The 113494-nt window shown below is 72.0% G+C and carries 91 protein-coding genes and 3 pseudogenes (1 of these 94 cut by a window edge); 70 read left to right on the forward strand and 24 right to left on the reverse strand.

Features of this window, described 5'->3' with window-relative positions:
• Positions 1 to 3309 carry the 3' portion of a chromosome segregation protein SMC gene (smc, locus tag OO63_RS16345; RefSeq protein WP_030361963.1) on the forward strand. The gene continues 306 nt to the left of window position 1, outside the view, so the window shows 3309 of its 3615 coding nt (coding positions 307-3615); its start codon lies off the left edge, out of view; it ends in the stop codon at positions 3307 to 3309.
• A 231-nt stretch (positions 3310 to 3540) separates the two neighbouring features.
• Positions 3541 to 4968, forward strand: a complete 1428-nt coding sequence (locus tag OO63_RS16350) for a sugar porter family MFS transporter (protein WP_030361964.1) — start codon at positions 3541 to 3543, stop codon at positions 4966 to 4968.
• A 54-nt stretch (positions 4969 to 5022) separates the two neighbouring features.
• Here the strand turns inward: OO63_RS16350 and OO63_RS16355 are convergent, their stop codons facing one another.
• Both OO63_RS16355 and OO63_RS16360 read right to left on the reverse strand, forming a co-directional pair.
• On the reverse strand, positions 5023 to 6000 hold the full coding sequence (locus OO63_RS16355) for an LLM class flavin-dependent oxidoreductase (protein WP_030361965.1): 978 nt from the start codon (positions 5998 to 6000) through the stop codon (positions 5023 to 5025).
• A 117-nt stretch (positions 6001 to 6117) separates the two neighbouring features.
• Positions 6118 to 7584, reverse strand: coding sequence for a purine-cytosine permease family protein (locus tag OO63_RS16360; RefSeq protein ID WP_030361966.1), 1467 nt, complete (start codon positions 7582 to 7584; stop codon positions 6118 to 6120).
• A 215-nt stretch (positions 7585 to 7799) separates the two neighbouring features.
• Here OO63_RS16360 and ftsY point away from each other — a divergent pair, with 215 nt between their 5' ends.
• Complete coding sequence (gene ftsY / locus OO63_RS16365; RefSeq protein ID WP_030361967.1) at positions 7800 to 9020, forward strand: signal recognition particle-docking protein FtsY; 1221 nt, start codon at positions 7800 to 7802, stop codon at positions 9018 to 9020.
• 204 nt (positions 9021 to 9224) lie between these two features.
• On the opposite strand, the gene OO63_RS16370 is transcribed toward ftsY, so the two are convergent.
• On the reverse strand, positions 9225 to 9938 hold the full coding sequence (locus OO63_RS16370) for a bifunctional DNA primase/polymerase (RefSeq protein ID WP_051810939.1): 714 nt from the start codon (positions 9936 to 9938) through the stop codon (positions 9225 to 9227).
• A gap of 667 nt (positions 9939 to 10605) precedes the next feature.
• On the opposite strand from OO63_RS16370, the gene nsdA reads away from it, so the two are divergent.
• The 7 genes from nsdA (at position 10606) to OO63_RS16405 (ending at position 21287) form a co-directional block, all read left to right on the forward strand.
• Entirely contained in the window at positions 10606 to 12084 is a 1479-nt protein-coding gene (gene nsdA, locus OO63_RS16375; RefSeq protein ID WP_033264180.1) for a transcriptional repressor NsdA, read from the forward strand.
• 329 nt (positions 12085 to 12413) lie between these two features.
• Positions 12414 to 13778: an ammonium transporter gene (locus OO63_RS16380; RefSeq protein ID WP_030361970.1), complete on the forward strand. Its 1365-nt coding sequence runs from the start codon at positions 12414 to 12416 to the stop codon at positions 13776 to 13778.
• Positions 13775 to 14113 (forward strand): P-II family nitrogen regulator, encoded by a 339-nt coding sequence (locus OO63_RS16385; protein WP_030361971.1) that lies wholly within the window; start codon positions 13775 to 13777, stop codon positions 14111 to 14113. The genes OO63_RS16380 and OO63_RS16385 overlap by 4 nt, the downstream gene beginning before the upstream one ends.
• A 57-nt stretch (positions 14114 to 14170) precedes the next feature.
• Positions 14171 to 16789, forward strand: a complete 2619-nt coding sequence (locus OO63_RS16390) for a [protein-PII] uridylyltransferase (RefSeq protein WP_031192843.1) — start codon at positions 14171 to 14173, stop codon at positions 16787 to 16789.
• 184 nt (positions 16790 to 16973) lie between these two features.
• Positions 16974 to 18539: a signal recognition particle protein gene (gene ffh / locus OO63_RS16395; protein ID WP_030361972.1), complete on the forward strand. Its 1566-nt coding sequence runs from the start codon at positions 16974 to 16976 to the stop codon at positions 18537 to 18539.
• 208 nt (positions 18540 to 18747) lie between these two features.
• Complete coding sequence (ftsH, locus tag OO63_RS16400) at positions 18748 to 20679, forward strand: ATP-dependent zinc metalloprotease FtsH (protein ID WP_030361973.1); 1932 nt, start codon at positions 18748 to 18750, stop codon at positions 20677 to 20679.
• Positions 20680 to 20714: 35 nt separating this feature from the next.
• Complete coding sequence (locus tag OO63_RS16405; protein WP_030361974.1) at positions 20715 to 21287, forward strand: maleylpyruvate isomerase N-terminal domain-containing protein; 573 nt, start codon at positions 20715 to 20717, stop codon at positions 21285 to 21287.
• A 103-nt stretch (positions 21288 to 21390) separates the two neighbouring features.
• Here the strand turns inward: OO63_RS16405 and OO63_RS16410 are convergent, their stop codons facing one another.
• Positions 21391 to 22251, reverse strand: a complete 861-nt coding sequence (locus OO63_RS16410) for an SAM-dependent methyltransferase (RefSeq protein WP_078619171.1) — start codon at positions 22249 to 22251, stop codon at positions 21391 to 21393.
• Between the two features lie 214 nt (positions 22252 to 22465).
• Here OO63_RS16410 and proS point away from each other — a divergent pair, with 214 nt between their 5' ends.
• The 18 genes and pseudogenes from proS to OO63_RS16500 all read left to right on the forward strand — a co-directional run bounded on the left by proS (position 22466) and on the right by OO63_RS16500 (position 37768).
• Positions 22466 to 23881, forward strand: a complete 1416-nt coding sequence (proS, locus tag OO63_RS16415) for a proline--tRNA ligase (RefSeq protein WP_030361976.1) — start codon at positions 22466 to 22468, stop codon at positions 23879 to 23881.
• A 259-nt stretch (positions 23882 to 24140) separates the two neighbouring features.
• Positions 24141 to 24743 (forward strand): hypothetical protein, encoded by a 603-nt coding sequence (locus OO63_RS16420; protein ID WP_030361977.1) that lies wholly within the window; start codon positions 24141 to 24143, stop codon positions 24741 to 24743.
• Positions 24744 to 25009: 266 nt separating this feature from the next.
• Positions 25010 to 25444, forward strand: a complete 435-nt coding sequence (gene rpsP / locus OO63_RS16425; RefSeq protein WP_030361978.1) for a 30S ribosomal protein S16 — start codon at positions 25010 to 25012, stop codon at positions 25442 to 25444.
• A gap of 2 nt (positions 25445 to 25446) precedes the next feature.
• A complete protein-coding gene (locus OO63_RS16430; RefSeq protein WP_030361979.1) occupies positions 25447 to 25686 on the forward strand; it encodes an RNA-binding protein in 240 nt (79 codons plus the stop codon).
• Positions 25687 to 25773: 87 nt separating this feature from the next.
• Positions 25774 to 26355, forward strand: a complete 582-nt coding sequence (gene rimM / locus OO63_RS16435) for a ribosome maturation factor RimM (protein WP_030361980.1) — start codon at positions 25774 to 25776, stop codon at positions 26353 to 26355.
• Positions 26355 to 27176: a tRNA (guanosine(37)-N1)-methyltransferase TrmD gene (gene trmD, locus OO63_RS16440; protein WP_030361981.1), complete on the forward strand. Its 822-nt coding sequence runs from the start codon at positions 26355 to 26357 to the stop codon at positions 27174 to 27176. The genes rimM and trmD overlap by 1 nt, the downstream gene beginning before the upstream one ends.
• Positions 27177 to 27307: 131 nt before the next feature.
• A complete protein-coding gene (gene rplS, locus OO63_RS16445) occupies positions 27308 to 27658 on the forward strand; it encodes a 50S ribosomal protein L19 (protein WP_016638799.1) in 351 nt (116 codons plus the stop codon).
• Positions 27659 to 27737: 79 nt separating this feature from the next.
• The gene (gene lepB, locus OO63_RS16450) at positions 27738 to 28460 is read left to right on the forward strand and encodes a signal peptidase I (protein ID WP_030361982.1); all 723 of its coding nucleotides are present in this window, start codon (positions 27738 to 27740) and stop codon (positions 28458 to 28460) included.
• Positions 28453 to 29535 (forward strand): signal peptidase I, encoded by a 1083-nt coding sequence (lepB, locus tag OO63_RS16455; RefSeq protein ID WP_030361983.1) that lies wholly within the window; start codon positions 28453 to 28455, stop codon positions 29533 to 29535. Before lepB (OO63_RS16450) ends, lepB (OO63_RS16455) begins: the two co-directional genes overlap by 8 nt.
• Positions 29420 to 30427 (forward strand): signal peptidase I, encoded by a 1008-nt coding sequence (lepB, locus tag OO63_RS16460; protein ID WP_157854011.1) that lies wholly within the window; start codon positions 29420 to 29422, stop codon positions 30425 to 30427. The genes lepB (OO63_RS16455) and lepB (OO63_RS16460) overlap by 116 nt, the downstream gene beginning before the upstream one ends.
• A 123-nt stretch (positions 30428 to 30550) precedes the next feature.
• The gene (gene lepB / locus OO63_RS16465) at positions 30551 to 31369 is read left to right on the forward strand and encodes a signal peptidase I (protein ID WP_033264181.1); all 819 of its coding nucleotides are present in this window, start codon (positions 30551 to 30553) and stop codon (positions 31367 to 31369) included.
• Between the two features lie 37 nt (positions 31370 to 31406).
• Positions 31407 to 31920 (forward strand): annotated as a pseudogene (locus tag OO63_RS41465) (NUDIX hydrolase).
• Between the two features lie 55 nt (positions 31921 to 31975).
• The gene (locus tag OO63_RS16475) at positions 31976 to 32284 is read left to right on the forward strand and encodes a DUF2469 domain-containing protein (protein ID WP_003965949.1); all 309 of its coding nucleotides are present in this window, start codon (positions 31976 to 31978) and stop codon (positions 32282 to 32284) included.
• A gap of 117 nt (positions 32285 to 32401) precedes the next feature.
• Positions 32402 to 32794 (forward strand): YraN family protein, encoded by a 393-nt coding sequence (locus OO63_RS16480; RefSeq protein ID WP_106983480.1) that lies wholly within the window; start codon positions 32402 to 32404, stop codon positions 32792 to 32794.
• Positions 32794 to 34419 carry a YifB family Mg chelatase-like AAA ATPase gene (locus tag OO63_RS16485; protein ID WP_030361987.1) on the forward strand — a complete coding sequence of 542 codons (1626 nt, stop codon included), beginning with the start codon at positions 32794 to 32796 and terminating at the stop codon, positions 34417 to 34419. The genes OO63_RS16480 and OO63_RS16485 overlap by 1 nt, the downstream gene beginning before the upstream one ends.
• A 110-nt stretch (positions 34420 to 34529) precedes the next feature.
• On the forward strand, positions 34530 to 35864 hold the full coding sequence (gene dprA, locus OO63_RS16490) for a DNA-processing protein DprA (RefSeq protein WP_234311372.1): 1335 nt from the start codon (positions 34530 to 34532) through the stop codon (positions 35862 to 35864).
• 300 nt (positions 35865 to 36164) lie between these two features.
• A complete protein-coding gene (whiG, locus tag OO63_RS16495) occupies positions 36165 to 37004 on the forward strand; it encodes an RNA polymerase sigma factor WhiG (RefSeq protein WP_030361989.1) in 840 nt (279 codons plus the stop codon).
• Between the two features lie 206 nt (positions 37005 to 37210).
• Positions 37211 to 37768: a TetR/AcrR family transcriptional regulator gene (locus OO63_RS16500; RefSeq protein ID WP_030361990.1), complete on the forward strand. Its 558-nt coding sequence runs from the start codon at positions 37211 to 37213 to the stop codon at positions 37766 to 37768.
• A 78-nt stretch (positions 37769 to 37846) separates the two neighbouring features.
• On the opposite strand, the gene OO63_RS16505 is transcribed toward OO63_RS16500, so the two are convergent.
• Entirely contained in the window at positions 37847 to 38554 is a 708-nt protein-coding gene (locus OO63_RS16505) for a M23 family metallopeptidase (protein ID WP_078619172.1), read from the reverse strand.
• A 267-nt stretch (positions 38555 to 38821) separates the two neighbouring features.
• On the opposite strand from OO63_RS16505, the gene rpsB reads away from it, so the two are divergent.
• The 10 genes from rpsB to OO63_RS16555 all read left to right on the forward strand — a co-directional run bounded on the left by rpsB (position 38822) and on the right by OO63_RS16555 (position 49766).
• Positions 38822 to 39739, forward strand: coding sequence for a 30S ribosomal protein S2 (rpsB, locus tag OO63_RS16510; RefSeq protein WP_030361992.1), 918 nt, complete (start codon positions 38822 to 38824; stop codon positions 39737 to 39739).
• 154 nt (positions 39740 to 39893) lie between these two features.
• Positions 39894 to 40730, forward strand: a complete 837-nt coding sequence (gene tsf, locus OO63_RS16515; protein ID WP_030361993.1) for a translation elongation factor Ts — start codon at positions 39894 to 39896, stop codon at positions 40728 to 40730.
• A 228-nt stretch (positions 40731 to 40958) separates the two neighbouring features.
• Entirely contained in the window at positions 40959 to 41717 is a 759-nt protein-coding gene (gene pyrH / locus OO63_RS16520) for a UMP kinase (protein WP_030361994.1), read from the forward strand.
• Between the two features lie 145 nt (positions 41718 to 41862).
• Complete coding sequence (gene frr, locus OO63_RS16525; protein WP_030361995.1) at positions 41863 to 42420, forward strand: ribosome recycling factor; 558 nt, start codon at positions 41863 to 41865, stop codon at positions 42418 to 42420.
• Positions 42421 to 42467: 47 nt separating this feature from the next.
• Positions 42468 to 43604, forward strand: coding sequence for a phosphatidate cytidylyltransferase (locus OO63_RS16530; protein ID WP_078619173.1), 1137 nt, complete (start codon positions 42468 to 42470; stop codon positions 43602 to 43604).
• 101 nt (positions 43605 to 43705) lie between these two features.
• Entirely contained in the window at positions 43706 to 44812 is a 1107-nt protein-coding gene (rlmN, locus tag OO63_RS16535) for a dual-specificity RNA methyltransferase RlmN (RefSeq protein ID WP_030361997.1), read from the forward strand.
• Positions 44813 to 45027: 215 nt separating this feature from the next.
• Positions 45028 to 46110 carry a thiamine ABC transporter substrate-binding protein gene (locus OO63_RS16540; RefSeq protein ID WP_030361998.1) on the forward strand — a complete coding sequence of 361 codons (1083 nt, stop codon included), beginning with the start codon at positions 45028 to 45030 and terminating at the stop codon, positions 46108 to 46110.
• A gap of 74 nt (positions 46111 to 46184) precedes the next feature.
• Positions 46185 to 47795 carry an ABC transporter permease gene (locus OO63_RS16545; RefSeq protein ID WP_030361999.1) on the forward strand — a complete coding sequence of 537 codons (1611 nt, stop codon included), beginning with the start codon at positions 46185 to 46187 and terminating at the stop codon, positions 47793 to 47795.
• The gene (locus tag OO63_RS16550) at positions 47795 to 48862 is read left to right on the forward strand and encodes an ABC transporter ATP-binding protein (RefSeq protein ID WP_051810935.1); all 1068 of its coding nucleotides are present in this window, start codon (positions 47795 to 47797) and stop codon (positions 48860 to 48862) included. The genes OO63_RS16545 and OO63_RS16550 overlap by 1 nt, the downstream gene beginning before the upstream one ends.
• 112 nt (positions 48863 to 48974) lie before the next feature.
• Positions 48975 to 49766: a maleylpyruvate isomerase family mycothiol-dependent enzyme gene (locus OO63_RS16555; protein ID WP_030362001.1), complete on the forward strand. Its 792-nt coding sequence runs from the start codon at positions 48975 to 48977 to the stop codon at positions 49764 to 49766.
• Positions 49767 to 49814: 48 nt separating this feature from the next.
• On the opposite strand, the gene OO63_RS16560 is transcribed toward OO63_RS16555, so the two are convergent.
• The 6 genes from OO63_RS16560 to OO63_RS16585 form a co-directional block, all read right to left on the reverse strand.
• On the reverse strand, positions 49815 to 50945 hold the full coding sequence (locus tag OO63_RS16560) for an LOG family protein (protein ID WP_030362002.1): 1131 nt from the start codon (positions 50943 to 50945) through the stop codon (positions 49815 to 49817).
• Between the two features lie 37 nt (positions 50946 to 50982).
• Complete coding sequence (locus OO63_RS16565; RefSeq protein ID WP_030362003.1) at positions 50983 to 51387, reverse strand: VOC family protein; 405 nt, start codon at positions 51385 to 51387, stop codon at positions 50983 to 50985.
• Between the two features lie 165 nt (positions 51388 to 51552).
• Positions 51553 to 52752, reverse strand: coding sequence for a hypothetical protein (locus tag OO63_RS16570; protein WP_030362004.1), 1200 nt, complete (start codon positions 52750 to 52752; stop codon positions 51553 to 51555).
• Complete coding sequence (locus OO63_RS16575) at positions 52734 to 53552, reverse strand: ABC transporter ATP-binding protein (protein ID WP_030362005.1); 819 nt, start codon at positions 53550 to 53552, stop codon at positions 52734 to 52736. Before OO63_RS16575 ends, OO63_RS16570 begins: the two co-directional genes overlap by 19 nt.
• A gap of 200 nt (positions 53553 to 53752) precedes the next feature.
• Entirely contained in the window at positions 53753 to 55135 is a 1383-nt protein-coding gene (locus OO63_RS16580; RefSeq protein ID WP_193560558.1) for an aspartate aminotransferase family protein, read from the reverse strand.
• The gene (locus tag OO63_RS16585) at positions 55120 to 55629 is read right to left on the reverse strand and encodes an Lrp/AsnC family transcriptional regulator (RefSeq protein ID WP_030362007.1); all 510 of its coding nucleotides are present in this window, start codon (positions 55627 to 55629) and stop codon (positions 55120 to 55122) included. The genes OO63_RS16580 and OO63_RS16585 overlap by 16 nt, the downstream gene beginning before the upstream one ends.
• Positions 55630 to 55785: 156 nt before the next feature.
• Between OO63_RS16585 and OO63_RS16590 the strand changes: the two genes are divergently transcribed.
• The 3 genes from OO63_RS16590 to OO63_RS16600 all read left to right on the forward strand — a co-directional run bounded on the left by OO63_RS16590 (position 55786) and on the right by OO63_RS16600 (position 61498).
• Positions 55786 to 57225, forward strand: a complete 1440-nt coding sequence (locus OO63_RS16590; RefSeq protein ID WP_030362008.1) for a gamma-aminobutyraldehyde dehydrogenase — start codon at positions 55786 to 55788, stop codon at positions 57223 to 57225.
• Positions 57226 to 57377: 152 nt separating this feature from the next.
• Positions 57378 to 60191, forward strand: a complete 2814-nt coding sequence (locus tag OO63_RS16595; protein ID WP_030362009.1) for a hypothetical protein — start codon at positions 57378 to 57380, stop codon at positions 60189 to 60191.
• A 131-nt stretch (positions 60192 to 60322) separates the two neighbouring features.
• Positions 60323 to 61498, forward strand: a complete 1176-nt coding sequence (locus tag OO63_RS16600; RefSeq protein WP_033264182.1) for a polyamine ABC transporter substrate-binding protein — start codon at positions 60323 to 60325, stop codon at positions 61496 to 61498.
• 44 nt (positions 61499 to 61542) lie between these two features.
• On the opposite strand, the gene OO63_RS44710 is transcribed toward OO63_RS16600, so the two are convergent.
• On the reverse strand, positions 61543 to 61962 hold the full coding sequence (locus tag OO63_RS44710; RefSeq protein WP_030362011.1) for a hypothetical protein: 420 nt from the start codon (positions 61960 to 61962) through the stop codon (positions 61543 to 61545).
• A 159-nt stretch (positions 61963 to 62121) separates the two neighbouring features.
• Complete coding sequence (locus OO63_RS16610; RefSeq protein ID WP_030362012.1) at positions 62122 to 62730, reverse strand: TetR/AcrR family transcriptional regulator; 609 nt, start codon at positions 62728 to 62730, stop codon at positions 62122 to 62124.
• A 168-nt stretch (positions 62731 to 62898) separates the two neighbouring features.
• On the opposite strand from OO63_RS16610, the gene OO63_RS16615 reads away from it, so the two are divergent.
• Positions 62899 to 63645, forward strand: a complete 747-nt coding sequence (locus OO63_RS16615; RefSeq protein WP_030362013.1) for an SDR family NAD(P)-dependent oxidoreductase — start codon at positions 62899 to 62901, stop codon at positions 63643 to 63645.
• A gap of 25 nt (positions 63646 to 63670) precedes the next feature.
• Here the strand turns inward: OO63_RS16615 and OO63_RS16620 are convergent, their stop codons facing one another.
• Both OO63_RS16620 and OO63_RS16625 read right to left on the reverse strand, forming a co-directional pair.
• The gene (locus tag OO63_RS16620) at positions 63671 to 64861 is read right to left on the reverse strand and encodes a serine hydrolase domain-containing protein (protein WP_030362014.1); all 1191 of its coding nucleotides are present in this window, start codon (positions 64859 to 64861) and stop codon (positions 63671 to 63673) included.
• 126 nt (positions 64862 to 64987) lie between these two features.
• Positions 64988 to 65410: a winged helix-turn-helix transcriptional regulator gene (locus tag OO63_RS16625; RefSeq protein WP_051810936.1), complete on the reverse strand. Its 423-nt coding sequence runs from the start codon at positions 65408 to 65410 to the stop codon at positions 64988 to 64990.
• 134 nt (positions 65411 to 65544) lie between these two features.
• On the opposite strand from OO63_RS16625, the gene OO63_RS16630 reads away from it, so the two are divergent.
• Complete coding sequence (locus OO63_RS16630) at positions 65545 to 66216, forward strand: NADPH-dependent F420 reductase (protein WP_051810937.1); 672 nt, start codon at positions 65545 to 65547, stop codon at positions 66214 to 66216.
• Positions 66217 to 66225: 9 nt separating this feature from the next.
• Here OO63_RS16630 and OO63_RS16635 read toward each other — a convergent pair whose 3' ends face one another.
• From OO63_RS16635 to ybiA, 4 genes are all read right to left on the reverse strand, one after another.
• Positions 66226 to 66993, reverse strand: coding sequence for an SAM-dependent methyltransferase (locus OO63_RS16635; RefSeq protein ID WP_030362017.1), 768 nt, complete (start codon positions 66991 to 66993; stop codon positions 66226 to 66228).
• Positions 66994 to 67121: 128 nt separating this feature from the next.
• Complete coding sequence (locus OO63_RS16640; protein WP_078619182.1) at positions 67122 to 67847, reverse strand: glycerophosphodiester phosphodiesterase; 726 nt, start codon at positions 67845 to 67847, stop codon at positions 67122 to 67124.
• A gap of 176 nt (positions 67848 to 68023) precedes the next feature.
• A complete protein-coding gene (locus tag OO63_RS16645) occupies positions 68024 to 69148 on the reverse strand; it encodes an adenosine deaminase (RefSeq protein WP_397622187.1) in 1125 nt (374 codons plus the stop codon).
• 135 nt (positions 69149 to 69283) lie between these two features.
• The gene (gene ybiA / locus OO63_RS16650) at positions 69284 to 69811 is read right to left on the reverse strand and encodes a riboflavin biosynthesis intermediates N-glycosidase (protein ID WP_030362020.1); all 528 of its coding nucleotides are present in this window, start codon (positions 69809 to 69811) and stop codon (positions 69284 to 69286) included.
• 237 nt (positions 69812 to 70048) lie between these two features.
• On the opposite strand from ybiA, the gene OO63_RS16655 reads away from it, so the two are divergent.
• From OO63_RS16655 to OO63_RS16690, 8 genes and pseudogenes are all read left to right on the forward strand, one after another.
• Positions 70049 to 71554 carry a gamma-aminobutyraldehyde dehydrogenase gene (locus tag OO63_RS16655; RefSeq protein WP_030362021.1) on the forward strand — a complete coding sequence of 502 codons (1506 nt, stop codon included), beginning with the start codon at positions 70049 to 70051 and terminating at the stop codon, positions 71552 to 71554.
• Between the two features lie 84 nt (positions 71555 to 71638).
• Positions 71639 to 72667, forward strand: a pseudogene (locus OO63_RS16660) (polyamine ABC transporter substrate-binding protein); the annotation flags it as partial.
• A 67-nt stretch (positions 72668 to 72734) separates the two neighbouring features.
• Positions 72735 to 73898, forward strand: coding sequence for an ABC transporter ATP-binding protein (locus tag OO63_RS16665; protein ID WP_030362023.1), 1164 nt, complete (start codon positions 72735 to 72737; stop codon positions 73896 to 73898).
• A complete protein-coding gene (locus OO63_RS16670) occupies positions 73895 to 74821 on the forward strand; it encodes an ABC transporter permease (protein WP_030362024.1) in 927 nt (308 codons plus the stop codon). The genes OO63_RS16665 and OO63_RS16670 overlap by 4 nt, the downstream gene beginning before the upstream one ends.
• A complete protein-coding gene (locus tag OO63_RS16675; RefSeq protein ID WP_030362025.1) occupies positions 74821 to 75633 on the forward strand; it encodes an ABC transporter permease in 813 nt (270 codons plus the stop codon). Before OO63_RS16670 ends, OO63_RS16675 begins: the two co-directional genes overlap by 1 nt.
• Before the next feature lie 24 nt (positions 75634 to 75657).
• A complete protein-coding gene (locus OO63_RS16680) occupies positions 75658 to 77079 on the forward strand; it encodes an NAD(P)/FAD-dependent oxidoreductase (RefSeq protein WP_030362026.1) in 1422 nt (473 codons plus the stop codon).
• Between the two features lie 142 nt (positions 77080 to 77221).
• Positions 77222 to 77725, forward strand: a complete 504-nt coding sequence (locus tag OO63_RS16685; RefSeq protein ID WP_033264183.1) for a hypothetical protein — start codon at positions 77222 to 77224, stop codon at positions 77723 to 77725.
• A 322-nt stretch (positions 77726 to 78047) separates the two neighbouring features.
• Positions 78048 to 79142 (forward strand): annotated as a pseudogene (locus tag OO63_RS16690) (chitinase); the annotation flags it as partial.
• Here OO63_RS16690 and OO63_RS41470 read toward each other — a convergent pair.
• Both OO63_RS41470 and gabT read right to left on the reverse strand, forming a co-directional pair.
• Positions 79130 to 79864: a phosphatase PAP2 family protein gene (locus OO63_RS41470; RefSeq protein WP_346009329.1), complete on the reverse strand. Its 735-nt coding sequence runs from the start codon at positions 79862 to 79864 to the stop codon at positions 79130 to 79132. The pseudogene OO63_RS16690 and the gene OO63_RS41470 overlap by 13 nt on opposite strands.
• Positions 79865 to 80290: 426 nt before the next feature.
• Positions 80291 to 81625, reverse strand: coding sequence for a 4-aminobutyrate--2-oxoglutarate transaminase (gabT, locus tag OO63_RS16700; protein ID WP_030362029.1), 1335 nt, complete (start codon positions 81623 to 81625; stop codon positions 80291 to 80293).
• 367 nt (positions 81626 to 81992) lie between these two features.
• On the opposite strand from gabT, the gene OO63_RS16705 reads away from it, so the two are divergent.
• From OO63_RS16705 to OO63_RS16755, 11 genes are all read left to right on the forward strand, one after another.
• Entirely contained in the window at positions 81993 to 84422 is a 2430-nt protein-coding gene (locus OO63_RS16705) for an ATP-binding protein (RefSeq protein WP_234311371.1), read from the forward strand.
• A 618-nt stretch (positions 84423 to 85040) separates the two neighbouring features.
• Positions 85041 to 86645 (forward strand): PucR family transcriptional regulator, encoded by a 1605-nt coding sequence (locus OO63_RS16710; RefSeq protein WP_030362031.1) that lies wholly within the window; start codon positions 85041 to 85043, stop codon positions 86643 to 86645.
• Positions 86646 to 86929: 284 nt separating this feature from the next.
• Positions 86930 to 88375 (forward strand): aldehyde dehydrogenase family protein, encoded by a 1446-nt coding sequence (locus OO63_RS16715; RefSeq protein ID WP_030362032.1) that lies wholly within the window; start codon positions 86930 to 86932, stop codon positions 88373 to 88375.
• Positions 88376 to 88611: 236 nt separating this feature from the next.
• Complete coding sequence (locus OO63_RS16720) at positions 88612 to 90561, forward strand: acyl-CoA dehydrogenase family protein (RefSeq protein ID WP_078619179.1); 1950 nt, start codon at positions 88612 to 88614, stop codon at positions 90559 to 90561.
• A 202-nt stretch (positions 90562 to 90763) separates the two neighbouring features.
• Complete coding sequence (gene dxr / locus OO63_RS16725) at positions 90764 to 92062, forward strand: 1-deoxy-D-xylulose-5-phosphate reductoisomerase (RefSeq protein ID WP_030362034.1); 1299 nt, start codon at positions 90764 to 90766, stop codon at positions 92060 to 92062.
• A complete protein-coding gene (locus OO63_RS16730) occupies positions 92059 to 93360 on the forward strand; it encodes a M50 family metallopeptidase (protein ID WP_030362035.1) in 1302 nt (433 codons plus the stop codon). The genes dxr and OO63_RS16730 overlap by 4 nt, the downstream gene beginning before the upstream one ends.
• Positions 93361 to 93597: 237 nt before the next feature.
• Positions 93598 to 94752: a flavodoxin-dependent (E)-4-hydroxy-3-methylbut-2-enyl-diphosphate synthase gene (ispG, locus tag OO63_RS16735; protein WP_030362036.1), complete on the forward strand. Its 1155-nt coding sequence runs from the start codon at positions 93598 to 93600 to the stop codon at positions 94750 to 94752.
• Positions 94753 to 95870: 1118 nt separating this feature from the next.
• Positions 95871 to 97676: an alpha-L-fucosidase gene (locus tag OO63_RS16740; RefSeq protein WP_033264184.1), complete on the forward strand. Its 1806-nt coding sequence runs from the start codon at positions 95871 to 95873 to the stop codon at positions 97674 to 97676.
• Between the two features lie 116 nt (positions 97677 to 97792).
• Positions 97793 to 98641 carry a GNAT family N-acetyltransferase gene (locus tag OO63_RS16745; protein WP_030362038.1) on the forward strand — a complete coding sequence of 283 codons (849 nt, stop codon included), beginning with the start codon at positions 97793 to 97795 and terminating at the stop codon, positions 98639 to 98641.
• A 158-nt stretch (positions 98642 to 98799) separates the two neighbouring features.
• Entirely contained in the window at positions 98800 to 99345 is a 546-nt protein-coding gene (locus OO63_RS16750) for a GNAT family N-acetyltransferase (protein ID WP_030362039.1), read from the forward strand.
• Between the two features lie 69 nt (positions 99346 to 99414).
• Positions 99415 to 101109 (forward strand): proline--tRNA ligase, encoded by a 1695-nt coding sequence (locus OO63_RS16755; RefSeq protein WP_030362040.1) that lies wholly within the window; start codon positions 99415 to 99417, stop codon positions 101107 to 101109.
• Positions 101110 to 101403: 294 nt separating this feature from the next.
• Here the strand turns inward: OO63_RS16755 and OO63_RS16760 are convergent, their stop codons facing one another.
• The 3 genes from OO63_RS16760 to OO63_RS16770 all read right to left on the reverse strand — a co-directional run bounded on the left by OO63_RS16760 (position 101404) and on the right by OO63_RS16770 (position 103621).
• A complete protein-coding gene (locus tag OO63_RS16760; protein WP_030362041.1) occupies positions 101404 to 102306 on the reverse strand; it encodes an aminoglycoside phosphotransferase family protein in 903 nt (300 codons plus the stop codon).
• 269 nt (positions 102307 to 102575) lie between these two features.
• Positions 102576 to 103079 carry a ferritin-like domain-containing protein gene (locus OO63_RS16765; RefSeq protein WP_033264194.1) on the reverse strand — a complete coding sequence of 168 codons (504 nt, stop codon included), beginning with the start codon at positions 103077 to 103079 and terminating at the stop codon, positions 102576 to 102578.
• A gap of 8 nt (positions 103080 to 103087) precedes the next feature.
• Positions 103088 to 103621 carry a hypothetical protein gene (locus tag OO63_RS16770; protein ID WP_030362043.1) on the reverse strand — a complete coding sequence of 178 codons (534 nt, stop codon included), beginning with the start codon at positions 103619 to 103621 and terminating at the stop codon, positions 103088 to 103090.
• A gap of 288 nt (positions 103622 to 103909) precedes the next feature.
• On the opposite strand from OO63_RS16770, the gene rimP reads away from it, so the two are divergent.
• The 8 genes from rimP to OO63_RS16815 all read left to right on the forward strand — a co-directional run.
• Positions 103910 to 104443 carry a ribosome maturation factor RimP gene (gene rimP, locus OO63_RS16775; RefSeq protein WP_030362044.1) on the forward strand — a complete coding sequence of 178 codons (534 nt, stop codon included), beginning with the start codon at positions 103910 to 103912 and terminating at the stop codon, positions 104441 to 104443.
• A gap of 2 nt (positions 104444 to 104445) precedes the next feature.
• Positions 104446 to 105453, forward strand: coding sequence for a transcription termination factor NusA (nusA, locus tag OO63_RS16780; protein WP_030362045.1), 1008 nt, complete (start codon positions 104446 to 104448; stop codon positions 105451 to 105453).
• A 133-nt stretch (positions 105454 to 105586) separates the two neighbouring features.
• On the forward strand, positions 105587 to 105886 hold the full coding sequence (locus OO63_RS16785; RefSeq protein ID WP_078619180.1) for a YlxR family protein: 300 nt from the start codon (positions 105587 to 105589) through the stop codon (positions 105884 to 105886).
• 145 nt (positions 105887 to 106031) lie between these two features.
• The gene (infB, locus tag OO63_RS43535) at positions 106032 to 109145 is read left to right on the forward strand and encodes a translation initiation factor IF-2 (protein WP_078619181.1); all 3114 of its coding nucleotides are present in this window, start codon (positions 106032 to 106034) and stop codon (positions 109143 to 109145) included.
• 318 nt (positions 109146 to 109463) lie between these two features.
• Positions 109464 to 109760, forward strand: coding sequence for a DUF503 domain-containing protein (locus tag OO63_RS16800; protein ID WP_030362049.1), 297 nt, complete (start codon positions 109464 to 109466; stop codon positions 109758 to 109760).
• 57 nt (positions 109761 to 109817) lie between these two features.
• A complete protein-coding gene (gene rbfA, locus OO63_RS16805) occupies positions 109818 to 110312 on the forward strand; it encodes a 30S ribosome-binding factor RbfA (RefSeq protein ID WP_030362050.1) in 495 nt (164 codons plus the stop codon).
• Positions 110309 to 111214, forward strand: a complete 906-nt coding sequence (gene truB / locus OO63_RS16810) for a tRNA pseudouridine(55) synthase TruB (protein WP_030362051.1) — start codon at positions 110309 to 110311, stop codon at positions 111212 to 111214. The genes rbfA and truB overlap by 4 nt, the downstream gene beginning before the upstream one ends.
• A gap of 309 nt (positions 111215 to 111523) precedes the next feature.
• Positions 111524 to 113494: trypsin-like peptidase domain-containing protein (locus OO63_RS16815; protein ID WP_346009330.1), on the forward strand; the 1971-nt coding region annotated here is incomplete at its 3' end.

Here is a 113494-nt window from a genome sequence, read left to right on the forward strand (position 1 = left end):
ATCATGTTCCGCAACGGCGGCAGCGAGTACCAGATCAACGGCGACACCTGCCGTCTGCTCGACATCCAGGAACTGCTCTCCGACTCCGGCATCGGCCGCGAGATGCACGTCATCGTCGGCCAGGGCCAGCTCGACTCCGTCCTGCACGCCGACCCCATGGGCCGCCGCGCCTTCATCGAGGAGGCCGCAGGCGTCCTCAAGCACCGCAAGCGCAAGGAGAAGGCGCTGCGGAAGCTGGACGCGATGCAGGCCAACCTCGCGCGCGTGCAGGACCTCACCGACGAACTGCGGCGCCAGCTCAAGCCCCTGGGACGCCAGGCCGCCGTCGCCCGGCGCGCCGCCGTCATCCAGGCCGACCTGCGCGACGCCCGCCTGCGCCTGCTCGCCGACGACCTCGTGGGCATGCGGCAGGCCCTGAACGCCGAGGTCGCCGACGAGGCCGCGCTCAAGGCCCGCAAGGACGCCGCCGAGGCCGAACTGAAGACGGCCCTCCAGCGCGAGGCGGTCCTTGAGGACGAGGTGCGTCGGCTCAGCCCGCGCCTTCAGCGGGCCCAGCAGACCTGGTACGAACTGTCGCAACTGGCGGAGCGGGTGCGCGGGACGATCTCCCTCGCCGACGCCCGGATCAAGAGCGCCCGCTCGGCGCCCGCCGAGGAGCGGCGCGGACGCGAGCCCGAGGACATGGAGCGTGAGGCCGCCCGCATCCGCGAACAGGAGGCGGAGCTCGAAGCGGCCCTCGAAGCCGCGCAGTACGCCCTCGACGACACCGTCACCCACCGCGCGGAGCTGGAGCGCGACCTTGCCGCCGAGGAGCGGCGCCTGAAGGACGTGGCGCGCGCCATCGCCGACCGGCGCGAGGGCCTGGCGCGGCTCGGCGGCCAGGTCAACGCGGCCCGGTCGCGGGCGGCGTCCGCGCAGGCCGAGATCGACCGGCTCGCGCTCGCCCGCGACGAGGCACGGGAGCGGGCGGTCACCGCGCAGGAGGAGTACGAACAGCTCAAGGCGGAGGTCGACGGCCTGGACGCGGGCGACGCCGAGTTGGGGGAGCGGCACGAGGAGGCCCGCCGCGCCCTCGCCGCCGCCGAGGCCGAGGCGAGCGCGGCCCGCGAGGCGGTCACCGCGGCCGAGCGGAAGCGTGCCGCCGTCGCCGCCCGGCACGACGCCCTCGCCCTGGGCCTGCGCCGCAAGGACGGCTCGGGCGCGCTGCTCGCCGCCCGCGAGCGGCTCACCGGGCTGCTCGGCCCCGCAGCCGAACTCCTCAGCGTGGCACCGGGCTTCGAGGTGCCGGTGGCGGCGGCGTTCGGCGCGGCCGCCGACGCGATCGCCGTGTCGACGCCCGCATCGGCAGCAGAAGCGATCCGCCTGCTGCGCAAGCAGGACGGGGGGCGGGCCGCGCTGTTGCTGGCGGGGGCGCCTGACGGCGGCGACGGTGACGGGGGCGCCGGTGCCGCCGCTGGTCGGGCCGACGGGACCCCCGTCGACGTACCGCCGGACACGCGCCGCGACGGCCCCCCGCGCGCCGCCGAACTCGTGCGCGGACCCGCCGAGTTGATGCCCGCCGTGCGGCGGCTGCTGCGGGATGTCGTCGTGGTCGGGACCCTGGAGGACGCCGAGGACCTGGTCTACGCGCACCCGGAGCTGACGGCCGTCACCGCCGACGGGGATCTGCTCGGGGCGCACTTCGCGCAGGGCGGGTCCGCGGGTGCGCCGAGCCTCCTTGAGGTGCAGGCGTCCGTCGACGAGGCGGCGGCCGAGCTCGCCGACCTTGACGTGCGGTGCGAGGAGTTGGCCGGGGCGCAGCAGCGGGCGGGGGAGTCGCGCGCGGAGTGTGCCGCGCTGGTCGAGGAGCTGGGGGAGCGGCGGCGCGCCGCCGACCGGGAGAAGTCGGCCGTCGCCCAGCGGCTCGGGTCCCTCGCCGGGCAGGCGCGCGGCGCCGCCGGGGAGGCGGAGCGGTCGGCCGCCGCGGCCGCCAAGGCCCAGGAGGCACTGGAGCGGGCCGCGGCGGAGGTCGAGGAGCTGGCCGAGCGGCTCGCCGTCGCCGAGGAGGCGCCGGCCGACGAGGAGCCCGACACCGCCGTGCGCGACCGGCTCGCTGCCGACGGCGCCAACGCACGCCAGACGGAGATGGAGGCCCGGCTCCAGGTGCGCACGCACGAAGAGCGGGTCAAGGGTCTCGCCGGGCGCGCCGACGGCCTCGACCGCGCCGCCCGCGCCGAACGCGAGGCCCGCGCGCGTGCCGAGCAGCGCAGGGCGCGGCTGCGCCACGAGGCCGCCGTCGCCGAGGCCGTCGCCTCCGGCGCCCGCCAGCTGCTCGCCCACGTCGAGGTCTCCCTGGTCCGCGCCGAGCAGGAGCGGGCCGCCGCCGAGCGCGCCAAGGAGGTGCGGGAGCGGGACCTGGTCGCCGAGCGGAACCAGGGGCGCGAGCTGAAGGACGAGCTGGACAAGTTGACGGATTCAGTCCACCGGGGCGAGGTACTCGGCGCGGAGAAGCGGCTGCGGATCGAGCAGCTGGAGACCAAGGCGCTGGAGGAACTCGGTGTGGAACCCGCGGGGCTCGTCTCCGAGTACGGGCCCGACCAGCTCGTGCCGCCCTCGCCCGCCGCCGAGGGCGAGGAGCTGCCCGAGGATCCGGAGCACCCGCGCAACAAGCCGGTGGCCTATGTGCGCGCCGAGCAGGAGAAGCGCCTCAGGTCAGCCGAGCGGGCGTACCAGCAGCTCGGGAAGGTCAATCCGCTGGCCCTTGAGGAGTTCGCGGCCCTGGAGGAACGCCACAAGTTCCTCAGCGAGCAGCTGGAGGACCTCAAGAAGACCCGGGCCGACCTCCTCCAGGTGGTCAAGGAGGTCGACGAGCGCGTCGAGCAGGTCTTCACCGAGGCCTACCGGGACACGGCCCGGGAGTTCGAGGGGGTCTTCAGCAGGCTCTTCCCGGGCGGTGAGGGACGGCTGATCCTGACCGATCCCGACAACATGCTCACCACCGGTGTCGACGTCGAGGCCAGGCCGCCCGGCAAGAAGGTCAAGCGGCTCTCGCTGCTCTCCGGCGGCGAACGGTCCCTGACCGCCGTGGCGCTGCTCGTGTCGATCTTCAAGGCGCGGCCCAGCCCGTTCTATGTGATGGACGAGGTCGAGGCGGCGCTCGACGACACCAACCTGCAGCGGCTCATCCGGATCATGCAGGAGCTGCAGGAGGCCTCGCAGCTCATCGTGATCACGCACCAGAAGCGGACGATGGAGGTCGCGGACGCGCTCTATGGCGTGTCCATGCAGGGCGACGGCGTCTCGAAGGTGATCAGCCAGCGGCTGCGCTAGCCCTCGCCCGGTTCACCCCTCCAGCCCACCCCGCGTTCAGAGCTTGAACGCGGGGTGTGGTCTTGTGTGGCTCAGATTCACAGTTAACGAACTATTGACTTCGCAACTTGAAGGAATAGTCTCTGCAACGTTGCTTTTACCTTCAGGTGGTGGGCGGCGTGAAGTTGTGCGCCACTTGAAGGGCTCTCACCCCCACCCCCGGCAACGCAGCCGGTGGCCCGAGGAGTACACGTGACCAGCACAGCGCAGCCGCCGCAGCCCGGGGCCAGGGAGGCCCATCCGGACCATCTCGGCCATGTCATCTTCATCACGGCAGCCGCCGCGATGGGCGGGTTCCTCTTCGGCTACGACAGTTCCGTGATCAACGGCGCGACCGTCGCGATCCAGGACCGGTTCGACGTCAACGCGGACATGCTGGGCTGGATCATCGCCACCGCGCTGCTCGGCTGCGCCGTCGGTGCCGCCGTCGCGGGCCGCATCGCCGACCGCATCGGCCGCATCCGCTGCATGCAGATCGCCTCGGTCCTCTTCGCGGCCAGCGCCGTCGGCTCCGCGCTGCCGTTCGCCGCGTGGGACCTCACCGTGTGGCGCTTCATCGGCGGCATCGGCATCGGCATGGCCTCCGTGATCGGCCCGGCCTACATCGCCGAGGTCGCGCCGCCCGCCTACCGCGGCCGCCTCGCCTCCTTCCAGCAGGCCGCGATCGTGGTCGGCATCGCCGTCTCCCAGCTCGTCAACTGGGGCATCCTGAACATGGCGGACGGCGACCAGCGCGGCAACCTGGCCGGCCTGGAGGCCTGGCAGTGGATGCTCGGCGTCATGGTCGTCCCGGCCGTCCTCTACGGCCTGCTGTCCTTCGTGATCCCCGAGTCCCCGCGCTTCCTGCTCTCCGTCGGCCGTCAGGCCGAGGCCAAGAAGGTGCTCGCCGAGGTCGAGGGCACTTCCGTCGACGTCGAGGCGCGCGCTGCCGAGATCGAGCTGGCCATGCACCGCGAGCACAAGTCGACGTTCAAGGACCTGCTCGGCGGCAAGTTCGGCTTCCTGCCGATCGTCTGGATCGGCATCTTCCTGTCGATCTTCCAGCAGCTCGTCGGCATCAACGTGATCTTCTACTACTCGAACCAGCTCTGGCAGTCGATCGGCCACGACCCGAGCAGCTCGTTCCTGTACTCCTTCGAGACGTCGATCGTGAACATCGTCGGCACGGTCATCGCGATGATCTTCGTCGACCGGATCGGCCGCAAGCCGCTCGCCCTCATCGGCTCCGCCGGCATGGCCATCGCCCTGTTCACCATGGCCTGGGCGTTCTCCTACCGGACCGGCTCCGGTGACGACGTCTCGCTGCCGCAGGGCCAGGGTCTGACCGCGATCATCGCCGCCAACGCCTTCGTGCTCTTCTTCGCCCTCTCCTGGGGCGTGGTGGTCTGGGTGCTGCTCGGCGAGATCTTCCCGAACAAGATCCGCGCCGCCGCGCTCGGCGTGGCCGCCTCCGCGCAGTGGCTCGCCAACTTCGCGATCACCAAGACCTTCCCGAGCATGTCGGAGTGGAGCCTGACCGGCTCGTACATCATCTACGGCGCGTTCGCCGCGCTCTCGATCCCCTTCGTCGCCAAGTTCGTCAAGGAGACGAAGGGCAAGACCCTGGAGGAGATGGGCTAAACCCCGCTGCCCCGCTCCTCTTGAGGAAGCTGCCCCGGCCCGAGGACCGCAAGGTCAGTCCTTGAGCCGGGGCAGTACGTTTTCGCCGAACAGATGCAGGCTCCGCCACCCCTCGTCCACCGGCATCCCGCCGGCGAGCGGATGCAGGACGAGGTTCGCCCCCGACTCCGCGAGCGCCACGCACGCGTCGGGCGTGAGGATCCGGTATACGCGCTCGGCCCGCAGTTCGCCGACCGTCGTGGCCGCCGAGCGCACCGCGGAGCGGATGTCGTCGGACTGCCAGGAGGCATAGGTGCGGGCCTCGTGCAGGAAGTGCTCGCCGTACGCGGCCCAGGTGCGGTCGGGGTCCTCGCTGAGGTGCAGCAGGGGGGTCTCGGCGGCGGGCATCATCGTCCAGCCCTCGGTGCCGTACTCGGCGCGCTTCTCGTCGTAGTACGCCTGCAGCTCCGGCAGATGGGCGCTCGGGAAGAACGGCAGGCCGAACCGGGCGGCGCGGCGGGCCGCCGCCCGGGACGAGCCGCCGACCAGGAGCATCGGGTGCGGCCTGGTGTACGGGCGCGGGGTGACGCGCACGGTGCGGCCGCGGTGGCTGAACTCCTCGCCGGTCCAGGCCTTGAGCAGGGTCTCGAGCAGCTCGTCCTGGAGCTTGCCGCGCCGGGTCCACTCGACGCCGAACGCCGCGTACTCCTCGGGCCGGTAGCCGATCCCCGCGACCGTGACGAGACGGCCGCCGCTCAGCAGGTCGAGCACGGCGATGTCCTCGGCCAGGCGCAGCGGATCGTGCAGCGGCCCGATGACCGCCGAGACGGTCACCGCGATGCGCCGCGTGGCCCCGAACACCGCGCCCGCGAAGGCGAACGGTGAGGGCAGCCAGTTGTTGGCGACGCCGTGGTGCTCCTCGGTCTGGATCGTGGACACGCCGCGGTCGTCGGCGTACGCGGCCATCTCCAAGGCCGCGCGGTAGCGGGCGCTGAGGGTGTCGGGGGTGGCCTCGGGATCGACGAGGTTGACACGTACGACTGTGACGGGCATGCGGAACGTCCCCCTTCACCGGGACGGCGAGCCGCGGGCAGCGGGCCGGGTGCGGCGAAGGGGGACGTTAGCTGACGCTGTGTCAGATGGCCAGGGGTGGGCGGGGGTCGGGGATGTTCACGCCTTGGCCGCGGCCGGCTTGGCCACGGCGACGGGAGCGGGCTCGGCCGCCGCCGTCTCGGGGAGCGGCCGGCGCGGAAGCAGGGCGTACATCGCGCCCGCGACCACGATCGTGACGAGCCAGCCGAGGCCGTTGCGCCCGATCCAGGAGGTGGCGAGCGGGCCGCTGAACCAGTCGACCTTGGTGAAGAGCAGGCCCACGACGAGCGCGAGGGCCCAGGCCGTCATGGCCTGCCAGGCGAAGCCAGCCTTGTACCAGTACGCGCTGGTGCGCTTGGTGTCCATCAGCGCTTCGCCGTCGTAGGTCTTCCTGCGGAACATGTCGACGCCGAAGACACCGATCCAGGCGGAGAACGCGACCGCGAGCAGCGTCAGGAAGGAGATGAACGAACCCATGAAGCTGGTGGCGACGTTCATCAGGAGGTAGCCGAAGATCAGGCTGATGATCGCGTTCACGCTGACCGCCCAGGCGCGCGGGACCTTGATGCCGAGCGTCATGGCGGTGAAGCCCGCGGAGTACATCGACATCGAGTTGATCAGCAGCATGCCGATCAGGGCCATGATCAGGTACGGCACCGCGATCCATGTCGGCAGCAGGTCGCCGAGGAAGGCCACCGGGTCCTGCGCCGAGGACAGCTTCGGCTGCGAGACGGCCATGACCGCGCCCATCAGGACCATGGGCACCACGACGATGGCGGCGCCGCCGACGGCGTGCCCGACCAGCGGCCTGTTCGGGGCCGTGCGCGGCAGATAGCGGGTGAAGTCCGGGCCCGTGGGCACCCAGCTGATGCCGCCGGCCGCGATCGTGCCGATGCCCGCGATCATCATCGCCGTCGAGCCCGCGGGCTTGTCGAAGACCTGGCCCCAGTCGGTGTCCGTGAGGAGGTAGACGAGCACCAGGACGCTGAACGCGCCGAAGAGGTACGTCGACCAGGTGCTGCACACGTGCAGGACCTTGCGGCCGAGGCCCGAGATGAGGAACGTCGCGGCGACGAAGCCGAGCAGCGTGATGACCTTCAGCGCGGTGTTCTGCTTCACCCCGAAGCAGATGTCGAGCACCGTGAGGATCGCGTACGCGCCCGTGACCGCGTTGATCGTCTCCCAGCCCCAGCGCGCGACCCAGATCAGCGAGCCGGGGAAGAGGTTGCCGCGCTGGCCGAAGACCGCGCGCGAGAGCGTCATGCCCGGGGAGCCGCCGCGCTTGCCCGCGATGGAGACGAGGCCCACCAGGCCGTAGCTCAGGACGGGGGAGACCAGGGCGACGACCAGGACCTGCCAGAAGTTCAGGCCGTTCGAGACGATCAGGCCCGCGCCCATCGTCAGGAGCAGAACGCTGATGTTGGCGGCGACCCAGGTGGGGAACAGCTCGCGGGTCCTGCCGTGGCGCTCGGAGTCCGGGACGGGCTCAAGGCCTCGGGTCTCCAGGGCGCCTTCGTGTTCGGCCGTTTCGGCGGTGGTGCTCATGAGGGGTGGTTCCGTGCCTCTCGCTCGGCTTGCGTCGACGTCGTCGCCGGCCGGTGGGGGTGAGCTGGGTGAATCAGCAGATGGGACTCTACGCGCGTTGACGCAGCCTCTTCCATCGTACTTTAGTCCGAGTAATGGCGGCTAGTGGCATATGTACTTTGGAGGAAGACACAAGGAGGCTGCCCGGAGGGCCCATGACTGATACTGGGTGAGTTATGGAAATCGTCATCCTTGCTGTAGTCATCGCCGTGGTCGTGGTCGGTGCGATCGGCGGGCTCGTCGTCGGCAGCCGCAAGAAGAAGCAGCTGCCCGAGGCGAAGGCCCCCTCCGCGACGCCCACCATCACCGCCCCTCCGGCCGAGCCGCACGTCGGCGACGAGGCCGAGACGCCGCGCGACGAAGCGCGCCGCACGATCGAGGAGGTGGACCTGCCGGTCGCCGAACCCTCGGCGTCCGCACCCGTCACGACCGAGGAGCCCGCGGCCCCGCCGGCTCCCGAGATCGAGACGCCCGAGCCCACCGCGGGCCGCCTGGTGCGCCTGCGCACGCGCCTGTCGCGCTCCCAGAACGCGCTCGGCAAGGGCCTGCTCACGCTCCTCTCGCGCGAGCACCTGGACGAGGACACCTGGGAGGAGATCGAGGACACCCTCCTGACCGCCGACGTCGGCGTCGCCCCCACCCAGGAGCTCGTCGAGCGGCTGCGTGAGCGCGTTCGTGTGCTCGGCACGCGCACCCCCGAGGACCTGCGCGCCCTGCTCCGCGAGGAACTCCTCACGCTGGTCGGCACGGACCTCGACCGCACCGTGAAGACCGACTCGGGCCTGGAGACCCCCGCCATCGTGATGGTCGTCGGCGTCAACGGCACCGGCAAGACCACCACCACCGGCAAGCTCGCCCGCGTCCTGGTCGCCGACGGCCGCTCCGTCGTCCTCGGCGCCGCCGACACCTTCCGCGCCGCCGCCGCCGACCAGCTCCAGACGTGGGGCGAGCGCGTCGGCGCCCGCACGGTCCGCGGGCCCGAGGGCGGCGACCCGGCGTCGATCGCCTTCGACGCGGTCAAGGAGGGCATCGCCGAGGGTGCCGACGTCGTCCTCGTCGACACCGCGGGCCGACTGCACACCAAGACCGGCCTCATGGACGAGCTCGGCAAGGTCAAGCGCGTCGTCGAGAAGCACGCGCCGCTGGACGAGGTGCTGCTCGTCCTCGACGCCACCACCGGTCAGAACGGTCTGGTGCAGGCGCGCGTCTTCGCCGAGGTCGTCGACATCACCGGCATCGTCCTCACCAAGCTCGACGGCACCGCCAAGGGCGGCATCGTGGTCGCGGTCCAGCGCGAGCTGGGTGTGCCCGTGAAGCTCATCGGCCTCGGCGAGGGCGCGGACGACCTGGCGCCGTTCGAGCCGGAAGCCTTCGTGGACGCGCTGATCGGGGACTGAGGCGGCGGGCGTCGTGGTGCGCCGGGGGCGGGTGCCCTTACGTATCGCGCGCTCCCGCGCACGTCGTACGGCGTGCGCGTGCGTGGCGCGCCCCGTCGGCGAAGAAGTGCTCCACGAGAAAGTGCCTCACGAAGAAGTGCCCCACCCCCGGGTGCAGCCGGGAGCGGGGCACTTCGTCATGTGGTCGCCGCGCGCGGACGCGCGCTACGCGGGGGACCGATGGGCGACGTAGGCCAGCGTGCCGAGGAGGAGACGGGCGTGCGGCGGGCCCGTGACGGACTCGGGGTCGGGGGAGCGCAGCCAGCGGACCGGGCCGAGGCCCGCGCGGTCGGACGGCGGGGCGGTGATGTGCGCGCCGGGGCCCAGGCCGTGCAGGTCGAGGCCGGTGTCGTCCCAGCCCATGCGGTAGAGCAGCTGCGGCAGTTCGGCGGCGGCGCCGGGGGCCACGAAGAAGTGCGTGCGGCCGTCCGGGGTGGCCGTCACCGGGCCGAGCGGCAGACCCATCCGCTCCAGGCGCACCAGGGCGCGGCGCCCCGCGGCCTCGGCCACCTCGATCACGTCGAACGCGCGGCCCACGGGCAGCATCACCGACGCGCCCGGGACCTGCGACCAGGCCTCGGTCACCTCGTCGAGGGTGGCACCGGCGGCGATCTCCGGGGCGAAGTCCAGCGGGTGGGCGCCGGGGGCGGCGCAGTCGGCACGGCCGCAGGAGCAGTGGCCGTCCTGGGCGCGCGCGCCGGGCACCACGGCCCAGCCCCACAGGCCCGTGTACTCGGCGACGGCCGTGCACTCCTCGGCGGTCGAGCGACAGCGCCGACGGGACCCGGAGCGCGGCTCCTTCGCCTCTTTGACGGCGCGCGCGTCCTTGGTGGCGCGCGGCTCCCTCGTCGCGCGCGCCTCCTTGGCCGCGCGCGGCACCCGCGCCTCCGCGCCCGCCTCTGTCGCGCCCGTCGCGCCGGTCGTACCCGTCTCGTCAGGCGCGCCTGTCCGCTTGGTCCCCCGGACGTCCTTCGTTCCCCGGACACCGGACCGGGGCTCTTTGGTCCCCCGGATGCCGCCGATCGTGAAGCCCATGCCCCCTCCAACGGGTCGCGTGTGCGGTGGTTACGTGTGCGCGGTCGCCGCGTGACGGATCCCGACCGTGACTCGCCGCGCCTGGGCGCGTTGTGCACGTCTCAAGCCGACTCTCGCCGACTTTCGCCGCGTTCCGCCGTCAGGTGGTGCCCGCGCTCGGAGGCATTACCGGTGGTGCACTCCGTGGCCCGCGCCCCTGCGTGCTCCGCTCCGCCCACTTCTGGTTGGTTGCGGTTGTCTGGTGTCAAGTGAATCGTGTGCGGCGGGCATGGAGTTCATTCGAAGGGGTGGCGAATGGTGGCGTTTCCGCGTTCGCCCTCGCCGGAGCGGTGATCGTAGGATTACTTTCGGTACATGACTCGGGGACTTGCGCACTCGTGGGTATGCCGGAGGCAAGTCGGTTTCCCGTTCGAAGGGTGACATTCTCCGGACGGACCGCCGCAACACGCGGCATTCTGTTAGGGCTTGACGTGGACCTCGGACAAGTGGCTTGAGGGATGGGGGCGTTCCAGTGGGCGGCAATGGCGGTAGCGGTGCGAACGCTGAGAAGCGCCCCAACGAGATGCTCGGTTCCTGGTTCGTGCGCAGCGGCTGGTCGAAGGGCGAGCTGGCCCGCCAAGTGAACCGCAGAGCACGCCAGTTGGGCGCGCACCACATCTCCACGGACACCTCACGGGTGCGCCGCTGGCTCGACGGCGAGAACCCCCGCGAGCCCATCCCGCGCATCCTCTCCGAGCTGTTCTCCGAGCGCTTCGGCTGCGTCGTCGCCGTCGAGGACCTCGGCCTGCGCGCCGCCCACAAGGCCCCGTCCGTGTCCGGCATCGACCTGCCCCGGACCGGCCCCCAGACCGTCGCCCTGATCAGCGAGTTCAGCCGCAGCGACCTGATGCTGGCGCGGCGCGGCTTCCTCGGCACCTCGCTCGCCCTGTCCGCGGGCCCCGCCCTGATCGAGCCCATGCAGCGCTGGCTCGTGCCAGGCCCCTCCGCCCCGGTCGCCGCCCCCGAGCCGCAGCAGCTCACCCCGCGCCGCCCCGGCCGCCTCTCCCGCCCCGAGCTCGACCTCCTGGAGTCCACCACGGTGATGTTCCGCCAGTGGGACGCCCAGTGCGGCGGCGGCCTGCGCCGAAAAGCCGTCGTCGGTCAGCTGCACGAGGTGACCGACCTGCTCCAGGAGCCCCAGCCCGAGGACACCTCCAAGCGCCTGTTCAAGGTCGCCGGCGAACTGGCCGAACTGGCGGGCTGGATGAGCTACGACGTAGGGCTCCAGCCCACCGCCCAGAAGTACTTCGTGCTCGCCCTGCACGCCGCCAAGGAAGCCGGCGAGAAGTCCCTCGGGTCGTACATCCTCTCCAGCATGAGCCGCCAGATGATCCACCTCGGCCGGCCCGACGACGCCCTCGAACTGATCCACCTCGCGCAGTACGGCAGCCGCGACTGCGCGAGCCCGCGCACCCAGTCGATGCTGTATGCGATGGAGGCCCGCGCCTACGCCGGAATGGGCCAGCCCGGCCGCTGCAAACGGGCGGTCCGGATGGCCGAGGACACCTTCGCCGACGCGGACGACTGGGACGAGCCCGAGCCCGACTGGATCCGCTTCTTCTCCGAGGCCGAGCTCAACGGCGAGAACGCCCACTCCTTCCGCGACCTGGCTTACGTGGCCGGGCGCAGCCCCACGTACGCCTCCCTGGCCGAGCCCGTCATGGCGCGCGCGGTCGAGCTCTTCGGCAGCGACCCCGAGCACCAGCGGTCGTACGCACTGAACCTGATCGGCATGGCCACCGTGCACCTCCTCCAGAAGGAGCCCGAGCAGAGCACGGTGCTCGCGGGCGAGGCCCTGGCCATCGCCAAGAAGGTGCGCTCCGAGCGGGTCAACACCCGGCTGCGCAAGACCGTCGACAACGCCCTGCGCGACTTCGGGGACGTGGCGGACGTGGTCCGGCTCACCGACCAGCTCGCCGTCGACATGCCGGAATCCGCGGAGGCGGTCTGACATGCCCGCGCACCAGGCCGCCTGACCGGCGCGCCCCGCACACTCCGGCCGCGGCCGGCCCATCCCGACAGCCCGACTCGGCTCCCCCATGCCAGGTCATCCGGATGGGCCGCCGCGGCCGGTTCTGTGAGGGCGGGACCACCCGCCTCGCACGCTCCGCTGTTCATCCATGCGTAACACGCACGACCTCTTCGTCACTGGCGCGAAACATCGAGCGGCACTGACCGAAACCGCGCTGCGCCAACCTCATGCGGCATAACCGGCCCACCGTCCTCGCACCGCAGAGGGTGAAGCCCGCACGGGCCGTATCCGACGACGAGGAGACGCCGATGCCCCCAGGCATCACGCTTGCCGCAGACGCCCCGCAGCTGTCTGCCGCCAACACCGGGTTCATGTTGATCTGCTCCGCCCTGGTGATGCTCATGACGCCGGGGCTCGCCTTCTTCTACGGAGGCATGGTCCGCGTCAAGAGCACCCTGAACATGCTGATGATGAGCTTCATCAGCCTCGGGATCGTCACCGTCCTGTGGGTGCTCTACGGCTTCTCCGTCGCCTTCGGCACCGACCACGGCAGCCTCTTCGGCTGGAACGGCGACTACGTGGGCCTCGGCGGGATCGGCCTCAACGAACTGTGGGACGGGTACACCATCCCGGTCTACGTCTTCGCCGTGTTCCAGCTGATGTTCGCCGTCATCACGCCCGCCCTGATCAGCGGCGCGCTCGCGGACCGCGTGAAGTTCACCGCGTGGGCGCTGTTCGTGGCGCTGTGGGCGACGATCGTGTACTTCCCGGTCGCGCACTGGGTGTGGGGCACCGGCGGCTGGGCCTTCGAGATGGGCGTCATCGACTTCGCCGGCGGCACGGCCGTGCACATCAACGCCGGAGCCGCCGCCCTCGGCGTGATCCTCGTCATCGGCAAGCGCGTCGGCTTCAAGAAGGACCCGATGCGCCCGCACAGCCTGCCCCTGGTGATGCTCGGCGCCGGACTCCTCTGGTTTGGTTGGTTCGGGTTCAACGCCGGGTCCTGGCTCGGCAACGACGACGGCGTCGGCGCGCTGATGTTCATCAACACCCAGATCGCCACGGCCGCCGCCATGCTCGCCTGGCTCGCCTACGAGAAGATCCGCCACGGCGCGTTCACCACCCTCGGCGCCGCCTCCGGCGCGGTCGCGGGACTCGTCGCCATCACCCCCTCCGGCGGCTCCTGCTCGCCGCTCGGCGCCATCGCCATCGGCGCGATCGCCGGTCTGCTCTGCGCCCTCGCCGTCGGCCTGAAGTTCAAGTTCGGCTACGACGACTCCCTCGACGTCGTCGGCGTCCACCTGGTCGGCGGCATCGCGGGCTCGCTCCTCGTCGGCCTCTTCGCCACCGGCGGCGGCCAGTCCGAGGCGCAGGGCCTCTTCTACGGTGGGGGCCTCGAACAGCTCGGCAAGCAGGCCGCCGGTGTCGGCGCCGTCCTCGGCTACTCCCTCGTCGCCTCCGCCGTCCTCGCCTTCCTCATCGACAAGACGATCGGCATGCGGGTCGACGAGGACGAGGAGGTCGGCGGCATCGACCAGGTCCAGCACGCCGAGACCGCGTACGACTTCAGCGGCGCGGGCGGCGGCTCCGCGCCCCGCACGACCGCCGTGCCGGGCCCGGTCCAGGGGGCCGCGCAGTCCGCGGCCCAGAAGAACAAGAAGGTGGACGCATGAAGCTCATCACCGCGGTCGTCAAGCCGCACCGCCTCGACGAGATCAAGGAGGCCCTGCAGGCCTTCGGGGTCCAGGGCCTGACCGTCACCGAGGCCAGCGGCTACGGACGGCAGCGCGGCCACACCGAGGTCTACCGCGGCGCCGAGTACACCGTCGACCTCGTACCGAAGATCCGCATCGAGGTGCTCGTCGAGGACGAGGACGCCGAACAGCTCGTCGAGGTCGTCGTCAAGGCGGCCCGCACCGGCAAGATCGGCGACGGCAAGGTGTGGAGCGTCCCCGTCGACACGGCGGTCCGGGTGCGGACCGGCGAGCGCGGGCCCGACGCGCTGTGACGCGCGTGCCGCGGGCGGCGTGCGCGCGGTAGTCCCACAGAGAACAGGAGCCGCTGGGTGACGAGCGTGGAAGTACCGAAGGAATCAGCAGACTCGCAAGACTCCGGACCCAGCGGCTACGCGGCGGCCCGGCTGCGCCTCCTCCACGAGGAGGCGCGGTCCGGGCCGCCGCGCCGTTCCGCGCTCGCCGAGCTGACGGACGGCTGGCTGAACGGCCTCTTCGCCGCGGGCACCGCCGACGCCGGACCCGGCGCGGCACGGGGCATCGCCCTGGTCGCCGTCGGCGGCTACGGCCGCGGCGAACTGTCGCCCCGCAGCGACCTCGACCTGCTGCTCCTCCACGACGGCGGCGCCGACCCGGGCGCCGTCGCCGCCCTCGCCGACCGCATCTGGTACCCCGTCTGGGACCTCGGCCTCGCCCTCGACCACTCCGTGCGCACCCCGGCCGAGGCCCGCAAGACCGCCGCCGACGACCTGAAGGTCCACCTCGGCCTGCTCGACGCCCGCCACATCGCCGGTGACCTGGGGCTCACCACCGGCACGCGCAGCGCCGTCCTCGCCGACTGGCGCAACCAGGCGCCCAGACGACTGCCCGAGCTGCGCGAGCTGTGCGCGGAACGCGCCGCGCGCCACGGCGAACTCAGCCACCTCCTCGAACCCGACCTGAAGGAGGCCCGCGGCGGACTCCGCGACGCCACCGCGCTGCGGGCCGTCGCCGCCTCCTGGCTCGCCGACGCGCCCCGCGAGGGCCTCGCCGAGGCCCGCCGCACCCTCCTCGACGTACGCGACGCCCTGCACCTGACGACCGGGCGCGCCACCGACCGCCTCACCCTCCAGGAACAGGACCAGGTCGCCGCCGAACTCGGCCTGCTCGACGCCGACACCCTGCTGCGGCAGGTGTACGAGGCCGCGCGCACCGTCGCCTACGCCGGCGACGTGACCTGGCGCGAGGTCGGCCGCGTGCTGCGGTCCCGGAAGGCCAGGCCGCGGCTGCGCGGGCTGCTCGGCGGCCAGAAGGCGGCCGTCGCCGAGCGGTCGCCGCTGGCCGAGGGCGTCGTGGAGCACGACGGCGAGGTCGTGCTCGCGCGCGCCGCCCGGCCCGAGCGGGACCCCGTCCTTCCGCTGCGCGCCGCCGCGGCCGCCGCGCAGGCGGGGCTGCCCCTGTCCCTGCACGCCGTGCGCCGGATCGCGGCCGCCGCCAAGCCGCTGCCGACCCCGTGGCCCGCCGAGGCCCGCGAGCAACTGGTGACGCTGCTCGGCGCCGGGCGGCCGACCGTCCAGGTCTGGGAGGCCCTGGAGGCCGAGGGCCTGATCACCCGGCTGCTGCCCGACTGGGAGCGGGTCTGGTGCCGCCCCCAGCGCAACGCCGTGCACACCTGGACCGTCGACCGGCACCTCGTCGAGACCGCCGTCCGCGCCGCCGACCTCACCCGCCGCGTCGGACGGCCCGACCTGCTGCTCGTCGCCGCCCTGCTGCACGACATCGGCAAGGGCTGGCCCGGCGACCACTCCGTCGCCGGGGAGATCATCGCCCGCGACGTCGCCGCCCGGATCGGCTTCGACCGCGCCGACGTCGCCGTACTCGCCTGTCTCGTACGCCACCACCTCCTCCTCGTCGAGACCGCGACCCGGCGCGACCTCGACGACCCCGCGACCGTGCGCTCCGTCGCCGAGGCCGTCGGCTCGCCCGGCACCCTGGAGCTGCTGCACGCCCTCACGGAGGCGGACGCGCTCGCCACCGGGCCCGCGGCGTGGTCGTCGTGGCGGGGCTCGCTGGTCGCGGACCTGGTGAAGCGGGTCGCCGCGGTGCTCGCCGGGGACGAGGTCGAGGACCCGTACGCGGTCGGCGATGCCGCGCCCGCCTCGGCGGAGGAGGAACGGCTCGCGGTGGAGGCGGTGCGGACGGGGGCGCCGGTGGTGGCGTTGCGGGCGGATTCTGGCGGGGGCGCCTTGGGGGGTGTGGGGGGCGAGGGGGTCGTGGGCGCTGTGGGCTCTGCGGGCCCTGCGGGTGCTGTGGGTTCTGCGGGCTTTGGGGGCTCTGCGGGCTCTGGGGGTTCTGCGGGTGCCGTTGGTTCGGCGGGGGATTCGGCCGGGGAGCAGGCCGAGCCCCTGGGCGTGGAGCTGCTGGTCGCCGTGCCCGAGCAGGGCGGGGTGCTGCCCGCCGTCGCCGGGGTGCTCGCCATGCACCGGCTGACCGTGCGCACGGCGGAGCTGCGGGCGGTCGGGCTGCCCGAGGAGATGCCCGGCTCGGTGCTGATGCTCCAGTGGCGGGTGGCGGCCGAGTACGGCTCACTGCCCCAGGCCGCGCGGCTGCGGGCCGACCTGGTGCGGGCGCTCGACGGGTCCCTCGACATCGCGGCCCGGCTCGCCGAGCGCGACGCCGCGTATCCGCGCCGCCGGGGCACGGTGGCGCCGCCGCCCCGGGTCACCGTCGCGTCGGCGGGGTCGCGCCGGGCCACGGTGATCGAGGTCCGGGCCCAGGACGCCCCGGGGCTGCTGCACCGGATCGGGCGGGCCCTGGAGGCGGCGGAGGTGCGGGTGCGCTCCGCGCATGTGTCGACGCTGGGGGCGAACGCGGTGGACGCCTTCTATGTGACGGGGGCGGACGGGGCGCCGCTGGCGGGGGAGCGGGCGGCGGGGGTGGCTCGGGGGGTGGAGGAGGCTTTGCGGGGGTAGGGGGGCGGTCGCTCGCGGGTGCTGTCGTACGGGGCCTGCGAGCGTCGTCGGGCCGGGCCTGGGGGCGGTGCCCGGGGCCCGGCCGAGGTCAGGTGGGGACGGAGGGCACCCGCCCCGGCGAGAGGCAGATACCCTGGAGGGCGACTCGCCCGCCCGCCCCCGATCCCGAGGATTCGCGACCGCCGTGTTCGACACTCTTTCCGATCGCCTCGCAGCGACATTCAAGAACCTCCGCGGCAAAGGCAGGCTCTCCGAGGCGGACATCGACGCCACGGCGCGCGAGATCCGTATCGCCCTGCTCGAAGCGGATGTCGCGCTGCCGGTGGTCCGCGCGTTCATCAAGCAGGTCAAGGAGCGGGCGACCGGCGTCGAGGTCTCCGCGGCGCTCAACCCCGCCCAGCAGGTCATCAAGATCGTCAACGAGGAGCTCATCGGCATCCTCGGCGGCGAGACCCGGCGCCTGCGCTTCGCCAAGCAGCCGCCGACGGTCATCATGCTCGCGGGCCTCCAGGGTGCCGGTAAGACCACGCTAGCCGGAAAGCTCGGCCGCTGGCTGAAGGCCCAGGGCCACTCCCCGCTGCTCGTGGCCTGCGACCTCCAGCGCCCGAACGCCGTGAACCAGCTGTCGGTCGTCGCCGAGCGCGCGGGCGTCGGGGTCTACGCCCCGCAGCCGGGCAACGGCGTCGGCGACCCGGTCCAGGTCGCCAAGGACTCGATCGAGCACGCGCGCACGAAGCAGTACGACGTGGTCGTCGTCGACACCGCGGGCCGCCTCGGCATCGACCAGGAGCTGATGCAGCAGGCCGCGGACATCCGCGACGCCGTCAGCCCGGACGAGGTCCTGTTCGTCGTCGACGCGATGATCGGTCAGGACGCCGTGAACACGGCGGAGGCCTTCCGGGACGGCGTCGGCTTCGACGGCGTCGTGCTCTCGAAGCTCGACGGCGACGCCCGCGGCGGTGCCGCGCTCTCCATCGCGCACGTCACCGGCCGCCAGATCATGTTCGCCTCCAACGGCGAGAAGCTGGACGACTTCGACGCGTTCCACCCGGACCGGATGGCGTCCCGCATCCTCGGCATGGGCGACATGCTCACGCTCATCGAGAAGGCCGAGCAGACCTTCTCGCAGCAAGAGGCCGAGAAGATGGCCTCCAAGCTGGCGAGCAGCAAGGGCGGCAAGGACTTCACGCTCGACGACTTCCTGGCCCAGATGGAGCAGGTCAGGAAGATGGGCAGCATCAGCAAGCTGCTCGGGATGCTGCCGGGCATGGGGCAGATCAAGGACCAGATCAACAACCTCGACGAGCGCGACGTCGACCGCACCGCGGCCATCATCAAGTCGATGACCCCCGGGGAGCGGCAGGAGCCGACGATCATCAACGGCTCGCGGCGGGCCCGTATCGCCAAGGGTTCCGGCGTCGAGGTCAGCGCCGTGAAGAACCTGGTCGAGCGGTTCTTCGAGGCCCGCAAGATGATGTCCCGCATGGCGCAGGGCGGCGGCATGCCGGGGATGCCCGGGATGCCGGGCATGGGCGGCGGTCCCGGCAAGCAGAAGAAGAAGCAGAAGCAGGCCAAGGGCAAGCAGCGCTCCGGCAACCCGATGAAGCGCAAGCAGCAGGAGGACGAGGCGGCCGCCCGGCGAGCCGCCGCCGAGGAGGCCGCCGCGAGTGGCGCCTTCGGGCTCCCGGCCGGGGGCCAGGGCGGCAAGGACTTCGAGCTGCCGGACGAGTTCAAGAAGTTCATGGGCTGAGCGAGGCTCTTCTCGGTACGCCGTCCAGGGGCGCCCCACCACGCGGTGGGGCGCCCCTGGCGTGTCCGATGGCGGGTGCCGGGCGGTGCCGGGCGGTGCCGGGCGGTGCCGGGCGGTGCCTGGCGGTGCCGGGGTGGCGTCCGCGGGCGGGTCCCCTGGCGGGCGCGGAGCGGGTGCCGGTGGGGATTTTGTGTCGTAGCGTCCGCATATGAGCAACCCGGTGCCGCCGCGTCAGAAGCCCGAGCAGCCGTGGCGCTCCGAGGGTGCTCCGGAGCCCGCGCCCACGCCGCCGCCGAAGCGGAAGCTGCCCGGCGGCTGGGGCGGCCTCGTCCTCACGGCCCTGGTCGTCTACCTCATCGCCAACCTCGTGCTCTCCTTCTTCGGCGACGGCGACGAGCCGACCATCTCGTACACGGAGTTCAGCAAGCAGGTCGACTCCGGCAACGTCTCCAAGATCTACTCCAAGGGCGACGCGATCCAGGGGCAGCTCAAGAAGGAGCAGAAGGATCCGGACGGGGGCGACGAATACACCAAGTTCAAGACGCAGCGGCCCGAGTTCGCGGACGACAAGCTGTGGGGCGACCTGACGAAGAACAAGGTCACGGTCACCGCGGAGCCGGTGGTGCAGGAGCGCAGCTTCCTGTCCAACCTGCTGATCTCGCTCGCCCCGATGCTGCTGCTCGTGGTGCTGTGGATCTTCATCGCGCGGCGGATGGCGTCCGGGATGGGCGGCGCGGGCGGGATGCTCGGGCGCAAGCAGCCGCCGAAGCCCGTCGAGCTGGAGCCCGGAAGGAAGCGGACCACCTTCGAGGACGTCGCGGGCATCGACGAGGTCGAGGGCGAGCTGAACGACGTCGTCGACTTCCTGAAGAATCCCGACGCCTACCGGAAGATGGGCGCGCGGATGCCCGGCGGTGTGCTGCTCGCCGGGCCGCCCGGGACCGGCAAGACCCTGTTGGCGCGGGCCGTCGCCGGTGAGGCCGGGGTGCCGTTCTTCTCGGCCTCGGCCTCGGAGTTCATCGAGATGATCGTGGGCGTGGGGGCCTCGCGCGTACGCGAGCTCTTCGCCGAGGCCCGCAAGGTCGCCCCCGCCATCATCTTCATCGACGAGATCGACACCATCGGGCGGGCCCGCGGCGGCGGCAGCGGCATGGGCGGGCACGACGAGCGCGAGCAGACGCTCAACCAGATCCTCACCGAGATGGATGGTTTCTCCGGCTCCGAGGGCGTCATCGTCATCGCCGCCACCAACCGCGCCGACATCCTCGACCCGGCCCTGACCCGCCCCGGCCGCTTCGACCGCGTCGTCAACGTGTCCCCGCCCGACCGCGGCGGCCGCGAGGCCATCCTCGGCATCCACACCCGCGCGATCCCCCTCGCCGATGACGTGGACCTGGCCCAGATCGCCCGCACGACCCCGGGCATGACGGGCGCGGACCTGGCCAACCTCGCGAACGAGGCAGCCCTGCTCGCCGTGAAGCGGGGGCAGGAGCTGGTCACGCAGTCCGACCTCTCCGAAGCCCTGGAGAAGGTACAACTGGGCGCCGAGCGGCCCCTGGTGATGCCCGACGAGGAGCGCCGCCGCACCGCGTACCACGAGAGCGGGCACGCCCTCCTCGGGATGCTGCAACCGGGCGCCGACCCCGTCCGCAAGATCACCATCGTGCCGCGCGGACGCGCCCTCGGCGTCACCCTGTCCACGCCGGACGCCGACAAGTACGCGTACACGGAGGAGTATCTGCGCGGCCGCATCATCGGCGCTCTCGGCGGCATGGCGGCCGAACACGTCGTCTACGGAGTCATCACGACCGGCGCCGAGAACGACCTGGAACAGGTCACCAACATCGCCCGCGGCATGGTCGCCCGCTGGGGCATGAGCGAGCGCGTGGGCCGCCTCTCGGCCCTCCCGAACGACGCCCAGCAGGCCTACGGCCTGGCAGCCGCCCCGGCGACCCTCGACACCATCGACGGCGAGATGCACCGCATCGTCGACGAGTGCTACGAGAGCGCCTGCCGCCAACTGCGCGACCACCGCGACCAACTGGACGCCCTGGCCACGTCCCTCCTGGAGAACGAGACCCTGGAGGAAGCCGACGCCTACAGGGTGGCCGGGATCACGCGGCTCACCAAGGAAACCTGAGGCGGGCGCGGAAGCGTGCTGACTAGCGTGCCGCCATGGACAGCAGCGACGTCAGGGAAGCCACCACCGAACTCCTGCGGGTGCTCGGCCCGCACACCGACCGCGACTGGGCGGCCGTCCCCGCGGGCTCCCTGGAGTGGAGCTGCCGGACCACGGCGACGCACATCGCGCACGACCTGCTGGCCTACGCGGGCCAAGTGGCCGCCCGCCCGGACACCGCGTACCTGCCGTTCGACCTGACCGTCCGCCCGTCCGCCACCCCCGCTGACATCCTGCGCGTCGTCACCGCGGCGGCGGGGCTCCTCGCCACCGCCCTCGACGCATCCCCGGCCGACGCCCGCGCCTGGCACTGGGGGCCGTGCGACCCCACCGGCTTCGCGGCGATGGGGACCGCCGAGATCCTGCTGCACACGCACGACATCACCCAGGGCCTCGCGGTGGAGTGGCCGCCGCCCGGGCCGCTGTGCGAGCGCGTCCTTGCCCGGCTCTTCCCCGACGCCCCGGACGGCGACCCCGCCGCCGTCCTGCTCTGGTGCACGGGGCGCGGCGACCTCGACGGGCGTGAGCGCCGGACGTCCTGGGTATGGCAGGCGGCGCTCACCGCATGAGACGCGTCGGTGCCGTGTGGTGGGCGGGGTCTACGGAGAGGGCGATTTCCGGTGCCCCGCCTCCTGTAGTGCGTGCTCGGCCGTGCGTACGAAGCAGTGGGCGTCAAGGCGTGCGTGCGATCAGGTAGCGGAATACGTTCGGCATCCACACCGTGCCGTCGCGGCGCTGATGCGGATGCAGTGCCTCAGTCAGCTCCTTGTCGACCTGCACCTCGTCCGTCGCGCCGACCGCCGCGTCGAACAGCCCCGTGGACAGGAGGCCGCGGACGGCGCTGTCCATGTCCGCGTAGCCGAAGGGGCAGGCCACCCGGCCCGAGCCGTCCGGCTTGAGGCCCGCGCGGTGCGCCACCTCCTCCAGGTCGTCCCGGCACGCCGGGCGCCAGCTGTGCGCGCTGCGCAGCGGGTCGGCGAGCTTCGTGGCCACCCGGAGCACGGAGGACGTGGTGCAGCGCTCCGGAGGGCCCCAGCCCGCGAGGACCACGGGGGTGCCCCGCCCGGCGAGCGGGGAGGCCGACTCCAGGAGTGCCGACAGGCCCTCGGAGTCGCCGGCCACGCACCCGATCGGCTGGAACGCGGTCACCAGGGTGTACGGCGGGACCTCCGGGGCCGCGACATCCTCCGGGGAGCCCTCCACCAGGCGGGTTCCGGCCCGTGGGGGTGCGCCCGCGGACGCGTCCGGCGCGAGGCGTTCGCGCGCGAGCGCCAGGCGTTCGGGCGCCGACGGCTCCACGCCGGTCACGGCCGCGCCTCGCGCGGCCGCCATCAGCAGGGCGAGCCCGGACCCGCAGCCCAGGCCGAGAAGGCGCGTGCCGCGGCCCACTTCCAGTCGTTCGTACACCGCTTCATAGAGCGGGACCAGCATCCTCTCCTGGATCTCCGCCCAGTCACGCGCGCGTGCGCACCGGTCCGCACGTGGGGTCGCACCCGCGCGCGGGCGGTGGGAGTGCACGAGCGTAGGTGTCATCGAAAGCGCCCCAATCCGCCGAGAGTTGTCGTGCCGATTTCTACGGTTCGTCCGCCCCCACGACGTGCGTTCACGCTCCCCCCGTATGCCAGGGAACTCCGCATCCGTCGTGGCGTCCAGGGGTTGTGGGGCAATGCTTGTGTGCCACCGTCGTGCGCCCCCTTGGACCGTAAATTTCCGGCCCTTCAGACGGCTCGGACGTACCATGCGCGCCATGGCAAAGGCACCCGTACTCACGCCCCGCGCGGACGACTTCCCCCGCTGGTACCAGGAGCTGATCACCAAGGCCGAGCTGGCCGACAACGGGCCGGTGCGCGGCACCATGGTGATCCGACCGTACGGCTACGGGCTGTGGGAGCGGATGCAGCACGACATGGACGCGCGCATCAAGGAGACGGGTACCCAGAACGCGTACTTCCCTCTCCTGATCCCGCAGTCGTACCTCACGCGCGAGGCGGAGCACGTCGAGGGCTTCGCCCCGGAGCTTGCCGTCGTCACACACGGCGGCGGCAAGGAGCTGGAGGAGCCGGTCGTCATCCGGCCCACTTCGGAGACCATCGTCAACGAGTACTTCTCCAAGTGGGTGCAGAGCTACCGCGATCTGCCGCTGCTCATCAACCAGTGGGCGAACGTGGTCCGCTGGGAACTGCGGCCGCGCCTGTTCCTGCGCACGTCGGAGTTCCTGTGGCAGGAGGGCCACACGGCCCACGCGACGTACGAGGAGGCGCGCGACTTCGCCGCCCGTGTCCACCGGCACGTCTACGGAGCCTTCCTGCGGGACCTCCTCGCCATGGACTTCGTGCTCGGCCGTAAGACGGCCGCCGAGCGCTTCGCGGGCGCCGTCAACACCCTCACCCTCGAAGGCATGATGGGCGACGGCAAGGCCCTCCAGCTCGGCACCAGCCATGAACTCGGCCAGAACTTCGCCAAGGCCTTCGGCACCCGGTACCTGTCGAGGGACGGCGAGCAGGAACTGGTCTGGCAGACCTCCTGGGGCTCCACGACCCGCATGATCGGCGCCCTGGCGATGATGCACGGCGACGACGACGGTCTGCGCCTGCCGCCGCGCCTCGCCCCCGTCCAGGCCGTCGTCCTCGCCGTGAAGGACGACGCCGCCGTGCTCGCCGAGGTGCGCGAGATCGGCGAGCGGCTCACCGCGGCGGGCGTGCGCGTCCAGGTCGACGACCGCACGGAGACCCCCTTCGGGCGGCGTGCCGTGGACTGGGAGCTCAAGGGCGTGCCGGTGCGCGTCGAGATCGGGCCGCGCGACCTGGAGAACGGCACCGCGATGCTCGTACGCCGGATCGCGGGCGGCAAGCAGCCCGTGGCCCTCGACGCCCTCATGACGCTCCTGCCCACCGTCCTCGAAGAGGACCAGGAACTGCTGCTCACCCAGGCCCGCGCCCGCCGTGAGTCCCGTACGAGCGAGGTCGCCGACGTCGGCGAGGCCGTCGAGGCCGCCACGGCGGGTGGCTGGGCGCGCCTGCCGTGGGCGGCGCTCGGCCCCGAGGGCGAGGCGCGGCTCGCCGAGCACGGCGTGACCGTACGGTGTCTGGTCGCGGAGGACGGGGCGGTGCCGGACGCCGATGACGCACCCGGTAACGTCGCCGTCGTGGCACGCGCGTACTGAGACCCGGGATTCCGGCTCGGGTGCCTTCACGAGGCGTCGGCCGGTCCTCTTCGCAACAGGGGCCCCGGCGCACGGAGTTGACCTACGCGCCGGGGCGTACGCGCCACTACGTACCGGCTTGATGCGAGCTGCGAGGCTTCTCCGCAGATCAGCGCACCCGCCCTCGTCCGGACGCATCAACGGCAACTGACGGGTAAGTGCAAATTATTTGAGATGCCCCGGAATGGAACCCGGAGGCATCCCGGCTCGTTGTCACGACGTGAGCACGACACCACCTGTTCTCGCCGCAGAGCTGGCACAGGCGTGGGCCGACATTCAGCGGCACCACTCCGAGCTGCCGGACCTAGCCGCGCCCGAATCCCTGATCGGAGAGTCGTCGTCCGCCTGTGGCGCCGAGCTCTCCTTCGAACGACTGCTGCACGAGGCAGTCCACGGCATCGCCGCGGCCCGCGGCGTACGCGACACCTCACGCGCGGGCCGCTACCACAACCGCAGATTCCTCTCGATCGCCGAGGAGCTGGGCCTGGACCACCCGGAGGAGCCGCATCCGAGCAGCGGCTTCTCCCTGGTCACGCTCAACCCCGAGGCCAAGAAGCGCTATCGCCCGACCATCGAGCGGCTGCAGCGCGCCCTGCGGGCGCACACGGTCGCCACCACCGCCGACACCTCACGCACCTTCCGCGGCCCGGCCGCCCGGCACGGGTCCTCCGGAGGCGGCGTGCGCGTGAAGGCGGTCTGCGACTGCGGGCGCAACGTCCGCGTCGTGCCGTCCGTCCTCGCCCAGGCGCCCATCATGTGCGGCGGCTGCGGCAAGCCCTTCCGGATCCCGGAGGTGGTGGGCGTAGGCGCGGGAGCGGGGTGAGCCGGGCACACCCGCGATGAGCTGGTGCGGGGCGGTCGGCCGGATGCGGCCGCCCCTCCTGGAAAGGAGCAGTGGTCCGAAGGGCCTCGGCCGAGGGCGGCGGCGGGAGACGGCCCGGCATGTGGCACAATGGCTAGCTGTACTCGACAGTCGCACAGGACCCCTCTCTCCTCCGGCTGACGCGTCCATCGGGCACCTCGAGTACCGCAACCCCACGCGGCATCCCGTTGTGCCCAACCACGTCAAGACCAGGAGACACCACTCCCGTGGCAGTCAAGATCAAGCTGAAGCGTCTGGGCAAGATCCGTTCGCCTCACTACCGCATCGTCGTCGCCGACTCCCGTACCCGCCGTGACGGCCGGGCCATCGAGGAGATCGGCCTGTACCACCCGGTGCAGAACCCCTCGCGCATCGAGGTCAACTCGGAGCGTGCGCAGTACTGGCTGTCCGTCGGCGCCCAGCCGACCGAGCCGGTCCTCGCGATCCTGAAGCTCACCGGCGACTGGCAGAAGCACAAGGGCCTGCCGGCCCCCGCGCCGCTGCTGCAGCCGGAGCCCAAGGCCGACCACCGCGCCCTCTTCGAGGCCGTGGCCAAGGACGCCGACGGCGAGCCCAAGGGTGACGCCATCACCCAGAAGAAGAAGGCCGAGAAGAAGGACGAGGCCCCGGCCGAGTCCGCGGCCGAGTCGACCGAGGCCTGAGCATGCTCGAGGAGGCTCTCGAGCACCTCGTGAAGGGCATCGTCGACAACCCCGACGACGTGCAGGTCGCCTCGCGCAACCTGCGCCGCGGACGCGTCCTGGAAGTCCGGGTCCACCCGGACGACCTGGGCAAGGTGATCGGCCGCAACGGCCGCACCGCACGCGCTCTGCGTACCGTCGTGGGCGCCATCGGCGGCCGCGGTGTCCGCGTCGACCTCGTCGACGTGGACCAGGTTCACTGAACCACACGTAGCACCGGCTCGGGCCGGGGAGGGCTCCAGGGCCGTCCCCGGCCCGCAGTCGTATGTCAGCAAGGGAGAGACAGCACAGTGCAGCTCGTAGTCGCGCGGATCGGCCGCGCCCACGGCATCAAGGGCGAGGTCACCGTCGAGGTGCGCACCGACGAGCCGGAGCTGCGGCTCGGCCCCGGCGCCGTGCTCGCCACCGACCCCGCAGGAGTGGGGCCGCTGACCATCGAGACCGGCCGGGTGCACAGCGGCAGGCTGCTCCTTCGCTTCGCGGGCGTACGCGACCGCTCGGGCGCCGAGGCCCTGCGCAACACCCTGCTGATCGCCGAGGTCGACCCGGAGGAGCTCCCGGAGGACCCCGAGGAGTTCTACGACCACCAGCTGATGGACCTCGACGTGGTCACCAAGGACGGCGTCGAGATCGGCCGGATCACGGAGATCTCCCACCTGCCCTCGCAGGACCTCTTCATCGTGGAGCGGCCCGACGGCAGCGAGGTGATGATCCCGTTCGTCGAGCAGATCGTCGTCGAGATCGACCTGGAGGAGCAGCGGGCCGTCATCGACCCGCCGCCCGGTCTCGTCGACGACCGCGCGGAGGTCGCGTCCGCGCGTGACGCCGAGGCGGCCCCGGCGGACCAGGCGGCTCCGGAGGACCAGGCGTAATGCGGCTCGACGTCGTCACGATCTTTCCCGAGTACCTGGAACCCCTGAACGTCTCCCTCGTGGGCAAGGCCCGCGCGCGCGGGCAGCTCGACGTCAACGTGCACGACCTCAGGGAGTGGACGTACGACCGGCACAACACGGTCGACGACACCCCCTACGGCGGCGGCCCGGGCATGGTCATGAAGACCGACCCCTGGGGCGCGGCCCTCGACGACGTGCTCGCCGAGGGGTACGAGGCGGGGGCCCACGGGCCCGTCCTCGTCGTCCCCACGCCCAGCGGGCGGCCCTTCACCCAGGAACTCGCCGTCGAGCTCTCCGAGCGGCCCTGGCTGGTCTTCACGCCCGCGCGCTACGAGGGCATCGACCGCCGCGTCATCGACGAGTACGCGACCCGGATGCCCGTCTACGAGGTCTCCATCGGCGACTACGTCCTCGCGGGCGGAGAGGCCGCCGTCCTGGTCGTCACGGAGGCCGTGGCCCGGCTCCTGCCCGGTGTCCTCGGCAACGCCGAGTCCCACCGCGACGACTCCTTCGCTCCCGGAGCCATGGCCAATCTCCTCGAGGGCCCCGTCTACACCAAGCCCCCCGAGTGGCGCGGGCACGGCATCCCGGACGTCCTGCTCAGCGGCCACCACGGCAAGATCGCCCGCTGGCGGCGGGACGAGGCGCTGCGGCGCACCACCCGCAACAGGCCCGATCTCATCGAGCGCTGCGACCCCGCGGCCTTCGACAAGAAGGACCGCGAGATGCTCTCGATCCTGGGGTGGCGCCCGGGGCCGGACGGCCGATTTGGGCGAGACCCCGAGGCCGTGGAAGAATAGGCCGCTGCTGTACGTCCAGCCTGCGCCCCTGCCACAGGGGGAACGACGCAGGACCGACGAGATCAGCTACCGAATCCTCATCACCACATACCGCTGATGACCTGTGGCATCAGCGAAGAAAGCAGACGATCATGTCTCACCTGCTCGACTCCGTCGACTCCGCGTCGCTGCGCAGCGACATCCCGGCCTTCCGCCCGGGTGACACCGTCAACGTCCACGTCCGCGTCATCGAGGGCAACCGCTCCCGTGTGCAGCAGTTCAAGGGCGTAGTCATCCGCCGCCAGGGCGCCGGTGTCCGCGAGACCTTCACGGTCCGCAAGGTCTCGTTCTCCGTCGGCGTCGAGCGCACCTTCCCGGTGCACACCCCGATCGTCGAGAAGATCGAGCTCGTCACGAAGGGCGACGTCCGGCGCGCCAAGCTGTACTACCTGCGTGACCTGCGCGGCAAGGCCGCGAAGATCAAGGAGAAGCGCGAGAACTGATCTCGCGCCCGGTCTCCGCGCGTGCGGGGGCCGAGCTCTTACGCGGGTCCGAAGCCGGGCCGGATAACATCTGGCCCCGATGGACACCGAAGCACAGCACACGGAGCGCGACCGCTCCTCCCCCTCCTCCGATTCCGACTCCGCACCCGCGGACGCACCGGACTCCGAGGACACGGAGGAGCGGTCGCGTTCCGTTTTCGCGTCCGTCATGGACTGGCTCCCGGGCGGCAGGATCACTCTGACCGCCCTCCTCACCCTGGCCGTCCTGCTCGTCCTCAGCACCTTCGTGGTGCAGCCGTTCGCGATCCCCAGCGGCTCCATGCAGCCCGCGTTCCAGCCTGGTGACCGCGTACTCGTCAACAAGTTGGCGTACCGTTTCGGTTCCGGCCCCCAGCGCGGAGACGCCGTCGTCTTCGACGGCAGCGGGTACTTCGGAGACTCCAACTACGTCAAGCGGGTCGCGGGAGTCGGCGGGGACCGCGTGGTCTGCTGCGACAAGCGGGGGAGGATCAAGGTGAACGGCGAGCCCGTCAACGAGCCCTACCTCTTCCCCGGGGACGCCCCCTCCAAGGTGCCCTTCGACGTCGTCGTGCCGGACGGCACCCTCTTCCTCCTCGGTGACCACCGCGGCGACTCCAGCGACTCCCGCGACCACCTGGGCTCTCCCGGCGGCGGCATGATCCCCGTCGACGCGGTCATCGGCAGGGCCGACTGGATCGCCTGGCCGATCAGCCGCTGGACCTCCCTGAAGCGTCCCGACGCCTACGCGCGCGTGCCCGCACCAGGCGGCGCGCATGGGTAACCGCGGCCGCGCGAAGGCCACCCACGCGGCCGACACCCGGCTGCCCACCGGCACGCGCCCGACCAGCGGCCCCGTGCTGCCCGGCCGCGCCGAGCGGCGCAAGCTGGCGAAGAAGGTCAAGCGCCGCAGGCGCCGCTCCGCGATCAAGGAGATACCGCTCCTCATAGTCGTCGCCCTGCTGATAGCCCTGGTCCTGAAGACCTTCCTGGTGCAGGCCTTCGTGATCCCCTCGGGCTCCATGGAGCAGACGATCCGCATCGGCGACCGCGTCCTGGTCGACAAGTTCACCCCGTGGTTCGGCGGCAAGCCCGCGCGCGGGGACGTCGTCGTCTTCAAGGATCCCGGCAACTGGCTGGAGGAGGAGCGCGGCAAGAAGAAGGACGACCCCGTCGTCATCAAGCAGATCAAACAGGGCCTGACCTTCATCGGGCTGCTCCCGTCCGACGGCGAGCGCGACCTGATCAAGCGGGTCGTCGGCGTCGGCGGCGACACCGTGCAGTGCTGTGACAAGAACGACAAAGTCACCGTCAACGGCATCGCGATCAACGAGCCGTACCTCTTCCCCGGGGACAAGCCCTCGCTCTTCGAGTTCAAGGTGAAGGTGCCGAAGGGGCGGCTGTTCATGATGGGCGACCACCGGTCGGACTCCGCCGACTCGCGCTTCCACCGGAACGAGAAGTTCAGCGGGACCGTCTCGGAGGATGAGGTCGTGGGCCGGGCGCTCGTCATCGCCTGGCCGTTCGGTCACTGGCGTGAGCTGGATGAACCCGACGCGTTCGCGTCCGTGCCCGACGCGCCCTCCGGGTCGGCCACGGCCACAGGAGCGTCGCATAGGGTGGCCCCCGGCGATCGCAACGGAATTACCGGCCTCCCGACCCCTGCGGAACTCCCGCTCGTTATGGGAGTGGTGGGCCTGCATCGCGTACGGGGCAGGCGGCGGTACGGACTGAGGAGTGGATGTGGGGGATGTGGCGGTCGGCGCACGATCCGGACACGAGGGGCCCGAGGAGCAGCCTGGGCACTCCGCAGAGCCGGTACCCGCACCCGCGGGGGACGGAATGAGCACCGGCCCTGACACCGCGGCCCCCGGCTCCCCGGCTCCCGGCGAGACCGGCGTCCCCGGCCCCGAGGGCACGGAGCCGCCGAAGCCGGCGAAGGGCAAGAAGCCCAAGTCCTTCTGGAAGGAGCTGCCGCTCCTCATCGGCATCGCGCTGATCCTCGCCCTTGTCATCAAGACCTTCCTGGTCCAGGCGTTCTCGATTCCGTCGGACTCCATGCAGAACACGCTGCAGCAGGGCGACCGGGTGCTCGTCGACAAGCTGACGCCGTGGTTCGGCTCCGAGCCCGAGCGCGGCGAGGTCGTGGTCTTCAGGGACCCGGGCCACTGGCTGGACGGCGAGCCCACCCCCGACCCGAACGCGGTGCAGAAGGTCCTCGGCTGGATCGGCCTGATGCCGTCCGCCGACGAGAAGGACCTGATCAAGCGCGTCATCGCGGTCGGCGGCGACACCGTCGAGTGCAAGGGCACCGGCCCGGTGAAGGTCAACGGCAAGGCGTTGAACGAGAAGAACTACGTCTTCGAGGGCAACACCCCCTGCACGGTCGACGACCAGGGCGGCCAGTTCAAGGTCACGGTTCCCAAGGGCAAAATCTGGGTCATGGGTGACCACCGGCAGAACTCCCTGGACTCCCGCTACCACCAGAACCAGCCCGGCGGCGGCGCCGTCCCCGTCGACAACGTCGTGGGCCGCGCCTTCGTGATCGCCTGGCCCCCCACCCGCTGGGGAACGCTGCCAGTCCCGGACACCTTCGACCAGCCCGGCATCAGCCAGGCGATGAGCGCCGCCCCGGCCGCCCTCGGCCTCGCGGGCGCCCTGCCGATCGTGCTCTGGCGCCGTCGGCGGGTGGCCGCGCGGCTGGATTCCGTGCCCGCCACCAGGGTTTCTGGCGGGGGTACCGCCGGGTAGTCTGCCGTCCCAGATCGCCGATCTTCCACGGCCCTCGTCCGCCGCAGCACGTCGTTGTCGTACGTCGCTCGCATACTCGGTACGAGGGCCGCGGGGTCGTCTCCGAGCCGGGGGAGCACTGGGATGAGCACGACACGTCGTACGGACGAGGGCCACGGACGGCTCGGCAGCACGCTGTCGGGAGTCGCCGTGGCCCTCGGCTGTGTCCTCTTCCTCGGCGGCTTCGTCTGGGGCGCCTTCGTCTACCAGCCCTACACGGTCCCCACGGGCTCGATGACCCCGACCATCGGCGCGGGCGACCGCGTCCTCGCCGAGCGCGTCGACGGCGACGACGTGCGCCGTGGTGACGTCGTCGTCTTCCGACAGCAGGCGTGGGGCGACCTGCCCATGGTCAAGCGGGTCGTCGGCGTCGGCGGCGACCGGATCGCCTGCTGCACGGACGGCAGGCTGACGGTCAACGGCAAGCAGATCGAGGAACCGTATCTCCCCAAGGGAATGGGCGCCGCAGCGACCGGAATTCCCGCGACCACCGTGCCCAAGGGCCATCTGTTCCTGCTCGGCGACGAGCGCAGCGGCTCGCTGGACTCCACCGCGCACCTGGAGGACGCCGCCAAGGGCTCCGTGCCGCGCAGCGCGGTCAAGGCCCGTGTCGACGCCGTGGCCTGGCCCCTGGACGGCATGCTCGACCGCGCCACCGGCTTCGACGACCTGCCGGGCGGCGGTACGTCCGAGCCGGGGCCGCTGCGGCTGATCCTCGCCTCGGTGGTGGTGGGCGCGGCGCTGGTCCTCGGCGGGGCGGCGTACGGGCCGATCGCCAAGCGGGCGCGGCGGGGCGGCCGCGAGCGGGGCGGGGCGGGTGGCTCCGGCGGGGCCGGTGGTTCTGGCGGGTCTGGTGGGCCTGGTGGGGCCGGTGGGACCGCGGAGGCCGCTGGTGTCGGCTGAGGACGTGACGGGGACGGCCGGGGCCGCGGACGGCACGGTGGCGGCGGGCGCCGACGCGGTGGCGGGACGGCCGCTGCGCAAGGTGGCGCGGGTCGTGCTCCTGGACCCCGAGGACCGGATCCTGCTGCTGCACGGGTACGAGCCGGGCGGACAGGGCCGACGACTGGTGGTTCACGCCGGGCGGCGGCCTGGAGGGCGACGAGACGCACGCCGAGGCCGCGCTGCGCGAGCTCGCCGAGGAGACCGGAATCACAGACGTCGAACTGGGGCCCGTGCTGTGGCGCCGGGTGTGCTCCTTCCCCTTCGCCGGACGGCGCTGGGACCAGGACGAGTGGTACTACCTGGCGCGAACCGCGCAGACGGTGACGCGCGCGGAGGGCCTGACCGACCTTGAGCGGCGCAGCGTCGCCGGAGCGCGCTGGTGGACGTGCCAGGAACTGGCCCGGGCCCATGAGACGGTGTATCCGACCAGGCTCGCCGAGTTGCTGCGCAAGCTGCTCGACGAGGGTCCTCCGAGCACGCCCGAGACCTTGGACACGGAAATCGTGTAGGGCCTCCCGGGGCTGGCGCACAATAGGGGGACGCACGGCTGAAGGGGAACATGCCATGAGCGCCGAGGACCTCGAGAAGTACGAGACCGAGATGGAGCTGAAGCTCTACCGGGAGTACCGAGACGTCGTCGGACTGTTCAAATACGTGATCGAGACCGAGCGGCGCTTCTACCTCACGAACGACTACGAGATGCAGGTGCACTCGGTCCAGGGCGAGGTGTTCTTCGAGGTGTCGATGGCGGACGCCTGGGTGTGGGACATGTACCGACCGGCGCGGTTCGTCAAGCAGGTCCGAGTGCTCACGTTCAAGGACGTGAACATCGAGGAGCTGAACAAGAGTGACCTCGAGTTGCCGGGAGGCTGAGCCCCCGCCTCCGGCTGGGTCGAGTTCCGGCACGGGCGAGTTCCGACACGGCCGGGTGACGGAGCTTTCCACAACCCGTCAGTAACGCACCAAGATCCAATAGTGCGGGCCCGCCACGTGACCGTGGGTGTCGGAGGTGGTGCCGACATGAACGCACGAGGCGCACTCGGCAAGTACGGCGAAGAGCTGGCCGCGCGGCGGCTGGCCGAGGCCGGGATGACGGTCCTTGACCGCAATTGGCGCGGCGGCAGGACGGGCGAGATCGACATCGTGGCCCGCGACGGCGACGCCCTGGTCGTCTGCGAGGTGAAGACCCGCAGGGAGCCGTCCTTCCAGCACCCGATGGCGGCGGTGACCCCCGCCAAGGCCCAGCGTCTGCGCGGCCTGGCCGAGCGCTGGCTCCAGGAACACGGCGGGGCACCACCGGGCGGTGTGCGCATCGACCTGGTGGGCGTCGTCGTGCCCGAGCGCGGCGCGCCCGTGGTCGAGCACGCGCGGGGAGTGGCCTGATGGGATTCGCGCGCACATGTTCGGTGGCCCTGGTCGGCGTCGAGGGCGTCGTCGTCGAGGTGCAGGCCGACCTGGAGCCGGGCGTCGCCGCGTTCACGCTGGTGGGTCTGCCCGACAAGAGCCTCACGGAGAGCCGGGACCGGGTCAGGGCGGCGGTCGTCAACTCCGGGGGCGAGTGGCCGCAGAAGAAGCTCACGGTCGGCCTGAGCCCCGCGTCCGTGCCCAAGGGCGGCAGCGGCTTCGACCTGGCCGTCGCCTGCGCCGTCCTCGGCGCGTCGGAGCGGATCGACCCCCGCGTGCTCGCCGACATCGTGATGATCGGCGAGCTGGGGCTCGACGGCCGGGTGCGCCCGGTGCGCGGGGTGCTGCCCGCCGTCCTCGCGGCGGCGGACGCGGGCTATGAGCAAGTGGTCGTGCCGGAGTGCACGGTGGCGGAGGCCGCACTGGTGCCCGGCGTGTCCGTCCTCGGGGTGCGCAGCCTGCGGCAGCTCATCGCGGTGCTCACCGACGAGCCCGTCCCGGAGGAGGACCCCGCCGAGACGGGGCGCCCGGACCCGCTGATGGCGGGCCTGACCCTGCCCGGGGCGGGCCTGGGGACCGGGGTGAGCGGCGTCGGCACCTCGGAGCACGACCAGCGGCACGACCTCGCGGACGTGGTCGGCCAGCTGTCGGCGCGGACGGCGATCGAGGTGGCCGCGGCCGGCGGGCACCACACGTTCCTGCAGGGGCCGCCGGGTGCGGGCAAGACCATGCTCGCCGAGCGGATGCCGACGATCATGCCCAGGCTGTCCAGGGCCGAGTCCTTGGAGGTGACGGCCGTCCACTCGATCGCGGGCATGCTGCCGCCCGGCAAGCCGCTGGTGGACATCCCGCCGTTCTGCGCGCCCCACCACTCCGCGACCATGCAGTCGCTCGTGGGCGGCGGCAAGGGCCTCGCCCGGCCCGGAGCGGTCTCGCTCGCCCACCGCGGAGTGCTGTTCCTCGACGAGGCACCCGAGTTCAGCGGCCACGCCCTGGACGCGCTCCGCCAACCCCTGGAGTCCGGGTACGTCGTGATCGCCCGCAGCGCCGGCGTGGTGCGGCTGCCCTCGCGCTTCCTCCTGCTCCTCGCCGCGAACCCCTGTCCGTGCGGCCGCTTCAGCCTGACCGGCGACAGCTGCGACTGCTCTCCGAACAGCATCCGGCGCTACCAGGCCAGGCTCTCAGGGCCCCTCCTCGACCGCGTCGACCTGCGCGTCGTCGTGGAGCCCGTCACCCGCTCCGAGCTCACCGCGCAGGGGGCGCGAGGCGAGTCCACCCAGGTCGTGGCCGACCGCGTGCGCGCCGCCCGGGAGCGCACGGTCGCCCGCCTGGAGGGCACGCCTTGGCGCACCAACGCCGACGTCCCCGGCCACGAACTGCGCAGCCGCTGGCACGCGGTCCCCGGCGCCATGGCCGAGGCCGAGCACGGCCTGGAGCGCGGCTTCCTCACGGCCCGCGGCCTCGACCGCGTCCTCCGGGTGGCCTGGACGGTGGCCGACCTCGCGGGCCACGACCGCCCCGACGCATCCGATGTGGCCCTGGCGCTGCAACTGCGTACGGGGGTGCCACGGGGGGTGCCGATGGTGGTTGGGGCGCGGCCGTGAGGGGGGTGCCGGACGAGGCACCGCTGGAACACCCGGGGGAGGGGCCTTCGTCCGAACCGGACCCAGGCTCGTCGCACGAGGCACGCCCTGCCCTCCCCGACGACGAACGTCTGGCCCGTGTCGCCCTGACCCGGGTGCTTGAGCCCGGGGACGCCGTGGGCGGACGGTGGCTGCGGGAGTGGGGAGCCGTCGCGGTGCTGCGGTGCTTGGTCGACGGGCCTGACGGGGCTGACGGGATCGGCAGGGTCGACAGGGCCGACAGGGCCGACGGGGGCGGCGGGGGTGACAGGAACGGTGGTGTTCCTGGGACCGACAGTGTTGCTGAGGTCGACGGTGTGGCTGGGTCCGACGGTGTTGCCGGGGCCGACGGCCGAGGCGGGACGGAGGGCAGGGGGGTCCTCCAAGGCCTCGAGGGGGTTGGGCCGGAGGCGCGGTTGCCGGGGGTGACGGCCAAGCGGTGGGAGGGGTTGCGGGCGCGGGCCCGGCGGGTGCGGGCGGTGCGGGATCTGGAGACGGCCGCCGCGGCCGGGGCGCGGTTCGTGATGCCGGGGGATGCCGAGTGGCCCGCTCAGTTGGACGACCTGGGGGACGCGCGGCCGGTCGGGCTGTGGGTGCGGGGGCATCCGTCCCTGCGGATCTGGGCGCTCAGGTCGGTGGCGGTCGTGGGGGCGCGCGCCTGCACGGAGTACGGGGCGCACGTGGCGGCAGGTCTCGGCGCGGGCCTGGCCGAGCGCGGGTGGGTTGTGGTGTCCGGTGGTGCGTACGGCGTGGATGGCGCCGCGCACCGGGGTGCTCTGGGCGCGGGCGGCGCCACCGTGGCGGTGCTCGCGTGCGGGGTCGACAGGCCCTATCCCCGGGGGCACGCGCAGTTGATCGGGCGGATCGCGGAACAGGGGCTCGTCGTGGGGGAGTTGCCGCCCGGCGACCACCCGACGCCGAGCAGGTTCATCCTCAGGAACAGGGTGATCGCGGCCCTCACCCGGGGCACGGTCGTCGTGGAGGCCGCCTACCGCAGCGGCGCGCTGGTCACGGCACGCTGCGCGCGGGACCTCGGGAGACACACGATGGGCGTGCCCGGGCCCGTCACCAGCGGCCTCTCGGCGGGGGTGCACGAACTCCTGCGCGGGGACGCCGTGCTGGTCGGGGATGCCGCCGAAGTCGTGGAGCTGGTCGGGGACATGGGAGACCTCGCGCCCAGGCGGCGGGGTCCTGTGGTGCCGCGCGATCTGCTCGACCCCGGGGCGGCGCGGGTCCTTGCCGCGCTGCCGGCCCGGGGGAGCGCCGGGGTCCGGGAGGTCGCGCGAGAGGCGGGCACCAGTGCGGACGATGCGGTCGTCCGGCTGTACGAACTTCGCTCGCTCGGGTTCGTCGAACGACACGGCGATGGCTGGCAGTTGACACGCCAGGCGTTTCTGTCGGTCTTTCCGGAAGGGGGTGATGCGTGACGGTGCGTGTTGCGCCGGACGGATGAACCCTCGACGACCTTGGGAAATCACGCAGTTGGCGGGTCGGTTCGGTCACGGAGCGCGACGGGTGTGATCCCTTAGGGAGTCAAGCGGAACGTATCTGCGTACGTGCGATCCCATACTCTTCGCTCACTGCGACACTTCAGTCACGCTACGCTCACGACGAATCCGGTGCAGACAGGCAATCAGACGGACAACCTCATTCACTTCACGCAAAACCACAACCTCACAAAATCCGGCAACTTTTCCAGTTCACGGCAGAACGGCTCAAGGCGACGCATGCCCCAGCACACGTCAGGGTCCGACCGGGCGGCAGTTCCCCCAGCCGCCCGAAGCGGCGAGCGGGAGCGGCCACCCGCTCCCACGTCGCTGGACGAGCTGTGGCGGTCGTACAAGACGACGGGTGACGGGCGGCTGCGCGAGCAGCTGATCCTGCACTACTCACCCCTCGTGAAGTACGTCGCGGGCCGCGTGAGCGTCGGCCTGCCGCCCAATGTCGAGCAGGCGGACTTCGTGTCGTCGGGGGTCTTCGGGCTCATCGACGCGATCGAGAAGTTCGACATCGACCGGTCGATCAAGTTCGAGACATACGCGATCACGCGGATCCGGGGCGCGATGATCGACGAGCTGCGGGCGCTCGACTGGATCCCCCGGTCCGTGCGGCAGAAGGCGCGCAACGTGGAGCGGGCCTACGCCACCCTGGAGGCGCGGCTGCGGCGCACCCCGTCCGAGGGCGAGGTCGCCGCCGAGATGGGCATCCAGGTGGAGGAACTGCACGCGGTCTTCAGCCAGTTGTCGCTGGCGAACGTCGTCGCCCTGGAGGAGCTGCTTCACGTCGGCGGCGAGGGCGACCGGCTGAGCCTGATGGACACGCTGGAGGACACGGCCGCCGACAACCCCGTCGAGGTCGCCGAGGACCGTGAGCTGCGACGGCTTCTGGCGCGGGCGATCAACACGCTGCCCGAGCGGGAGAAGACCGTCGTGACGCTGTACTACTACGAAGGGCTCACGCTCGCCGAGATCGGCAATGTGCTCGGTGTGACGGAGAGCAGGGTCAGCCAGATCCACACGAAGTCGGTGCTCCAGCTCCGCGCGAAGCTGGCCAGTTTTGGTCGGTGAGGGCGGCGGTGAGCGCGCTGAATCGTCCCTGCCCGCGCCCCGTCCGCGTCCCCCTCGCGCCCGGCCTGCACCCCCGCCCGCACTGCGTCCGCGCCCTGCCCCTGCGGCCGCGCCGTCGCTGCCAGGAGGAATGGCTGCCTGGCGGGCTCCCATGGCGGGCGTCGCGTCCGTAAAGTGGGGGCGTGCCAAGGATTCGAGCGGCCTCTGTGGCCGAGCACCGGTCGATGCAGCGAGGCGCCCTGCTGGACGCCGCGCGATCCCTGCTGTCCGAGGGCGGTACGGAGGTGCTGACGTTCCCGGCGCTCGCCGAGCGCACGGGCCTCGCGCGCTCGTCCGTCTACGAGTACTTCCGCTCACGCGCCGCCGTCGTCGAAGAGCTCTGCGAGGTCGACTTCCCCGTCTGGGCGGCGGAGGTCTCGGCGGCCATGGAGGCGGCCGAGACGCCCGAGGCACAGGTCGAGGCCTATGTGCGGCGGCAGCTCGCGCTGGTCGGGGACCGGCGGCACCGGGCCGTGGTGGCGATCTCGGCGAGTGAGCTGGACGCCGGGGCACGCGAGAAGATCCGGGCCGCGCACGGGGGGCTCGTGGCGATGATCGTGGAGGCGTTGGCGGCGCTGGGGCACAAGGAGCCGAGGATGGCCGCGATGCTGCTGCAGGGAATCGTGGATGCCGCAGTGCGGCGGATCGAGCTCGGCGTGGCCGAGGAGCCCGGTGCCATCACGGAGGCTGCCGTGGCCATGGCGTTGCGAGGGGTTCGGGGCTAGGTCCGGCCGGGGGCCTTGTGGGACTTCCGGGGCTCTTGGCGAGGCGGGCCGGAGGGCGACTTCGGTCCGTGTGGGGTTTCAAGGCGCCCGGAACCGTGGGCTGTGCCCACCCGTGCCGCCCTGCGGCACGATTGCCCACAGCGCAACTGCCGGTGCTCCCGACAACGGCAGCAGGCGGGCGGGGCGGTGGCCCAGGAGCCACGGGGGAAGCAGGACCAAGGGGTTCAGGTAGGCGTCCGCTCTGAGCAGGCCCCAGTGGACGCAGGACGTGGCGCAGTGGGAGCGAGGGGCGGGCTCGACCGTGCCCAGGATCTCGCCCGCGGCCACCCTGGCGCCCTTGCGCACCGCGGCCCGCACCGGCTCGTAGGTCGCCCGCAGGGGAGGGGTCCCCGTGCCCGACAGCTCCACGGAGACCACCCCGCGACCGCCCACCCGCCCCGCGAAGAACACCCGCCCCGGGGCCACCGCCCGGACCGCGGAGCCGGGCGCCGCCGCCAGGTCCACGCCCCGGTGCCCCGGCCCGTACTCCGTCGCCGGCGGCTCCCACCCCCGTACCACCAACGGACGCACCCCCACCGGCCACACGCGGCCCACGACCGGAACCCGCCCCCGGCCAGCCCCCGGCGGCGGCTCGGGCTCCACGGCCAGGGGAGCGGCCCGGCGCACCGGCGGCCCCGGCCCTGCCCCCGCCGCCCCCACGGACGAGCAGGCAAGGGCCAGGAGCGCCGTCACCCACACCGCCGCACTCATCACGCCCCGCAGCCGGGGCAGTCGCTCACACGTCATACGAGAACGGTCCCGTCCCGGACGGATCCGCAGGGATCATGGCCGGGAACTGTGGACTACCAGCCGGTTGTGGACAGCGGCGTCACCCGCGGCCTCGCGGGTCCCGTACACTTCATGTGGCGATCCGGGTCACCGGGTCGACTTCGCACGCCCCGACATCAGGCTCTCAGCCGACGGTGTCAGCGCCTTTCGGTCCCGTACGACGAGTACGTGGCACGGCGCGCGCCGGGCGTCAGGACATAACCGAGAACACCAAGGAGTACGGCCATGGCCGTCGTCACGATGCGGGAGCTGCTGGAAAGCGGCGTCCACTTCGGTCACCAGACCCGCCGTTGGAACCCGAAGATGAAGCGCTTCATCTTCACGGAGCGCAACGGCATCTACATCATCGACCTTCTCCAGTCGCTGTCGTACATCGACCGCGCCTACGAGTTCGTCAAGGAGACCGTCGCCCACGGCGGCACGGTCATGTTCGTCGGCACGAAGAAGCAGGCGCAGGAGGCCATCGCCGAGCAGGCCACCCGCGTCGGCATGCCCTACGTCAACCAGCGCTGGCTGGGCGGCATGCTCACCAACTTCTCGACCGTCTACAAGCGTCTGCAGCGCCTCAAGGAGCTCGAGCAGATCGACTTCGAGGATGTGGCCGCCTCCGGCCTCACCAAGAAGGAGCTGCTCGTCCTCTCCCGCGAGAAGGCCAAGCTGGAGAAGACCCTCGGCGGTATCCGCGAGATGCAGAAGGTGCCCAGCGCCGTCTGGATCGTGGACACCAAGAAGGAGCACATCGCGGTCGGCGAGGCCCGGAAGCTCAACATCCCGGTCGTCGCCATCCTCGACACCAACTGCGACCCCGACGAGGTCGACTACAAGATCCCGGGCAACGACGACGCGATCCGCTCCGTCACCCTGCTCACCCGCGTGATCGCCGACGCCGTCGCCGAGGGCCTCATCGCCCGCTCCGGCGTCGCCACCGGTGACTCCAAGCCGGGCGAGAAGGCCGCGGGCGAGCCGCTCGCCGAGTGGGAGCGCGACCTGCTCGAGGGCGAGAAGAAGGCCGACGACGCCGAGGCCCCCAAGGCCGACGAGGCGCCGAAGGCCGACGCCGCCGAGGCCGTCGAGGCCCCGAAGGCCGACGAGAAGCCGGCCGAGGCCGTCGAGGCCCCGGCCGCGGACGCCGAGCAGGCCTGACTTCGGCGCCGGCCGCTCGACCGCGCGGCCACACCGGCCGCGAGCAGCGGCGGCTGCTGAAGCATCGGCTGCTGACGGCGGGGGTCCGTGCCACGAGCGCGGCCCCCGCCGTTCACCCGTAGATCTTCGACTTCGAGAAAGACTTCCGAGAATCATGGCGAACTACACCGCCGCTGACGTCAAGAAGCTCCGTGAGCTCACGGGCGCCGGCATGATGGACTGCAAGAAGGCGCTCGACGAGGCCGACGGCAACGTCGACAAGGCCGTCGAGGCCCTGCGCATCAAGGGCCAGAAGGGCGTCGCCAAGCGCGAGGGCCGCTCCGCCGAGAACGGCGCCGTGGTCTCCCTCATCGCCGACGACAACTCCACCGGCGTCATCGTCGAGCTCAAGTGCGAGACCGACTTCGTCGCCAAGGGCGAGAAGTTCCAGTCCGTCGCCAACGCCCTCGCCGCGCACGTCGCCAAGACCACCCCGGCCGACCTCGAGGCGCTGCTCGCGTCCGAGATCGAGCCCGGCAAGACGGTCCAGGCGTACGTCGACGAGGCCAACGCCAACCTCGGCGAGAAGATCGTCCTGGACCGCTTCGCGCAGTTCAACGACGGCTTCGTCTTCGCGTACATGCACCGCACCATGCCCGACCTGCCCCCGCAGATCGGTGTTCTGGTCGAGCTGGACAAGGCCGACGCCGAGACCGCCAAGGGCATCGCCCAGCACATCGCCGCCTTCGCGCCGAAGTACCTCTCCCGTGAGGACGTCCCGGCCGAGGTCGTCGAGGCCGAGCGTCGTGTCGCCGAGGAGACCACCCGCGCCGAGGGCAAGCCGGAGGCCGCGCTCCCGAAGATCGTCGAGGGTCGCGTCAACGGCTTCTTCAAGGAGGCCACCCTCCTGGGTCAGCCCTACGCCCTCGACAACAAGAAGTCGGTCGAGAAGGTCCTGGCCGAGGCCGGTGTCACCCTGAAGCGCTTCTCGCGCATCAAGGTCGGCATCTGAGTCCGAACCACGATCGGCGGTGGACCCCGCTAGGGTCTACCGCGGTCGCCCGCGTGCGCGGCGGCGTACGCGACGGGAGTGACGCCGTACGCGAAGGCACCGGGAGCAACCGGCCTTCGCACGCGACGGACGACCGCAAGATCTGACGAGGAGGCCATTGCCGCAGATGGGATGTACACCACCCCACCGGCAATGGCCTCTTCGTATGTGCACCACAAGGAGAACTCCATGACCAAGGCCGACACCAAGAGTGACGACGGCAAAGTAGCCGGGCGCTTCCTGCTGAAGCTGTCCGGCGAGGCGTTCGCCGGAGGCGGCGGACTCGGCGTCGACCCCGATGTGGTGCACAAGATCGCCCGTGAGATCGCGGCCGTCGTCCGGGACGGCGCGGAGATCGCCATCGTCATCGGCGGTGGCAACTTCTTCCGCGGCGCCGAACTCCAGCAGCGCGGCATGGACCGCGCCCGGTCCGACTACATGGGCATGCTCGGCACGGTCATGAACTGCCTGGCCCTCCAGGACTTCCTGGAGAAGGAGGGCATCGACTGCCGCGTGCAGACCGCCATCACCATGGGGCAGGTCGCCGAGCCGTACATCCCGCTGCGCGCCGTGCGCCACCTGGAGAAGGGCCGCGTCGTCATCTTCGGCGCGGGCATGGGCATGCCCTACTTCTCCACCGACACCACGGCCGCCCAGCGCGCCCTGGAGATCGACGCCGAGGCCCTGCTCATGGGCAAGAACGGTGTCGACGGCGTCTACGACTCCGACCCCAAGACCAACCCGGACGCGGTGAAGTTCGACGCCCTCGGGTACGGCGAGGTCATCACCCGTGACCTGAAGGTCGCCGACGCCACCGCGGTCACGCTGTGCCGGGACAACAAGCTGCCCATCCTGGTCTTCGAACTGCTCGCCGAGGGCAATATCGCGCGAGCCGTCAAGGGTGAGAAGATCGGCACTCTCGTGGGCGAGCAGGACTCCCGGGCCTGAGCCACGCCCGTCCCCCCAGGGGATGGACGACCCCCTCGAGGGGATGGACAAAGCCCTGCCGGTCGGACACCGTGCAGGAAAGAGACGCGACGCAGCCGGCCGATCCTTGGAAGCCGGGCCTACTCAAGACACGCAGGAGCAAGTGGTGATCGAAGAGACCCTCCTCGAGGCCGAGGAGAAGATGGAGAAGGCCGTCGTGGTCGCCAAGGAGGACTTCGCCGCGATCCGTACGGGCCGTGCCCACCCGGCGATGTTCAACAAGATCGTGGCCGACTACTACGGCGCGCTGACGCCGATCAACCAGCTGGCCTCGTTCTCGGTGCCCGAGCCGCGCATGGCCGTGGTGACCCCGTTCGACAAGACCGCGCTGCGCAACATCGAGCAGGCGATCCGCGACTCGGACCTCGGCGTCAACCCGAGCAACGACGGAAACATCATCCGGGTGACCTTCCCGGAGCTCACCCAGGACCGTCGCAAGGAGTACATCAAGGTCGCCAAGACCAAGGCCGAGGACTCCAAGATCTCGATCCGGTCGATCCGTCGCAAGGCCAAGGAGGCCTTCGACAAGGCGATCAAGGACGGCGACATCGGCGAGGACGAGGGCCGTCGCGCCGAGAAGGAGCTCGACGACACCACCTCCAAGTACGTCGCCCAGGTGGACGAGCTGCTCAAGCACAAGGAATCCGAGCTGCTCGAGGTCTGATCGAGTCCGACTCGACGTCCGATCTAGGTCTGAGGAATCCGAACTCCGTGAACGACACTTCCTGGGGGGCGCCGTCCAGAGCCGGGTACTGGGGGGCGCCCGACCAGGGACCGGTCCAGGGTGCTGCCCCGGCGGGTCCCGCATACGATGCGCAGGATGCACTGACTCCTTCGGAGACTCAGCCCATGCCCATCGTTCCCGACGTAGCCGCGAGCGGCGGACACCAGGACGACGACCGGGGGGCTGCTCAGCCGAGCGGCCCCCTGTTCCGTGACGGGATGCCGCCCGCGCCCTCAGCGCACCCCGCGCAGAAGCCGCAGGAGCCCATGACCGGCGCAGCACAGCCCGCCCCAGCCCCGCCGAAGAAGAAGAGCGCGGGCCGTGACCTCGGGGCGGCCATAGGTGTCGGCGTGGGTCTCGGCGCGGTCATCGTGGCCTCGCTGTTCATCGTGAAGGCCGTCTTCGTCGGCGTCATAGCGGTCGCCGTGGTGGTCGGCCTCTGGGAGCTGACGTCACGCCTGGAGGAGCGCAAGGGCATCAAGGCGCCGCTCGTACCGCTCGCGGTCGGCGGCGCCGCGATGGTTGTCGCCGGGTACGTCCGCGGGGCCGAGGGCGCCTGGGTGGCGATGGCGCTGACCGCCCTCGCGGTACTCGTCTGGCGTATGACCGAGCCGCCCGAGGGCTATCTGAAGGACGTCACGGCCGGTGTCTTCGCGGCCTTCTACGTCCCGTTCCTCGCGACGTTCGTCGCGCTGATGCTCACCGCGGACGACGGTCCGCAGCGGGTGCTGACCTTCCTGGTCCTCACGGTGGTCAGCGACACCGGGGCGTACGCGATCGGCTGGCGCTTCGGCAGGCACAAGCTCGCTCCCCGCATCAGCCCCGGCAAGACCCGCGAGGGCCTGCTCGGCGCGGTGACCTTCGCGATGGTGGCGGGCGCGCTGTGCATGCACTTCCTGATCGACGACGGGACCTGGTGGCAGGGCCTGCTCATCGGCCTCGCGGTGGCGGCGAGCGCGACGCTCGGCGACCTCGGCGAGTCGATGATCAAGCGGGACCTCGGCATCAAGGACATGGGCACACTGCTGCCCGGCCACGGCGGGATCATGGACCGGCTCGACTCCCTGCTGCCGACGGCGCCGGTGGTGTGGCTGCTGCTCGTGGCATTCGTCGGCTCCGGCTGAGCGGCGCCGCGCATCCGTTCTGACCTGCTGTTCTGCGCGTAGGGGCTCGTTATCCACAGGGTGCGGGCCCCTCTTCGTATCTCTGGGACAATGGGTTCACCATGCCTAAGCCCGGAGAACTCACCTTTGTCGCCCCCCGCGGAGCCAAGAAGCCGCCGCGGCACCTCGCCGACCTCACGCCCGCCGAGCGGAAGGAAGCCGTCGCCGCCATCGGTGAGAAGCCGTTCCGCGCCAAGCAGCTCTCGCAGCACTACTTCGCCCGGTACGCCCACGACCCCGAGCAGTGGACGGACATCCCTGCCGGAGCGCGCGGCAAGCTCCAGGAGGCGCTGCTTCCTGAGCTGATGTCGGTCGTGCGGCACATCAGCTGCGACGAGGACACCACCCGCAAGACGCTGTGGCGGCTCTTCGACGGCACGCTGGTGGAGTCGGTGCTCATGCGCTACCCCGACCGGGTCACCATGTGCATCAGCTCCCAGGCGGGCTGCGGGATGAACTGCCCGTTCTGCGCCACGGGCCAGGCCGGTCTCGACCGGAACCTGTCGACCGCCGAGATCGTGCACCAGATCGTCGACGGCATGCGGGCCCTGCGCGACGGCGAGATCCCGGGCGGCCCGGCCCGCCTGTCGAACATCGTCTTCATGGGCATGGGCGAGCCGCTGGCGAACTACAACCGCGTGACGGGAGCGATCCGCCGCCTCACCGACCCCGAGCCGGACGGCGTGGGCCTCTCGCAGCGCGGCATCACGGTGTCCACGGTCGGCCTGGTGCCCGCCATCCACCGGTTCGCGGACGAGGGCTTCAAGTGCCGCCTCGCCATCTCGCTGCACGCCCCCGACGACGAGCTGCGCGACACCCTGGTCCCGGTCAACACGCGCTGGAAGGTGCGCGAGGTCCTGGACGCCGGCTGGGAGTACGCGGCCAAGTCGGGCCGCCGCCTGTCCATCGAGTACGCGCTCATCCGGGACATCAACGACCAGGCATGGCGTGGCGACCGGCTCGGGCGGCTGCTCAGAGGCAAGCCGGTGCACGTCAACCTGATCCCGCTGAACCCCACGCCAGGATCGAAGTGGACGGCGTCGCGGCCCGAGGACGAGAAGGCCTTCGTCGAGGCCATCGCGGCCCATGGGGTGCCGGTCACCGTCCGTGACACCCGCGGCCAGGAGATCGACGGGGCGTGCGGGCAGCTCGCGGCGGCCGAGAGGTAGTCTGGCGGCGTCAGTACATCTTCATATTCCGACAGGGGAGCGCCACAGCGCTGAGAGTGCGGTAATCGGCCGCAGACCCTCTGAACCTCGCCCAGGTCATTCTGGGTAGGAAGTTCGGTCGCTACTCAAGCTGTTGCGCCCTGCCCGGGACGCCGATCCGTCGGTCCCGGGCGGGGCCGCGTCTCTTCCTGGTCAACTCCAGGAGGAATGTTTTCGTGAGCACCATCAAGAAGGCCTCGGTCACGGCCGCCGCCGTGGGCCTCGGGCTCGTCGCGGTCACCGCGTGCAGCTCGGACAGCGGCTCCAAGGCCTCGGACTCCAAGTCCGTGACCCTCGTGACACACGACTCCTTCAACGTCTCCAAGAGCGTCCTGAAGGACTTCGAGAAGACCTCCGGCTACAAGGTCCGCGTCCTGGAGGACGGCGACGCCGGGCAGGCCGTGAACAAGGCGATCCTGTCCAAGGGCAACCCGCAGGGCGACGTCTTCTTCGGCGTCGACAACACCCTGCTCTCGCGGGCCCTCGACAACGACGTCTTCGCGTCGTACGAGGCCAAGGGCGCGGACCTGATCCTGCCGCAGTACCGGCTCGCCGGGGGCGAGAAGCGCGTCACGCCCATCGACTCCGGCGACATCTGCGTGAACTACGACAAGAAGTACTTCGCCGACAAGAAGCTGGCGCCGCCGAAGACGCTCGACGACCTGATCAAGCCGCAGTACAAGAACCTCCTCGTCACCGAGAACGCCTCGACGTCCTCGCCCGGCCTCGGCTTCGTGCTCGGCACCGCGGCGAAGTACGGCGACGACGGCTGGGAGTCGTACTGGAAGAAGCTGAAGGCCAACGGCGTCAAGGTCGTCGACGGCTGGGAGCAGGCCTACAACGAGGAGTTCTCCGGCTCGGCCGGCGGCAAGAAGGTCAAGGGCGACCGGCCGCTCGTCGTGTCGTACGCCTCGTCGCCGCCCGTCGAGGTCCTCTACGCCAAGCCGCAGCCCAAGGAGGCCCCGACGGGCGTCGCCACCGGCACCTGCTTCCGCCAGGTCGAGTACGCGGGCCTGCTCGAGGGCGCGAAGAACGAGAAGGGCGGCAAGGCGCTCCTCGACTTCATGATCAGCAAGAAGTTCCAGGACGACATGCCGCTCCAGATGTTCGTGAACCCGGTGCGGGAGGCCGCGCAGACGCCCGAGCTGTTCCGCAAGTTCGGCGTGACGGTCGACAAGCCGCAGACCATGGCCCCCAAGAAGATCGCCGACAACCGTGAGCAGTGGGTCAAGTCGTGGACCTCGCTCGTTCTGAAGTAGCCGAGTCCCGTTCCGGGAAGGCCCGCAAGGGTCTTTCCGGCGGGTGGCGCGGAAGCGCGGCGCGGCTCGGTCTCATGGCCCTGCCCGTCGCGTTCTTCGGCGTCTTCTTCGCCTACCCCGTCGCCGCGATCGTCGCGCGTGGCCTGAAGCCGGACGGGAGCTGGCGGTTCGGGCGGATCACCGAGGTCCTCGGGCAGTCCGACATCCAGCAGGTGCTGTGGTTCACCACCTGGCAGGCGCTCGCGTCGACCGCGCTCACGCTCCTCGTCGCGCTCCCCGGCGCGTATGTCTTCGCGCGCTTCGAATTCAGGGGCAAGCAGGTGCTGCGGGCGGTCGTCACGGTGCCCTTCGTGCTGCCGACCGTCGTCGTGGGCACGGCCTTCCTCGCCCTCATCGGACGCGGCGGCCTCTTCGACGAGCTGTGGGGGATGCGCCTGGACACCACGGTGTGGGCGATCCTGCTCGCGCACGTCTTCTTCAACTACGCCGTCGTCGTGCGCACCGTCGGCGGGCTCTGGGCGCAGCTCGACCCGCGTCAGGAGGAGGCCGCGCGGATGCTCGGCGCGTCCCGCGCGCGGGCCTGGCGGACGGTGACGCTGCCCGCGCTCGCGCCCGCCGTCGCGGCGGCCGCGCTGATGGTCTTCCTGTTCACGTTCACGTCGTTCGGTGTCGTCCAGATCCTCGGCGGACCGGCGTACTCGACCCTCGAAGTCGAGATCTACCGGCAGACGGCGCAGCTCCTGGACCTGCCGACCGCCGCCGTCCTCACGCTCGTGCAGTTCGCGGCCGTCGGCGCGGTCCTCGCCGTGCACGCCTGGACCGTGCGCAGGCGCGAGAGCGCGCTGAAGCTGGTGGACGCGTCCGCGACGGTCCGGCGGCCGCGCGGCGCCGGACAGTGGAGCCTGCTCGGCTTCGTGCTCCTGACCGTCGCCCTGCTGATCCTGCTGCCGCTCGGTGTCCTGGTGCAGCGGTCGTTCGACGGACCCGACGGATTCGGGTTCCTGTACTACGAGACGCTGCGGTCGGCCGACGGCGGGGCGTTCCTCGTCCCGGCCATCGACGCCATCGGGAACTCCCTCCGGTACGCGGTCGTGGCCACGGCCATCGCGGTCGTCATCGGCGGACTCGCGGCGGCCGCGCTCACCCGGCGTGCGGGGCGGCTCGTGCGCGGGTTCGACGCGCTCCTGATGCTGCCGCTCGGCGTGTCCGCGGTGACCGTCGGCTTCGGCTTCCTGATCACGCTGGACGAGCCGCCCCTCGACCTGCGGGCGTCCTGGTTCCTGGTGCCGCTCGCGCAGGCGCTGGTGGGCGTGCCGTTCGTCGTCCGCACCATGCTGCCCGTCCTGCGCGCGGTGGACGGGCGGCTGCGCGAGGCCGCGGCCGTGCTCGGGGCGTCGCCGCTGCGGGCCTGGCGAGAGGTCGACTTCCCGCTGGTCAGGCGGGCGCTGCTGATCGCGGCGGGCTTCGCCTTCGCGGTGTCGCTCGGCGAGTTCGGCGCCACGGTGTTCATCGCCCGTCCTGACAACCCGACGCTGCCGGTCGCCGTGGCACGGCTGCTCGGGCGCGCCGGTGACCTCAACTACGGGCAGGCGATGGCCCTGTCGACGATTCTGATGCTGGTGTGTGCGGTGTCGCTGCTGCTCCTGGAGCGGCTGCGTACGGAACGTACGACGGGAGAGTTCTGATGACGGCCACGCGGGCGAAGTCCGGGGCGGCCGGGGCCGCCGCCGAGGCGCTGCTGCGCCTGGAGGACGTGACGGTGCGGTTCGGGGCTGGCGCGGCCCTGGACGGCGTCGGCCTCGACGTCGCCGAGCACGAGATCGTGTGCGTGCTCGGGCCGAGCGGCAGCGGCAAGTCGACGCTGCTGCGGGTCGTGGCCGGGCTCCAGGGCATGGACAGCGGGCGGGTCGTACTCGGCGGGCGCGACCAGAGCGGGGTGCCCGCGCACAAGCGGGGCGTCGGCCTGATGTTCCAGGACCACCAGCTCTTCCCGCAGCGGGACGTGGCGGGGAACGTCGCCTTCGGCCTGCGCATGCACGGCGTCCCACGCGCCGAACAAGCCCAGCGGGTCGCCGAGCTGCTCGACCTGGTGGGGCTGCCCGGCGCGCAGAAGCGGGCCGTGTCCGCGCTGTCCGGCGGCGAGCAACAGCGCGTCGCGCTCGCCCGCGCGCTCGCGCCGCGCCCCCGCCTCCTGATGCTCGACGAACCGCTCGGCCAGCTCGACCGCTCCCTGCGCGAACGCCTCGTCGTAGAGCTCCGCGAACTCTTCGACGAGCTGGGCACCACCGTGCTCGCCGTCACGCACGACCAGGGCGAGGCGTTCGCGCTCGCCGACCGGGTCGTGGTGATGCGGGACGGGCGGATCGCCCAGTCCGGCACGCCCCTTGAGGTGTGGCGGAACCCCGCCGACGAGTTCGTGGCCCGCTTCCTCGGCTTCGACAACGTGGTCGACGCGACCGTCACCGGCGAGGCGGCGGACACGGTGTGGGGGAAGGTCCCGGTGCCCGAAGGAACCCGGGAGGGCACGTGCCGGCTGCTCGTACGGCCCGCCGGGGTGCGGCTCGTGGGGGCGCGGGACGGGCTCGCGTGCGTGGTCGCCGCGCGTACGTTCCGCGGCACACACGTCGCCCTCCAGTTGGAGCCCCTGGGCGGGCCGAGGCTCGAAGCGGCGTGCGCGCTGCGGCACGCGCCCGCTGTGGGGGAGACGGTGGGGGTCGCCTTCGACTCCGGTGACGTGGTGGTCCTCGGCTGACGGGCGGCCGGGGCGGGCCCGGCGGGGGTGCGCCGAGGGTGCGCCCGGGGGCGGGCCCGCGATGCCGGAAATGAGGCTGCCATCAGCGCGGACGCCGATCTATGGTTCGGCCATGACGAGACTTGGTTACGACCGCTACCGCGCAGAAGTCGGCCGCCAACTGGCCCTGCTCAGGGAGACGCTGGCCGGTGCCGACCTGTCGGCCACCGTGCCGACCTGCCCCGAGTGGACCCTCGGGCAGCTGGCCCGGCACACCGGCGGCGCCGTGCGGTGGGTCGAGGCCCATGTGCGGACCCGGGCCGAGAAGAACGTCCCCGAGTCGGACGTCCCGGACTTCAGGGGCCCCGAGGGCGACGACCCCGCCGCCCTCGACGCGTGGCTCGCCGAGACGGCGGAGCTGATCGACACGGCCTTCGCGGGTGCCACGGCGGAGACCTCCGTCTGGACGTGGGCGGCGGAGCACACCGCCGGGTTCTGGGCGCGCCGGATGACCCACGAGGTGGCCGTGCACCGGGCCGACGCGGCGATCGCCGCGGGCGTCGAGTACGTCGTCGCGCCCGAGGTCGCCGCCGACGCGATCGACGAGTGGCTGGAGATCGTGCAGTACGTCCAGCGGACCGATCTGTCCGACAACGCGGCGGAGTTGCGCGGGGGTGGGCGGACCATTCATCTCCACGCGGTGGACACGGAGGCTTCGCTGGAGGCGGAGTGGGTGGTGGAGTTGGCCGAGGAGGGGGTCGTGTGGCGGCGGGCCCATGAGAAGGCCGACGTCGCCGTTCGGGGGCCGCTCACGGAGGTTCTGCTCGCCTTCTACCGGCGGCGGGGGTTGGACTCCGGGCGCGTCGAGGTGCTGGGGGACCGGGAGTTGCTGGAGTTCTGGCTGGAGCGGGCCTCGTTCGGGTGAACGCTGGGACCGAGGCCGCGGGTGGGGCCACCAGCGGGACCGGCTGAGCTACGCAGGACCCCCGAGGTCGGCCAGCGCTGTCGCCGCCGCTGCCACATCCCCCACCAACGCGATCCGCGACTCCATCTCACGGCCCGCCGCCAGGGACTTGAGGAGGGGCCAGGCCGGGAGGTGGTGGGTCCAGTGGTGGGTGTCGACCAGGACCATGGGGGTGGGGCCGCCGCGGGACTCGTAGTAGTTGGGCGTCGCGTTGTCGAAGATCTCCTGGACGGTGCCCGCGGCGCCCGGCAGGAAGACGACGCCCGCGTTGGACCGGGCGAGCAGACCGTCCTCGCGGGTGGCGTTGGCGAAGTACTTGGCCAGGTGCGAGGCGAAGGCGTTCGGGGGCTCGTGGCCGTAGAACCACGTGGGGATGCCGACGGAGGCGCCGCCGGACGGCCACAGCTCGCGCACCTGGAAGGCGGCCCGCGCCCAGTGCGTGACCGACGGGGTGAACGACGGCTCCTTGGCGAGGATCGCGAGCGCCTCGTCGAGCATCGCGTCGTCGTGCGGCGCCGCGTACGCCCCGAGGTTGGCCGCCTCCATGGCCCCGGGTCCGCCCCCGGTGGCCACCGTGAACCCGTCGCGCGTGAGCTGCCGCCCGAGCCGCGCGGCCCCCGCGTATTCGTCCGTGCCCCGGGCCATCGCGTGCCCGCCCATGACGCCCACCACCCGCTGCCCGTGCAGGAGTTCGTCGAGGGCGTCGGAGAGGGAGTCGTCGTGCACGGCGCGCAGCATCGAGGCGAAGACGTCCCCGTCGGCCTTGGTCCGCTGGAACCAGGCGTACGCGCGGGCGTCCGGCGTCGCCTCGTACCCCCCGTCGGCGAGCCCCGCGAACAGCTCGTCCGGTGTGTACAGGAGCCCTCGGTAGGGGTCGAAGGGCAGTCCGGGGGCGGGCGGGAAGACCAGTGCCCCAGAGGCCCGGACGCGCGCGGCGGCGTCCTCCTCCATGGGGCAGCCGAGGAAGACGGCACCCGTGGTGTCCGCGGTGAGCAACGCGGCCGTACGGCCCGTCAGGTCGACGGCCTGGACGCGGTGTCCGGCGAGCGAACCGCCCGCCGCGACGACCTCGTCGAACTTGGTGAGTGTCTCGATCTCACGGTCGCCGGGGTGCGGGGCGGATGCTTCGGAGGGCAGCATCCGCCCATGCTAAGCACCCCTGGGAGGCGGCTTCGGGTCAGCCCTCGGCCTGCGTCGGGTCCATCCACATGACCTCCCAGGTGTGACCGTCCAGGTCGTCGAACGCCCGGCCGTACATGAAGCCGTAGTCCTGGGTCTTGCCCTCCGTGGCGCCCGCGGCGACCGCCTTGTCGACGAGCGTGTCCACGGCCTCGCGGCTCTCGGCGCTCAGGCCCACGAGGACCTCGCTGGTCTTCGTGGCGTCGGCGATCTCCTTCGTCGTGAACTGCGCGTAGTGCGACTTGCTGAGCATCATCGCGACGATCGTCTCGCTGATCTTCACGCAGGCGGTGTCGTCCGTCGAGAACTCGGGGTTGAGCTCGTAACCGAGGCTGGTGAAGAACTTCTTGGAGGCCTCGACGTCGTTCACGGCCAGGTTCACGAAGATCATCTGCTGGTACATGTGCGTCTCCCGTGGGGTGTGTGCCTCTTGTAAGCGCCTGTGTGCGTCTTACGGAGGATTAGACGGCCCCGGGGAGCGGAACTCATCGCCCTTCGCAAAAATTCTTGTACGAGTTTTCGAGAGCGCCCGATCCGTGGTCGCCCCGGAGCGTCCGAGCGGCACCGCTCAGCGCACGAGCGGCATCGCCGACACCTCCGCCACCAGCCACGTCACCGGCCCGAACACCGCGAGCAGCGCCCCGGCCCGCAGTGCCGCGCACCCCCGGAGCAGCGCCGCGGGCGCCCCGAGCCGCAGCAGCGCCGCCGTCGTGTCGGCCCGGGCGTGCCGCGCCTCGATCGCGGCCGTGGCCAGGGTCAGGACGGCGCAGCCCGCGACGACCACGGCGCCGAGCGTGGTGAGCGGGCCGATGTCCGAGCCGCCGCCCGCCGTGTCGGCGTACAGGGTGCGGGCCGCGTACGCGCCCGACGCCACCGCGCACACCACGCCGAGCGGCCGTCCGATCCGCCGCGCCTCCTGCTGGAGCACGCGCCCCGCGAGCAGCCGCAGCGCCCCGGGCCGCACGGCCTGGAGGATCCGCCCGCACAGATGGGTCAACGCGGGCCCGGCGAGGGCGAGGCCGAGGGCGGTGAGCCCCCATCCCGCGAGCGCGCCGACGGGGCTGCCCGCGAGCCCGCCGGGCAGGCGCGGGCCCGAGCCGTCGTCGGCGCTGCTCGCGTACGTCTCGGCGGCGAGCCCGGCGGCGAACAGCGCGACGCCCCAGGGCAGGCCGCCGGGCGCGGCGGCGGGGGGCGCCAGGGCGGACGGGTCGGTGTCGGGGGCGGGTTCGGCGTCGGGTGCCGCGTCGGATCCGGGCCGCGCCCGGCGCGGGCGCAGCGCGACGGCGCTGGCCACGGACGCGGCGAGCGGCGCGAGCGCGAGCAGGGTCAGGGCGGCGGCGAGCGGCAACGGCCGGTCGGCGGCGAGGAGTTCGGCCGCGGCGCCGTCGAACGGCAGGCCCGTCAGGTCGCCGCGCAGATGCAGGAAGAACAGCAGCGCGAGCATGGAGCCGAGCGTGCAGGCCACGGCCGTGGTCATGGCGGAGATGACCATGAGGCGGCCGGGCCCGAGCCCGATGGAGGCGAGGCCGGGGCGCGGCCTGGTGCCGGGGTCGGTGCGGGCCACGGCGACGGCGAAGTAGACAGTGGCGGCGAGCGGGGCGGCGCACCAGGCGAGCCGGAGCAGGGCGCCGGTGGACCCGGCGTGACTCATCGCGTACCCGAGGGCGCACAGGAGCAGGAAGCCGGTTCCGGCCGCCGCGGCGGCGACCAGGAGCCTGCGCAGCTGGACCAGGGGGTGGGAGCCGCGGGCTAGGCGGAGAGCGAGCACGCGGCCCGGCCTTCCGTGTCGGAGTCGGTGGGGGTGGCCGTGTCGGTGGGAGCGGCGGCGACGCGGGAACTCGCCGCTCCGGTGCGTCCGGCGGTTCTCGCCTCGTCGCCCGGCAGGTGCACCGTGTGCACGCGCCGCCCGTCGAGCAGCGTCACCGTGCGGTCGGCGAGGGACGCGACCTCGGCGTCATGGGTGGCGAGGACGACGGTGATGCCGTGCGAGCGGGCCGCCGTCGTCAGGGTGCGCAGGACGTGTGCGCGGTCGGCGCGGTGCAGCGGCGCGGTGGGTTCGTCGGCGAAGAGCACGGACGGCGCGCAGGCCAGGGCGCGGGCCACACAGACGCGTTGGCGTTCCGCCTGGGTGAGGTCGTGCGGGCGTTTGCGGGCGCAGTCGCCGATGTCGAGGCGTTCCAGCCACTCGTGGGCGGCGGTGCGGGCGCCGCGCCGGGCGCCGCCGCGCAGCATCAGGCCGAGGGCGGCGTTCTCCCAGGCGTTGAGTTCGGGGACGAGCCGGGGCTCGGGGTCGATCCAGCCGAACTTGTCGCGGCGCAGCCGTTCGCGGGCGAGCGGGCCCATGGTGTGCACGGGCGCGGAGTTGAACCACACCTCGCCCCGGTGGGCCAGGAGTTGCCCGGACAGGCAGCGCAGGAGCGTGGTCTTGCCGCTGCCGCGCGGGCCGCCGACGGCCAGGATCTCGCCCTCGCGGACACCGAGCGAGACGCCGGTGAGTGCGGGGGATCCGTTGAGTGTGACGTGCAGGGCGCGTGCCCACAGCACGTCGTTGTCCGGCGGGGCCACCATGGCGTACACCTCGGTTCAGATCAGATTGCCTCCCCCGTACGGGGGAACGAAGGCTGGGCCGATCGGTCACTGGGCACGCTAAGGATTCGGCGCCGGGGGCCGGACAAGGACGCGGCCCGGGTGCGCCCATCTCACTCGGATGGGTGCACCCGGGCCGGTCACGGGGCGGGGCGTGGCGGACCCGAAAGGTCCGCGGCGGCTCAGATCTTGCTCCAGGCCTCCGTCAGGACCTGCCGCACGATGCCCTCGATCTCGTCGAACGTCGACTGGTCGGAGATCAGCGGCGGCGACAGCTGGATGACCGGGTCACCGCGGTCGTCGGCGCGGCAGTACAGGCCGTACTCGAAGAGCTTCTTGGAGACGAAGCCGTAGAGCACGCGCTCCGACTCCTCGTCCGTGAAGGACTCCTTGGTGGCCTTGTCCTTGACCAGCTCGATGCCGTAGAAGAAGCCGTTGCCGCGGACGTCGCCGACGATCGGCAGGTCGTGCAGCTTCTGGAGGGTGCTCAGGAAGGCGCCCTCGTTGTCGAGCACGTGCTGGTTGAGGCCCTCGCGCTCGAACAGGTCGAGGTTGGCGAGGCCGACGGCTGCGGAGACCGGGTGGCCGCCGAAGGTGTAGCCGTGCAGGAAGGTGTTGTCGCCCTTGTAGAACGGCTCGGCGATGCGGTCCGAGACGATCGCGGCGCCGATCGGGGAGTAGCCCGAGGTCATGCCCTTGGCGCAGGTGATGATGTCGGGGACGTAGCCGAACTTGTCGCAGGCGAACATCGTGCCGAGGCGGCCGAAGGCGCAGATGACCTCGTCCGAGACGAGCAGCACGTCGTACTGGTCGCAGATCTCGCGGACCCGCTGGAAGTACCCGGGGGGCGGCGGGAAGCAGCCGCCCGCGTTCTGCACCGGCTCCAGGAAGACGGCGGCGACCGTCTCGGGGCCCTCGAACAGGATCTCCTGCTCGATCTGGTCGGCGGCCCAGCGGCCGAAGGCCTCGGGGTCGTCGCCGTGGATCGGGGCGCGGTAGATGTTGGTGTTCGGGACCTTGTGGGCGCCCGGGACCAGCGGCTCGAACGGAGCCTTCAGGGCGGGGAGTCCGGTGATGGACAGGGCGCCCTGCGGGGTGCCGTGGTAGGCGACCGCGCGCGAGATGACCTTGTACTTCGTGTGGTTGCCGGTGAGCTTGTGGTACTGCTTCGCCAGCTTCCACGCGGTCTCGACGGCCTCGCCGCCGCCGGTGGTGAAGAAGACCTTGTTCAGGTCGCCGGGGGCGTGGTGGGCGAGGCGCTCCGCCAGCTCGACGGCCTTGGGGTGGGCGTACGACCAGATGGGGAAGAAGGCGAGGTCGGCGGCCTGCTTGGCGGCGACCTCGGCCAGCTCGCGGCGGCCGTGTCCTGCCTGGACCACGAACAGGCCGGCGAGGCCGTCGAGGTACTTCTTGCCCTTGTCGTCGTAGATGTAGGTCCCTTCGCCACGCACGATGGTGGGAACGGGCGCGTTCTCGTACGACGACATGCGGGTGAAGTGCATCCACAGGTGGTCGTAGGCGGTCCGGCTGAGGTCCTTGGTGCTCACGGCTATCGGGTTCCCCACATGTAGGTCTGCTTCTTGAGCTTGAGGTAGACGAAGCTCTCGGTGGAGCGCACGCCGGGGAGCGCGCGGATCCGCTTGTTGATGACTTCGAGCAGGTGGTCGTCGTCCTCGCAGACGATCTCGACCAGGAGGTCGTGCGAGCCCGCGGTCATCACCACGTACTCCGCCTCCGGCATGGCGGCCAGGGCGTCCGCGACCGGGTCCACGTCGCCCTCGACGTCGATCCCGACCATCGCTTGGCGCCGGAAGCCCACGGTGAGCGGGTCCGTCACGGCCACGATCTGCATCACACCCTGGTCGAGCAACTTCTGCACCCGCTGGCGCACGGCCGCCTCGGAGAGGCCGACGGCCTTGCCGATGGCGGCGTACGGACGGCGGCCGTCCTCCTGGAGCTGCTCGATGATCGCCAGGGAGACGGCGTCGATCGACGGGCCGCCGCCACCGCGGGAGCTGCTGGGGTCTGCGCTTCGACTTGCCACGACTTCACTGTGCACGACGTCTCGTCTGTTCCGCAAGCCCGGAGCGATGAAATTCGTTGTCCGACAACTCCATGGACACGGATTTCGCAGATATGGGCGGCTGGGTATGTTGAAAGCGTCGGTACAACGACTAGGGTGGGTGTCTCATCCACTGGACAGGAGGGCTTGGCAGTGACCACCGAGCTGCGCCGTCTGCGCAACTACATCAACGGCGAATTCCGGGACGCGGCCGACGGGCGGACCACCGAGGTGATCAACCCGGCGACCGGCGAGGCGTATGCGGTGGCCCCGCTGTCGGGCCAGGCCGACGTCGACGCCGCCATGAAGGCCGCCGCCGACGCGTTCCCGGCCTGGCGCGACCTGGTGCCCGCCGAGCGCCAGAAGGCCCTGCTGAAGATCGCCGACGCGTTCGAGGAGCGCGCCGAGGAGCTGATCGCGGCCGAGGTGGAGAACACGGGCAAGCCGATCGGACTCACGCGGTCCGAGGAGATCCCGCCCATGGTCGACCAGATCCGCTTCTTCGCGGGCGCGGCCCGGATGCTCGAAGGGCGCGCCGCCGGCGAGTACATGGAGGGTCTGACCTCCATCATCCGCCGCGAGCCCATCGGCGTCTGCGCGCAGGTCGCGCCGTGGAACTACCCCATGATGATGGGCGTGTGGAAGTTCGCCCCGGCGCTCGCCGCGGGCAACACCGTCGTCCTCAAGCCGTCCGACACGACCCCCGCGTCGACGGTCCTGATGGCCGAGATCATCGGCTCGATCGTGCCGCCCGGCGTCTTCAACGTCATCTGCGGCGACCGTGACACCGGCCGCGCGATGGTCGAGCACCGGACCCCCGCCATGGCCTCCATCACCGGCTCCGTGCGCGCCGGCATGCAGGTCGCCGAGTCCGCCTCCAAGGACCTCAAGCGGGTCCACCTGGAGCTCGGCGGCAAGGCGCCCGTCGTGGTCTTCGAGGACACCGACATCGCCAAGGCCGTCGAGGACATCTCGGTCGCGGGCTTCTTCAACGCGGGCCAGGACTGTACGGCCGCCACGCGTGTGCTCGTCCACGAGTCCATCCACGACGAGTTCGTGACCGCCCTCGCCAAGGCCGCCGCCGACACCAAGACCGGCCAGCCGGACGACGAGGACGTGCTCTACGGCCCCCTCAACAACGCCAACCAGCTGAAGCAGGTCACCGGCTTCATCGACCGGCTGCCCGCGCACGCCAAGGTCGAGGCGGGCGGCCAGCGGGTCGGCGAGAAGGGCTACTTCTTCGCGCCGACCGTCGTCTCCGGCCTCAAGCAGGACGACGAGATCATCCAGAACGAGGTCTTCGGCCCCGTCATCACCGTCCAGTCCTTCACGGACGAGGCCCAGGCCATCAGTTACGCGAACGGAGTCGACTACGCCCTCGCCTCCTCGGTGTGGACCAAGGACCACGCCCGCGCGATGCGCCTGTCCAAGGCCCTCGACTTCGGCTGCGTGTGGATCAACACCCACATCCCGCTGGTCGCGGAGATGCCGCACGGCGGCTTCAAGAAGTCCGGCTACGGCAAGGACCTCTCGGCGTACGGCTTCGACGACTACACGCGCATCAAGCACGTGATGACGTCCATCGAGGGTTAATTCGGGTGCCTTCGGGAGCCGCCCCCGCGTACCGTTGCGTACGCGGGGGCGGCTCCCGTTGTGTGCTTCCTTCTCCCTTTCTTCTGCAAAAAGATCCGTAGCGCACACACTCTCCGCCCCCGCTTCTGCTTGTACTACGGGGGTGTGACCTGATGACGACGACCGACGACCTCGCCGCGCTGCTGCTGCGCCGCCGGCAGAGTGTGTACGTGCCTTCCGGCGCCGGAAGGTCCGCGGTGACCGAGGCCGCCGTGGTCGTCCTCGAAGCCGAACTCGCCGACCGCGGACATCTGTTGACCGCCCCGCTGCGGCGCGCTCTCACGGATCTGTCCGCCGCCGAACTCGCCGTGACCGGCATGCGGCTGCTCGCGGACGTCGACGCCCAGATGGGCTCCGACCGCCACCACGCCCCGCTGTTCGCGCGGTTCCCCGAGGAGATCCCCTACCAGCACGCGTACGACCGCTACACCAGCCTCGTCGTCGCCCACCTCGCCGCCCAGCCGCACCAGCCCTGCATGAACTGCGCGGGCACCAAGGCGCGGGTGCGCGCCCTCGCGCCCTGCGCGCATCTGGTGTGCGACAACTGCCACGGCGTGGCCCAGGACTGGGGCTGCTGCGACGACTGCTGCGTCTGGTACGCCTGCCCGATCTGCGAGAAGCGCTACGAGACCGACGGACCCACCGACCCCTGGATCGACACCGGGGACACCCCCGCGGGCGACGGCGGCGACATCCTGCGCGCCCTGCGCCTGGGCGCGCCCGGCGACGAGACGGCGGAGCTCGCCGCGCTGCTCGCCCGCCGGACTCCGCTGAACCCGCAGGACCACGACGACCTGGTGCTGCTGCTTGCGCGGGCCCACACGGGCGGGGTCCATGCGGGCGGGGTCCGCGCGGATGGGGTCCGCGCGGCCGGCGGGGCGAGCGGTGACCTCGGCTGGCTGCCGGACGAGATACCCCTGCGGGAGAGCAAGGCCCTCGCCCTCGCGCCGCTCCTGGACGACCCGGCCACGCGGCCGCTCGTCGCCCGGTACGCGAACACGGCCACCGACGTGCTGCGCCTGCTCGTGGTCCGCTCCGGCGGCGACCCCGACCTGCTCGAACTGCCGCGCCTGCGGCGGGTGTCCCGCCCGCTGCGGCGCGAACTGCTCGCCCTGCTCGACACGTTCGGGCTCGACAGCCTCTGTGAGGACTTCGCCCGGTACCCCGGCGCCTGGAAGCGCGTCGGTGAGGTCCTGCATCCCTTCGAGGGGGGCGCGCGGGCCGGACGGCACCCCCGTGCCGCGCTCGCCTTCGCCGTCCTGCGCGGCACCCGGCTCGACGACCCCGCGCTCACCGAGGTGCTGCTCGCCGAGGCCGCCCGGCACGACGGCATACGTCTGGACGGGGATCGGCTGCGCCACGTCGGCTGGCAGGGGCGCGTCGAGGCGGCCCTCGCCCGCTGGGACACCACGGCCGCCACCGCGCTGCTGCGCGGTCGGCCCGGTGAACTCCTCCGTCGGCTCGACGTGTTGCTGGCACGGTCGGGCGAGACGACGCTGCCCGAGGAGGTCGGCGACGCGCTGGCGCACGCTCTGCCGCGGGCCGGTGTGGGGCCGCTGCTCGGGGCGTACGGGCGGATGAAGGTGCGCGCGGAGCCCGGGGGGCGGCGAGTGTTCTTTCCGCGCGGGCGCGTGACCAAGGGGTACGCCGTCGACGATCACCGGCCGCCGCTGCCCGCCCGGGTGGCGGCGCGGGCCGCGGAGCTCATCGAGGCGGAGGCGGTGCGGCGGCTCGCGGCGGGTGGCCCTGCCGGGGGCTTCCCCAGTCCCGCCCCTTCCCGTGACCAGGGGCTGCCGCCCCTGGACCCTGCTGATCGCCGCTCCGCGGCTCGTCCTCGAACGCCGGACGGGCTGAAATCGTCCGGCACCGGCAAGGGGCCGGTGCGTTCGGACGAGCCGTACGACATCGCCGTGCTCGACGCCGCCCTCGTCGATCTGCCCGTGCCGTTCGCCGAGCGCGCCTCCGCGGTGTCGCTCGTGTCCGTGCCGCGCGGCAGCTCGCTGCCCATGCCCGCGGCCGGTGAGCGGGTGCGGCTGTTTCTGCACTGGCAGCAGCCCAAGGGTGTGCGGGTCGACCTCGACCTGTCCGTGGCGCTGTTCGACGACGCCTGGCGGTTCGTCGGGCTGTGCGACTACACGCAGCTGGAGTACGCGGGTGGTGCCGCGGTGCACTCGGGGGACCTGACGTCGGCGCCCGCGCCGCACGGCGCCACCGAGTACCTGGACCTGGACCTGCCGCGGCTCACCAAGGCCGGGGTGCGGTTCGTCGTGCCCGCCGTCCTGTCGTACAACAACGTGCCCTTCGACGAACTCCCGGACGCCTTCGCCGGGTTCATGGCCGTCGACCCGGCGCGGCAGGAGCGCGTCCGCTACGACCCGCGCACCGTGCGACAGCGGTTCGACCTCGCGGGCGAGGCGGCGCTGCGCGTCCCGATGATCGTCGACCTGCGCTCGCGCCGAGCCTGGTGGGCCGACCTCACGCTGGCCACGGGCGACGGCAACCACAGCGTCTGGCGGCACCGCGCGGCGCTCGCCCGCGCCGGGCACGACCTGGTCGACACGTTCGAGGCCGGAGGCCGGGCCACGCTGTGGGACCTGGCCTGCTGGACGGCGGCGGCCCGCACCGACGGCGACGTCCTGGTGCGCGGACGCGGCCATGTCCTGTGGGGCTACCGCCGGGAGGAGGACGAGCCGCGCGCCGACTTCGCGGTGCGCGTCCGGGACGCGTGGGAGCCCGATGTGCTCTGCGCGGAGCCGGAGTTGGCGGGCAGTCGCGCGCTGGTCGCCCTCGTGCACGGCGACCTGGCCGGGGCGGAGCGAGCGGCGTCCGGCACGGCGTACCGGCTCTTCCCCGGGCCGCTCGACGAGGCGCCCCTGACCCGGGTGACGGCGTCGGACCTGGCGGGGTGGCTCGCCCCGGGCCGCTGACGGACCCCGCGCGGCCCGACAGCCTGTCGGGCCGCGCCGCCCCCGCCCCGACGCACCGTCCATTGCCCGGCCCCCGCGCGCCCGTGCATGCTGCCGAGGTGCGAGCGAACCCGAAAGCCTCCGTAGCCTCCGTGTCCCGCCGGTCCCTGCTGCGCGCCCTGGGCGGCGGTGCGACCGCCGCCGGGGTGGCGGCGCTCGCCACCGGCTGCGGGGTCCCGGCCGCGTACATCGCGCCCGACGAGCGCGGCGCCGCCGACCGCTCGCGCACGGACCGGAAGGTGACCTTCGCCAACTGGCCGCTCTACATCGACACCGACGACCAGGACAAGTCGAAGCGGCCCACGCTGGAGGCCTTCGAGAAGCGCACCGGGATCGACGTGCGCTACACGGAGGAGATCAACGACAACGACGAGTTCTTCGGCAAGATCAGCCCGTCCCTGATGAACCACCAGGAGACCGGCCGCGACCTCATCGTCATCAGCGACTGGATGTGCGCCCGCTTCGTGCGCCTCGGCTGGGTGCAGGAGATGGACCGGGCCCGGCAGCCCCACGTCACCAAGTACCTCGACCCGCTGCTGCGCTCGCCCAGCTTCGACCGGGGCCGCAAGTTCACGGTGCCGTGGCAGTCGGGGATCACCGGCATCGCGTACAACAAGAAGCGGCTCGGCCGGGAGATCCGGCACGTGTCCGACCTGTGGGCGGGCGACCTCAAGGGGCGGGTCACGCTGCTCTCCGGCCTCGACGAGGCGTTCGCGCTGCTCATGCAGGGGGACGGGGTCGACGTCACGCGGTGGACCGCGGACGACTTCCACCGGATGTGCGACCGGGTCGAGAAGCTCGTCGACAGCCACCACATCCGCCGCTTCACCGGCAACGACTACATCAAGGACCTCTCCAGCGGCGACGTCCTCGCCTGCCAGGCCTACAGCGGTGATGTCATCCAGCTCCGCGCCGACGACCCGGACATCGAGTTCGTCGTCCCCGAGGAGGGCGCGGAGCTGTGGGCCGAGTCCCTGATGGTCCCGAACCTCGCCCGCCACAAGTCCAACGCCGAGCGGCTGATCGACCACTACTACGAGCCCGAGGTCGCCGCCGAGCTGGCCGCCTGGGTCAATTACGTCTGCCCCGTGCCCGCGGCCCGCGACGTCCTCGCCTCGTCCAAGGACAAGGAACTCGCGGCGCTCGCCGACGACCCGCTGATCTTCCCGGACGACGGCATGCGCAAGCGGCTCGCGATCGCGCGGGACATCACCTCGGGGGAGCGCACCGAGTTCGCGAAGCGGTGGAACTCCCTGGCGGGGCTGTAGGGCGGACCCGCCCCGACATCGGGACGGCCCCGGCCCTCCGGGTGTCAGCCGAGCGAGTCCCGGCCGCAACTGCCGTGCGCGGTACCGAGGATCCGCGAAGCCTGCTTCCCGTCGAGCTTCAGTTCCCGCTTGGTCTTCTTGACCTGGTCGACGAGGGCCTGCCCGTGGGCGGCGCAGAGCGCGCTGCCGTGGGCGACGAGTTCGTCGTCGCTGACGCGGTCCAGGTCCGGGTAGTTCTCCCGGATGGTCTTCAGGTAGAACGCGGCCGACACCTCCGTGAGGCCGCGCGCTCCGTCCGGGGACGCGGACGGGCTCCCGGACGGGGCGGCCGAGGGGGATGTGGCGGACGTGGCGGTCGGTGTCGCCGAGGCCTTCGCCTCGCGGTCCCCGGACGAGCCGCATGCCGAGGCGCCGAAGACGGCGAGCGTGAGGCAGACGGCGAGCAGGGGCAGACGCTTGTGCATGAATCTCCTGGTACAGAGGTGAACCGAGGGATTCTCCCCCATACCCGGCACCGGCCTCCGCACCGGCCCCCGCACCGGCCCCCGAAGAGGCCCCGCGCAGGCCCGTCTTGGCCCGGCCCCGGCCCCCGCCTCGGCCGGCGATGCCCCGCATGACGTGGGTCAGGGCGGCGGAGCGGCCACCACGTCCCAGGCCGCCATCGCCCGGTCCACCGTCTTGTCCAGGTCGGCGCTCGTCGCCCCGTCGCGGGCCTGGACCGACATGCCCTGGATGACCGTGGTGTAGAAGGCGGCCATGGCCTCGGTGTCGGTGCCTGCGGGGAGTTCGCCCTCGCGGACGCCCCGGTCCAGGCGGCGGGCCACCGTCTCCGCGCCCGCCTTCCGCCAGCCCGACAGGTGCTCCCACACGGGGGCGTTCGCCGCCGAGCAGTTGGTGGCGGCGAGCACGATCATGCAGCCGCTGGGGCTGCTGCCGTCGGCGTACGCGCGCGCGTTCTCGCGCAGCACGGACTCCACCGCCGCCCGGGCCGAGGGGAGTTCGTCCATCTGGGCCATGGCGGAGCCCTCGGTGTCGTTGTACAGCGAGACCGCCTCCCGGAACAGCGCCTCCTTGGAGCCGAAGGCGGCGTACAGGCTGGGCGAGGCGATGCCCATGGCGGAGGTGAGGTCTGTCATCGACGTGGCCTCGTACCCCTGGCTCCAGAACACCTCCATGGCCCGGCGCAGGGCCGTCTCCCGGTCGAACGCCCGGGGCCGTCCGCGTCCCGCCACGACTACCGCCTCCCTGGTCCCCGTGCCCGTCGAATTTCTGTGTCGACTGACAAATATAGGCCTTGACGTGCCGGTGAGCCCGTGTGAAAGTTTTCTGTGTCGATCGGCACAGAAATGCGGCCGAGGTCGGCACACCTGTACGTACAAGATCGAGAGTCGGGGTCGGGGATGACTGAGCTGCTGGGCAAGGCCGCGCTGGTGACGGGCGGCAGCCGGGGGATCGGGGCGGCGATCGTGCGGCGGCTCGCGCGGGACGGGGCCGATGTGGCGTTCACCTATGTGAGCCCGGCCGGGAAGGCGAAGGCCGAGGCCGTCGTGGCCGACGTGGAGGCGGCGGGGCGGCGGGCCTTCGCCATCCAGGCCGACGCGGCGGACGCGGACGCGGTGCGGGAGTCCGTGGAGCGGGCGGCGCGGGAGCTGGGCCGCCTGGACATCCTGGTCAACAACGCGGGCGTGTACCCGTACGGGCCGTTCGAGGACGTCACCCCGGAGGAGCTCGACCGCACCCTCGCGATCCACGCCCGCGCGGCCTTCGTCGCCGGTCAGGCCGCCGTCGCGCATCTGCCGCGGGGCGGGCGCATCGTGAGCATCGGCACGAACCTCGTGCACCGGGTGCCGTTCGGCGGCATCGTCCTGTACTCCATGAGCAAGTCCGCCCTCAGCGGCTTCACCAGGGCCCTCGCCCGTGAACTCGGCCCCCGCGGCATCACGGTCAACGCCGTGCACCCCGGCTCGACGGACACCGACATGAACCCGGCCGACGGCGACACCGCCGACTTCCAGCGCGGCATGTCCGCCCTCGGCCACTACTCGAACGCCGACGACATCGCGGCGACGGTGGCCCACCTGGTGGGTCCCGGCGGGCGCACCATCACCGGCACGGAGGTCACGGTCGACGGCGGGACGAACGCCTAGGGCCTGTCCGATGGGTCGGCGCGGGTCAGCCGCGAGGGTCCCCGATCGCCGCCCCCACGATGCGCTGGGCGACCGGGTTCATGTCCTGGCCCTTGGCGTCGGTGGAGTTGACCGAGTAGACGAGGACGGTGTCCAGGTTCCGGGTGGCGGCGAGGATCGAGTTGTAGCCGTGCCGCCCCCCGGTCTTCAGCCAGACGACCCGCCCGTCGGGCGCCTCGAAGCGCGTCAGGCCCGCGCTCATCGTGGCGCCCTCGATGCCCTTCGGCACCGTGAACATCTCCTCCAACTGCGGCTTCGGCACGATCCTGCCGCGGAACAGCGCGACGGTCAGCCGCTCCAGGTCGGCCGTCGTGGAGATCATGTCGCCGCCCGCCATCCGGTCCCGCTGGTTCCACTCGGTGACGTCGACGAGGCGCGTCCCGCCGCCGGGCTCCTCCACGGCCTGGTAGCCGCGGTTGTGCGGGCCGTGGATGCGCGGGTCCGTGCCGGGGAAGGAGGAGTGCCGCATGCCCGCCCGCTTGAGTACGCGCCGGGTGGCCTCCTGCTCGTACGAGTGCCCTGTGACCTTCTCGATGAGCAGCCCGAGCAGCGTGTAGTTGATGCCCAGGTACTCCTGCTTGACCCCCGGGTCGTGAGCGGGCCCCTTCGCGATCGACGTGACGGCGACCTCCTGCGGGGTGAGCGTCTCGAAGCGGTTCGCGTACAGCGCCTCGAAGGTGTTGCCGAGCGAGCGCCCCGGCTGCAACCCGCTGCTGTGGTTCAGGAGTTGGCGTACGGAGACGGGCTTGCGGAAGGCGTCGGCGTTCGCGGCGAACAGGTCGGGCAGATAGCGCTGCACCGGCGCGTTCAGGTCGACTCTGCCCTCGGCGGCGAGCTGCAGCACCACGGCCGCCGTCACCACCTTCGTGGTGGACCCGGCCCGGAATCGCCCCTCAGGGTTCGCCTCTCGCCCCGACTTCAGATCCCTGACCCCCGAACTCCCGTGCCACGACGTCTTCTTCCCCCGCACCCGCACCAGCGCGGCCGTCGCGTCGGCGTCGGGAAGACCGTCGATGGCCGCACGCAGCGCCGCGCCGTCGGGCTCCGACCGACTGTCCGCGGCGACGGCGGCGGGCGCCGAGACTCCACCACTCGCGAGGGCGGGCGCCGCGGCCGCCGTGAGGCCGAGAACGACGGCAGTGGCGACCGTGGCGGAGAGACCGGCACGTACACGCATGAGCTGCTCCAGGTGAGATGAGTGACGGTGGGATCCCTCTCATCCTGCGCGGCGGGCGGGTGGGGGCGGATCGTCATTGGGGAGGGGTGGGGACCCTGAGGTGGTTCCGGGGCAACTGGTGCGCGTCTAGGGGTAGTTGTAGGGGTGTTCCCCTCGGGGGGCCTCGGCTCTGTCCTGCGCCGCCAGGACCTCGTCGCCGTGTTCGTGGGCCCATGCGCCGAACGCCTCGATCGGGGCGATGAGGGTGCGGCCGAGGTCGGTCAGGGCGTACTCGACGCGGGGTGGGGACTCGGCGTAGGCGCTGCGGGTGAGGAGGCCGTTGTACTCCAGGCGGCGGAGGGTCTCCGTGAGGATCTTGGGGCTGATGCCGCCGATGTGGTCGCGCAGTTCGCGGGGGCGCAGGGGGCCGTGCCGCAGGGCCCAGAGCGTCACCGCGTTCCAGGTGTTGGCGAGCAGGTCGAAGGCGAGGCGGGCGCGGCAGTCGGCGAGGAGGCCGGTGGGTTCGCGGGGTGCGGTCCGGGGCGGGTCGTGGGGCGTCACGCTTCGCATGGTGCCCGAGGGGGCGTGCGGCGGTGAAGGCGGGCCGAGACTTACCGATCGGTGCCCGAGCGGCTTTCTAGTGTCGTTCTCGTACTGCCGGTCAACGGGCCGGTGCAGGGGATGTACGAGGGAGAGCGACGCGTATGCGGATAGGGATTCTCGGGGCCGGGAACATGGCCGGCGCGCTGGGTGCGCAGTGGGTCCGGGCCGGGCACGAGGTGTTCGTCGGCGGGCGTGACGAGGGGCGGGCGGCCGCGCTCGCGGGGCGGATCGGTGCGGTGGGGCACGGTCCGCTGCGGGCGGCCGTCGAGTTCGGGGACGGCGCCGTGCTGCACGCGCTGCCGTACGCGGTCGGGGCCGACGTCGCCGCCGGGCTCGCCGACGTCCTGCGCGGCCGGGTCCTGATCGACTGCTCCAACCCCGTGGGCGAGGGCTTCGCTCTGCTCACGCGGGGCGCGGAGTCCGCCGCCGAACGGCTGGCCGTGGCGGCGCCCGGGGCTCGCGTGGTGAAGGCGTTCAACCTGTGCCACGACAGCGTGTGGCGGCTCGCGCCGCCCGTGTTCGACGGGCGGCGCCTCGCGGTGCCGGTGTGCGGTGACGACGAGGACGCGCTCGGTGTCGTACGCGCACTGGTGCGGGACATCGGCTGCGTGCCCTACGAAGCGGGCGGCCTCGGCCGGGCCGGGCTCATGGAGGCCACGGCCGCGCTCCTGATCGGCCTCTGGGTCGGCGAGGGCGTGGACGCGCAGGCCATCGTGCCGCCGGTCGGCCTGGTGGTGGCGGGGGAGGCCGGGGTGGCGGGGGAGCCGGGCTAGCCTCCGGCGCTACGGCTTGCGGCCCACCGCGCCGAGCTGCGGCACCGGCTCGGCCTCCGGGAACCGCCAGCGCGCGCACGAGTCGACGCCCGGTTCGAGGAGGTCGAGGCCCTCCATGAACGACAGGAACTCCGCACGCGTGCGGCCCGTGATCGGCGGCGTCGCGTTGGCGTTCCAGAAGTCCATGGCCGGCTGGTTGTCGGCGCCGCCGACGTCGGCGTCGAGCGTGGGGTGGGTCAGGACCAGGTAACTGCCGGACGGCACCGCGTCCATGAGGGTCCGCACGATGCCGCGGGCCACGTCCGTGTCGGGGATGAAGTTGAGGATGCCGAGCAGCATCACGGCCACCGGCTGCCCGAGGTCGAGGGTCTCGGCGGCGGCCCGCAGGATGCGCTCCGTGTCCCGGGCGTCCGCGTCGATGTACGCGGTCGCGCCCTCGGGGGAGCTGGTGAGCAGGGCGCTCGCGTGGGCCAGGACGATCGGGTCGTTGTCCACGTACACGATGCGGGCGTCCGGCGCGATGCGCTGGGCGACCTCGTGGGTGTTGTCACCCGTGGGCAGGCCCGTGCCGATGTCCAGCAGCTGGCGGATGCCCCGCTCGCCCACCAGGTGCGCCACCGCGCGGCCGAGGAACGCCCGGTCCGCGCGGGCCACTTCGCCGATGCCGGGGAACATCTCGACGACCTGCTCGCCCACCGCGCGGTCCACCGAGTAGTTGTCCTTGCCGCCCAGCCAGTAGTTCCAGACGCGGGCGTTGTGCGCCATGTCGGTGCGGATGCGGCCGGTGCCGTCCGGGTTCTCCGTGCGTTCCGGGTGTTCCGGGTTCTGTGCGGGCCGCGGGTGTTCCGGGTTCTGTGTGGGCTGCGGGTGCTCCGGCTTCGGTAAGTCGGCTGCGTGCTCTGCGCTCACTCGTGAGGTTCCTTCCCCGTCTCCTGGCGGTGCCGCCGGGGCCCTCGGGACAGCTCGGCGGCGAGTGCGTCCACGCGGTTGGTGGTGATCGAGTCCACCCCGTGGGAGATGAGCTTACGCATGGACCGCCGGGTGTCGGGAGTCCACGCGGAGACCAGCAGGCCACTCGCGTGCACATGGTCGACCAGGTCCCGACTCACAAGCCCGAAGCGGTAGTTGAGCCAGCGCGGGGCGATCGCGGCGAGCACGGCGGGCCGGGGCGGGGCGAGCGACTTCCAGGTGAGGGCGATCTCCGCGGCCGGGTCCGCGGCCCGCACGGCGAGCATCGCGTCGGGGCCCGCGCAGTAGTACGCCCGGTCCGCGGCGCCGCAGTCGCCGATGACGCCGACGACGGCGCGCGCCGACTCGTGGGTCGCGCCGGGCAGGTCGACGAGGACGCGGTGGCCGTCCGTCTCCTTCAGGGCCTCTTCGAGGGTGGGCACGCCGCCGCCGGTCAGCCCGCGCACCTCGTCGGCGGACAGCGCGGACAGCGGCCGGTCGTGGCCCCAGAGCCGGGCGAGGTCCGCGTCGTGCAGCAGGACGGGGACGCCGTTGCGGGTCAGGCGGACGTCGATCTCCACGGCGTCCGCGCCCTGTTCGAGCGCCGAGCGCAAGGAGAGGAGGGTGTTCTCGCGGACGCGGTAGGGGTCGCCTCGGTGGGCCACGGCAGTCACGGTGCGCATGGCACCCATTGTGGCGGGGGGCGGGCCCCGGGGCTTGTCGGCCCGGGGCCCGCCCGCGTCGCGCTCGGGGTGGGTCAGGAGGACTGCGAGTCTCCGTGGGTCAAGAGGACTGCGAGTCCGTGCGTCAAGAGGACTGCGAGTCTCCGTGCGTCAGGAGGACTCGGCGTCTTTGTGCGTCAGGACGCCAGCCAGTTCTCCGTGTACGCGTCGATCTCGGCGGTGATCCTGTCCTTGCCCGCCCGGTCCAGGAACGACGCCTCGACGCCGTTCTTCGCGAGGTCGGCGATGCCGCGCTCGTCGAGGCCGAGGAGGCGGGCGGCGACCGCGTACTCGTTGTTGAGGTCGGTGCCGAACATCGGCGGGTCGTCGGAGTTGATGGTGACGACGACGCCCGCGTCCACGAACTGCTTGAGCGGGTGCTCGTCGAGGGTGGTGACGGCGCGCGTGGCGATGTTCGAGGTCGGGCAGACCTCCAGCGGGACGCGGTGCTCGGCGAGGTGCGCGAGGAGCTTCGGGTCCTTGGCGGAGCTGGTGCCGTGGCCGATGCGCTCGGCGCGCAGGTGCGTGAGCGCGTCCCAGACGGTCTCCGGGCCCGTGGTCTCGCCCGCGTGCGGCACGGAGTGCAGGCCGGCGGCGATGGCACGGTCGAAGTACGGCTTGAACTGCGGGCGCGGTACGCCGATCTCGGGGCCGCCGAGGCCGAAGGAGACCAGGCCCTCGGGGCGGATGCCGTCGGTGGTGGCGAGCCGCGTGGTCTCCACCGCCGACTCCAGGCCCGCCTCGCCCGGGATGTCGAAGCACCAGCGCAGGACGACGCCGAGATCGGCCTCGGCTGTCTTGCGGGCGTCCTCGATGGCGGCCATGAAGGCGCGCTCCTCGATGCCGCGGCGGGTGGAGGAGAAGGGGGTGATGGTCAGCTCGGCGTACCGCACGTTCTGCCGGGAGAGCTCGCGGGCCACCTCGAAGGTGAGGAGGTGGACGTCGTCGGGGGTGCGGATCAGGTCGACGACGGACAGGTAGACCTGGATGAAGTGGGCGAAGTCCGTGAACGTGAAGTAGTCCGCGAGGGCCTCGATGTCCGTGGGCACCTTGGAGTCGGGGTGCCGGGCGGCGAGGGCGGAGACGATCCGGGGGGAGGCGGAGCCGACGTGGTGGACGTGGAGTTCGGCCTTGGGCAGTCCGGCGATGAACGTGTGCGCCTGCGCCTGCGCGGCGTGGTTGTGCTGGTCGGTCATGGGTTCCTCCCCGGGAACACGGTGTGATCGGCTGATCGGATGACCCCCGCGGGGGTCGGGGATCATCGTAGGACGCGGGTCCTGGCCGGAGCCGAGCGGCCACCGGCGCCGAGGCCCGGGCGCGACAAGGCGGTCACCGGCGCCGAGCCCCGGGCGTGGCCGGGCGGCCACCGCCACCGCTTCCCGGGCCGGCCGGCGCCGCTACCGCAGCCGCTCCCGCGCCTCCATCAGCGCGAACCCGAGGAGATTCAGCCCCCGCCACCCCGCCGGGTCCCCGATCCGCGGATCGTCGGCGGCGAGCCCGACCCCCCACACCCGGTCCACGGGACTCGCCTCGACGAGCACCCGCTCCCCGGTGCCCACGAGATACCCCCGCAGCGCCTCGTCCGACGAGAACTTCCGCGCCGACCCCTCGACCACGATCCCGAAGCGCTCCCGCTCCCAGACCTGGTCGTCGAACCCCCGCACAAGCCGCCCGGCCCGCTTGGCCTCGGCGGGCGTCCGTGCCGTGAGCGCCGCCCGCTCGGCGTCGGTGTCGCCGAAGAGGCGGGCCTTCGCCGCCATCATCCAGTGCTCCGCCGTCGCGTACTCCACGCCGTCGGCCGTGAAGGGCGAGGGCCACCACTGGCTGAAACAGCTGTGCCCCAGCGCGCCGTCACGGCGCGGGGCGTGCCCCCAGAAGTACAGGTACTCGACCTTGTCCTTCTCCCTGCCTTTCCCCGCGTCCACTCCCGTGTCCTCCCCCGAGAAATCGCTGATGCACGCCACTCTGGCAGGCACCACTGACACTCCGTCCCACAATTTCCAAGCCGACTCGACACCTGGTCGACAGATTCCGTCGCGTAACCAAAAGGCAACAACGGAATCACTTGCTGGACCATCGACCCCCTGTCAGGATCGGCACTCAAATCGATCTGGAACTACGCCGACCCTCTCGGGACGGGGCGGCCGGCGGAGGAGAGCGTCATGCACACATTCCAGGCGCGGGACCGGTTCGCGGACGGCGCCCAGTACATCGCGGGACGCCTCACCCAGGGCACCTCGGGCCGCACCCACGCGGTGGTCGATCCGGCCACGGGCGACGAGGTCCTCAGCTACGAGCTCGCGGGCGCCAAGGACGTGGACGACGCCGTCGCCGCCGCCGCGGACGCGTACACCGGCTGGTCGGCCGCGAGCCCCGGCGAGCGCTCCGACGCCATGCACCGCTTCGCCGCCGAGCTGTCCGCCCGGGCCGAGGACCTCGCGCAGGCCGAGTCCCTCCAGTGCGGCAAGCCGATCAAGCTGAGCCGCGAGTTCGACGTACCGGGCACGATCGACAACACCGCCTTCTTCGCGGGCGCGGCCCGCCACCTGGCGGGCCAGTCGGCGGGGGAGTACGACGGTGGCGACCACACCTCGTACGTCCGCAGGGAGCCGATCGGTGTCGTCGGCTCCATCGCGCCCTGGAACTACCCGCTCCAGATGGCCGCCTGGAAGGTCCTCCCGGCCATCGCGGCAGGCAACACCATCGTCCTGAAGCCGTCCGAGCTGACGCCGTTCACCTCGCTGATGTTCGCGCAGGCCGCCACCGCCGCCGGGATCCCCGACGGTGTCGTCAACATCGTCACGGGGGCGGGCCGAGACGCCGGTGAGCACCTCGTCGGCCACCCCGACGTCGTCATGACGTCCTTCACCGGCTCGACCGGCGTCGGCAAGCGCGTCGCGGAGGTCGCCACCGCCACCGTCAAGCGGCTCCACCTGGAGCTCGGCGGCAAGGCGCCCTTCGTCGTGTTCGACGACGCCGACCTGGAGGCCGCCGTGCACGGCGCCGTCGCGGGCGCCCTCATCAACAGCGGCCAGGACTGCACGGCCGCCACGCGCGCGTACGTACAGCGGCCGCTCTACGACGCCTTCGTCGCGGGCGTCGCCGACCTGATGGCGACCGTGCGGCTCGGCGACCCCTTCGACCCGGCCACCGACCTCGGCCCGCTCATCTCGCACACGCACCGGGACCGCGTCGCCGGCTTCGTCGACCGGGCCCGCTCCTACGCGCGCGTGGTGACGGGAGGAGAAGCCCTCGACCACCCGGGCGCGTACTACAAGCCCACCCTCATCGCCGACGCCGCGCAGGACAGCGAGGCGGTGCAGGCGGAGATCTTCGGCCCGGTGCTCGTCGTGCTGCCCTTCGACTCCGACGCCGACGGCATCCGCCTCGCCAACGACACCCCCTACGGCCTCGCCGCCTCCGCCTGGACCCGGGACGTCTTCCGCGCGAACCGTGCCACCCGCGAGATCAAGGCGGGCTGCGTGTGGGTCAACGACCACATCCCGATCCTCAGCGAGATGCCGCACGGCGGTTACAAGGCGTCCGGCTACGGCAAGGACATGTCCGCGTACTCCTTCGAGGAGTACACGCAGATCAAGCACGTCATGTTCGACAACACCGCGGTGGCCAGGAAGGACTGGCACCGCACGATCTTCGGGGACCGATAGCCAGGAACGCGGGAGCGGGCGCCGCGTGACCGGCGGGGGCCGCCCCCCCCCCCCCCCCCCCCCCGGCCCCACGAGCACAGAGAGAAGGACAAGCGCGTCAACTTCTCCAACTGGACCGAGTACATGGACGTCGACAAGGACGAGCGGCGCCCCACCCTCGACGCGTTCACGAAACGCACCGGCATCAGGGTCAAGTACACCGAGGACATCAACGACAACAACGAGTTCTTCGGGAAGATCAAGCCGCAGCTCGCCGCCGGGCAGGACACCGGGCGCGACCTGATCTGCGTCACGGACTGGCTCGCCGCCCGCCTGATCCGCTTCGGCTGGGTGCAGAAGCTCGACCCGGCCCAGCTGCCGCACGCCTACGCCAACCTGTCCGCCCAGTTCCGCTCGCCCGACTGGGACCCCGGGCGCGCCTACTCGTACCCCTGGACCGGCATCTCCACCGTCATCGCGTACAACAAGAAGGCCACCGACGGGGAGAAGATCACCTCGGTGTCGCAGCTGCTTGACGAGCCCAAACTCAAGGGGCGCGTGGGCTTCCTGTCCGAGATGCGCGACTCCATGGGGATGGTGCTGCTCGACCTCGGCAAGGATCCGGCGAAGTTCACCGACGACGACTTCGACGCGGCCGTCGCGCGCCTCCAGAAGGCCGTCGACAGGAAGCAGATCCGCCGCTTCACCGGCAACGACTACACCGCCGACCTCGACAAGGGCGACCTCGCCGCGTGCGTGGCCTGGGCCGGGGACGTCGTCCAGCTCAAGCTCTCCAACCCCGACATCGAGTTCGCCATCCCCGACAGCGGCTACCTGACCTCGACGGACAACCTCCTGGTCCCCAACAAGGCGCGCCACAAGCGCAACGCCGAGCGGCTCATCGACTACTACTACGAGCCAGGACCCGCCGCCCGCCTCGCCGCCTACATCAACTACGTGTGCCCCGTGGACGGCGTCCGCGACGAGCTCGCGAAGATCGACCCCAAGGCCGCGGCGAACCCGCTGATCATCCCCGACAAGGCCATGGCCGCGAAGTCGCACGCCTTCCGGTCCCTCACGCCCAAGGAAGAGGCCGCGTACGAGGGGAAGTTCGCCAAGCTCACCGGTTCTTGACGCAACCCTCTGGAACCTCCTCCGGAAATTCCCTCTGGAACCTCCTCGACCTCCTCTGGACGCCAACATGACGACTGCCAACGAAGCCACAGAGCACAGCGGCGACGTCCGCCTCAGCGGCATCAGCAAGACCTACGGCTCCTTCACGGCCGTGCACCCGCTCGACCTCACCGTGCCCCAGGGCTCCTTCTTCGCGCTGCTCGGCGCCTCCGGCTGCGGCAAGACCACCACCCTGCGCATGATCGCCGGCCTGGAGGAGCCCAGCAGCGGCACCGTCCGCCTCGGCGAGCAGGACGTCACCGCGCTGCCGCCCTACAAGCGGCCCGTGAACACGGTCTTCCAGTCGTACGCCCTCTTCCCGCACCTCGACATCTTCGAGAACGTCGCCTTCGGCCTGCGCCGACGCGGCATCAAGTCGGTGAAGAAGCAGGTCGGCGAGATGCTCGACCTGGTCCAGCTCGGCGAGCAGGCCCGCAAGAAGCCGCACCAGCTCTCCGGCGGCCAGCAGCAGCGCGTCGCCGTCGCCCGCGCGCTCATCAACCACCCGAAGGTGCTGCTCCTCGACGAGCCCCTCGGCGCCCTCGACCTGAAGCTGCGCCGCCAGATGCAGCTCGAACTCAAGCGCATCCAGACCGAGGTCGGCATCACCTTCGTGCACGTCACGCACGACCAGGAGGAGGCCATGACGATGGCCGACACCGTCGCCGTGATGAACGGCGGCCGCGTCGAGCAGCAGGGCGCCCCCGCCGACCTGTACGAGAACCCGCGCACCACCTTCGTCGCCAACTTCCTCGGCACGTCCAACTTCATCGAGGCCGAGGTGGCCGAGGTCAGCGGCGACGACGTGTTCCTCAAGGCGGGCGGCGGGAAGCTGATCCTGCCCAAGGCGCGATGTACGGCGGCCGCCACCACCGGCGGCACGGTCCTGGTGGGCGTACGCCCGGAGAAGATCTCGATCGCGCACGCCGACGACGCGGGCGAGATCCCCGACGGCCGCAACCGCATCACCGGCCGCATCGCCGACTCCAGCTTCATCGGCGTCTCCACGCAGTACGTCGTCGACAGCCCCGTCTGCGACGCCTTCGAGGTGTACGCGCAGAACATCGAGCGCGACACCCGGCTCGTCCCGGGCGCCGAGGTGGTCCTGCACTGGAACCCGGCGCACACCTTCGGGCTCGACGCCGACCAGGACGCCGACGCGGGCGTGGAGAAGGTCGAGGAGGACGCGTGAGCACCCTCACCAAGCCACCGGCCCCCGCCGAGGAGGCCCCGCCCCCGGCGAAGCCCCGCAAACGCGGCCGTCTCGTCCCCTACTGGCTGCTGCTCCCCGGCATCCTCTGGCTGCTCGTCTTCTTCGCGCTGCCGCTGATCTACCAGGCGTCGACGTCCGTGCAGACCGGCTCCCTCGAAGAGGGCTACAAGGTCACCTGGCACTTCGCCACCTACTGGGACGCGCTCGGCGACTACTGGCCGCAGTTCCTGCGCTCGGTGATCTACGCGGGCGCCGCGACGATCCTGTGCCTGCTGCTCGGCTACCCGCTGGCCTACCTCATCGCGTTCCGCGCGGGCCGCTGGCGCAATCTGATCCTGGTCCTGGTGATAGCGCCGTTCTTCACCAGCTTCCTCATCCGCACCCTGGCGTGGAAGACGATCCTGGCTGACGGCGGCCCGGTCGTCGGCGCCCTGAACAACCTGCACCTCCTCGACGTCACCAACTGGCTCGGTGCCACCGACGGCGACCGCGTCCTCGCCACCCCGCTCGCGGTGGTCTGCGGACTGACGTACAACTTCCTGCCGTTCATGATCCTGCCGCTGTACACCTCCCTGGAGCGCATCGACGGCAGGCTGCACGAGGCCGCGGGCGACCTCTACGCCCGGCCGTCCACCACCTTCCGCAAGGTGACCTTCCCGCTGTCCATGCCGGGCGTCGTCTCCGGCACCCTGCTCACCTTCATCCCGGCGGCGGGCGACTACGTGAACGCCGATCTGCTCGGGTCCACCGACACCCGCATGGTCGGCAACGTCATCCAGACGCAGTTCCTGCGCATCCTGGACTACCCGACGGCCGCGGCGCTCTCCTTCATCCTGATGGCCGCGATCCTGTTCATGGTGACGTTCTACATCCGCAAGTCGGGGACGGAGGATCTCGTCTGATGTCTTTCTTCTCCGCCTTCTTCCGCTGGCTGCGCCGGAATCTCGTCGTCATCGCCGGACTCGTCACACTCGGCTATCTGCTGCTCCCGAATGTCGTCGTCACGGTCTTCTCCTTCAACAAACCGAAGGGCCGCTTCAACTACTCCTGGCAGGAGTTCTCGACGGACGCCTGGAAGGACCCCTGCGGCGTCGCCGACATGTGCGGTTCGCTCTCGCTGAGCCTGCAGATCGCCTTCTGGGCCACGCTCGGCGCGACCGTGCTCGGCACGATGATCGCCTTCGCGCTCGTCCGCTACCGCTTCCGGGCGCGCGGCGCCGTGAACTCGCTGATCTTCCTGCCGATGGCGATGCCCGAGGTCGTCATGGCCGCCTCGCTGCTCACCCTGTTCCTCAACATGGGCGCCCAGCTGGGCTTCTGGACCGTCCTCATCGCGCACATCATGTTCTGCCTGAGCTTCGTCGTGACGGCGGTGAAGGCACGCGTGATGTCCATGGACCCGCGCCTGGAACAGGCCGCCCAGGACCTCTACGCGGGGCCCGTGCAGACCTTCCTGCGGGTCACCCTGCCGATCGCCGCGCCCGGCATCGCCGCGGGCGCGCTGCTCGCCTTCGCGCTCTCCTTCGACGACTTCATCATCACGAACTTCAACGCCGGATCGACTGTGACCTTCCCCATGTTCGTCTGGGGATCGGCGCAGCGGGGCACGCCCGTTCAGATCAATGTGATCGGTACGGCGATGTTCCTGATTGCCGTCCTTCTCGTGGTGGCAGGAATGCTCGTCGGAAAGCGCCGCGCCAAGAAATCCCTGTAAGAGTCCCAAAAGGAGTTGGAAATCATGGCCCCTGGCGCCATGACCCGCCGCTGGACCACGTCTCTCGCCGAGGCCAAGCCGGTCTCGTTCTGGCTGGACGACCCGAAGAAGCCCGACCCCGAACCGGCCCTCGTCGGCGACGAGCGCTGCGACCTGCTCGTCGTCGGCGGCGGCTACAGCGGCCTGTGGACGGCCCTGATCGCCAAGGAGCGCGACCCCGGCCGTGACGTCGTCCTCGTCGAGGGCCGCGAGATCGGCTGGGCCGCCTCAGGACGCAACGGCGGCTTCTGCGCCGCCTCCCTCACCCACGGCCTCCCCAACGGCCTCGCCCGCTGGCCGGACGAGATCGGGCAGTTGGAGGAGCTGGGCGCCCGCAACCTCGACGAGATCGAGGCCGCCGTCGCCCGCTACGGCATCGACTGCGACTTCGAGCGCACCGGTGAGATCGACGTGGCGACCCAGCCGCACCAGCTCGCCGAACTGCACGAGGTGTACGAGGAGATGGCCGGGCTCGGCCTCGCGGGGAGCGCCGAGATGCTCGACGCGGACGCGCTGCGCGCGCAGGTCGACTCGCCCACGTTCCTCGGCGGCCTCTGGGACCGCGACGGCGTCGCCATGCTGCACCCGGCGAAGCTCGCCTGGGGCCTCAAGCGCGCCTGCGCCGACCTCGGCGTGCGGATCTACGAACACACTCCGGCCCTCGACCTCGCCTCGCCCGGCGCGGGCATGGCGATCCGCACGCCCTACGGCCGGGTGTACGCCCGCCAGGTCGCGCTCGGCACGAACGTCTTCCCGTCCCTGGTCAAGCGCGTCCGCCCGTACACGGTCCCGGTGTACGACTACGCCCTCATGACCGAGCCCCTGACCCCCGACCAGCTCGCCGCGATCGGCTGGCGGGGGCGCCAGGGCCTCGGCGACGCCGCCAACCAGTTCCACTACTTCCGGCTCTCCGCCGACAACCGCATCCTGTGGGGCGGGTACGACGCCATCTACCCCTACGGCGGCAAGGTCCGCGCCGAGTACGACCACCGCCCCGAGACGTACGCGAAGCTCGCCGGGCACTTCTTCACCTGCTTCCCGCAGCTGGAGGGGGTGCGCTTCACGCACGCGTGGGGCGGCGCGATCGACACGTGCTCGCGCTTCTCGGCGTTCTTCGGCACGGCGTACGGGGAGCGGGTCGCGTACGCCGCCGGATACACCGGACTCGGGGTCGGGGCCACGCGGTTCGGCGCCGAGGTGATGCTCGACCTGCTCGCGGGGGAGCGCACGGAGCGCACCCGCCTGGAGATGGTCCGCTCCAAGCCGCTGCCGTTCCCGCCGGAGCCGTTCGCCTGGACCGGCGTGGCGCTCACCAAGTGGTCCCTCGCCCGGGCCGACGAGAACGGCGGGCGCCGCAATGTGTGGCTGCGCGCGATGGACAAGATGGGACTCGGCTTCGACAGCTGACCCGGAGATCCACCGGCGTACGCCGCTCCGCTCCGTGACGCGCTTCACTACCACTCAGTAGCGGAAGCGGCGTAATGCCCGCGCCCCGGGCCGCTCTTCCTCGTGACACGCGTATGCGTGACCGACGAGAGGAAGGTTCGCCATGACGGGCTCGGGCAGTAAATCGGCGGTCGAGTGGCTGGTGTCGGTGGCGCCGGATCCGGACGCCTGCCGCTGGGAGTGGGAACGCAACCCCCTGGGGGTCGTCCTGCTCCCGGCCGGGAGGCTCTGGGACGTGCTCATCCTGCCCAGTGACCTGGGCTATCCCACGCTGGACGTGCTGGCCCGGGTCGTGGATCAACCCGGCCCGGTGCTGGCCGACTTCGGCGACGCCCGCATGGGCTTCTTCGTGCCCGCGGGCACGGTCGCGCGCTGGCTGGGCACGGGGGTGCGGGGCGCGGGGCGCGGCACCTGGATCGTCGTGCCCTACCCAGGCAGGTCCACCGGCGGAGTGCGCTGGCTGATCCCACCGGACGGCTCCGGCACGCTGGTGGACCCGGCACTCCTGGAACTCGCGATGCACGAGGCGGCGGCGTCGCTGGCGCGGGGCGGTGGAGCCGGTGAGGTGGGGGAGGGCGCCGAGAGCGCCGAAGACGGCGAGGGGTGAGCGGCCCTTCGCCGCGGTCGTAGCCACGGTCTGAGACTCCGTCGGCGCCGCCAACACCACACCAGCACCGCTGGACACCCCCTGCACACGGCAGGGGCGGTGCTGCGCGAAGCCCCGGCGACGGCCCCGAGGCAGTCCCGAGGCAGTTCTGACAACAACCTTGACAACGGCATTGGTCTGGACCATCTTGAGCGCGTCCTGCTCTCCAATCCCCCCACCCGCGGAGGCAGTTGTGGACCGCTCACGCTCCCGCTCACCCCTGCGCAGACCTCGACTCCTCACCGCGGCGGCAGCACTCGCGCTCGCGGCTTCCGGCCTGCTCGCCGTGCCGAGCGCCGCGGACTCGGCGCCCCCGACGACACCGGCGCGCGCCGACACCAGGGCCACGCCCGCCGACGCCGAGGCCCTCCCCGCGCACGCCCTGGTCGGCTATCTGCACACCAGCTTCGCCAACGGCTCCGGCTACACGCGCCTCGCGGACACCCCGGCCAGCTGGGACATCATCGACCTGGCCTTCGGCGAGCCCACGTCGGCCACGTCCGGCGACATCCGCTTCAGCCTCTGCCCGAAGACGGAGTGCCCGAACGTCGAGACGGAGGACGAGTTCAAGGCCGCCATCAAGGCCAAGCAGGCCCAGGGCAAGAAGGTGCAGATCTCCATCGGCGGCCAGAACGGCCAGGTGCAGCTGACCACCACCCAGGCCCGTGACACGTTCGTCTCGTCCGTCTCCGCGATCATCGACGAGTACGGCCTCGACGGCCTGGACATCGACTTCGAGGGCCACTCGCTGTCGCTGAACGCCAACGACACGGACTTCAAGAACCCCACGACCCCGGTGATCGTGAACCTGATCTCGGCGGTGAAGACCCTCAAGGCCAAGTACGGCCCCGGCTTCACGCTCACGATGGCCCCGGAGACGTTCTTCGTGCAGCTGGGCTACCAGCACTACGGCCCCGGCCAGTGGGGCGCCGACCCGCGCGCGGGCGCCTACCTCCCGGTCATCCACGCCCTGCGCGACGACCTCACCCTGCTGCACGTCCAGGACTACAACTCGGGCCCGATCATGGGCCTCGACAACCAGTACCACCAGATGGGCGGCGCGGACTTCCACATCGCCATGACCGACATGCTCCTCACCGGCTTCCCGGTCAAGGGCAACACGGCCAACGTCTTCCCGCCGCTGCCCCCGGAGAAGATAGCCATCGGAATGCCCGCCTCGGTGAACGCGGGCAACGGCCACGTCTCCACGACCGAGGTCAACAAGGCCCTGGACTGCCTGACGAAGAACACCAACTGCGGCTCCTACCGCCCCCACGGCAAGTGGCCCACCCTGCGCGGCCTGATGACCTGGTCCATCAACTGGGACCGCTTCAACAACTGGGAGTTCTCCAGGAACTTCGACAGCTACTTCGGCTGAGGGGCGCCGGTGTCGGCCGGCCCCCGGCCGTACCGTGCCGTGCTCACCGCCATCACGAGCAGGAGGATGCCGCTCAGGCACCAGCTCGCGAGGACGTCGAGGGGCCAGTGGTAGCCGCGGTGGATCAGGCCGTAGCCGACGCCGAGGTTGAGGAGGGCGCAGGTGAGGATCAGGGTGCGGCGGGTGGTGGGGCGGGTGAGGTGGGGGAGCAGGAGGAGGGTGGCCGCGCCGTAGGCGACGGCGGCTGTGGCGGTGTGGCCCGAGGGGTAGTAGCCGTTGCCCTCCATGCCGGGTGGGCCGGTGCGGTTGACCGCCAGCTTCAGGGGGATCACGAGGACGGGGACGGCCATCATCGTGACGACGGCGGTGAGTGGGGGTGGCCACCAGGGGGCGGGGTCGGTTCGGGGGGCCCGCCCGCCGGCGGCGTTGGTTCGGGAGGTCCGCCAGGCCGTGTACGCGGCTGCGAGGGCGAGGACCGGCACGGCGACCGCCATGTTGCCCAGGTCCGCGAGGAGTTCGGCGAGGCCTCTGGGCCGCGGGCCGTCGGCCAGGGCGCGGCCCGCGCGCTCGTCGAGGCGGCGCAGTGGGCCGCCGGTGGCGACCTGCCAGGTGAACAGGGCGAAGAGCACGCCGAGGGCGAGGCCGAGGAGGAGACAAGTGGTCGGCCGCCCCGGAACAGGGGGGGTAGTTCCGAGGCGGCCGAGCTGACCGGGCTGCCGCACGCCCCGGGGGGTTTGGGGCGGGCGGCCATCCGATCGGTGAGGAGTTCCGGAGCCGTAGGCTCCAGGTGTGCGCGCGAAGGCACGCCCAGGGCGGGGCTGGGGAGGCTCCGACCCGGTGTCGCCCCCGGTTACCCGTGGGCGGGGTGTTTCTCTCATCTGCAGAAACCGTACGTCAGGAGGAAGAGGGCCGACAGGCGGAACGGTATCCCGACATGGGCCTCCCACACGTTCTTCACAGGCCCTGACCGTCACCCCTGGTCACAGCTTCCACACGGCGTGAGGTCGGCACATGTCAGGGGTGGTGACGCGCCGTGCGGCGCCGTTCCGGGAGGGGGTGCGGGGTGGTGTCCGGGGATGCGTCCGGCCGGGCACGTCATGACGTACCCGGCCGAAACGGATCAGTCCGGAGCGGGCGATCCCCGTGGATCAGATCTCGCCGAACGCGGCCTCGATGATGTCCATGCCCTCGTTCAGGAGCTCCTCGCCGATCACCAGCGGCGGCAGGAAGCGCAGCACGTTGCCGTAGGTGCCGCAGGTCAGGACCAGCAGGCCCTGGGCGTGGCAGGCCTTGGCGAGCGCGCCGGCGGCCTCCGGGTTGGGCTCCTTGGTCGCGCGGTCCTTGACCAGCTCGATCGCGATCATGGCGCCGCGGCCGCGGATGTCACCGACGATGTCGTACTTCTCGGCGATCGCGGCGAGCCGCGCCTTCATCGTCGACTCGATCTTCTTCGCCTTGGCGTTGAGGTCGAGCTCCTTCATCGTCTCGATGGCGCCGAGCGCGGCGGCGCAGGCCACCGGGTTGCCGCCGTAGGTGCCGCCGAGGCCGCCCGCGTGCGCGGCGTCCATGATCTCGGCGCGGCCGGTGACGGCGGCGAGCGGCAGGCCGCCCGCGATGCCCTTGGCCGTCGTGATCAGGTCGGGGACGACGCCCTCGTGCTCGCACGCGAACCACTGGCCGGTGCGGCAGAAGCCCGACTGGATCTCGTCCGCGACGAACACGATGCCGTTGTCGGTGGCGAACTTGCTGATGGCGGGCAGGAAGCCGGCCGCGGGCTCGATGAAGCCGCCCTCGCCGAGCACCGGCTCGATGATGATCGCGGCGACGTTCTCCGCACCGACCTGCTTGGAGATCTGGTCGATGGCCTGGGCGGCGGCCTCCGGCCCGGCGTTCTCGGCGCCGGTCGGCCAGCGGTAGCCGTACGCCACCGGGACGCGGTAGACCTCGGGCGCGAACGGGCCGAAGCCGTTCTTGTACGGCATGTTCTTCGCCGTCAGCGCCATCGTGAGGTTGGTGCGGCCGTGGTAGCCGTGGTCGAAGACGACGACGGCCTGCCGCTTGGTGTACGCACGGGCGATCTTGACCGCGTTCTCGACGGCCTCGGCGCCCGAGTTGAACAGGGCGGACTTCTTGGCGTGGTCACCCGGCGTCAGCTCGGCCAGGGCCTCGGCCACGGCGACGTAGCTCTCGTACGGCGTGACCATGAAACAGGTGTGGGTGAAGTCCTGCAGCTGGGCGGAGGCGCGGCGCACGACGGCCTCGGCGGAGGCGCCGACGCTCGTCACGGCGATGCCGGAACCGAAGTCGATCAGGCGGTTGCCGTCGACGTCCTCGATGATGCCGCCGCCGGCGCGGGCCGCGAAGACGGGCAGCACGGAGCCCACGCCGCCGGCGACCGCGGCGGTACGGCGGGCCTGCAGCTCCTGGGACTTCGGCCCGGGGATGGCGGTGACGACGCGGCGCTCCTGGGGAAGGTCGGTCATGAGGGGCTCCTGGGGGTGGGTCGTGCGGACGCGTGCGACGCGCGCCTTCGGGCGGCGCTCGTCTTTCGGACGCTTCTGGCTTTTCTCCGCAGGTTAGGGGCGGGCAAGGGGGTCGGGCATGCTCCACGGGGGAGATGTTGGGCGTGGCGGTTGTCCGTGGTGGACATACCGGTGAACAGGGGTACGTCGCAGGAACAGGGGCACGCCGCGGTCGGCGGCACCGATATGTCCGCCGCGTGCCCCCGGCGGACACCCGGACCCGATGGCGTGTTCGGCGCGCACGCCGCCTAACTGCGGGGCGCGGGCACTAGATTGAGCCGCGAACCACCGTGAACCACTGGACAGGGCAGGTCAGGGGGCAAGGGCCATGACTTCCGACGGCACGCACGACGCTCGCGGTACGCACGCCACGCCGGTGCCGCGTCCGGCGCCGCGACCCGTGTCGCCGCAAGGCGGCGCGAGCGACGTCGAGCGCGCCATCAGCGAGGCCGGTCGGCCCGCGGGCGAGGCGGGGCGCGCCGGGAACGGCGTGGCGCCGCGTGCGGGGCAGGGGGGTGGACGGGCCGGGAGCGGTGGCGCGTCGCACGCCGGGAACGGTGGGCACGCTGGGACCGGTGGTGGACACGCCGGGACCGGCGGTGGGCACGCTGGGACCGGCGGTGGGCACGCCGCGAACGGCGGTGCGCGTTCCGGGACCGGCGGCGGCCACCCCGGACGCAGCGCCGCGCCCGCCGGTACAGGCGCCGCCGCGCACGCCCTCCCGCCCCGCCCCACCCGCGCCCCGGGCGCACCGGCCCGCACCGAGGGCGAGGAGTTCCTCGCCTGGCTGCGCACGCCCCGCCCCGCGGCGTTCCCCGGCGTCTGGCGGTTCGACCACCGGCCGCGGCCCGAGCAGGAGCCGGAGGTCGTCCCCACCCGGCAGCTCCTCAGCGGCGCGGTCATCGCCTTCCTGGTGGGCTGGCTCGTCTGGTCGCTGCTGTGGAACGGCTACCTGGGCGGCTGGTGGGTCGTCCCGCTGGAGCTGTTCCTGCCCGACGCCTGGATCTACACCGGCGACAGCGTCGGCAACGCCATCGTCTGGAACGCGTACTACACCGTCATCGCCCTCGGCATCATGATCGCCGTCGGCCGCGTCGGCCGCTGGGGCGAGGTGTGGCGCCGCTTCGTCGTCCCCCGCCTCAAGCGCCCCGAGCCCCCCGCCCCGCCGCCCCCGCCGGGCGAGGACCCCGCCGAGTGGCCGAAGCTCCGCGCGGGCGGCGCCGGGGCCGCCGCCGACCGGCTCGCCGCCGACGCCCGCGCGGGCCGCATGCGGGACATCGACGTCGCCCGCATCGCCCGCGCCTGGCGCTCCGTGCGCTCCGGCAACAGCCCGCTCGCGACCTTCACCGACGCCGTCGTCCGCGACGGCGCCGCCGCCTGCCCGCACCCCTCCGGCGACCGCGACCTGCCCGCACGGGCCGCCCGCCACGACCTCGCCACCGCGCAGGTCCGCATCGGCACGACGGTGGACGACCCCCGCAACCCGTACGCCTACCGGGGCGCGGGCCTCGCGCTCGGCCCCGACCTGATCGGCACCTCCCTGCTCGCCGTCGGTCCCGCCGGGTCCGGCAAGACCGGCACCGTCGTGTGGCCGCTCGCCGAGGCGCTGTGCCTGCAGGCCCTCGCCGGGCGCGCCGCCGTCGTCGTCGTGGGCGCGGCGGGCGCGGGGCTCGGACCCGGTGACGACTACGACGTGGTGGTGCGCGTCGGCCACCCGGACTCCGTGTACGACCTCGACCTCTACGGCGGTACGACCGACCCCGACGAGGCCGCCGCCGTGCTCGCCGAGGCCCTCGTCGGCGACCTCGTCGACCCGCACCCCGGGGCCGACAGCCGCCGCTCGACCACCGTCCTCGCCCAGCTCCTCGGCCCGTTCCACGCGGTCCACGGCCGGTTCCCCGGCGTACCGGAGCTGCGGGCCCTGCTCGACGGCGTGCCCGGCCACCTGGACGCGCTCCGCAAGGCCCTCCAGGACGCCGGGCAGGAGGTCATGCTGCGGGAACTCGACGCCCGCGAGCGGCAGCTGGGGCACCCCGGCGACCCCGGCGCGATCCTCGCCGACCGCATCGCGCTGCTCGACCGGCCCGCGTTCGCCGCGTTCTTCGACACCTCCGGGCAGACCACGCCCTTCTCGCTGCGCGCCCTCGACCATCCGGTGCGGGTCCGCATCGACCTGCCCGAGCGCGGGCACGCGGACGCCTCACGGATCCTGGCGCGGCTCGTGCTCGCGCAGTTCACCGCGTCCGCAGCGGTACGCGACGACCGCTCCCTGTTCGCCTGCCTGGTCCTCGACGACGCCACCGGCACGGTGACGCCCGAGGCGGTGCGCCGCATCCAGCGGCTGCGGTCCGCGAACGCGGGGGTCGTCATGACGCTCCGTACGCTCGACGACGCGCCGCGGCCGCTGCGCACGCCCCTGCTCGGCGCCGTCGGCTGCCGCATGGCCCTGTCCGGGCTCACCCCCTGGGACGGGCAGGACTTCGCGGAGGTCTGGGGCAAGGAGTGGACGGAGGCGCGGGACGTCACCGACCGTCAGATCATCGCCGAGACGCCCGCGGGGAAGGCCGTCCACGTCCTGCGCCGCGTGATCACCGGCCAGGCTCCCACCGCCCGTGCGGTCACCGTCCGGCAGGTCGAGCGCGAGCGCTGGTCGGCGTCGGAGCTGGCCCACGCGGTGCCGCCGGGGCACGCGGTGCTGTCGCTGACGGATGTACGGGGGGAGCACGCGCCGCCGTTGCTGGTGGATCTGCGGGGGTGAATGGCTTGCGCCCGCAGGGTCTGGGGGCTGCCTCCGCCGTCCCCCAAGCTCTCGGCTCCGCTTGAGCAGGGGACCCCCCATCCCGAGACTGTTGGACCAGGGTGACCCCGGGCCCGGGGGGCGTTGCCGCTGCGGGCTGCGGGCTGTCGTGCCGACGCTTTTGGCGGTCCTCGGCGCCGCCCCCTTCTGGGGAACCGACGGGGGCGCCCACCCCGGCGCGGACGCGGCGCGACGCGGGGGCGTGCGGAGGTGCGTGCACTCCTGCGGCGTGCGCGAAAGGGCGCCGTCTATAGCCCGCAAGCTGCCCGGGGCGACCGTACGGTGAGGCAGAATCGACAGCAGCCGTCATACGCGACGGCCAAAAGATCAACTGGTGAGCCCCCGGCGGCCCGGCCCGCCGTACGGCTCACCGGCACCCGCCCGCACAACACCCCCAGCCGCAGTCGCACCCGACCGCAGCGCTAGCCCCCACCGCGCCCGACCCGCAGCATCCCCCTCCGCTCCGCACCGCACCGACCGCAGCACCCGCCTCCGCACCGCACCCGACCCCAGCACCCGCACCGCACCCGCCCCCGGTCCCGCCGACCGGACTCCGCCGCCGTACGACCTGAAGGTCCCATGCCGCCCACGCTCGCCTCGCTCGTCCACCACTCCGCGCTCAAGCTCACCGTGCGCGCGGGCGAGGACCGCCTGGACACCCCCGTGCGCTGGGCGCACGTCAGCGAGCTCGCCGACCCCGTGCCGTACATGGAAGGCGGCGAGCTGCTCCTGATCACCGCGCTCCAACTGGACGCGGAGGACCCGGACACCATGCGGCGCTACGTGAAGCGGCTCGTCGGCGCGGGCGTCGTCGGTCTCGGCTTCGCGGTCGGCGTGAACTACCCCGACATCCCCGAGGCGCTGGTCGAGGCGGCGCGGGCGGAGGACCTGCCCCTCATCGAGGTGCCGCGCCGCACCCCGTTCCTCGCCATCAGCAAGGCCGTCTCCGCCGCCATCGCCGCCGACCAGTACCGCGCCGTCACCGCGGGCTTCGCCGCCCAGCGCGAGCTGACCAAGCAGGCGCTCGGCGACGGCGCGCAGGGCCTGCTCGGCGCGCTCGCCGGACAGGTCGACGGCTGGGCCGCGCTGTACGACGCCTCGGGCGCCGTCGTCGCCACCGCGCCCGAGTGGGCCGCCCGGCGCGCCGCCCGGCTCACCCCCGACGTCGAGCGGCTCCGGGAGCGGCCCGCGCCCGCCAGCCTCGTCGTGGCCGGCGCCGACGACCGGGTCGAGCTGCACACCCTCGGCACCGGGCGGCGGCCGCGGGCCGCGCTCGCCGTCGGCACGGCCTCCACCCTCGGGACCGCCGAGCGGTACGCCGTGCACTCCGCGATCGCCCTCCTCACCCTCACCACCGAGCGGTCCCGCTCCCTCCAGGCCGCTGAGGCCAGGATCGGCTCCGCCGTGCTGCGGATGCTGCTCGCCGGGGAGCCCGACCACGCCCGCGCGGTCGCCGGTGACCTGTACGGCGGGCTGCTCGACGCGCCCTTCCGGCTGGTCGTCGCCGAGGTGGCCGGGCCCGCGGAGGCCGCGGGCGAAGGAGCCGGGGCGGCCGAGGGCGCCTGGTCGACGGAGCTGGTCGACGCCGTCGAGTCGGCCGCGGCGCGCTTCGGCGAGGCGCTGCTCGTCGTGCCGTACGGGGAGCGGCTCGTCCTCCTCGTCGCCGACGGCGGGGCCGCGCATCTCGCCACCGTCGAGTACGCGGCGCTCCTCGACGCCGACCGGGCCGAGGGGCGCGAGTCTGCCGAGGAGCCCGGGCCGCTCATGGGACTCTCGGCGCCCGCCGGGCCCATCGCCGCCGCGCCCGCCTACAAGCAGGCCGAGCAGGCGCTGTCCGTCGCCCGGCGGCGTGGGCGGTGCCTCGTGGAGCACGAGGAGCTGGCCGCGGGGTCGGTGCTTCCGTTGCTCGCGGACGACGCGGTGCGGGCGTTCGCGGACGGGCTGCTGCGGGCGCTGCGCGAGCATGACGCCACCGGGCGGGGGGATCTGGTCGCCTCACTGCGGGCGTGGTTGTCGCGGCACGGGCAGTGGGATGCCGCTGCCGCTGACCTCGGGGTGCATCGGCACACGCTGCGGTACCGGATGCGGCGGGTCGAGGAGATCCTCGGGCGCTCCCTGGACGACCCGGACGTCCGGATGGAGCTGTGGCTGTCACTGAAGGCGACGTCGGCGGCGGGGGAGTAGGCCGGGGGCCCTGGCGGACGTCCCGTGCGGGTGGGACAGCCGCCGCCGATCGGCCTCCGGCCTCGTCCTCAGACGCCGGACGGGCTTCTCCCACCCGCCCGCCCCTCCTGGGGCTCCGCCCCAGACCCCGCTCGGGCGGAGCCCCAGCTGGAGCCCTGCCAGAACGGTGCGCCGAGGAACCCCACTACGCCGACTCGGACAACCCCCCACAGAAACCTCCACCCCTACGGTGGACCCCGTACACCCGAAGACGAACGAACCTCCGCGGAAGGGCCGGGATTCTCATGACTTCCATCCACGCCTTCTGGCTCGCCGGTCGCCAGACCACCGGTGAGACCACCCTCGACGTCACCTCGCCCTGGGACGGGCGCCTCGTCGGCAAGGCGGCCGTGCCCACCGACGCGCAGGTGGAGGAGGCCGTCGCGGCCGCCTACGCCGTGCGCGACGAGTTCGCCGCGACCCCGGCGCACGTCCGCGCCGCCGCCCTCGACCACGTGAGCCGCCGCCTCGTCGAGCGCACCGAGGAGATCGCGCAGCTCATCTCCGCCGAGAACGGCAAGCCGATCAAGTGGGCGCGCGGCGAGGTCGGCCGCGCCGTCTCCGTGTTCCGCTTCGCCGCCGAGGAGGCCCGCCGCTTCAACGGCGGCGAGGCCCAGCGCCTGGACACCGACGCCGGCGGCCAGGGCCGGCTCGCCTTCACGCGCCGCTTCTCCAAGGGCGTCGTCCTCGGCATCGCGCCGTTCAACTTCCCGCTGAACCTGTGCGCCCACAAGGTCGCCCCGGCGATCGCCGTCGGCACGCCGATCATCCTGAAGCCCGCCCCGGCGACCCCGCTCAGCGGACTCCTCATCGGCGAGCTGCTCGCCGAGACCGAGCTGCCCGCGGGCTCGTGGTCGGTGCTCCCGGTCGCGAACGACAAGATGCCCGCGCTCGTGCAGGACGAGCGGCTCCCGGTCGTCTCCTTCACCGGCTCCGAGAAGGTCGGCTACGCGATCATGGACTCGGTGCCGCGCAAGCACTGCACCCTGGAGCTCGGCGGCAACGGCGCGGCCGTCGTCCTCGGCGACTTCTCCTCCGAGGCCGACCTGGACTGGGTCGCCGCGCGCGTCGCGACCTTCTCCAACTACCAGGGCGGCCAGTCCTGCATCTCCGTGCAGCGGGTGATCGCGGACGCGTCCGTGTACGACCGGCTGCTCCCGAAGATCGTCGAGGCGGTCGAGGGCCAGGTCACCGGCGACCCGTCCGACCCGAAGACCGACGTCGGCCCGCTGGTCAACGAGGACGCGGCCAAGCGCGTGGAGTCCTGGGTCGACGAGGCCGTGGAGGCCGGCGCCCAGCTCCTGACCGGCGGCAAGCGCGACGGCGCCACGTACGCGCCGACCGTCCTCGCCGACGTGCCGGCCGACGTCACGATCGCCTGCGAGGAGGTCTTCGGCCCCGTCATGACGGTGACGAAGGTCGATGGCGAGCAGGCCGCGTACGACGCCGTCAACGACTCCAAGTACGGCCTCCAGGCGGGCGTGTTCACCCACGACCTGCAGACCGCCTTCCGCGCCCACCGCGCCCTCGAGGTCGGCGGCGTCGTCATCGGCGACGCGCCCTCCTACCGCGCCGACCAGATGCCCTACGGCGGCGTGAAGCAGTCCGGCGTCGGCCGCGAGGGCGTCCGCTTCGCCATGGACGACTACACGTACGAGCGCGTGATGGTCCTGACGGGGATCGAGCTGTAGGCACCCGTCCCACCCGTCCCACCCGGAGAACGGCCGGAGCCCGCTGTGCGGGGGCTCCGGCCGTTCTCGCGCGTTCGCTGCGCGAGGGCTGGTGGGAATGCCGGGAATCGGGTACGAACGATCGAGTAGCACCGGTGAGTAACCATGATCCGTTTCTGATCCGTTTCTGATCCAGTTCTGATCCGGTTCTGCCCGGTCCAAGATCGGTCCCGACCCCGACCCCGACTCGCGGCGAGGTGAGCCTCTTGTCCGCACCACACTCCACAGAGCCCAAGGTTTCCGAACGTGAGGCAAGGCAGGTCGCCGAGGCCGCCCGCGAGCAGGACTGGCGCAAGCCCAGCTTCGCCAAGGAACTGTTCCTGGGCCGCTTCCGCCTCGACCTGATCCACCCGCACCCGCTGCCCGCCGACGAGGCGGTCCAGCGCGGCGAGGAGTTCCTCGCCAAGCTGCGCGACTTCTGCGAGACGAAGATCGACTCGGCCCGCATCGAGCGCGAGGCGCAGATCCCGGACGAGGTCGTCAACGGCCTCAAGGAACTCGGCGCGCTCGGCATGAAGATCGACACCAAGTACGGCGGCCTCGGCCTCACGCAGGTGTACTACAACAAGGCGCTCGCGCTCGTCGGCTCCGCCAACCCCGCGATCGGCGCGCTGCTCTCCGCCCATCAGTCGATCGGCGTACCGCAGCCCCTGAAGCTGTTCGGCACGCAGGAGCAGCGGGACGCGTTCCTGCCGCGCTGCGCCCGCACGGACATCTCCGCGTTCCTGCTCACCGAGCCGGACGTGGGCTCCGACCCGGCCCGGCTCGCCACCTCCGCCGTCCCCGACGGCGATAGCTACGTCCTGGACGGCGTGAAGCTGTGGACCACCAACGGCGTGGTCGCCGATCTGCTCGTGGTGATGGCGCGGGTGCCGAAGTCCGAGGGGCACAAGGGCGGGATCACGGCCTTCGTCGTCGAGGCCGCGTCCGAGGGCGTGACCGTCGAGAACCGCAACGCGTTCATGGGCCTGCGCGGCCTGGAGAACGGCGTCACCCGCTTCCACCAGGTGCGCGTCCCCGCCGCCAACCGCATCGGCCCCGAGGGCGCGGGCCTGAAGATCGCCCTCACCACCCTCAACACCGGCCGCCTCTCGCTGCCCGCGATGTGCGTCGGCGCGGGCAAGTGGTGCCTGAAGATCGCCCGCGAGTGGTCGGCCGCGCGAGAGCAGTGGGGCAAGCCCGTCGCGTACCACGAGGCCGTCGGCTCGAAGATCTCCTTCATCGCCGCGACCACCTTCGCCCTGGAGGCCGTCCTCGACCTGTCCTCGCAGATGGCCGACGAGGACCGCAACGACATCCGCATCGAGGCCGCCCTCGCCAAGCTGTACGGCTCCGAGATGGCCTGTCTGATGGCCGACGAGCTGGTGCAGATCCGCGGCGGCCGCGGCTTCGAGACCGCCGAGTCCCTCGCCGCCCGCGGCGAACGGGCCGTACCCGCCGAGCAGATCCTGCGCGACCTGCGCATCAACCGCATCTTCGAGGGCTCCACGGAGATCATGCACCTGCTGATCGCCCGCGAGGCCGTCGACGCCCATCTGAAGGTCGCCGGGGATCTCATCGACCCCGAGAAGACCCTCTCCGACAAGGCCCGCGCGGGAGCCGCCGCCGGTGCCTTCTACGCCCGCTGGCTGCCCAAGCTCGTCGCGGGGCCCGGTCAACTCCCGCGTACGTACGCCGACTTCCATCCGGCGGGGCACGCGGACCTCGCGGCTCATCTGCGCTACGTCGAGCGCTCGGCCCGCAAGCTGGCCCGCTCCACGTTCTACGCCATGTCCCGGTGGCAGGGGCGGATGGAGACCAAGCAGGGCTTCCTCGGGCGGATCGTCGACATCGGCGCGGAGCTGTTCGCGATGAGCGCGGCCTGTGTGCGGGCCGAACTCCTGCGCACCACCGAGGGGCACGGCCGTGAGGCCTACCAGCTCGCCGACACCTTCTGCCGCCAGGCCCGCATCCGCGTCGACGAACTCTTCGGCCGGCTGTGGACCAACACGGACGACCAGGACCGTCGGGTGGTCAAGGGCGTCCTCTCCGGTACGTACACCTGGCTGGAACAGGGTGTCATCGACCCCAGCGGCGACGGCCCGTGGATCGCGGACGCGACCCCGGGGGCGAGCACGAGGGAGAACGTCCACCGTCCGATCCGCTGAGGCCGAGGGGCTGATTTCAGCCCGTCCGGCGTTTGAGGACGAGGCGCGGAGCGCCGATCAGCGGGGTCCAGGGGGCGCAGCCCCCGGTTTCGGAGAAGGGGCGGGACTGGGGCGCCCCGCGAGGCCCACCCACCCCGCCCCCGCCCGGCGCGAGCCGAGAGGCGCTGTCGGATCCGGGGCCGGGTGCGGCCACAATGGGGGCATGAGCGAAAGCCCTGCCCCCCTCGCCGACCCGCACCTCGTCTTCGACCCCGTAGGGACCGACGGACCGCGGGACATCGTCATCCTCGGCTCCACGGGTTCGATCGGCACCCAGGCCATCGACCTGGTGCTGCGCAACCCCGACCGCTTCCGCGTGACGGCCCTGTCCGCGGCGGGCGGTCGCGTGGCCCTCCTCGCCGAGCAGGCCAGGCAGCTGCGGGTGCGCACCGTCGCGGTCGCCCGCGAGGACGTCGTACCGGCCCTGCGCGAGGCCCTGCGCGAGGAGTACGGCACCGGGGAGCCGCTGCCCGAGATCGTCGCGGGCCCGGACGCGGCCACACAGGTCGCGGCCACGGACTCGGCGCACTGCCACACGGTCCTCAACGGCATCACCGGATCGATCGGCCTCGCCCCCACCCTCGCCGCCCTGGAGGCGGGCCACACGCTGGCGCTCGCCAACAAGGAGTCGCTGATCGTCGGCGGCCCGCTGGTGAAGGCGCTCGCCAAGCCCGGCCAGATCATCCCGGTCGACTCCGAGCACGCCGCGCTCTTCCAGGCCCTGGCCGCAGGCACCCGCGCCGACGTCCGCAAGCTCGTCGTGACCGCGTCCGGCGGCCCCTTCCGGGGACGCACGAAGGCCGACCTGGCGAACGTCACGCCCGCCGACGCGCTCGCGCACCCGACCTGGGCGATGGGCCCCGTCATCACGGTGAACTCCGCGACCCTGGTCAACAAGGGCCTGGAGGTCATCGAGGCGCACCTCCTGTACGACATCCCCTTCGACCGCATCGAGGTCGTCGTGCACCCCCAGTCGTACGTGCACTCCATGGTCGAGTTCACCGACGGCTCCACCATCGCCCAGGCCACCCCGCCCGACATGCGCGGCCCCATCGCCATCGGCCTCGGCTGGCCCGAAAGGGTCCCGGACGCGGCCCCCGCTTTCGACTGGTCGAAGGCCTCGACCTGGGAGTTCTTCCCGCTCGACACCGAGGCGTTCCCCTCCGTCGGGCTCGCCCGGCACGTCGGGGAGCTCGCGGGCACGGCCCCGGCGGTGTTCAATGCCGCCAACGAGGAGTGCGTGGACGCCTTCCTGGCGGGCGCGCTGCCCTTCAACGGCATCATGGAGACCGTGACCCAGGTCGTCGCCGAACACGGCACACCGCGCGCGGGAACCTCGCTTACCGTGGCGGACGTCCTCGAAGCGGAGACCTGGGCGCGCGCCCGGGCCCGTGAACTGACGGCCACGACCACCTCGTCGGCGACGACGGGGAACCAGACGACCGCGGAGGCTCGTGCATGACGACCTTGATGATGATCCTCGGCATAGTCGTCTTCGTGATCGGGCTGCTGTTCTCGATCGCCTGGCACGAGCTGGGCCACCTGTCGACCGCGAAGATGTTCGGCATCCGGGTGCCCCAGTACATGGTCGGCTTCGGCCCGACGCTGTTCTCGCGCAAGAAGGGCGACACCGAGTACGGCATCAAGGCCATCCCGCTCGGCGGCTACATCCGCATGATCGGCATGTTCCCGCCCGGTCCTGACGGGAAGATAGAGGCACGCTCCACCTCGCCCTGGCGCGGCATGATCGAGGACGCCCGCTCCGCGGCCTTCGAGGAGCTGAGGCCCGGCGACGAGAGCCGCCTGTTCTACACGCGCAAGCCCTGGAAGCGCGTGATCGTGATGTTCGCCGGGCCCTTCATGAACCTGATCCTGGCCGTCGTGATCTTCCTCGGCGTGATGATGACCTTCGGCATCAGTACGCAGACGACGTCGGTCGGCAAGGTCTCCGACTGCGTCATCGAGGCCAGCCAGAACCGCAACACCTGCGCGAAGGGCGACAAGCCCGCCCCCGCCAAGGCCGCAGGCCTCAAGGCCGGTGACAAGATCGTCGCCTTCCAGGGCAAGGACGTCGGCGACTGGTCCGCGCTCCAGTCGAAGATCCGCGAGACCGTCGGCCCCGCGACGCTCACCGTCGAGCGCGACGGCAAGCGCCTCGATCTGCACGCCAACCTGATCAAGAACCAGGTCAGCAAGACCGACGGCGACGGCGGGTACGTCGAGGGCAAGTACGTCTACGCCGGGTTCCTCGGCTTCACGCCCGCCTCCGGCATCGTCCAGCAGTCCTTCGGCCAGTCCGTGGACCGCATGGGCAACATGATGGAGAACGGCGTCGAGTCCATCGTGGCGCTGCCCTCGAAGATCCCCGACCTGTGGGACGCGGCTTTCGGTGACGGCGACCGCAAGCAGGACTCGCCCATGGGCGTCGTCGGCGCGGCCCGCGTCGGCGGTGAGGTGTTCACCCTGGACATCCCGCCGGAGAACCAGATCGCGATGATGCTGTTCCTGCTCGCGGGCTTCAACCTCTCCCTGTTCCTGTTCAACATGCTGCCGCTGCTGCCGCTGGACGGCGGGCACATCGCGGGTGCACTGTGGGAGTCGCTGCGCCGCAACGTGGCGAAGGTGTTCCGGCGGCCCGACCCCGGTCCCTTCGACGTGGCGAAGCTGATGCCCGTCGCCTATGTCGTCGCCGGGATCTTCATCTGCTTCACCATTCTGGTGCTCATCGCGGATGTGGTTAACCCGGTGAGAATTTCCTAGACACGCGATGTTTGCGGCGGTCGGGCACCATGTGTGGCCGACCGCCGCAGTGTGTGCGAGACGGCCCGCCAATGGGTGGACCTCGGGGCGGGATGTGCCCCCGCCCTGTGGGTTGCCGTAACCTCGAACCCGCGAATGAGCGATGTAGTTGCGAAGCCGCGATTGTGTGGCGGAGCCGCTAAGCCCGGTGCCCGCCGAACTCGGGACCTTGATCCACACCTTGGGGATGCACGCCAGATGACTGCCGTTTCTCTCGGAATCCCGTCCGTACCGACCAAGCTCGCCGACCGCCGGGTCAGCCGCAAGATCCAGGTCGGTTCGGTGGCTGTCGGCGGGGACGCGCCGGTGTCGGTGCAGTCGATGACGACGACGCGTACGTCGGACATCGGCGCGACGCTGCAGCAGATCGCCGAGCTGACGGCGTCGGGATGCCAGATCGTACGAGTGGCGTGTCCCACGCAGGACGACGCCGACGCGCTCGCCACGATCGCCCGCAAGTCGCAGATCCCGGTGATCGCCGACATCCACTTCCAGCCGAAGTACGTGTTCGCGGCGATCGACGCCGGGTGCGCTGCGGTGCGGGTGAACCCCGGCAACATCAAGCAGTTCGACGACAAGGTCAAGGAGATCGCGCGGGCCGCGGGCGACGCGGGCACGCCGATCCGCATCGGCGTCAACGCCGGGTCGCTGGACGCCCGCCTCCTGAAGAAGTACGGCAAGGCCACTCCCGAGGCGCTCGTCGAGTCGGCCCTCTGGGAGGCGTCCCTCTTCGAGGAGCACGGCTTCCGGGACATCAAGATCTCGGTCAAGCACAACGACCCCGTGGTCATGGTCAACGCCTACCGTCAGCTCGCCGCCGCCTGCGACTACCCCCTGCACCTCGGCGTGACCGAGGCCGGTCCCGCCTTCCAGGGCACGATCAAGTCGGCCGTCGCCTTCGGCGCGCTGCTCTCCGAAGGCATCGGCGACACGATCCGCGTCTCCCTCTCCGCGCCCCCCGCGGAGGAGGTCAAGGTCGGCATGCAGATCCTGGAGTCCCTGAACCTCAAGCAGCGCCGCCTGGAGATCGTCTCCTGCCCGTCCTGCGGCCGCGCCCAGGTCGACGTCTACAAGCTCGCCGAAGAGGTCACCGCCGGCCTGGACGGCATGGAGGTCCCGCTCCGCGTCGCCGTCATGGGCTGCGTCGTGAACGGCCCTGGCGAGGCCCGCGAGGCCGACCTCGGCGTCGCCTCCGGCAACGGCAAGGGCCAGATCTTCGTCAAGGGCGAGGTCATCAAGACCGTCCCCGAGTCGAAGATCGTCGAGACCCTCATCGAAGAGGCCCTCAAGATCGCCGAACAGATGGAGAAGGACGGCGTGACGTCGGGCGAGCCTTCGGTCACGATCAGCTAGTTCTGGCCCCTGGGCCTTGTGCGGGGTGCCCTCCCGGGCGGGGGCGGGGCGGGGTGCGTCGGTGGCTTTCCCGCCGTGCGTGGGGGTTCCCACCCGCCCACCCGTGACTCTGGGACGTGCGGTGACCGGGGTGGGGTGGGGCGCCCCGAGGCGGTGGTTCGGGGCGGTTCGGGTGCGGCGGATGGTCTCTGGGGCCGTCGGCGGCTCTCCCGCCGTGGGCGTGCCGCCGCTGGCGCGGCGGGATTGTCCCCGCCCGCCCACCCGTGGCTGCGGGGCGCGGGGCGCGCGAAGCCGGACTCTGCGACCCGGCGACAGTGGTTCGGGTCGGTTGGGTGCGGCGGGTGCCTTGCGGTGACTTGGCGCCCGCCCCGCCCTAGCGATGCCCGCCGCCGACGCACCGGGACGCCCGTACCCGTCCGCCCGTGGCGCCCGCCCGGATCCCACAGCATCTGGTCTCGGTCGGTTGTGGTCCTCGGGTCTGTGGCTTGTCCTGGTGTTTCCCGGGCCTCCCCGGCCGGCCGTGCCCCACCCACCCTGGTCCGCCCCGGCGCCCCCGCCCGCCGCGCCAGTGCCCGCGCGCTACCCACCCCGGGGTTTCGGGGTTCCCCAGGGTCCCACCCGTGCGGGTGGGAGGGAGCCGCCGCGCAGCGGCGGGGAGAGGTGCCGTGGGGGGGGCGAGCAGGCGGAGCGGCGCGGGCGAGGATCTTCGCGAGGGTGGGCGCGCCACCATGGGGGACGTGGTCCGGGAGGGCGACGCCTCCGTGACGACCGTGTCGCGGGTGCTCACATCGTCTTGACAGCTCCGATGTATGGCAGGACCTTGTTCGAGCACCTGGATCGAGGGAACGCCCCCTCAGGGCGGCCTCGTCCTCGCCGATGTCCGAGGGAGCCCCCGTGTTCCGTACGACTCGCAAGGTTCGCCCCCGTCAGGGCTGTGCTCCGTGGCCGACTGGCACGGTTCGGGCATCCGGTGATGCCGTCTTCGTACGGCATGCGCCCCGCGATGATTCATCCGATGACGTGGGAGCAGGTGCGCGCGTAGAGAGCATGGGCCACGACGGCGCCCCCCAGCTCACGCTCCGCAAGGTCTTCGTCAACGGAACCGAGGTCCACCACCCATGACGCCCGCCCCGAAGCGCCGCACCCGCACCAGATCCCTGCCCCTGTGGGCCGCCGCCCTCGCCCTCCTCGGCGGGCTCCTCCTCGCCGGCACCGGCACCTCCACGGCCCGCGCTCCCGCGCCCGCCGCCGACCCGCCGCGCCAGTCCATGCTCAGGAACGCCACCGCCGGGCTCTTCCTGCACTGGGGCATGTTCACCAGCCCCAAGCACTACGACTGCCGGGAGTGGGAGAAGGCCGTCACCGACGGCGGCTGGACGCCCGACTACTGGGTCGACGAGGCCAGGAAGCTCGACGCGAGCTACATCGTCCTCGCCACCTTCCACTCCCGCCTCGGCTACGCCCGCCCCTGGCCGTCGAAGATCCCCGGCACCTGCTCCACACAGCGGGACTTCCTCGGCGAGCTGATCAAGGCGGGCGAGGCCAAGGGCGTCAAGACGATCCTCTACATGACCGACGACCCCAAATGGCACGACGAGCAGGGCATCGAGACCCTCGACTCGGCCGCCTACTCCGCCCACAAGGGCCGCGACATCGACCTCACCGGCCGACCCGGATTCGGCGAGTTCTCGTACGAGAACTTCTTCGAGGTCATGGACAACTACCCCGAGCTGTCCGGCTTCTGGATCGACAACGACAACGAGTACTGGGAACAGCACAAGCTCTACGAGCAGATCCGCGAGCAGCGCCCCGACATGACGCTGAGCAACAACAACGAGGACACCGCGGCCATGGACATGGTGTCCCACGAACAGAAGACCGGCATGACCCCGGCCTACGACCAGCCCTCGGCGATCTGGACGCCCATGCCGCGCCTGACCGAGTCCTGCTACAAGGTGCCGAGCACCGGCGCCTGGTGGTACGACGGCCAGGACCGCCCGGTCGACACCGGCCTCAACGTCGGCCGCTACGTGGCCAACTCGGGCACCTCCATCAAGTCCCTGATGGACCTCCAGGCCATGGTCGACGGCAGGTTCCCGCCCCAGCAGCAGAAGTTCACCGACTTCATGAAGGACTACCTGCCGCCCGTCCGGGAGTCCCTGCACGGCGTCGACGGCGGCGGCTACCGCTACGGCGGCATGCAGCCCGGCGCGTGGAACGACGGCGCGTACGGCTACGTCACCGTCAGCCGCGCCAAGCCCACCACGCAGTACGTCCACGTCACCACCCGCCCCACCACCGGCGACCGGATCCGCCTGCGCGACAACGGCCACCGCGTCCAGCGCGTCACCGACCTGCGCACCGGCGAGCGCCTGCCCTTCGCCCAGAGCGACGGCAGCCTCACCGTCCGGTCGATCGAGGACTGGGACGCGTACGACACCGTCCTCAAGGTCGAGACCGAACGCGGCCGCGAGGGCTACTACCCGACCGGCTCCGTCAAGGCCGACGACCCCGCCCTGACCGACGGCGACTTCTCCACGTACGCGGACAACAAGGGCACCCTGCCCGTCTCCGTCACACTCGACCTCGGGAAGCGCAGGAAGGCCGCGTTCCTCGGCATCAACCAGCGCGAGTGGTCACCCACCCACAACCGCTCGACGTTCGGCAGGCCCGAGGACTCCGCCCGCATCAAGGACTACACCGTGTCCGTCAGCGACGACGGCAGACGGTGGCGGCAGATCAGAACGGGCGTCCTGGAGAGCGCCCGCGGCATCCGCTTCATCGACCTCGGCGACGACGTCCGCACCCGGCTGCTCAAGCTCGACGTGAGCACCACCTGGGCCGCCGCCACCGCCCCCAACTTCCACCGGCAACTCAAGATCGACGAGATCCAGGTCGGCCACGGGCACGTGCGGCGCCGCTGATCCCGCAGGTCGCCGCCCGGCCACCGCACCGTGACCGGGCGGCGACCGGGCGGCGCCCGAGAACCTCGCCAGGTACAGTGCGGAGATCAGCAGACCGTATGGTGAGGCCCCCGCACGTGTTGACCCAGACCACCACCAGGGTCCTCGATCCGAGTGACCTGGACGCCGCGCTCGCCGTGCTCGACCGCGAGCCGGTCGCGAACGCCTTCGTCACAGCCAGGGTGCGCGTCGCGGGCCTCGACCCGTGGCGCCTCGGCGGCGAGATGTGGGGCTGGTACGAGGACGGCATGCTGGAGTCCCTGTGCTACGCGGGCGCCAACCTCGTCCCGATCTGCGCCACCCCCCGCGCCGTCCGCGGCTTCGCCGACCGCGCCCGCAGGGCCGGACGCCGCTGCTCCTCCATCGTCGGCCCCGCCGAGCCCACCGCCCTCCTGTGGCGCCTGCTCGAACCGTCCTGGGGGCCCGCCCGCGAGGTCCGCTCCCAGCAGCCCCTGATGGTCACCGACCGGCTGCCCGACGACATCACGCCCGATCCGTACGTCCGCCGCGTCCGCAAGGACGAGATGGAGACGATCATGCCGGCGTGCGTGGCGATGTTCACCGAGGAGGTGGGCATCTCGCCACTGGCCGGGGACGGGGGCCTGCTCTACCAGGCCAGGGTCGCCGAACTCGTCGGCTCCGGCCGCTCCTTCGCCCGCATCGACGCCGAAGGACGCGTCGTCTTCAAGGCCGAGATCGGCGCGGCGACGGACCGCGCCTGCCAGGTGCAGGGCGTCTGGGTCGCGCCCGAGTACCGGGGGCAGGGGATCGCCGCCCCCGGCATGGCGGCCGTCCTGAAGTACGCCCTCGCGGACGTCTCGCCCGTCGTCAGCCTCTACGTCAACGACTTCAACACGGCGGCGCGTGCCGCGTATCGCCGGGTCGGTTTTCGGGAGGTCGGCGCGTTCATGAGCGTCCTGTTCTGAGCGCCCCGTGAGGGGCGCGGGGAACTGCGCGCTCCGCGCGCGACAAGCCGCAGACGCGTCTGCCGAGTACTGAGGCAGACGCGTCTGCGGCTTTTGCGTGGCTGGTCGCGCAGTTCGCCGCGCCCCTCACGGGGCATCCGGCGAAGTAGGGTGCCCGCATGACGGACGAAGTCGTGATCGGGCCCCTGGACCTCGCCGCGCGCGTGGACGACGCGCTGCGCGTACAGGCCCTCGCCTTCGGGCTCAGCGACGACGAGATCGCCGTGCGCCGCCAGATCGTCCTGCGGCACCTCACCCACCCCGGCGCGCGGGCGCTCGGCGCCACCACCCGCGACGGACGGCTCGTCGGCTTCGTCTACGGCATGCCCAACGACCGCGCGCACTGGTGGTCCACCGTCGTCGAGCCCTATCTGCGCGGCTGGGACCTGGACGGCTGGCTCGACGACTCCTTCGTCATCACCGAGCTGCACGTACGCCCCGGCTACCAGAACCGGGGCCTCGGCCGCGCCCTCATCACCACCGTCACCGACGCCGCCGCCGAACCCCGCTCCATCCTCTCCGCCATCGACACCGAGAGCCCCGCCCGCGCCCTGTACCGCTCCCTCGGCTACACCGACCTGGCCCGCAACGTGCTCTTCCCGAGCGCCCCCAAGCCGTACGCGGTCATGGGCGCGCCCCTGCCGCTCCGGCGCCCCGGCGGCTGAATCGATTTCCACGTGCGTACGTGCCCCGGCTAACCTGCGGCCATCACCCTTACGCAGCAGGAGATCACCATGGCCCAGGTCCAGCGCATGTCCCGTTTGATGGTCAAGACACTGCGCGACGACCCGGCGGACGCGGAGACGCTCAACCACAAGTTGCTCGTGCGCGCCGGTTACGTCCGCCGGACCGCCGCGGGCATCTGGACCTGGCTGCCGCTCGGCAAGAAGGTCTACGAGAACGTCGCCCGCGTCGTCCGCGAGGAGATGGACGCCATCGGCGGCCAGGAGGTCCTGCTCCCCGCCCTGCTGCCCAAGGAGCCCTACGAGGCAAGCGGGCGCTACGAGGAGTACGGCGACCTGCTGTTCCGCCTCAAGGACCGCAAGGGCTCCGACTACCTCCTCGGCCCCACCCACGAGGAGATCTTCACCCAGGTCGTCAAGGACCAGTGCTCGTCCTACAAGGACCTGCCGGTGATCCTCTACCAGATCCAGACCAAGTACCGCGACGAGGCCCGTCCGCGCGCGGGCGTCCTGCGCGGCCGCGAGTTCCAGATGAAGGACTCGTACTCCTTCGACGCCTCCGACGAGGGCCTCGCCGAGGCGTACGCGCTGCACCGCGCCGCCTACCAGCGCATCTTCGAGCGCCTCGGCCTGGACTACCGCATCGTGTCCGCCGTGTCCGGCGCCATGGGCGGCTCGGCGTCCGAGGAGTTCCTGGCGCCCGCGCCCGCCGGTGAGGACACCTTCGTGGACTGCCCCGAGTGCGACTACGCCGCCAACACGGAGGCCGTGACCTTCGCCCTCAAGCCGGTGCCGGCCGACGGCCACGCGGCCGTCGAGGAGCTGGACACCCCCGACACCCCCACCATCGAGACCCTCGCCGAGCACCTGGGCGTCCCGGCCTCCGCCACCCTCAAGAACCTCCTCGTCAAGGTCGACGGCGAGATCGTCGCCGTCGGCGTGCCCGGCGACCGCGAGGTCGACCTCGGCAAGCTCGGCGAGCACCTGGCGCCCGCCGAGGTCGAGCTGGTCACCGCCGAGGACTTCGTGGGCCGCGACGACCTCGTCCGCGGCTACGTCGGCCCCCAGGGCCTGGAGAAGGTCCGCTACATCGCCGACCCGCGCGTCGCGCCCGGCACCTCCTGGATCACCGGCGCCAACAAGGCCGACAAGCACGCCCGCAACGTCGTCTGCGGCCGTGACTTCGAGGTCGACGACTACGTCGACGTCGTCGTGGTCGAGGCCGGGGACCCCTGCCCCGCCTGCGGCGCCGGTCTGAAGCTGGACCGGGCCATCGAGATCGGCCACATCTTCCAGCTCGGCCGCAAGTACGCCGACACCTTCCAGCTGGACGTCCTCGGCCAGAACGGCAAGCCCGTCCGCGTCACCATGGGCTCGTACGGCATCGGCGTCTCCCGCGCCGTCGCCGCCCTCGTCGAGCAGACCGCCGACGAGCAGGGGCTCTGCTGGTCCAAGGAGATCGCCCCTGCCGACGTCCACATCGTCGCCGCCGGCAAGGCCGTCCAGACCGAGCTGGCCCTCGACGTCGCCGAGCAGCTCAACGCCGCGGGCGTCCGTGTCCTCGTCGACGACCGCGCCGGCGTCTCGCCCGGCGTCAAGTTCACCGACGCCGAGCTGATCGGCGTCCCCACGATCCTGGTCGCGGGCCGCCGGTCCGCCGACGGTGTGGTGGAGCTGAAGGACCGCCGGTCGGGGGAGCGGGAAGAGCTGTCGGTGGCCGACGCGATTGCTCGCCTCACGGCGTAAGGGGGGCGGGGGCTCCCGGCGCCGAGGGCTCCCCACACCCCCCTCCGCGGGTGGGCCGCCGCACCCTCGATCGCGCTGCGCGCTCGTCCTCAAACGCCGGACAGGCTCTCTCCCACCCGCCCGCCCATGCTTCTGCCGGGGCTGACCGACAGCCCGGCACCCTCAGGCCCGCATCGGCGAGATTTCAGCCCGTCCGGCGTTTGAGGACGAGGCGCGGAGCGCCGATCAGCCGGGGGTCTGGGGGCGCAGCCCCCGGTTTCGGGAAGGGGTGGGGTTGGGGAGCCCCCGGCAGGGCTACACCCACCCCGCGAACTCCAGCAGCAACTCCGCGTCCTGGTCCCGGCCCACTCGTAGGGCCCGGACACCGGACTCGACGGCCCGGAACAGCGTCCACCCGCGCAGCCGCTCGGGATCCACGTCCAACGACTCGGCCAACCGCTTCACCCGCCGCCGCGTCACCGCCGCCCCCGACGGCGACGCGATCAGATCCTCCACCCGGTCCCGCACCAGCCGAGCCAGGTCGAACGCGGCCTCCCCGACCACCGGATCGGGCCCCACGGCCAGCCACGGCACCCGCTCGGCCGCGAGCACCTTGCTCTGCCGGAACGTCCCGTGCAGCAGCAGCCCGCCCCCCTCCGAGGGCACGGACCCGAGCAGCTCGTCGCGCGCGGCGAGAGCGGCGTCCACGAGCGGCCGGGCGTCCGGATCGGAGCACGCGGCCATCGCCTCGGCCTGCCGCCCCGTCCGCTCGGCGACGGTCTCGAACCGGTGCCCGGCCGGCGGCGCCACCCACAGCCGGCGCAAGGTCCCGGCCGCCTCCAGCATGGACTTGGCCTCGGGCAGGGACCGCACGGACACGTCCCGCTGCAACCGTTCGACGAGCAGCGCCCCGTCGGCGGCGTCCAGGAGCCGCGCGGCCCCCATCCCGCCCCAGTGGGCGAGCGCCGCCCGCTCGCTGTCGGGCCGGGACCGGGGCGGCACCAGCTTGAGCACGGCGGGCGTACCTTCGCGCGTCCGGACGAGTACGACGAGGCTGCTGCGGCCACCGGGCACCTGCACCCGCTCCACGGTCAGCCCGTGCCGTGCGACGGCCTCCTCGGCCAGTTCGGGCAGGCGGTGCAGCCAGTCGTCGGTGGCGGCGTCGCGCGTCGCCTCGCCGAGCGCACGGACGAGGCGCGGCGGCGGTTCGAAAGCCATGCGCGAGATGTTCCCTTCCCGGTCGCCCGAAGGCGTTCGTGTTCCGACTGCCCGAGGGCGGACGTACGTGGCGGCGCACCCGCGCCAGAGCTGAGCCCATGCCGTCGGCGTGCTCACACCGAAGGCCTGCTCACGCCGACGGCGCCCGCACGCCCCAAGGCCGCTCACGCCGACAGCGCACCCGCGCCCCAGCCTCACTCACCCCGACAGCGCCCGCACGCCCCAGCAGCACTCACCCCGACAGTGGCTCCCCCCTGCCCCAAGTGCCCTCACGCCCCCGGTGACGCGCCCGCGGCGCCGTCTGCCGACGCCCGGGAGCGCTCCGCGAGCCCAGGGAAGGCTACGCTCCCTCCGCGCCAGCGCGCCGCCCGCACCGCCGCCTCCCGCAGGGACTCGGCCGCGGCGCCGCGGCGGGCGCCCTCGGTCGCGCGGACCAGATCGGAGTAGACCGCGGCGACCCGCTCCTCCAGCTCGGCCGCCAGGCGGACGGCCGCCGCCGAGTCGGGCACCGGGAACGGCAGGGCGTACGCCGCGGCGGAGGGCTCGGGCTCGCCGCCGAGGCCGCGTACCGTCCGCCGGAGCTCGTCCCGGCGCGCGCGGTGCGCGTCGTACGCCGTGCGTGCGTCCGCCCGCCGCTCGTCGCCGATCCGGCCGCCCACGACGCCGTAGCCGTAGACAGCCGCGTGCTCGGCCCGCAGGGCCGCCTGCAGGGCCTTCAGCTCGGGTTCTCTGTCGGTCTTGCTGTCCGCTTCTCCGTCCGCGTCCGCGCGGATCTCTCGGCTCACTTGTCGTCCTCCGTCAGCAGGTACGCGTGCGCGGCGCCCGCCGCCGCGACCGACGCGAGCAGTCGGGCCAGTTCGGCGGGGGCGTCCAGGAGCTGCTTGCCGCGCCGCCGGGCCAGTTCCCGCTCCGCCCCGGCCAGGAACCGCAGGGCGTCCCGCTCGCCGTCCGGGACGGACACCGGGGCGGGGGAGGGAGCCTTGGCGGACTTGGGCGACTTGGCGGGCGTGGGCTCGGGGTCCGCGTCGAACGCCTTCTCGTGCCGCGCCACCTCCGCCCGCAGCGGCCGCAGCAGCCCCGCCAGGGGAGCGTGCGCCGCGAGCACGGCGTCGTACCGCCGCAGCAGCTCGGCACTGTCCCGCGCCGCACGCGCGCGCAGCCGGTCGTCGGCGGAAGGGCGGCCGTCGCCGGAGGAGTCGCCGGAGCCGGAGCACCCGGCGAGCAGCGTGGTGCCGGCCGCGGCGGCGGCCCCGGTCAGCAGGCTCCTTCGGCGCGGGCCCGGACGGGTCCACGAAGGGGTGAGATACGACGGCACGGCAGACGTCCTCGGAAAGGTTGGCCGCTAGGGCAGGGAGGGCAGGGGCGAGGGGGGTGCGGAGAGGAGTGCGGGAGTGCGGGGGAGGGGGGAGCCCTCGGGTGACGGGAGGTCCGGGCGCGGGCCCGGTGATCACCGTACCTGCGCCCTGTCCTCGTACGCGCGATCGGCTCGTACCGGGGTGTGCGGAGCCCCGGCGGTGGACGGCAACACCCTCCGCGACCGGATACCCTTTGACCTGACACGCGACGATCCCACAACAGCACACGCGGCCGAGGAGTCACCCGGATGAGCACCACCCAGAGCGAGAGGCTGCGAGAACTGCTGGAACCGCTCGTCAGCTCGAAGGACCTGGATCTCGAAGAGATCGAAGTGGCCTCGGTCGGACGCAAGCGGGTGCTGCGGGTCGTCGTCGACTCCGACGACGGCGTGGATCTGGACCGCATCGCCGAGCTGAGCCGCGAGTTCTCCGCGAAGCTCGACGAGTCGGACGCGATGGGCGACGGCGAGTACACGCTCGAGGTCGGCTCCCCGGGCGCCGAGCGCCCCCTCAAGGAACGGCGCCACTACGTACGCGCCATCGGACGCCTCGCGAAGTTCCAGCTCACCGAGGGCGGCGAGCTGACCGCGCGGATCCTGAAGGTCGACGACGAGGGCGTGGACCTCGAAGTGCCCGGAGTGAAGGGCCGCAAGCCCACCGCCCGCAGGCTCGCCTTCACGGAGATCGCCAAGGCGCGCGTCGAGGTGGAGTTCAGCCGCAAGCCCGCAGGCGACAACGACGACAACGACGAGAAGAACGTGAAGGAAGAGGAGGAGGCGTAGCCGTGGACATCGACATGAGTGCCCTGCGAGGTCTGGTGCGGGAGAAGGAGATCTCCTTCGACCTGCTGGTCGAGGCGATCGAGTCGGCCCTCCTCATCGCCTACCACCGCACCGAGGGAAGCCGCCGCCACGCGCGCGTGAAGCTCGACCGCGAGAGCGGTCACGTGACGGTCTGGGCGAAGGAGGACCCCGAAGACCTCGAGGAGGGCCAGGAGCCCCGCGAGTTCGACGACACCCCGTCCGACTTCGGCCGCATCGCCGCCACCACCGCCAAGCAGGTCATCCTGCAGCGGCTGCGCGACGCGGAGGACGACGCGACCCTCGGCGAGTACGCGGGCCGTGAGGGCGACATCGTCACCGGTGTCGTCCAGCAGGGCCGCGACCCGAAGAACGTGCTTGTCGACATCGGCAAGCTGGAGGCCATCCTGCCCGTGCAGGAGCAGGTGCCGGGCGAGGAGTACCCGCACGGCATGCGCCTGCGCAGCTATGTGGTGCGGGTCGCCAAGGGCGTGCGCGGCCCGTCCGTGACGCTCTCGCGCACCCACCCGAACCTGGTCAAGAAGCTGTTCGCGCTCGAGGTACCGGAGATCGCCGACGGGTCCGTGGAGATCGCCGCCATCGCGCGCGAGGCCGGGCACCGCACCAAGATCGCGGTCCGTTCGACCCGCTCGGGCCTGAACGCCAAGGGCGCCTGCATCGGCCCGATGGGCAGCCGGGTGCGCAACGTGATGGCCGAGCTCAACGGCGAGAAGATCGACATCGTGGACTGGTCGGACGACCCGGGCGACATGGTGGCCCACGCCCTGTCCCCGGCCCGCGTCAGCAAGGTCGAGATCGTCGACCTGGCCGGCCGTTCCGCCCGCGTGACGGTGCCGGACTACCAGCTCTCGCTGGCGATCGGCAAGGAGGGCCAGAACGCCCGCCTCGCCGCCCGCCTCACCGGCTGGCGCATCGACATCCGGCCGGACACCGAGCTGCCCGAGCACGCGGCGCGGGACTCCGAGGGCTGATCGGACCGGTCGCTCCGGGTTCCCCGGCCCCCACGGGGTCCCGGGGCTCCCGGGTTCCTGAACTGATCAAGACAACATCCGTTCGATTCTTGCCCCAAAGGGGTGAGGTCGGTGCGGGGAGGTAGACTTAAGCGTGTCTGGCCGGACGCATGCCCGAGCATGCCCTGAGCGCACCTGTGTGGGGTGCCGGGAGCGAGCGGCCAAGAGTGAGCTGCTGCGCATCGTGGCGATCGAGGGCATCTGCGCCCCCGACCCAAGCGGTACGCTGCCCGGCCGGGGTGCGTATGTACACCCCGCCCTGGTCTGTCTCGACCTGGCGCTCCGCCGCCGGGCGTTCCCGCGGGCCCTTCGGGTCCAGGGACCGCTCGACACCGCGGAACTGCGCCGGAATGTCGAGGCTGCCGAGACCGTTGCCCAGCAGGCAACACCGTAGGAAGTGCCGCACGGAACCCCATGCGGCCCTGGTACCCCGCGAGTTGGAAGTAGGTCGAGATTGCGATGAGCACTCGATGAGCACGCGATGAGTACGCCCATGAAGTAGCGACGGTCCGGCGTAACCCGGACCTAAAAGGAGCGAAGTGGCTAAGGTCCGGGTATACGAGCTCGCCAAGGAGTTCGGCGTGGAGAGCAAGGTCGTCATGGCCAAGCTCCAGGAACTCGGTGAATTCGTACGTTCGGCGTCCTCGACGATCGAGGCGCCCGTAGTACGCAAACTGACTGACGCATTGCAGCAGGGCGGCGGCAACGGCAAGTCCGCCGCCAAGCCCGGGGCGCCCCGCAAGGCGGCCGCCCCCAAGCCGGGGACCCCGTCGGCCCCCTCTCCCGCGCAGGCCGCCAAGCCGGCCGCGCCCAAGCCGCCGGCGCCCAAGCCGGCCGCTGCCGACAAGCCCGCCGCGGCGCCCGCTCCGGGCCCCCGCCCGGGTCCGGTCGCGCCCAAGCCCGTGACGCCGAAGCCCGCTCCGGCGGCTCCGGCTCCGGCCGCGCCCGAGTTCACCGCACCCCCGGCCGCCCCGGCGCCCCAGGCTCCGGCAGCGTCGTCGGGGACCTCGGCCCCGGCGGGCCCGCGTCCCGGCGCCCGCCCCGGTGCCCCCAAGCCCGGAGGCCGTCCGGCCCCCGGCCAGGGCCAGGGTCAGGGCCAGCGCGGCGGCGACCGCGGCGACCGTCAGGGTGCCCCGCGCCCCGGCGGCCAGGGTGGCGCCCCGCGTCCGGGCGGCCGTCCGGCAGGACCGCGCCCGGGCAACAACCCCTTCACCTCTGGTGGCTCCACCGGCATGGCGCGCCCGCAGGCGCCCCGTCCGGGCGGCGCCCCGCGCCCCGGCGGCCAGGGTGCCCCCGGCGGCCCGCGCCCGCAGGGCCAGGGCCAGGGCGGCGGCCAGGGTGGTCCCCGTCCGCAGGGTCAGGGCGGCGCTCGTCCGTCCCCGGCCGGAATGCCGCGCCCGCAGGCGCCGCGTCCGGGCGGTGCCCCCGGCGGTAACCGTCCGAACCCGGGCATGATGCCGCAGCGTCCCGCCGCGGGCCCGCGTCCCGGTGGTGGCCCCGGCGGTGGCCGCGGCCCTGGTGGCGGCGGTCGTCCCGGTGGCGGTGGCGGCGGTCGTCCCGGCTTCGCCGGTCGTCCCGGTGGTCCCGGTGGCGGCGGCGGTGGCTTCGCCGGTCGTCCGGGTGGTCCCGGTGGCGGCGGCGGTGCCGGTCGTCCCGGTGGTGGCGGCGGCTTCGGCGGTCGTCCCGGCTTCGGTGGCCGTCCCGGTGGTCCCGGTGGCCGCGGTGGCACGCAGGGCGCCTTCGGCCGTCCCGGCGGTCCCGCGCGTCGCGGTCGCAAGTCGAAGCGGCAGAGGCGCCAGGAGTACGAGGCCATGCAGGCCCCGTCGGTCGGCGGCGTGATGCTGCCGCGCGGCAACGGCGAGACCGTTCGCCTGTCGCGTGGTGCCTCCCTCACCGACTTCGCCGAGAAGATCAACGCCAACCCGGCGTCGCTCGTCGCGGTGATGATGAACCTCGGCGAGATGGTCACGGCCACGCAGTCCGTCTCCGACGAGACGCTGCAGCTCCTCGGCGACGAGATGAACTACACCGTTCAGATCGTCAGCCCCGAGGAGGAGGACCGCGAGCTGCTCGAGTCGTTCTCCATCGAGTTCGGCGAGGACGAGGGCGGCGAAGAGGCCCTCATGTCCCGTCCGCCGGTCGTGACCGTCATGGGTCACGTCGACCACGGAAAGACCCGACTGCTCGACGCCATCCGCAAGACGAACGTCATCGCGGGCGAGGCCGGCGGCATCACGCAGCACATCGGTGCGTACCAGGTCGCCACCGAGGTCAACGGCGAGGACCGCGCGATCACCTTCATCGACACCCCGGGTCACGAGGCGTTCACCGCCATGCGTGCCCGTGGTGCGAAGTCGACCGACATCGCGATCCTCGTGGTGGCGGCCAACGACGGTGTGATGCCCCAGACGATCGAGGCGCTGAACCACGCCAAGGCGGCCGACGTGCCGATCGTGGTCGCGGTCAACAAGATCGACGTCGAGGGCGCGGACCCGACCAAGGTGCGCGGTCAGCTCACCGAGTTCGGTCTGGTGGCCGAGGAGTACGGCGGCGACACGATGTTCGTCGACATCTCCGCCAAGCAGGGCCTCAACATCGACTCCCTGCTCGAGGCCGTCGTCCTCACCGCCGACGCCTCGCTCGACCTGCGGGCCAACCCGGAGCAGGACGCGCAGGGCATCGCGATCGAGGCGCACCTGGACAAGGGCCGCGGCGCCGTCGCGACCGTCCTGGTCCAGCGCGGCACGCTGCGCGTCGGAGACACGATGGTCGCCGGCGACGCGTACGGCCGAGTCCGCGCGATGCTCGACGACAAGGGCGAGACCGTGGAAGAGGCGGGTCCCTCGACCCCGGTCCTCGTCCTCGGCCTCACCAACGTCCCGGGCGCGGGCGACAACTTCCTGGTCGTCGACGAGGACCGTACGGCCCGTCAGATCGCCGAGAAGCGTGCCGCCCGTGAGCGCAACGCCGCGTTCGCCAAGCGCGTCCGCCGTGTCTCGCTCGAGGACCTGGACAAGGTGCTCAAGGCCGGCGAGATCCAGCAGCTCAACCTCATCATCAAGGGTGACGCTTCTGGTTCCGTCGAGGCCCTGGAGTCCTCCCTGCTCCAGCTGGACGTCGGCGAGGAGGTCGACATCCGCGTGCTGCACCGCGGCGTGGGTGCGGTCACCGAGTCGGACATCGACCTGGCCATGGGCTCCGACGCCATCGTCATCGGCTTCAACGTCCGCGCGGCAGGCCGTGCCGCGCAGATGGCGGAGCGCGAGGGCGTCGACGTCCGCTACTACTCGGTGATCTACCAGGCCATCGAGGAGATCGAGGCGGCCCTCAAGGGCATGCTCAAGCCGGAGTACGAAGAGGTCGAGCTCGGCACGGCGGAGATCCGCGAGGTCTTCCGCTCGTCCAAGCTGGGCAACATCGCGGGTGTGCTCATCCGCTCCGGCGAGGTCAAGCGCAACACCAAGGCCCGGCTCCTGCGCGATGGCAAGGTCATCGCCGAGAGCCTCAACATCGAGGGCCTGCGTCGTTTCAAGGACGACGTCACCGAGATCCGCGAAGGGTTCGAGGGCGGTATCAACCTCGGCAACTTCAACGACATCAAGGTGGACGACGTCATCGCGACGTACGAGATGCGCGAGAAGCCGCGGGCTTAGCGTTCTCGGTCGGGGGTCGCCCGGGGGTTCCCCCCTGGGCGGCCCCCGGCTTCATATGGGGCTGCGCCCCTGTCCCCGCCTTTCGGCGCTTCGCGCCTCGTCCTCAAGCGCCGGACGGGCTAGAACTCACCGGCACAATTTCCAGCCCCTCCGGCGATTGAGGAGCGGGGTCTGGGGCGGAGCCCCAGGTACGGGACGGGTAGGGGCGGCGGGGGCGAAACTCCGTCGAGTGAACGCGTCCCGCGTTGTACGGTTCTGGTGACCCTGCCAACCGTGCGCAGGGCGCGATCCCGCACCGGCGGGTTATCCGGGACACACATGTATGTGGGGACTCTGTCCTTCGACCTGCTCCTCGGCGACGTACATTCGCTGAAGGAGAAGCGCTCCCTCGTCCGCCCGATCGTGGCGGAACTCCAGCGGAAGTACGCGGTGAGCGTGGCGGAGGTCGGCCACCAGGAACTGCACCGCAGGAGCGAGATCGGCCTCGCGCTGGTCTCCGGGGACGCGGGGCACATCACGGACGTACTGGACCGGTGCGAACGGCTCGTCGCCGCCCGGCCCGAAGTGGAGCTGCTGTCCGTACGGCGGCGCTTCCACGGTGACGATGACGACTGAACGACTTGATCGACCTGAACGACCAGCGACGAGCACAGCACAGAAGGAGACGGAGCAGTGGCCGACAACGCGCGGGCGAAGAGGCTGGCGGACCTCATCCGAGAGGTGGTGGCCCAGAAGCTGCAGCGCGGGATCAAGGACCCGCGGCTCGGCTCGCATGTCACCATCACGGACACCCGGGTCACCGGTGACCTGCGGGAGGCGACCGTCTTCTACACGGTCTACGGGGACGACGAGGAGCGCGCGGCCGCGGCCGCGGGCCTGGAGAGCGCCAAGGGCGTGCTCCGCTCCGAGGTCGGCCGGGCGGCGGGTGTGAAGTTCACGCCGACGCTCACCTTCGTGGCGGACGCCCTCCCGGACAACGCCCGGGCCATCGAGGACCTCCTCGACCGGGCGCGCGCCTCGGACGCGAAGGTCCGTGAGGCGTCCGCGGGCGCCGATTTCGCGGGCGGCGCCGACCCGTACCGCAAGCCGGAGACCGAAGATGACGCGGCAGATGCCGCAGACGCCGCCGACGGCACCGCCGGCAAGGACGGCGACGCCTCGTCATGACCAAGCGCAGCACCACGCCGGACGGCCTTGTCATCGTCGACAAGCCGTCCGGCTTCACTTCGCACGACGTGGTCGCCAAGATGCGGGGCATCGCCAAGACCCGCCGCGTCGGGCACGCGGGCACGCTCGACCCGATGGCGACGGGCGTCCTCGTGCTCGGCGTCGAGCGGGCCACGAAGCTGCTCGGCCACCTGGCGCTCACCGAGAAGGAGTACCTCGGCACGATCCGCCTCGGCCAGGCCACCGTCACGGACGACGCGGAGGGTGAGATCACCTCGTCCGCGGACGCCTCCGGCGTCAAGCGCGACGCCGTCGACGCGGGCATCGCCAAGCTGTCCGGCGCCATCATGCAGGTCCCGTCGAAGGTCAGCGCCATCAAGATCGACGGCAAGCGGTCCTACGCGCGCGCCCGCCAGGGCGAGGACTTCGAGATCCCGGCCCGGCCCGTCACGGTCTCCTCCTTCCAGGTGTACGACATCCGGGACGCGGTCGCCGAGGACGGCACCCCCGTCCTGGACCTGGTCGTGTCCGTCGTCTGCTCCTCCGGTACGTACATCCGCGCCCTCGCCCGTGACCTCGGCGCCGACCTGGGCGTCGGCGGCCACCTCACGGCGCTGCGCCGCACCCGCGTCGGGCCGTACAAGCTGGACTCGGCGAAGACCCTCGACCAGCTCCAGGAGGAGCTGACGGTGATGCCGGTCGCCGACGCGGCCACCGCGGCGTTCCCCCGCTGGGACGTCGACGAGAAGCGGGCGCGGCTGCTCGCCAACGGCGTGCGGATCGACATGCCGGACGAGTACACGGGCGCCGGGCCCGTCGCCGTCTTCGGACCCGAGGGCCGCTTCCTGGTGCTCGCGGAGGAGTCGAAGGGCAAGGCGAAGAGCCTCGCCGTCTTCTCCTGACCCGCAGTCCGTCTTCTCCTGACCTACGGTCAGTTCGCTGGCGCGGAGCGGGAGTTGTGGCGCGGAAGCTGCGCCCGCTCGGCGGTCCGTGCGGCGTGGGACCTGTTGTGGAGCGGCGGACGGTGGTCCGCCGCTCCACAGTCCCCCCTCCAGAAGGTCTATCCATCCCCACCCGCCGATTCACCCCAACGGGCAGGCGCTCGGAGTGAACCGAGGGAGCGGAAGGGGGCGCGTTCGGCTCGCGTTCTGTCCGGCTGATCATCGCCGACCTACGGTCGGAGGTACGGGGTGCGGCTGGGAGGTTCGAGCATGGCGGGACGGGGCCCGCGAGCCCGGGGCGGCGCGGAGCGGGACCGGGGCCGGAGCGATCGGAGCAACCGGAGCGACCGGAGCGTCCCGAGTGCATGGACGGTGGGTCGGGACGCGTGGCGCGAGCCCGAGCGGTCCCTGGTGCGGATCTGCGACCTGGCCGGGCGGCCGCGCGGCCACGGCTTCGCCGCCGACGACCACGGCACCGTCGTCACCAGCCACGAGGCGGTCGACGGCCTCGCCCGGATAGTGCTGCACGCGCCCGGCGAGCGCACCTGCGTCGTCACCGCCGACGCCGTCACCGCGCTCCCCGAGACCGACCTCGCCCTCGTCCGCACCGACGGCCTCGACCTGCGCCCGCTGCCCGTCACCGCGCGCGACGGCGTGGAGGTCGGCTCGTACGTCCGCATCGCCACCGGTGGCTGGCGCCAGGCCCGGGTCCTCGACTCGGCCGCCGTCACCTACACCGCCACGGACCGCTTCCACCTCCTCGACGCCGCCATGGAGCTGGCCATCGGCACCGACGGGGCGGACGCGCTGCGCCTCGGCGGCGGCGCCGCGGGCGGGCCCGTCGTCGACGCCGCGTCCGGCGCTGTCCTCGCTGTCCTCGCCACCGCGCTGCAGGCCCCGCACCGCGCCGCCGGGTTCGCCGTGCCGCTGCGGGCCGCCGCCGCAGCCGACCCCGGCGGGCCGCTCGCCGGCCTGCTCGCCCGCAACGCGGCGACCGTGCCCGGCTTCGGCCGCGACCTGAACCTCGCGGGCGCGCTGCACCTCACGGCCACCTCGCTCGGCTCCGACGGGCCGCGCGCACTCGACCCCGAACCGGTCGAACGCCCCGACACCTGCCGGGAGTTCACCCGCTTCACCGCCGGACCCGCGCGCGTGCTCGGCCTCGTCGGCGACCCCGGCACCGGCCGCACCACCGAACTCGCCGCCCTCGCCCGCCGCCGCGCCCGGGGCGCCGAACCCGCCCCCACCCTGTGGCTGCGCGGCGCCGACCTCAGGGACGAGGACACCTCCGTGGCCGACGCGGCGGCCCGCGCCCTGGAGCGGGCCGGGCGCATCCTCGCCGCGTCCGACGCGACGGTCGGCGGCGACGAGGGGCTCGGCGACATCTCCCCGGGGCGGGTCGCCCGCCTCGCCCGGGACGCCGGACGGCCGCTGCTGCTCCTGCTCGACGGGCCCGAGGAGATGCCGCCCGTGCTCGCCCACCGGCTCGCCGGGTGGAGCGCGGGGACGGCCGGATGGCTGCGGGACACCGGGGCGCGGCTCGTCGTGGCCTGCCGCGCGGAGTACTGGGAGCAGGCCGGGGCCCACTTCCCGCCCGAGCTGCTGCACCTCCCGGACGGCGCCGCGGCGGCCGACCGCGCACGGGCCGCGCTGCCCGGGTGCGTACGCCTCGGCGAACTGCCGGAGCCGCAGGCGCGCTCGGCCCGCGAGCGGTACGGCATCGCGGACGGCGCGCTCGCCGACGCCGACTCCGGGCATCCCCTGACGCTGCGGCTCCTGTCCGAGGTCACGGCGGCCCTGCCGGACGCCGCGCCCGCGGGGCGGCCCTGCCGCGAGGAGGTGTTCGCCGCCCACCTCGACCTCCTCTGCCTGCGCGTCGCCGTGCGCCTCGCCGCCGACAGCGGGCTGCGCGGCACGGCCGTACGGCGCCTCGCGGCGAAGGTGTCCGGCCAGGTCAACGAGGCCGCCCGGCGCTGCCTCGGCCCCGGTCAGGGGCAGCTCGACCGTCCCGCCTTCGAGCGGGTCTTCCCCTGGGGCGTGCTGCCCGGCAAGGGTGCCGACACCTGCACGGGCTGGGCCTCGGCGGTCCTCACCGAAGGCCTCCTCGTCCCCGCGGGCCCCGGCTACCGCTTCGCCCACGAGGAGCTGGGCGACTGGCTCCAGGGCCTCCACCTCGACGTCGACGCGGCCCTGACCTCCCTGACCCTGCGCCACGCCCACCCCTCCACCCCGCCCCCACCC

The sequence above is a fragment of the Streptomyces alboflavus genome (genome assembly GCF_000716675.1).
In the GTDB taxonomy this organism is placed as follows: Bacteria; Actinomycetota; Actinomycetes; order Streptomycetales; family Streptomycetaceae; genus Streptomyces; species Streptomyces alboflavus.

Bases quoted from the DNA above. Each gene is read 5' to 3' on its own strand.
- OO63_RS16355 (WP_030361965.1), bottom strand. From the start codon at position 6,000: ATGCCCGTCACAGTCGTACGTGTCAACCTCGTCGATCCCGAGGCCACC.
- OO63_RS16360 (WP_030361966.1), bottom strand. From the start codon at position 7,584: ATGAGCACCACCGCCGAAACGGCCGAACACGAAGGCGCCCTGGAGACC.
- ftsY (WP_030361967.1), top strand. From the start codon at position 7,800: ATGGAAATCGTCATCCTTGCTGTAGTCATCGCCGTGGTCGTGGTCGGT.
- OO63_RS16380 (WP_030361970.1), top strand. From the start codon at position 12,414: ATGCCCCCAGGCATCACGCTTGCCGCAGACGCCCCGCAGCTGTCTGCC.
- OO63_RS16385 (WP_030361971.1), top strand. From the start codon at position 13,775: ATGAAGCTCATCACCGCGGTCGTCAAGCCGCACCGCCTCGACGAGATC.
- ftsH (WP_030361973.1), top strand. From the start codon at position 18,748: ATGAGCAACCCGGTGCCGCCGCGTCAGAAGCCCGAGCAGCCGTGGCGC.
- OO63_RS16405 (WP_030361974.1), top strand. From the start codon at position 20,715: ATGGACAGCAGCGACGTCAGGGAAGCCACCACCGAACTCCTGCGGGTG.
- OO63_RS16410 (WP_078619171.1), bottom strand. From the start codon at position 22,251: ATGACACCTACGCTCGTGCACTCCCACCGCCCGCGCGCGGGTGCGACC.
- proS (WP_030361976.1), top strand. From the start codon at position 22,466: ATGGCAAAGGCACCCGTACTCACGCCCCGCGCGGACGACTTCCCCCGC.
- OO63_RS16430 (WP_030361979.1), top strand. From the start codon at position 25,447: ATGCTCGAGGAGGCTCTCGAGCACCTCGTGAAGGGCATCGTCGACAAC.
- trmD (WP_030361981.1), top strand. From the start codon at position 26,355: ATGCGGCTCGACGTCGTCACGATCTTTCCCGAGTACCTGGAACCCCTG.
- rplS (WP_016638799.1), top strand. From the start codon at position 27,308: ATGTCTCACCTGCTCGACTCCGTCGACTCCGCGTCGCTGCGCAGCGAC.
- lepB (WP_030361982.1), top strand. From the start codon at position 27,738: ATGGACACCGAAGCACAGCACACGGAGCGCGACCGCTCCTCCCCCTCC.
- lepB (WP_030361983.1), top strand. From the start codon at position 28,453: ATGGGTAACCGCGGCCGCGCGAAGGCCACCCACGCGGCCGACACCCGG.
- lepB (WP_033264181.1), top strand. From the start codon at position 30,551: ATGAGCACGACACGTCGTACGGACGAGGGCCACGGACGGCTCGGCAGC.
- OO63_RS16475 (WP_003965949.1), top strand. From the start codon at position 31,976: ATGAGCGCCGAGGACCTCGAGAAGTACGAGACCGAGATGGAGCTGAAG.
- OO63_RS16485 (WP_030361987.1), top strand. From the start codon at position 32,794: ATGGGATTCGCGCGCACATGTTCGGTGGCCCTGGTCGGCGTCGAGGGC.
- whiG (WP_030361989.1), top strand. From the start codon at position 36,165: ATGCCCCAGCACACGTCAGGGTCCGACCGGGCGGCAGTTCCCCCAGCC.
- OO63_RS16505 (WP_078619172.1), bottom strand. From the start codon at position 38,554: ATGACGTGTGAGCGACTGCCCCGGCTGCGGGGCGTGATGAGTGCGGCG.
- rpsB (WP_030361992.1), top strand. From the start codon at position 38,822: ATGGCCGTCGTCACGATGCGGGAGCTGCTGGAAAGCGGCGTCCACTTC.
- tsf (WP_030361993.1), top strand. From the start codon at position 39,894: ATGGCGAACTACACCGCCGCTGACGTCAAGAAGCTCCGTGAGCTCACG.
- pyrH (WP_030361994.1), top strand. From the start codon at position 40,959: ATGACCAAGGCCGACACCAAGAGTGACGACGGCAAAGTAGCCGGGCGC.
- rlmN (WP_030361997.1), top strand. From the start codon at position 43,706: ATGCCTAAGCCCGGAGAACTCACCTTTGTCGCCCCCCGCGGAGCCAAG.
- OO63_RS16545 (WP_030361999.1), top strand. From the start codon at position 46,185: ATGGCCCTGCCCGTCGCGTTCTTCGGCGTCTTCTTCGCCTACCCCGTC.
- OO63_RS16550 (WP_051810935.1), top strand. From the start codon at position 47,795: ATGACGGCCACGCGGGCGAAGTCCGGGGCGGCCGGGGCCGCCGCCGAG.
- OO63_RS16555 (WP_030362001.1), top strand. From the start codon at position 48,975: ATGACGAGACTTGGTTACGACCGCTACCGCGCAGAAGTCGGCCGCCAA.
- OO63_RS16560 (WP_030362002.1), bottom strand. From the start codon at position 50,945: ATGCTGCCCTCCGAAGCATCCGCCCCGCACCCCGGCGACCGTGAGATC.
- OO63_RS16565 (WP_030362003.1), bottom strand. From the start codon at position 51,387: ATGTACCAGCAGATGATCTTCGTGAACCTGGCCGTGAACGACGTCGAG.
- OO63_RS16575 (WP_030362005.1), bottom strand. From the start codon at position 53,552: ATGGTGGCCCCGCCGGACAACGACGTGCTGTGGGCACGCGCCCTGCAC.
- OO63_RS16595 (WP_030362009.1), top strand. From the start codon at position 57,378: ATGACGACGACCGACGACCTCGCCGCGCTGCTGCTGCGCCGCCGGCAG.
- OO63_RS44710 (WP_030362011.1), bottom strand. From the start codon at position 61,962: ATGCACAAGCGTCTGCCCCTGCTCGCCGTCTGCCTCACGCTCGCCGTC.
- OO63_RS16615 (WP_030362013.1), top strand. From the start codon at position 62,899: ATGACTGAGCTGCTGGGCAAGGCCGCGCTGGTGACGGGCGGCAGCCGG.
- OO63_RS16620 (WP_030362014.1), bottom strand. From the start codon at position 64,861: ATGCGTGTACGTGCCGGTCTCTCCGCCACGGTCGCCACTGCCGTCGTT.
- OO63_RS16625 (WP_051810936.1), bottom strand. From the start codon at position 65,410: ATGCGAAGCGTGACGCCCCACGACCCGCCCCGGACCGCACCCCGCGAA.
- OO63_RS16630 (WP_051810937.1), top strand. From the start codon at position 65,545: ATGCGGATAGGGATTCTCGGGGCCGGGAACATGGCCGGCGCGCTGGGT.
- OO63_RS16640 (WP_078619182.1), bottom strand. From the start codon at position 67,847: ATGCGCACCGTGACTGCCGTGGCCCACCGAGGCGACCCCTACCGCGTC.
- OO63_RS16645 (WP_397622187.1), bottom strand. From the start codon at position 69,148: ATGATCCCCGACCCCCGCGGGGGTCATCCGATCAGCCGATCACACCGT.
- OO63_RS16655 (WP_030362021.1), top strand. From the start codon at position 70,049: ATGCACACATTCCAGGCGCGGGACCGGTTCGCGGACGGCGCCCAGTAC.
- OO63_RS16665 (WP_030362023.1), top strand. From the start codon at position 72,735: ATGACGACTGCCAACGAAGCCACAGAGCACAGCGGCGACGTCCGCCTC.
- OO63_RS16675 (WP_030362025.1), top strand. From the start codon at position 74,821: ATGTCTTTCTTCTCCGCCTTCTTCCGCTGGCTGCGCCGGAATCTCGTC.
- OO63_RS16680 (WP_030362026.1), top strand. From the start codon at position 75,658: ATGGCCCCTGGCGCCATGACCCGCCGCTGGACCACGTCTCTCGCCGAG.
- OO63_RS16685 (WP_033264183.1), top strand. From the start codon at position 77,222: ATGACGGGCTCGGGCAGTAAATCGGCGGTCGAGTGGCTGGTGTCGGTG.
- gabT (WP_030362029.1), bottom strand. From the start codon at position 81,625: ATGACCGACCTTCCCCAGGAGCGCCGCGTCGTCACCGCCATCCCCGGG.
- OO63_RS16705 (WP_234311371.1), top strand. From the start codon at position 81,993: ATGACTTCCGACGGCACGCACGACGCTCGCGGTACGCACGCCACGCCG.
- OO63_RS16710 (WP_030362031.1), top strand. From the start codon at position 85,041: ATGCCGCCCACGCTCGCCTCGCTCGTCCACCACTCCGCGCTCAAGCTC.
- OO63_RS16715 (WP_030362032.1), top strand. From the start codon at position 86,930: ATGACTTCCATCCACGCCTTCTGGCTCGCCGGTCGCCAGACCACCGGT.
- dxr (WP_030362034.1), top strand. From the start codon at position 90,764: ATGAGCGAAAGCCCTGCCCCCCTCGCCGACCCGCACCTCGTCTTCGAC.
- OO63_RS16730 (WP_030362035.1), top strand. From the start codon at position 92,059: ATGACGACCTTGATGATGATCCTCGGCATAGTCGTCTTCGTGATCGGG.
- ispG (WP_030362036.1), top strand. From the start codon at position 93,598: ATGACTGCCGTTTCTCTCGGAATCCCGTCCGTACCGACCAAGCTCGCC.
- OO63_RS16740 (WP_033264184.1), top strand. From the start codon at position 95,871: ATGACGCCCGCCCCGAAGCGCCGCACCCGCACCAGATCCCTGCCCCTG.
- OO63_RS16750 (WP_030362039.1), top strand. From the start codon at position 98,800: ATGACGGACGAAGTCGTGATCGGGCCCCTGGACCTCGCCGCGCGCGTG.
- OO63_RS16755 (WP_030362040.1), top strand. From the start codon at position 99,415: ATGGCCCAGGTCCAGCGCATGTCCCGTTTGATGGTCAAGACACTGCGC.
- OO63_RS16760 (WP_030362041.1), bottom strand. From the start codon at position 102,306: ATGGCTTTCGAACCGCCGCCGCGCCTCGTCCGTGCGCTCGGCGAGGCG.
- rimP (WP_030362044.1), top strand. From the start codon at position 103,910: ATGAGCACCACCCAGAGCGAGAGGCTGCGAGAACTGCTGGAACCGCTC.
- OO63_RS16800 (WP_030362049.1), top strand. From the start codon at position 109,464: ATGTATGTGGGGACTCTGTCCTTCGACCTGCTCCTCGGCGACGTACAT.
- truB (WP_030362051.1), top strand. From the start codon at position 110,309: ATGACCAAGCGCAGCACCACGCCGGACGGCCTTGTCATCGTCGACAAG.